Below are 112,693 nucleotides of genomic sequence, written 5' to 3'. Positions count from 1 at the left end.
GGCGTGCGGCACCGGGGTGATCCGGTCGTGGAAGCTCCGGGCCGTCGCGTCCCCGGCGCGGGACGCGAACCTCTCCGCCCGATTCACGCTCCGCTGGTCACAAGACCGAGTCAAGCGGGAAAGGGGTTTCCTGACCCGGTTGTCCTCATCCGGACTGGTGACCTTGGTGGACGCCCTGCCACGCACGAGGATCGGCGGGAAGCCGAAAACGTCGGCGGCGCGCCGTAGACTCGCACGTGATGTCGAAGACCGAAGCCAACCCCTTGCTCGACGGCCTCAACCCGCAGCAGCGCGACGCCGTCCTCCACTCCGGCGGCCCCCTGTTGATCGTCGCGGGCGCGGGCTCCGGCAAGACGCGGGTACTCACGCACCGCATCGCGCACCTGCTCGGCGAGCGCGACGTCCATCCCGGCCAGATCCTCGCGATCACCTTCACCAACAAGGCCGCGGCCGAGATGAAGGAGCGGGTGGACGCCCTGGTCGGGCCCCGCTCGCGCGCCATGTGGGTGATGACGTTCCACTCGGCGTGCGTGCGCATCCTGCGCCGCGAGGCCAAGCGGCTCGGCTTCCCGACGACCTTCTCGATCTACGACCAGGCCGACGCGAACCGGCTGATGGCGCTCGTCTGCCGCGAGCTCGACCTCGACCCGAAGCGGTACCCGCCGAAGTCGTTCAGCGCGCAGGTGTCGAACCTGAAGAACGAGCTGATCGACTACGAGTCGTTCAAGGCGCGGGCGTCCACGCACATGGAGCAGACGCTCGCCGAGGCGTACGAGATGTACCAGGCGCGGCTCCAGCAGGCCGGCGCCATGGACTTCGACGACCTGATCATGCTCACGGTCAACCTGCTCCAGGTCTTCCCGGAGGCGGCCGAGCACTACCGGCGCAGGTTCCGGCACGTCCTCGTCGACGAGTACCAGGACACCAACCACGCGCAGTACGAGCTGGTCCGCGAGCTGACGGCCCCGGTCGAGGGGGTCGGCGCGGCGGAGCTGTGCGTCGTCGGCGACGCCGACCAGTCGATCTACGCGTTCCGCGGCGCCACGATCCGCAACATCCTGGAGTTCGAGCGCGACTACCCAGACGCGACGACGATCCTGCTTGAGCAGAACTACCGCTCCACGCAGACGATCCTGTCGGCCGCGAACGCGGTCATCGAGCGCAACGCCGACCGCAAGCCGAAGAAGCTCTGGTCCGACCAGGGCGAGGGTCACAAGATCGTCGGCTATGTGGCCGACAACGAGCACGACGAGGCCGCGTTCGTCGCCCGCGAGGTCGACCGGCTGAGCGACGACGGCGCGGCCCGTCCGGGCGACGTCGCCGTCTTCTACCGCACGAACGCGCAGTCCCGTGTCTTCGAAGAAGTGTTCATCCGCGTCGGGCTGCCCTACAAGGTCGTCGGCGGCGTCCGGTTCTACGAGCGCAAGGAGATCCGCGACGCGCTCGCCTACCTGCGCTGCCTCGCCAACCCCGAGGACGCCGTCTCGCTGCGCCGCATCCTGAACGTGCCGAAGCGCGGCATCGGCGACCGCGCCGAGGCGTGCGTGGAGGCGTACGCGTCCCGCGAGCGCATGTCGTTCTGGCAGGCGCTCCGCGTCCCGGACGAGGTGCCCGGCCTCGCCACCCGGTCGCTCAACGCCGTCCGCGACTTCGTCGCCCTGCTGGACGAGCTGCGCGCCGCGGCCGAGACCCTCACCCCCGCCGACCTGGTCGCGGAGGTGCTGAAGGCCAGCGGCTACCTCGCCGAGCTCCAGGCGTCCAAGGACCCGCAGGACGAGACCCGCCTCGAGAACCTCCAGGAGCTGGAGGCCGTCGCCCGCGAGTTCGAGGAGCGCCTCGACGGCGAGCCCGCCGAGGGCAGGCTGCCCGAGTTCCTGGAGCAGGTCGCGCTGGTCGCCGACGCCGACTCGATCCCCGGCGGCGCGAAGGGCGGGCCCGTCCCGCCCGGCGAGCAGCCCGCGCAGACCGACGACGGCGTCGTCACGCTGATGACGCTGCACACGGCCAAGGGGCTCGAATTCCCCGTCGTCTTCCTCACCGGCATGGAGGACGGCGTCTTCCCGCACCTGCGCGCCATGAGCAACCCCAAGGAGCTCGAAGAGGAGCGCCGGCTCGCCTACGTCGGCATCACGCGGGCGCGCCAGCGGCTCTACGTCTCGCGGGCCGCGATGCGCAGCTCGTGGGGCGCGCCGCAGGTGAACCCGCCGTCCCGGTTCCTCGGCGAGGTGCCGAGGCCGCTGGTCGAGTGGGAGCGGGAGGCGTCCTCGACGTCCGGGTCGGCCATGTCGCGGGTCGCGGCGCGGCCGGGGGTGCGCTCGCCGGGGAACCGTCCCGTCCCGTCGCTGTCGCCCGGCGACAAGGTCACCCACGACGCGTTCGGGCTCGGCACGGTCGTGTCCGTGTACGACGACGGGCAGAAGGCGAGCGTCGACTTCGGCGGCGAGTACGGCGTCCGGACGCTCGTCCTGCGGTACGCCACCATCGAAAAGCTCTAGCGGAGCTCTAGGGGCGGCGGGCGAGCAGGTTCGCCGGGAGGGTGTGCAGGACGGTCTGGTCGTCCTGGTTGAGCAGCTCGGCGCGGGTACGGACGATGCCCCGGTCCGGCTTCGACCGTGATGCCCGCGCCTCCAGGACGGCGACGCGCAGCCGCAGCGTGTCGCCCGGACGGACGGGCGCGGGCCAGCGCAGCTCGTCCACGCCGGGGGAGGCGAGGCTCGCCACCCGCGACAGGAAGTGGTCCGCGAACAGCCGCATCATGATCGAGCCGGTGTGCCAGCCGCTGGCGATGATGCCCTTGAACGGGCCGGTGGCGGCGAAGTCCGGGTCGATGTGGATGGGCTGCGGGTCGAACCGGCGGGCGAACTCGACGATCTCGGCCTCGGTGAGGGCGACGTGCCCGTACTCGTACGTCGCGCCGGTCTCGTAGTCCTCGAAGTAGCGGTCGGTGATGGGGGTGGGGAAGTCGCCGCCGAGGGCCCGCGTGCTGATCGTCATGCGTCCCAGGATGCCGGGTCCGCCCGGCGATGGCGCGACGGGGAGCGGCTGAAAACGGCCATACGGTATACGGCAGACGGTCAGTCCATAACCCCCGGGAGGCCCCCATGTTCGCTCACAGGCTCGCCGACGACGCCGAGCTGCGCCCCCTGGAGCCGTGGCAGTCCGCCGAGTTCGCCGAGCACGTGGCGCGGGTCCGCGACGACATCGTCGAGTACATCCCGTGGGGACACCTGATCGTCGACGAGGCCACCGCCCGCGCCTACCTGGACTCCTACGCGGAGAAGCAGGCGAGGGACGCGGGCCGCATCTACGGCATCTGGATGGACGGCGTCCTCCAGGGCGGCACGCTGTTCCGCACGTTCGACGCCGCGATGGGGGTGTGCGAGCTGGGCGTGTGGCTGGCGGCCGAGGCGCGCGGGCGCGGGCTGATCACGACGGCCGCCCGGCACATGATCGACTGGACGTTCGGGACGCGCGGGATGCACCGGGTCGAGTGGCACTGCGACCGGCGCAACACGTCCAGTTCGGCGGTGGCGCGGCGGCTCGGGATGACGCGCGAGGGCGTGCTGCGGGAGTCGTACCTGCTCGGCGGCACCCGGCGCGACGTCGAGATCTGGGCGGTGCTCGCCGACGAGTGGCGGTCCGCCTGATCATCCTCCCGGTAGAGTAAGAAGTGATCTTCCTTTTACTCCTTACCCCCCGGAGCCCGCCGTGCACGTCGAGCAGGTGCTCGTGCTGCTGGCCGCCGCCCTCGCGGCGGGCTGGGTGGACGCGATGGTCGGCGGCGGCGGGCTGATCCAGTTCCCCGCGCTGCTGCTGGCGACGCCCGGCCAGCCGGTGGTGACCGCGCTCGCCACGAACAAGCTCGGCTCGATCATGGGCGTCTCGTCGGCCGCCGTCGTCTACGCGCGCAAGGCCAAGCCGGACCTGCCCGTCGCGCTGTCGGCGGGCGGGCTCGCGGTGGGCTGCGCGGCGGCCGGGGCGCTGTGCGCCGCCGCGATCTCGTCCGCCGCGCTCACCCCGGTGATCATGGTGGTGCTGCTCGCGACCGCCGCGCTCGTCGTGCTCAAGCCCGATCTCGGCCGGGCGCCGCGGCTCGTCCTGCGGACGCGGCGCAGGGTCGCGGCGGCCGTCCTCGTCCCGGGCGTCCTCATCGCCTTCTACGACGGGCTCGTCGGGCCCGGCACCGGAACGTTCCTCGTCGTCGCGTTCACCGCGCTGCTCGGGATGGACTTCGTGAACGCCGCCGCCACCGCGAAGATCATCAACGCCGGGACGAACCTCGGCGCGCTCGCCGTCTTCGCCGTCCAGGGGCACGTGCTGTGGGCGATCGGGCTGGCCATGGGCGCCTGCAACATCGCCGGTGCCCAGCTCGGCGCCCGCATGGCGATCAACCGGGGCGCCGGGTTCGTGCGCGTCGTGCTGCTGTGCGTGGTGTGCGCCATGGTCGTCAAGCTCGGCCTGCAGCGCTTCGGCTGACCCGACGGTTACGGGGGCGGGACGGGCAGCGGGCGCTGCAGCGCCGTCAGGCCGAGCAGGACGATCGACGCCGTCCAGCCGAGCGGCGCCGGGCCCGCGGGCCTGCCGGTCGCGCCGACCTTCTCCGGCAGGACGCCGAGCGACGTGCGGTTCGCGGAGAGCCAGCTCAGCCAGGTGGCCGCCTCGTCCGTCCGGCCGGACGCGGCGGCGTTCAGGCCGAACAGGGCGGTCTCGGGCGTCCAGGCGACGTCCGGGTTGCCGGACCAGCCCTCGCCCGGCAGCACGCCCCCGTTCGGCAGCAGCTGCTTCGCCTGCGCCTTGGCGATCGCGGCGGTCACGGTCGCGTCGGCGGGCGCGAACGGCGGCGCGATGAACGTGACCGAGGTGTCCATCGAGCCGTGCGGGACGGGCGAGCGCGGATACCCGTACGGCGCGAACTGCCTGGCCACGGCGTCCGACACGCGCTGCGCGGCGCGCCGCCACTCGGCGGCCTTGGCGGACTCGCCGCGCGCCCGCGCGAGGTCGGCCGCCGAGCGCAGGCCCGCGAGCACCGGGCCGACGACGCCGAGGGTCGGGCGGCGCGGGTCGCGCTCGCGCCGGTGGTCGCGCTCCCAGTAGTCGGACGAGGCGGGCGGCAGGCCCTCGGCGTCCAGCGTCCGGGACAGGTGGTCGGCTGCGCGCAGCACCATCGGCCACAGGTCGTCCGGCATGTCCCAGGCCCGGGCGTCGGACGACCGGGCCTGGACGCTGAAGAACCACGTCGCCCACAGCACCCAGCCGAGCGAGTCGAGCTGCGGGGCGCGGCCGTCGGCGACGGCCGTCCCGTCCGGGTTGTAGCGGGCGGCCCACATGCCGCTCCTGTTCTGCGCGCGGGCCAGGAACCGCAGCACGCGCCGCGCCTCCGCCGGATGCCCGGTGACGGTGAACGCCGCGACGGCGAACGCCGAGTCGCGCGGCCAGCAGTACCGCCACTGGGCGTACCAGGACGCGAGCGACGCCCCGTTCGGACGGGTCAGCAGCCGCAGGTCGAGCAGCGCCCGCGCGGCCATGTCGCGGTAGCCCCGGTCGGCCCCGGTGGCCGGGCCGGGCCCGCCGGTCGGGACGCCGCCCGACGCCAGCCAGGCGCTGTCGGACCGCACCGCCCGACCGACCCTCGGGTCGGACGGGTCGACGGTGATCGGGGTCTCCCCGCCGGTCGGCATCAGCCGGACCCGGCCGTCCGCGAGCCGGACGACGGAGCTGTCCGGCAGGTAGGAGGCGCCGTCGCCCGCGTCGGGCGCCAGCGGGACGCTCGTGAACGGCCAGCCGCCCCCGCCGACGAGCCCCGGGCTCGCCCAGCCGGAGCCGCCGCCGTCCGGCACGTTGGCGCCCGCCGTCGCGACCATCGCGGCCGCGATGAGCAGGGCGGTGACGCGGCGGATCGTCCGCGCGCCCGCGCGCCTGGTCCGTCCGCCCGCCGGGGGGCGCCGCCGCGCGGGCGGCTCCGGACGCGCCGGCGGCGGGACGAGAACGGCCGCCTCGACGGAGGCAGCCCGGGCGGGGACGGGCGCGCCGGCGGGCGCGGCGGGCGCGTCACGTTCCTCCGCCATCGCCATGTGTTCGCCCCCCTTTACCGCTACCGCCGCCCGCACTTCATCGTCGCAGCGAAAATAAGTACATCAAACTACGTCATTCGGTTCATCCTCCTCACGTGCCACTCGTGCCCTCCCCCTAGGAGTGACACACCCGCGGTTTGGTAACACTCGCTGACAACGGGACCCGGCGGCCTCATCACGGAAGAGGGTTGACTAGGCTGCATCGACGGAGCGGACCGCAGAGTGCCGGCCGCACGGACACCCGTGTAACCCCCACTCGTTGTGGTCATTCGGCTGTCGATCCGCAAAAAGGACGCCTCGTGGACCTGTTTGAACATCAGGCGAAGGAACTCTTCGCCGAGTACGGGGTACCGGTGCCCACCGGCAAGGTCGCCCATACTCCCCAGGAAGCCCGGGCCATCGCGGCGGAGCTGTTCGCCGCGGGGAGCTCGAAGGTCGTGGTCAAGGCCCAGGTGAAGACCGGGGGCCGCGGCAAGGCCGGCGGCGTGAAGCTGGCCGACTCGGCGGACGAGGCGCAAGCCCTCGCCGACCAGATCCTCGGCATGGACATCAAGGGCCACACGGTCCACAAGGTCCTGGTCGAGGAGGGCAGCGCGATCGCGCAGGAGTACTACTTCTCCTTCCTCCTCGACCGCGCCAACCGCACCTTCCTCTCCATCTGCTCCGTCGAGGGCGGCGTGGAGATCGAGGAGGTGCCGCACGACCGGCTCGCGATGGTGCCGGTCTCCCCGCTGGACGGCGTCGACCGCGCCACCGCCCGCGAGATCGCCGAGAAGGGGCGGCTCCCGGAGGAGGCCCTGGACGGCGCCGCCGAGCTGATCGAGCGGCTGTGGGCCGTGTTCCTCGACGAGGACGCCTCCCTGGTCGAGGTCAACCCGATGATCCTCACCGCCGACGGCCAGGTGAAGGCCCTCGACGGCAAGGTCTCCCTGGACGACAACGCCGCGTTCCGCCAGGACCACGAGAAGTTCGAGGACAAGGCCGCCGCCGACCCCCTGGAGGCCGCGGCGAAGGCCAAGGACCTCAACTACGTCAAGCTCGAGGGCAGCGTCGGCATCATCGGCAACGGCGCGGGCCTCGTCATGTCCACGCTGGACGTCGTCGCCTACGCAGGCGAGAAGTTCGGCGGGCAGAAGCCCGCGAACTTCCTCGACATCGGCGGCGGCGCGTCCGCCGAGGTGATGGCGAACGGGCTGGAGATCGTCCTGTCCGACGCGGCCGTCAAGTCGGTGTTCGTGAACGTCTTCGGCGGGATCACGGCCTGCGACGCGGTCGCCAACGGCATCGTGTCGGCGTACCAGCTGCTGGCCGACCGCGGCGAGACCGTCAACCGCCCGCTGGTCGTCCGGCTGGACGGCAACAACGCCGAGCTCGGACGCAAGATCCTCAACGACGCGGCGCTGCCCGGCGTCCAGCAGGTCGACACCATGGACGACGCGGCCTCGCGCGCCGCCGAACTCGCGGCAGGTGCATGACAATGGCCATCTGGCTCACCGAGAACAGCAAGATCATCGTGCAGGGCATCACGGGCTCCGAGGGCACCAAGCACGGGCGCCGGATGCTCGCGTCCGGCGCGCAGGTCGTCGGCGGCGTGAACGCCCGCAAGGCCGGGCAGACCGTCGAGTTCGACGGCGCCACCCTCCCGGTGTTCGGCACCGTGAAGGAGGCCATGGCCGAGACGGGCGCCGACGTGTCCGTCGTGTTCGTCCCGCCGAAGTTCACCAAGGACGCCGTCGTCGAGGCCGTCGACGCCGAGATCCCGCTGTGCGTCGTCATCACCGAGGGCATCCCGGTGCACGACACCGCCTACTTCTGGGCGTACGCGGAGAAGAACGGCAACAAGACGCGGATCATCGGGCCGAACTGTCCCGGCATCGCGTCCCCCGGCAAGTCGAACGCGGGCATCATCCCGGCCGACATCACCACGCCCGGCCGCATCGGGCTCGTGTCCAAGTCGGGCACGCTGACCTACCAGATGATGTACGAGCTGCGCGACATCGGCTTCTCCACCTGCGTCGGCATCGGCGGCGACCCCGTCATCGGGACGACCCACATCGACGCCCTCCAGGCGTTCCAGGACGACCCCGACACCGACGGCATCGTCATGATCGGCGAGATCGGCGGGGACGCCGAGGAGCGCGCCGCCGCCTACATCGAGCAGCACGTGACGAAGCCGGTCGTCGGCTACGTCGCCGGGTTCACCGCGCCCGAGGGCAAGACGATGGGCCACGCGGGCGCGATCGTGTCCGGCTCCGCCGGGACCGCGCAGGCGAAGAAGGAGGCCCTGGAGAAGGTCGGCGTCCGCGTCGGCAAGACCCCGAGCGAGACCGCCGTCCTGATGCGGGAGATCATGAAGAACCGCTGACCTGTACTGGGACGTGTCGAAAGACGCCTGAGCCGGGACGTTCCGGCCGGGCGTCTTTCGCGTTTCGGCGGCCTTTCCCGGGACGGGCGGCGGCGCACGAAATGACAAAGGCGACACGCCGGGCGGGCGGCCCGCCGGGAACCGGACGTGGTGCCAGCATGGACCGGTGACCGACACGACCCCCGGGCAGCGCCCGAAGCGGGAGCCGCCCGCCCGGATTCCGGACCGGAGCACCGGCGGCGCGGAGGCGGCCGGACGAGCCGCCCGGCGCGGGACGGGCGCGGAGCGCGCGGGCCGCGAGGGGCCGCGCGGGCAGGCGTCCGCCGCGTCCCGGCCGCTGTACGTGACGGGGCTCGTCGCCGCGCTGTGGTGCATCGGGATCGGGCTCGCCGTCCTCACCACGATCACGCTGATCGGCTGGATCGCCGCGCCGAAGACCGCGCTCGGCCACGGCATGCCCGGCGTGTTCCGGACGGCCGTCAACTTCTGGCTCGTCTCCCACCACGCGGGCTTCTCCTACGGGCACGGCCGCGTCGGCCTGCTGCCGCTCGGCGTCCTCGTCCTGCCCGGGGCGCTCCTCTACCGGGGCGGCGGGTGGATGATCAGGGCGGCCGGGCTGCCGCACCGGCCGCGGACGGAGGTCGTGCGCGTCGCGGTGGCGCTGGCCGTCCCGTACGCGGCGCTCGCGGGGCTGCTCGCGCTGGCGGCGGCGTCCCCGGAGGTGCGTCCCTCGGTGTGGCAGGCGCTCGTCGCGTGCTTCCTGGTCGCGGTGATCGCGGGCGGGCTCGGCGCGGCCCGCGCGGTCGTCGCGGCGCAGGTCGCGGCACAGGCGCGCGGGCAGCGGCTCAGGTCCGGGCTCGGCGCGCTGCTGCGGCTGCTGCCGGACCGGCCGCGCTCGCTCGTGATCGGCGTCGCGGGGTCGCTCGGCGTCCTGCTCGCCTCGGGCGCGCTGCTCGTCGGGGTGTCGCTCGCCATGCACATGTCCGAGGCCGACCACCTCTACGACATGCTCGCCCCCGGCGTGGTCGGCGGCGTCCTGCTGGTCCTGGTCGAGCTGGCCTTCCTGCCGAACGCGGTGATCTGGGGGATGGCGTACGCGGTCGGCCCCGGCTTCTCCGTCGGCGCGGGGACGAGCGTGTCCCCGACCGGCGTGTTCCTGAACGCCGTGCCCGCGTTCCCGCCGCTCGCGGCGCTGCCCGAGCCGGGCCCGGCGCCCGCCCTGTCGCTGCTCGCGCTGGCCGCGCCGTTCGCGGCGGGCGCGGTCGGCGGCGTCCTCACGATCAGGTCGATGCCCACGCCGGTGTCGGAGGGCGCGCCGCTGTGGGGCTTCGTGTCCGGGGCGCTGACCGGCGCGGTGGCGGCGCTGCTGAGCGCCCTGTCCGGCGGCCCGCTCGGGAACGGGCGGATGGAGACGGTCGGGCCGTCCGCCTGGCAGGTCGGGCTGCTCGCGGCGCTGGAGGTCGGGATCTCCGCGGCGATCGCGGCGTGGGTGGCGAACTGGATGGTGCTGCGCCGCCCGGCCGACGCACCGCCCGCGAAGCGGAAGCGCAGGAAGGCCGAGAAGCAGGCCGAGAAACGGACGGGGATGCGGGAGCTTCCGGCGCCGATGCCGATGCCTGTGCCGCTGTCCGCGCCCGTCCCGGGCGACTATCCGGAGAAGGCGTCCGCACCGAAACCTGCACCGAAGCCCGCGCCGCCGAAGGTGCCGTTCGGGCATGATCCGCTGGAGTTCGAGGAGGCCGATCCCGTCCTCGCGCCGCGGCGGCGGCCGCGCCGGACGCCGGACCCGCTGCCGGACCTCGCCGAGGAGGAGCGGCCCGCGCCCGCCCCGCCGTCCAGGGACGGCACGGTCGTCCTCGAAGGCCACCTCATGGACGACGCGGAGGATCCCCCGCGGGAGGAGGCGCGGCCCGAGCGCGTCCCGCCGCCGCGTGAGGACCCGAGCCGCACCGAGAACCGGGGCGGCGCGATCTACGTCCTGCGCGAGGAGCCCGACGAGCGCCCCGACGAGTAGGGACGGGGGCTAGAGCAGGTCGCCGTACTTGTCCATGCTGCCGGAGGGCAGGTCGAGCTTCTTCTCGATCCGCGGGTAGTACTTGTCCTGGCACGCCTGCTTGTCGGTCGTCGTGTTGGACCCGCTGACGCAGCTCTGGTAGCCGCTCAGCTCCGACCACAGGTACACGGTCAGCGACACCGACAGGATCGAGAACACCAGCCCGATCGACCCGAGCACGATCCCCGGGACGGCCCCGGGCGCGGCCCCCCGGCTGCGCCGCGCCGCCCGCCGGGCGCGGATGCCGACGACGAGCGCGGCGATCCCGAGCACCAGGCCGAGCGGGTAGAAGAAGAACGCGGTGATCAGCGCGATGCCGCCGAGCCACAGCGCGCGCCACCCGGTGCGGTGCCGCTCCGGCGGCGTCCCCCCGGGCACACCGCCGGGGGCCCCGCCGGTCGTACTACCGGGAGTGAGGTCCGGGCCCGCGGGCGGCTCTCCCAGCGGCCGCCCCCCGGGGCGGTCTTCGGGCGGGGCCGGTGGGCCCTGGTGCTCGCTCACGTCTCGTCTCCTCCTGGCCCTGTGTCCGTCGGCGCGGGTCCCGTGCCCGGACGCCGAAACGCGGCCGACGCGGGTTCGGGCGCGGCCGAGCCCGCCCGATAGGCTGCGTGGTGTCCCAAGCTACGTCCACTGAGGAGTCATGGTGTCCGCCCGGCTCGTCGTCCTCGTCTCCGGCGCGGGGACCAACCTACAAGCGCTGCTCGACGCGTGCGCGGATCCAGCCTACGGGGCGACCGTGGTGGCCGTGGGGGCGGACCGCCCCGATATCGGGGGAACCGAGCGCGCCGAGCGCGCCGGCCTGCCGACCTTCACGGTGCGGGTGCCCGATTTCCCGTCCCGCGCCGACTGGGACGCCGCCCTCGCCGAGACGGTCGCGAAGTACGAGCCCGACCTCGTGGTGTCCGCCGGGTTCATGAAGATCCTCGGCCCGCTGTTCCTCGCGAGGTTCGGCGGCCGGACGGTCAACACCCATCCCGCGCTGCTGCCCGCGTTCCCCGGCGCCCACGCCGTACGGGAAGCCCTGGCGTACGGCGTGAAGGTGACGGGCTGTACGGTGCACTTCGTCGACGAAGGAGTGGACACCGGTCCCGTCATCGCCCAGGAGACCGTCCCCGTGCGGTGGCATGACGACGAGGACTCCCTGCACGAGCGGATCAAGCAGGTGGAGCGCAGTCTCCTCGTGGACGTCGTCGGGCGGCTCGCCCGCGACGGCTGGACCGCGCACGGCAGGCGGGTCTCGATGAAGTGCAGGACCTGCGGCGACGCGAGCGGCAGGGATTCGTCCGCGGAATCCGATCAAGAGGGGAGCTCGGCCGGTGAGTCGGGTGGCGATTAAGCGCGCGCTGATCAGCGTGTACGACAAGTCCGGGCTGGAGGAGCTGGCCCGGGGCCTGCACGAGGCGGGCGTGGAGATCGTCTCGACCGGGTCCACGGCGGGCCGGATCTCCGCCGCCGGGGTCCCGGTGATGAAGGTGGAGAAGCTCACCGGGTTCCCCGAGTGCCTGGACGGCCGGGTCAAGACCCTGCACCCGATGGTGCACGCGGGCCTGCTCGCCGACCGGCGCAAGGAGGACCACCTCCAGCAACTCGACGACCTGGCCGTCGAGCCGTTCGACCTGGTCGTCGCGAACCTGTACCCGTTCGCCGAGACGGTGCGGTCGGGCGCGACGCCGGACGAGTGCGTCGAGCAGATCGACATCGGCGGCCCGACGATGGTGCGGGCGGCGGCGAAGAACCACGAGAGCGTGTCCGTGGTCGTCGACCCGTCCGCCTACGCAACGGTGCTGGACGCCGTCCGCGCGGGCGGTTTCACGCTGGACGAGCGCCGCCGCCTGGCCGCGCTGGCGTTCGCGCACACCGCGTCCTACGACGTGGCCGTCGCGTCCTGGTTCGCCAGTGCGCAGGCCCCCGACGAGACGGCCGCCGAGACCGGCTGGCCCGACTTCCTCGGCGCGACCTGGGAGCGCTCGAACACCCTCCGGTACGGCGAGAACCCGCACCAGCGCGCCGCCCTGTACCGCACGCCCGGCGAGACCGGGCTGGCCGGGGCCGAGCAGCTGTACGGCAAGGAGATGTCGTACAACAACTACGTCGACACCGACGCCGCGCGCCGCGCCGCCTACGACTTCGCCGAGCCGTGCGTCGCGATCATCAAGCACGCCAACCCGTGCGGGATCGCGGTCGGCGCCGACATCGCCGACGCGCACCGCAAGGCGCACGACTGCGACCCGGTGTCCGCCTACGGCGGGGTGATCGCGGCGAACCGCCCGGTCACGGCGGCGATGGCGCGGCAGGTCACCGAGAGCTTCGCCGAGGTGGTCATCGCGCCGTCCTTCGAGGACGAGGCCGTGACCGTCCTCAAGGACCGGTTCAAGAACGTCCGGCTGCTGGTCTGCCCGGACGCGCCCGCCGGGGCGACCGAGTACCGGCGCATCGACGGCGGCGTCCTGCTCCAGGGCGTCGACCAGGTGGACTCGCCCGGCGACGACCCGTCCGCGTGGGAGCTGAAGACCGGCCCGGCCGCCGACGAGGCCACGCTCGCCGACCTGGCGTTCGCGTGGCGGGCGATCCGCTCGGTCAAGTCCAACGCGATCCTGCTGGCCGCCGACGGCGCCACGGTCGGCGTCGGGATGGGCCAGGTCAACCGGGTCGACTCCGCCAAGCTCGCCGTCGCGCGGGCGGGGGAGGAGCGGGCCGCGGCCGCCGTGGGCGCGTCCGACGCCTTCTTCCCGTTCCCGGACGGCCTTGAGGTGCTGACGAAGGCGGGCGTCCGCGCGATCGTCGAGCCGGGCGGCTCGGTGAACGACGACAAGGTGATCGCCGCCGCCGAGAAGGCCGGGATCACGCTGTACTTCACCGGCGTCCGGCACTTCTACCACTGATCCGGCTGATCATCGGGCAGGCCCGGTGTGGCGGGGAACACCGCCGCACCGGGTTTAGCCCCGGATTTTTTACTTTTTCGGCCGGGTAGCCTCGGCGCGAGCCGCGCCTCCGCATGACCGTGTTCCCCCTGGCGCGGGTGGTGCGTGTTGGAGGCGCGATGGATCTGCTGATGTCCCTCATGCTCGGCTCCGTGTCCCAGGCGGACACGCTGCTCATGGAGTCCCGGCAGGTCATCGGGCTGCTCGCGGCGATTCTCGCGGCGATGCTGGCCGCGCATCTCGGCTGGCACGGCACCGACCGCGTGATCGCCTGGCGCGGCCGCTCCGAAGAGGACTGACCCGCTCGACCGGCCCGCTCAGCTCGACCGGCCCGCTCAGCGCAGCCGGGCGCGCAGCGCTTCGGCGGCCGCGGGCCAGTCGTCGTCGGTCATCCCGTACGCGGCGGTGTCGCGGACCGAGCCGTCCGCGCGGATCCGGTGCTTGCGGTGGACGCCCTCCAACGACGCCCCGAGCCGCTCGATCGCCGCCCGCGACCGCTCGTTCCGGACGTGCGTGTGCCACCCGACCCGGATCGCCCCGAGATCGTCGAACGCGCGTCCCATCAGCAGGAGCTTCGCCTCGGTGTTCAGGCCCGTCCGCCGCCACCGCGCGCCGAGCCACGTGTGCCCGATGCACAGCCCGCGATGCGCCGGGGCGACGTCGTGGTACGAGGTCGACCCGGCGACCTCCCCGGTCGCGGCGTCGATCTGCGCCCACGGCACGCGGGCGCGCCGCGCGTGGCCGGCGAGCGCGCCGTCCACCCAGGCCGCCATCTCCTCGGCGGTCGCGGGCTGCCGCTCGCTCTTCCACGTCCAGATGGCGGGGTCCTTGGACGCCGCGAAAAGCCCCTCGACGTGCTCCCGCGAAAGCGGCTCCAGCCGCACGTAACGCCCGGTCAGGACGGGCCGCTCGAACCATGCGTCGGTCATGCGGACCACGCTACGAGCGTCCCGGCGGCGTCCGGCAGGGCCGCTCGCCGCCGATTATCGCGAGCCACTCCGCACCCCGGCCCACTACGATGGGTGCTCACGCGACTGGCGCGGTCAAGGTGGGGCACCACCGGGGAGCGAACCACGGTCCGTACACCGCGCGCCTGGGTGGAGGACGGGACCTGCCACGCGGAGGAACGCATGACCGCACAGATTCTGGACGGCAAGGCCACGGCCGCCGAGATCCGCTCCGACCTCAAGACCCGCGTCGAGGCGCTGCGCGACCGGGGCGTGGGCGTCGGGCTCGGCACCGTGCTCGTCGGCGACGACCCCGGCAGCCACTCGTACGTGAACATGAAGCACCGCGACTGCGCCGAGGTCGGCATCGAGAGCATCCGCCGCGACCTGCCCGCCACCGCGTCCCAGGACGACGTCGAGCGCGCCGTCGCCGAACTGAACGCCGACCCCTCCTGCACCGGGTACATCGTCCAGCTCCCGCTGCCGAAGGGCCTGGACGAGCAGCGTGTCCTGGAGCGCATCGACCCCGCGAAGGACGCCGACGGCCTGCACCCCACCAACCTCGGACGGCTCGTCCTCATGCAGCCCGGCCCGCTGCCCTGCACGCCGAAGGGGATCATCGAGCTGCTGCGCCGGTTCGACGTCCCGATCAGGGGCGCCGAGGTCACCGTCGTCGGGCGCGGCATCACGGTCGGGCGCTCGCTCGGCCTGCTGCTCACCCGCCGCACCGAGAACGCGACCGTCACCCTCTGCCACACCGCGACCCGGGACCTCGCCGCGCACACCCGCGCCGCCGACATCGTCGTCGCAGCGGCGGGCGTCCCCGGCCTGATCACCGCGGACATGGTCAAGCCCGGCGCGGCCGTCCTCGACGTCGGCGTCTCGCGGGTCGACGGCAGGCTCGCGGGCGACGTCGCCGCCGACGTCCGCGAGGTCGCCGGATGGATGGCGCCGAACCCGGGCGGCGTCGGCCCGATGACCCGAGCGATGCTGCTCGCCAACGTCGTCGAGGCAGCGGAGAAGAGCCTCGCCTAGACGGGACGGCTGACCTGAACGAGCGGGAGCCGCCACCAGCACCCTGGTGGCGGCTCCCGCCCGTGTTCTCCGCCGGACGGAGCCACGCCGTCACTTGCGCGGCCCCGCACGACTCGTCAAGCGATCGCCCTCCAGTTGCGCTGCCGTCGAGGGCGACCGCGGACCTATCTCAGCTCGCCCTCCGTCCCGCCGGGCTCGGCGCCGGGCGGGCGCCGGTGTGGTGGGCGTGCGGCGCGCCCGCCCGCCGCGTCTCGGCCGTGCCCCGGACCCCCGGTACGCGGCCGTCCATCGGAGGGCGGCCCTGCGGGACGTGCACCGGTGGCAGCGGCCGGACGAGGCCCATCGCGATGACCTCGTTGGCGAGCCTGGTCCGCCGGTTGGCGCCCTCGGGAATCCGGAACTTCTGGTAGAGACGCAGCAGGTGCTGCTTGACGGCGGCCTCGGTGACGACCAGCTCCCCGGCGATGTCGCGCGCCGTGGCGGGGGCCACGAACGCCTCGTCGGACAGGGCTGGACGGCACAGCGAGGTCAGCACGTCGACCTCGCGTCGGGTGAGCTCCGGCGCGACCGCGCGCCGCAGTTCGACGTCCGGGTCGACCTCCTCACGGGGGATGCCCCCCATCCGGCAGCGCGCCGTGCCGAAACTCACGACGTCACCGTCCTCCAGGACTCGGCGGGCGATCGGCCGCCCGTTGACGCGGGTCCCGTTGCGGGACAGGCCCATGTCCACCACGTAGACGTACGGACCGCGTCGGACGATCTCAGCGTGCAAACGGGACACACTCGGGTCGTCGAGGCGGATATCCACTCCTCTCCCTCTCCCGACCGTCGTAACGTCGGGGCGCAGCGGCACCACCAGCCCGCTGTCCTCGATCCGCATGAACGGCCCCTCCACGGCAGTCCTCCCAGCTAGTTAGCGACCCCTGTCTGCCGGGTTACCCGGGCGCCGTGTGGTCACACCCTCCTACTGGCGAGTAGGCACGATGGCGCAAGGGATTCCGGCCTCTCGGACATCACCCGCGCCCCATCCGTCCCACCCCTTGGGGGCGGCGGTCCGCCCGATGTCGTGCGGTGGACCGAATCGCTATACCGTGAAGCCCATGAGCACCGAGGTGCGCAGGCGCCGCCGCAAGGCCCCGCGCCGCAGGGAGGCGGCGCCGCACTGGCTCGCGCAGCTTCCCTACCTCCTCGTGCTCAGCGGCGTGGGCGCGGGCCTCACGCTGTGCGCGTTCAACTACTTCCGCAAGGGGTCGGGGCTGATGGCCGCCGCGCTGCTGCTCGGCGCGCTCGCCCGGCTCCTGCTGCCGGAGTCGCAGCTCGGGCCGCTCGCCGTCCGCAGCCGCTCGATCGACTGCTGGACGCTCGTCATCCTCGGCGAGATGGTCGCGTTCGTCGCGCTCAGCATCCCGCCGATGAACAAGCCGGGGCTGATCCTCGCCGGGGCGTTCGGGGTGCTGATCATGCTGACGATGGTCGTGCGCGGCGCGCGGATGCTCATCGCCGGACGCCGGGAAGGGTCCCCTAAGTAGGGCATCGTCCCAGGTCAAAGGGTGTTTCCGGGGTCATGGACGGTGGCCGGGTCCAGACCTTCCGGGCGGCTCGGCTAGCCTTGCCAGTTGAGCCTTACAAGGACTGAGTCTCTTCTCATCCGGCGCGAACCGGACGGCCGACACCGCCCCTCGCCCGCGGCAGGATGAGGAACAGCTCACTAGCTGGCCAGGTGTAGGAAAGGGACAGCAGCAGCATGCCCAAGATCAAAGTAGCGGGCCCGGTCGTCGAACTCGACGGCGACGAGATGACCCGGATCATCTGGAAATTCATCAAGGACCAGTTGATCCTGCCCTACCTCGACGTTGACCTGAAGTACTACGACCTGGGGATCGAGCACCGTGACGCCACGGACGACCAGGTCACGGTGGACGCGGCCAAGGCCATCCAGGAGCACGGCGTCGGCGTGAAGTGCGCCACCATCACCCCCGACGAGGCCCGCGTCGAGGAGTTCGGCCTGAAGAAGATGTGGCGGTCCCCGAACGGGACGATCCGCAACATCCTGGGCGGCGTGGTGTTCCGTGAGCCGATCATCTGCTCCAACATCCCCCGGCTCGTCCCCGGCTGGACGAAGCCCATCATCATCGGCCGCCACGCCCACGGCGACCAGTACCGCGCCACCGACTTCGTCGTGCCCGGCCCCGGCAAGGTGACGATCACCTACACGCCGTCCGACGAGGGCGAGCCGATGGAGTTCGAGATCGCCGACTTCCCCGGCGGCGGCGTCGCGATGGGCATGTACAACTACGACTCGTCCATCCGCGACTTCGCGCGGGCGACGATGCGGTACGCGCTGGAGCGCGGGATGCCGCTGTACATGTCCACGAAGAACACGATCCTCAAGGCCTACGACGGCCGGTTCAAGGACATCTTCCAGGAGATCTACGAGTCGGAGTTCAAGTCCGAGTTCGAGTCCAAGGGCCTCACCTACGAGCACCGCCTCATCGACGACATGGTCGCGGCGGCGCTCAAGTGGGAGGGCGGGTTCGTCTGGGCCGCCAAGAACTACGACGGCGACGTCCAGTCCGACACCCTCGCGCAGGGCTTCGGCTCGCTGGGACTGATGACGTCCGTCCTGATGACCCCGGACGGCAAGACCGTCGAGGCCGAGGCCGCGCACGGCACGGTCACCCGGCACTTCCGCCAGCACCAGCAGGGCAAGCCGACGTCGACCAACCCGATCGCGTCCATCTTCGCCTGGACCCGCGGCCTCGAACACCGCGGCAAGCTCGACGACCAGCCCGAGGTCATCGACTTCGCCCGCAAGCTGGAGCAGGTCTGCGTCGAGACCGTCGAAGCGGGCCAGATGACCAAGGACCTGGCGCTGCTCGTCGGCAAGGACACCCCCTTCCTGACCACGCAGGAATTCCTGGAGGCGCTCGACACCAACCTCCAGAAGAAGATCAACGGCTGACCTCTCCCGGTCTTCGAAGGCCGTCCTGGACGTCGTCCGGGGCGGCCTTCCGTGTGCCCTCCCTGTGCGCGGCATGCCGGGTTGCGCACCTGGGCGGTGGCGGGCCCGGGGCGCGCGATAGCCTGGCTCCGGACTATCTCGACGGCGAGAGAACGGCGAGAGGACCCGCGCGGCGGCGGGCTCACATCATCACCAGCCTCGGGTCATCACCAGCAGAGTCACAGCAGAGGATGAAGAAGGAAATGACGCGCACCCCAGTCACCGTCACCGTCACCGGCGCCGCGGGCCAGATCGGCTACGCGCTGCTGTTCCGCATCGCGTCGGGGCACCTGCTCGGCGCGGACGTACCCGTCCGGCTGCGGCTGCTGGAGATCCCGCAGGCGGTGAAGGCCGCCGAGGGCACCGCGATGGAACTGGACGACTGCGCGTTCCCGCTGCTCGCCGGCACCGACATCTTCGACGACCCGAACCAGGCGTTCCAGGGCGCGAACGTGGCGCTGCTCGTCGGCGCCCGGCCGCGGACGAAGGGCATGGAGCGCGGTGACCTGCTGGAGGCCAACGGCGGGATCTTCAAGCCGCAGGGCGAGGCGATCAACGCGGGCGCCGCGGACGACGTGAAGGTCCTGGTCGTCGGCAACCCGGCGAACACGAACGCGCTGATCGCGCAGCAGCACGCGCCGGACGTCCCGGCCGAGCGGTTCACCGCGATGACGCGCCTCGACCACAACCGCGCCCTCGCGCAGCTGTCGAAGAAGGCGGGCGTCTCGGTCGCCGACATCCGCCGGATGACGATCTGGGGCAACCACTCCGCGACCCAGTACCCGGACGTCTTCCACGCGGAGATCGCGGGCAAGGGCGCCGCCGAGACGGTGAACGACCAGTCCTGGCTGGAGAACGACTTCATCCCGACCGTCGCCAAGCGCGGCGCGGCGATCATCGAGGCGCGCGGCGCGTCGTCGGCGGCGTCGGCCGCGTCCGCCGCGATCGACCACGTGCACACGTGGGTGAACGGCACGGCCGACGGCGACTGGACGTCCATGGCCGTCGTGTCGGACGGCTCCTACGGCGTCCCCCAGGGCCTGATCTCGTCCTTCCCGGTCACGACGAAGGACGGGAAGTGGGAGATCGTCCAGGGCCTGGAGATCGACGACTTCTCCCGCGCCCGGATCGACGCCTCGGTGAACGAGCTGGCGGAGGAGCGCGACGCCGTCCGCAAGCTCGGCCTCATCTGACCCGACGCGCGAGCGAACGAACACGAGCCCTGGGCCACGAACGGTCCGGGGCTCGTTCGCGTCCGCGTGAATTGGCCTTGTCCGGCCTTGTGTCCGCGAGCCGTTCCGCCGGGTGACGGAGGTCGTGGAGGATCGCGACAAGGGCGTCCGCGTCGCGGGGAGCGCCGTCGCACCCTCGGCGAATCGCGGATACAGGGGGAATTCATGGGGCAGCTCGGACTTTCCGAAAGCATCGCCGCGCTCCGGGCCGAATTGCTGGAGGCATTGGAGGCGGGAGAGGGCGCGGAATTCGGTTTCGACGTCGGGCAGATCCAGCTCGAATTCCACGTCGGAGTCACGCGCCAGGCCGGGGGTTCGGGCAAGGCGAAGTTCTGGGTCGTGGAGTTCGGCGGCGACGGTTCCTACCGGCGCGAGGAGATCCACCGCGTCACGGTGACGCTGGAGGCCCCGCGCGACGACGACGGGCGTCCGATCAAGGTGGCCCGCGGACTCGGCGTCAAGCCCTGAGATGCCCGAGCTCACCGACCGCGCCGTCGAGGTCCTGCGGCGCGGCCCCGGCGACCGGTGGACGGTCGGTTCCGGCTTCCTGGTCGGCCGCCGGTGGGTGCTGTCGGCGGCGCACAACGTCCTGGACGCCGGGGTCCTGCTCGTCCGGCTGCTCGACGAGTCGGAGCATCCGGCCGAGCCGGTCATGATCGACGAGGCCGGAGACATCGCCCTCCTGGCGGTGAGCGGAGACCCGCCGCCGGTCGACGTCAGCCCGGTCCGGTTCGCCCGCGTCGACCGGTCGCGGACGAGCGTCCTCGCCCCCTGCTGGACGATCGGCTACCCCCGGTGGAAGGAGCGCGAGCGGCAGCCGGGGACCGTCCGGCTCCGCGAGAGCGCCCAGGTGGACGGCGAGATCCCCACGGGTTCCAACCTGCGCGCGAACCTGCTGGAGCTGCGCAGCAGGTCGATGCCCCGTCCGGTGGGCGGGCGGGGGCTGAGCGAATGGCAGGGGATGTCCGGCGCCGTCGTGTTCGCCGAAGACCAGGCGGGCGGCGCGTTCGCCGTGGGCGTGGTGTCGGAGCACCACGCGGCCCAGGGGAACTCGGTGCTCACCGTCGTCCCGCTGGACCGCTGGGCGGACGCCGCCCGGGGCACGCCCTGGGGTCGTGACCTCGGCCTGGACGCGCTCGTCGATCTTCCGCGCCCAACCGCCGCGCTCTCGTCCGGGCACACGAATCTCCGGCGGTCGCTGCCGGACTTCACCGACCGGGACGAGACGATCGCGAGAGCGAAGGCCCTGCTCACCGACCGGCTGACCGAGACGTGCCCGCTCGTCGTCCTGCACGGCATGGCGGGCGTCGGGAAGACCGAGCTGGCCAACGAGTTGGGGCACCGGCTCGCCGCCACGTTCACGCACGCGCGGATCCGGGTGGACGTCGCCGCCGCCCCCACCGCCGACGCGGCCATGGTCGAGGTGCTGGCGGCGTTCGAGGTGTCCGGCGACGAGCTGCCGCGCGAGCCGAGGCTGCGGCGGATCGAGTACCAGAAGCGGTTGCGGCGGGGCCCGAGCCTGCTGCTGCTCGACAACGTGTCCGAGGCGCGGCAGGCCGAGCCGCTGCTGCCCGAGTCGCCCGGCACGGCGGTGATCGTGACCAGCCGCAGCACGCTGGCCTCGGTGGACGGCGCCGACCGGCTCCGCCTGGAACCGCTGCCCGATCCGGACGGGCTCCGGCTGTTCGAGCGGATCGTCGGCCCCGGGGCCGTGGCCGCCGACCGGCCGTCCGCGGAGCGGATCGTCGAACTCCTGGCCGGGCTTCCGCTGGCGATCCGCATCGCGGGCGCCCAGCTCGTGATGCGCCGCGGATCGCTGGCGCGCTATCTTTCCGCCCTCATGGACGAGACCCGGCGTATTTCCCGCCTCGAAGGTGAGGACAGGGGGGTGCGCGGCAGCTTCGAACTCAGCTACCGGTCCCTGCGGCCCGACACGGCGCGGCTCTTCCGCCATCTGGGCGTCCTCGCGGGCGGGGACTTCACCGCGGCGGTGGTCGCCCGCGCCGCCGATGTCGACGACGAGGACGCCGAGCGCATGCTCGGCGAGCTGACCGACCGCCATCTGGCCGAGGTCTCGGGCGAGGACCGCTACCGGCTCCACGACCTCCTCCGGCTGTACGCGAAGGAGCGCCTGGCGGACGAGGAGTCGCCGTCCGACCGGCGCGACGCGTTCCGGCGCTCGCTCGCCTGGTACGGCGAAATGCTGCACGACTGGATGTCGCGGCCCGGCGCGCACGAGCAGCCCCCGGAGGAGGCCATCGCGTGGTTCGCCGACGAGTCCCTCAACGTGCAGGCGAACCTCCGCGCCGCCGCCGACGCCGGGGAGGACGAGTTCGTCGTCGGAATGGCGGAGTCGCTCTACGGCCTGCTGTTCTACCGCGCCCACTGGGAGGAGATGGAGGCGGTCAAGGACCTCGCCGTGGCGGCGGCGCGACGCCTCGGGGACGCCCCGGCCGAACTGGGATCGCTGATCCACCTCGCGGAGGCCCGCCGGATCCTCGGGCGCGGGGACGAGGCCCCGCCGCTGTACGAGCGGGCGCTCGAGGTCGTCCGCTCCATGGACGATCCCGGCAAGGAGGCGTGGGTGCTGGTCCACTTCGGCGACTTCCAATGCGATCTCGACCAGCCGGAGCGGGCCCTCGACCGCTACGCCGAGGCGCAGGCCATCTACCGGGCCCGGGACGACGCGGCGGGCGAGATCTGGCTCGCCGCGCACATCGCCGACGCGCATCGCCAGCTCGGCCGGTACGCGGACGCGGCCCGCGTCCTGGAGCACGCGATGGCGATGGGCGAGCGGCGCGGCGACCGCGACGAGGTCGTCTGGTGCGCCTGGCATCTGGCGCTGGCCTACGACGGTCTCGGCCGGTACGCCGACGCCGTGGACGTGCTCGGACCCGCCGTCGCCTTCCACCGCGAGACCGAGAGCAGGAAAGCCGGGCTGGCCACGATGCTCACCATTCTGGGCGACGTCCACCGCCATGCCGGACGTCCTTCCGATGCCCGGACCGCGTACTCCGAGGCGCTCGATCTGCTCATCGACATCGACGCCCCGAGCAGGGTCCGCGAAGTGCGGGAACGCCTCGCGGACCTCCCCGCAGAGGGCTAGCGCCCGGCCTCGGAATCCTTCGCAGGGTCCGGTCGGTCAAGGCTGCAAATGATCTGTGTGCGTCGGTATCGGTCGCTAGGGTGTGATCGCCAAGAAAGGTGATCGGGGAGGCGCGCCCGTGGCGGAACAGGCATTCCAGGTCGATCTACGCGGCGTGGTGGATCTGCTGAGCCGGCATCTCTACGCGAGCCCGCGGGTCTACCTGCGGGAACTGCTGCAGAACGCGGTGGACGCGATAACCGCGCGCGGCGGCGACGGCGGCCGGGTCGAGATCGAGACCTCGGGCGGGACGCTCCGCGTCCACGACGACGGCATCGGGCTGACCACCGACGAGGTGCACACGCTGCTCGCGACGATCGGAAGGTCGTCCAAGCGGGACGAGCTGGGCTTCGCCCGGCACGACTTCCTCGGCCAGTTCGGCATCGGCCTGCTGTCGGCGTTCCTCGTCGCGGACGAGATCGAGGTCGTGACGAAGTCAGCGCGGGGCCCTAGTAATGGGCAGGGCGCGGTCCGCTGGACGGGCCGTTCCGAGGGCAGCTACCGGGTCGAGCCCGGCGAGCGCGACGAGCCCGGCACGACGGTCACGCTGCGGGCCCGTCCGGGGTCGGCGGAGCTGCTGAGCCCGCCGGTCGTGGCCGAGCTGGCCCGCGTCTACGGCTCGCTGCTCCCCGTCGAGCTGGTCGTGGACGGCGTGCCGATCACCGGCGACGGCCCGCCCTGGCAGGTGCGGCACCGCGACCCGGCGTCGCGCCGCCGCGCGCTGGAGCGGTACTGCGAAGACCTCTACGGCTTCGTGCCGTTCGACGTCGTCGACCTGGAGGTGCCCGAGGCGGGCCTGACGGGCGTGGCGTTCATCCTGCCCGACCCGGTGTCCCCGGCGGCCCGCGCGTCCCACCGCGTGTACCTGAAGCGGATGCTGCTGGCCGAGGGCGTGGAGGGGCTGCTGCCCGAGTGGGCGTTCTTCGTGCGCTGCGTCGTGGACGCGGGCGAGCTGCGCCCGACCGCGAGCCGCGAGGCCCTCTACGAGGACGAGCTGCTCGACTCGGCGCGGCAGGGCCTCGGCGGCGCGCTGCGGCAGTGGCTCGTGAAGCTCGCCGAGACCGATCCGGCCCGGCTGCGGGCGTTCCTGCGGCTGCACCAGCTCGGCGTGAAGGCGATGGCGCTGCACGACGACGAGATGCTGCGGATCGTCGACCGGTGGCTGGACTACGAGACGTCCGCCGGTCCGATGACGCTGCGCGAGTTCCGCCGCCGCCACCCGGACGGCCGCTACACCGCGAGCGTGGAGGAGTTCCGCCGGCTGTCGGCGGTGGCGGGCGCGCAGGGCGTCGGGCTAGTCAACGGCGGCTACGTCCACGACACCGAGATCATCGAGCGGCTGCCCGACCTGGACCCGGACATCCGGCTGTCCCGGCTGGAGGCGGCCGAGCTGACCACGACGTTCGGCGTCCTGGACCCGGCGACGGAGCTGGCGCTGCGGCCGTTCATCGCGGCGGCGCAGCGCGCGGTGGAGCGGCTCGGCTGCGAGATCGTCGTCCGCGAGTTCGACCCGGCGTCGCTGCCCGCGCTGTTCCTGACCAGCCGCGACGCGCAGTTCCGCGAGGAGCTCAAGCGCGCGCGGGAGGAGGCGAACGAGCTGTGGGCCGACGTCCTCGGCGCGGTCGGCGCGAGCGCCGGGGTGGAGCGTCCGCAACTGGTGCTGAACTACCGGAACCCGCTGGCGCGGCGCGTCACGTCCCTCGGCGTCGGCGGGCCCGGCGTCGGCGGGCCCGGCGCCGGTGCGGAGACGACCGCCCGGACCGAGCTGGTGGAGCTGGCCGTCCAGGCGCTCTACGGGCAGGCGCTGCTCCTCGGCCACCATCCGCTGCGGCCCGCCGACACGGCGGTGCTGAACCGTTCCTTCATCGGCCTGCTGGAATGGGCCGTGCACCCCCCGGAGGCTCCCTAGTGACCAGCGATTCCAGCGATCCCAGCGAGGACGTCGCCGCCCTGATGGGGCGGGCGGCGGAACTGCCCTACGGCGAGGCCAGGACCGTCCTCGTCGAGGACGCGCTCCGCCGCGCGGAGGCGGCGGGCGACGAGGTCCTGGCGTTCCAGGTCCGGGTCAGGCTGACCAACGCGTACCGGTACGGCGGCGAGCCCCTGAAGGCGTTCGCGACGTTCAGCCGGACGCTCGCCGACCACGACCGCGACCCGGCCCGGTTCGACGAGACGCACGGCCTGATGTGGCAGATGAAGGCGGCCGTCAGCTCGCTGACCCTGTTCCCGGAGATCCCGCTCGACCGAGCCTACGCCGTCCTGGACGACATGGAGCGCCGCTACAAGGCGGGTGGGCACAGCCTCCAGGCGGTCTACCACTACCGCAACATCGTGGCGCGGCACGTCGGCGACGGCTCGGCGGACGAGTGGTACACCAAGTGGCGCGCGGCCGAGCGGGACGAGCTGTCCGACTGCGAGGGCTGCGATCCGACCGGCATGGCCCGCCATCTGGTGGAGGCCGGCCGGTACGAGGAGGCGTTCGAGGTGGCGGCGCCGGTGCTGAGCGCGCAGCTGTCCTGCAACGAGCAGCCGCAGTCGATGCAGACGACGCTCCTGCCCGTCTACCTGCGGACGGACCGCGCCGAGCAGGCCGCCGACGCGCACCGCCGCGCCTACCGCGTGCACCGCGGGCGCCTCGCCGACCTCGGCGACATCGCCGAGCACCTGGAGTTCTGCGCGGTCACCGGCAACGAGGCGCGCGGGCTGGAGATCCTCCAGCGGCACGTCGGGTGGCTCGACAAGGCGCCGAGCACGCACGCGGAGATGGAGTTCTGCGCGGCTGCGGCGCTCGTCCTCGCGCGGGTGGAGGCGGCGGGGCACGGCGGGCTGACCGTCCGGCGGCGCGCCGCCCAGGACGGCCCGGCCACGGACGTGCCGGTGCCGGAGCTGCGGGCCGAGCTGGCCGGGCGCGCGACGGAGCTGGCGGCCCGGTTCGACGCCCGCAACGGGACGTCCTGCCAGGGCGACAAGGTGCGCGCGACGCTGGCGGGCGAGGAGGTCTTCGACTACGTCCCGCTGGCCGCGCACCACCGGCGTCCGGCGCCCGCGCCGAAGCCGGAGACCGTCTCGCCGGGCGAGCCCGGCGACGACATCGCCTCGATCGGCGACTTCGACGCGCTGCTCGACATCGCCGACGCGCGGCGCAACCGTCCCGGCCTGGACCGCGCGATGGCGGCGTGGCGGCGGTTCGACGCCCTCGCGGAGACGGCGGAGCCGACGCCGCTCCAGCGGGCCCGCCGCCTGGACGGCGAAGGCGTCCAGCACGCCGTGGCCAACCGCGATGAGGCCGCCGTCGACTGCTGGGAGCGGGCGTTCGCGCTGTTCGAGGAGCTGGGCGACGAGGCGAACCGGCACCGAGTGCTCAGCCGTCTCGGCGCGATGCGCGCGAAGGCGGGCGAGGGGCGCGGCCTCGCCGACATGGCCGCCGCCGCCGAGTACTTCGCGGCGAACCCGACGGGGGAGGGCGACGCGATCAGCACGCTCCTCCGCCTCGCGACCGCGCACGTGGAGCTTGAGCGGCCCGCCGAGGCGCTCGCCGTGCTCGACCGGGCGGTTCTGGACGGCGACGGCGCCGACCGGGCGGGCGAGTACTGGTTCGTCCGCGCGCAGGCGCTGCTGATGTCCGGGCAGGTGGACGACGCGGTCGACGCGCTGCGCACGTCGGCCGAGACGGCGCGCGGGTCCGAGGACCGGGAGGAGGTCGCCGCGCCCGCGCTGCTGCTCGCCCGCACGTTGGCCCGCCGCGAGGGCGGCGCTGACGACGAGACGTTTGCCCTGTTCGACGAGGCGCTCGGCGTCCTGGCGGGGCCGTCACCGATGCGTGCGGCGGCGCACACCGAGCGGGGCCTGGCGCTGCTGGCCCAGGACCGTCCGGGCGACGCGATCCCCGACCTGGTCGAGGGCATCGCGGGCTGGACGGCCGAGGGCATGCCGATGCGGGCCGTCCACCTGCGGGTCGACCTCGCCGCCGCCTACCTGTCGACCGGCCGCCACCTGGAGGCGGCGGAGACCGCCGAGGAGGCGCTGCCCGCGCTGCCCGGGTTCGTGGACGCGGGCGACCCCGACGCCGAGCGCCGCTGCCGCCTGATCCTCGCGCACGCGCAGAAGGAGCTGCGCGAGGCGGACGCCGCCGTGTCGTTCGAGGCCCTCGCCAAGGACGCCGCCGAGGCCGGACGTTTCGACGCCGTCGCGCACTTCCTCAACGAGGCCGCCGACGTCCTGACCGACCTCGACCGCGACGTCCAGGCCGCCGAGCGGTACGCCGAGGCGGCCGCCGCGTACGAGAAGGCGGGCGACCCGTACGGCGTCGTCCGGACCCGCCGCCGGTACGCGATGTGCCTGCTGTGGACCGGCGACCGCGAGGGCGCCGTCACGGCGGCGGAGACGGCCCGTGCCGCGCTCGCCGGGCTGCCCGCCGACAACGAGCCCGCCCGCGTCTGGGAGGCGGCGCTCCTGTCCTACGACCACGCCCGCATCCTCGCCCAGGCGGGACGGCTCCAGGAGGCGGCCGAGCAGGCGTCCGCCGCCGTGGACGGCTTCACCGCCCTGGACGAGACCGGCCCCGCCGAGGAGGCCGCGACCCTCCGCGACGACATCAGGGCCGCGCTGGAGGACTGAGGCGGTCCGCGCCCCCGGACGGGACGGCGTCGACGAACCGGGGGGACGGCCAGCCGCGCCGATCGTAGGCGGCGGCGACGGCGTCCCTCACCCGGTCGGCCCGGCCCGCCGGGGCGAGGACGAGCACCGACCCGCCGAACCCGCCGCCGACCATGCGTCCGCCCCGCGCGCCCGCGCGCAGGGCGGCGTCGACGGTCGCGTCCGCCTCGGGCCAGGACGCCTCGAACTGGTCGCGCAGCGACAGGTGCGAGGCGTTCAGCATCGCGCCCAGCTCGGCGACGGCCCCGGCGCGCAGCAGGCCCACGGCGGCCTCGACCCGGTGGTTCTCGGTCACCACGTGCTGGACGCGCCGCCGCAGCACGGGGTCGCGGAGCGTCCCGAGCGCGGCGGGCAGGTCCTTCACGTCGCGGAGCGCGGGGACGCCGAGCAGCGCGGCGGCCTCCTCGCACTCGGCGCGGCGGCGCCCGTACTCGCCGCCGGTCAGCGCGTGCGCGGCGCGGGTGTCGACGACGATCAGCGCCAGCCCGGCGGCGGCCGGGTCGAACGGGACGCGCGACGACAGCCCGCTGCGGCAGTCGAGCATCAGCGCGTGCCCGGCCTCGCAGAGCAGGGACGCCGCCTGGTCCATGGGTCCGCAGGGGCTTCCGGCCTGCTCGTTCTCGGCGCGCTGCGCCAGCCGGGCCAGCTCGGGACGGTCGATCCGCACCCCGTGCAGGTCGCAGAGCGCCAGCGCGGTCGCGCATTCCAGCGCCGCCGACGACGCGAGGCCCGCGCCCTGCGGCAGGTCGGAGTCGATCAGCAGGGACGCGCCGCCCGTCCCGCGCTCGCGCAGCACCCGCGCGACGCCGACCGGGTACGCGGCCCACGCGCGGTCGGCGGGCCAGCCCTCGGACGCGACCGTCCCGCCGTCGACGGGCGCGGACACCGCCGTCGCGGCCTGCCGCGACCGGACCTCGACCACGCCGTCGTCGCGCCGCGCCCCCGCCACCGAGATTCCTCGCGAAATGGCGAACGGCAGGACGAGCCCGTCGTTGTAGTCGGTGTGCTCGCCGATCAGGTTCACCCGTCCCGGCGCCCGCCAGACGCCCTCGGGCGCGCGCCCGAACGCCTCCGCGAACGCCGCTTCGAGCGCCCCGGTCAGCGGGAGCGCAGGAACGTCCACGCGTCGTCGATCATGGTGCGCAGGTCGCGCTCGGGCTTCCAGCCGAGCTCGGCGCGGATCTTCTCGGACGAGGCGACCAGCACCGCCGGGTCGCCGTCGCGGCGCGGCGCGACCTCGGCCGGGATCTCGCGGCCGGTCACCTCGCGGCACGCCTCGACGACCTCGCGGACGGAGTTGCCCGTGCCGCTGCCGAGGTTGAAGATCTGGTGGGAGCCGGGCGCGGCCGCGTCCAGCGCGAGCAGGTGGGCACGGCCGAGGTCGGTGACATGGATGTAGTCGCGGACGCACGTCCCGTCCGGCGTCGGGTAGTCGTCGCCGAACATCTTCACGGCGTCGCCGTCGCCCTGGGCGATCTTCAGCACGTTCGGGATCAGGTGCGTCTCGACCGTGTGCCGCTCGCCGTGCCGCCCGTAGGCGCCCGCCACGTTGAAGTACCGCAGCGAGACCCCGCCGAGGCCGTGCAGCCGCGCGTACTCGGCGAGGGCCGTGTCGATCGCCAGCTTCGACGCCCCGTACGGGTTGGTCGGACGGGTCGGGTCGGTCTCCAGGATCGGCGTCGACTCCGGCTCGCCGTACGTCGCGGCCGTGGAGGAGAACACGATCCGCGGGACGCCCGCGACGCGCATCGCGTCCAGCAGGGCGAGGGACTCGCCGAGGTTCTTGTCCCAGTACAGGCCGGGCTTCTGCACCGACTCGCCGACCAGGGACTTCGCGGCGAAGTGCAGGACGGCGTCGAACCCGGCGCCCGCGAGGACGTCCGCCGCCGTGTCGCGGAGCGTGCCGCGCACCAGCCGGGCGCCGTCCGGCACCGCGTCCTCGTGCCCGGTGGACAGGTCGTCGAGCACGACGACCTCGTGCCCCGCCTCCAGGAGAAGAGCGGAGACGACGCTGCCGATGTAGCCGGCGCCTCCGGTGACGAGCAGCTTCACGAATGGACCTCCATGAGACGACTCTCTTACGGCGGGGTCAGGCCAGGCTATCCGCAACCCGGGACGGGGAACGCTGAACTCATGGACAGGACGCCGTCGCGGCGACCCGGAGTGGCCGCGCGGCCGCTGCTGTGGCTGCTGTCGGGCGCGGCCGACCTCGTCGTGCGGCTGTCGGGCGCCGACCCGGACGCGCTCCGCGAGGAGCTGACCGCCGAGCGGATGCGCGCCCTCGTCGCCCGGAACACCCAGCTCACCCCGGACGAGCGCGCCCTGATCGAGGAGGTGTTCGCGGCGGGGGAGCGGCCGCTGCGGGAGGTTCTCGTCCCGCGCACCGAGGTCGTGTTCCTGGACGCCGCGCAACCGCTGTCGGACGCCGCGCGGGCCGCCGCCGGGAGCCCGCACTCCCGGTTCCCGGTCTGCCGCGACTCGCACGACGAGGTGATCGGGTTCGTCCACATCCGCGACCTGCTCGCCCCCGACCCGCCCGCGGCGGACGCCCCGGTCGGCGAGCTGGTGCGGCCGGTGAAGTTCCTGCCGCCGTCCAAGCGGGTCCTGCCCGCGCTGACGGAGATGCGCCGCGAGGGCTGCCACCTCGCGATCGTCATGGACGAGTACGGCGGCGTGGCCGGGATCGTCACCCTGGAGGACCTCGTGGAGGAGCTCATCGGCGACATCCGCGACGAATATGATGTCCAGGACGCGCAGGCGCGGCGCCTGCACGGCGGCGTGGTCGAGGTCGACGGCCTGCTCAACCTCGACGACTTCGCCGCCGAGACCGGCATCCGGCTGCCCGCCGGGCCGTACGAGACGGTCGCCGGGCACATCATGGCGGTGCTCGGCCGCGTGCCCGCCGAGGGCGACGCGGTGGACGCCGCCGGGCACCGCCTCGCGGTGGCCCGGATGGACGGCCGCCGGGTGGCCCGCGTGCGCGTCACCCCGCGGGCGACGCCGCCGCAGCTCGTGACGGCGCCGCCCGGCACCCCGCCCGCGACCCCGCGGGCGGCCGTCGGCCCCGCCGCCCCCGGCCAGGCCGCGACCGGTCCCGCCGGCACGGGCCCGGCCGCCTCCGGCTCCGCCACCGGTCCCGCGACCGGCGGCGGCCGGGCGGCGGGCCGGACGTCCGGTGGGGCCACCCGCGGCGGCGCCTCGGGCGGCGCCTGAGAGAATCGGTCCGTGCACATGTCCGAAGCGTCCAGCCCCGCCGCTCCCGGCGCGTCCCAGCCCGGCGGCGCGCTCACCCCGCGCGTGCTGTCCGGCATCCAGCCCACCGCCGACTCGTTCCACCTCGGCAACTACCTGGGCGCGTTGCGGCAGTGGGTCGCCATGCAGGACACGCACGACGCCTTCTACTGCGTGGTCGACCTGCACGCGATCACGATCGAGCACGACCCCGCCGTGCTGCGCCGCCGGACGCTTGTCGCGGCCGCGCAGCTCTTCGCGATGGGCCTAGATCCCGACCGCGCCACGGTTTTCGTGCAGAGCCACGTCCCGGAGCACACGGAGCTGGCCTGGGTGCTCGGCTGCCTCACCGGGTTCGGCGAGGCCGGGCGGATGACCCAGTTCAAGGACAAGTCGTCCAAGCAGGGCACGAGCGGGACGAGCGTCGGCCTGTTCACCTACCCGATCCTCCAGGCCGCCGACATCCTGCTGTACTCGCCCGAGCCGGGCGAGGGCGAGCGGGCGCTGCGCGTCCCCGTCGGCGAGGACCAGCGCCAGCACCTGGAGCTGACCCGGACGCTCGCGCAGCGGTTCAACCACCGGTTCGGCGACACGTTCGTGCTGCCCGAGGCGCACATCCCGCCCGGCGCCGCGAAGATCACCGACCTCCAGGAGCCGGACGCCAAGATGAGCAAGTCGGCGTCCTCCCCGCAGGGGATCATCGACGTCCTGGAGGAGCCCGGCCCGATGCGCAAGAAGATCATGCGCGCGGTCACCGACACCGGCTCCGAGGTCGTCTACGACGAGGAGAAGAAGGCCGGCGTCACCAACCTGCTGCGGATCTTCTCCGCGCTGGACGGCGCCTCCGTCCCCGACCTGGAGAAGCGCTACGCGGGCTCCGGCTACGGGCAGTTCAAGAAGGACCTCGCGCAGGTCGTCCTCGACACCTTCGCGCCGATCAGAAAGCGCACGCTCACGCTGCTGGACGACGAGTGGCACCTCGACGAGCTGCTGCGGCGGGGCTCGGACCGCGCGTCCGAGGTCGCCGCGCGGACGATGGAGACCGTGCGCGAACGGGTGGGATTCGTGGGACGTGGCCGCTGACCGTCCGGCGCGCGACGATGCGGGGGGGCGACCCCCCGCACCCACCGCAACGCCCCGGGACGCGGGGGGACGGCCTCCCGCGCCCTCCGGCGGCGTCCGCGCGATCGGCGTGGCCATTCCGATCCCCGACCCGCACGGCGCGTTCCTCCAGGCCAGGCGGGCCTCGTTCGGCGACCCGATGGCGCACGCCATCCCGACGCACATCACGCTGCTGCCGCCCACCGAGGTCGACGACGCCGAGCTCGCCGTCATCGAGGAGCATCTGAGGGAGATCGCGCGTACCGAGCGGCCGTTCCAGATCAAGCTCCGCGGCAGCGGAACGTTCCGTCCCGTGTCACCGGTCGTGTTCGTCGCGCTCGCCGAAGGAATCGGCGGCTGCGAGCGCGTCCAGGCGAGGGTTCTGTCCGGGCCGTTGGCGCGCCCGCTGCCGTTCCCGTACCACCCGCACGTGACGATCGCCCACCACCTCCCGGACGACGTCATGGACCGCGCGTTCAAGGACCTCGCGTCCTACAGCGCCGACTTCGACGTGTGGGGCTTCGCCCTGTACGAGCACGGGCTGGACGGCGTGTGGCGCCCGCAGCGCGACTTCGTCTTCCGCGGCTGATCCGGTCCAGGCCCGTCCGCGCTGGTCACCGACGGTCGTTTACCACTCGATTACGGTCTGCCGCATCGAGTTACCGCTTCCGGGTACGTTGCCGACATGCGCCAGGCGATCAGCGGGGTCCAGCGGAAGGCCGACGCTCTGTTCGGAGGCGCGAAGGACGTGCTGCGCGCGGCCCGCGCGCGGTGGCGCTGGGTCGATCACCAGGGGAGGGCGCTGCAGCGCTACCGGGAGCGGCGCGGCGACCGGCTCGCCGCCGCCCTGACCTGCTACGGGTTCCTGTCGTTCTTCCCGCTGCTGGCGCTCGCGTACGCGCTGCTCGGCTATCTCGTCGGGCTCAGCGACGAGGCGCGCGACTACTTCGTCCGCGCGGTGAACTCGATGCTCCCCGGCCTGTCCGAGGACCTCCAGGTCGAGCAGATCGCGCAGTCCAAGACGACGGTCGGGATCATCGGGCTCGTCGCGCTGCTCGTCACCGGGCAGGGCTGGGTGCAGGTGCTCCGCGAGGCGCTGCGCGACATGTGGGGCTACGAGCCGGGCGGCGGCGGGAACTTCGCCGTCAAGCGGGTGTGGGACCTGGCCGTCCTCGGGTTCCTCGGCGTCGTGCTGATCTGCGGGATGGCCGTCTCGACGGTCACGACGTCGGCGACGCACACCGTCCTCGGCTGGGTCGGGCTGGAGGACGTCCCCGGCGCGGGCACCGCGCTGCGGCTGCTGTCGCTCGCCTGCGCGACCGCGTTCAACACCGTGATCTTCCTGGTGCTGTTCACCCGGCTGTCCGGGACGCAGGCGCCGTGGCGGCGGATCTTCCGCGGCGCGCTGTTCGGCGCGGTCGGCTTCGAGATCCTCAAGCAGACCGCCTCGCTGCTCCTCGCCCGGACGACCGGGAACCCGGTCTACGGCGCGTTCGCCGTCCTGGTCGGGCTGATGGTGTGGATCAACATCGTGTCCCGGTTCGCGCTGTTCGTCGCCGCGTGGACGGCGACCCGCCGCGTCGTCCTCACCGCCGACGCCGACGCCGAGCCCGGAGCGGACGTCAACGCCCTGGCGGAGGCGGAGGAGCCGCCCCCGCCGAAACCGACCGAGCCAAAGCCAGTGGCCGGGACGAAACCGCCGGAGGCAAAAGCCACCGGGCCGAAACCGGCCGAGGCGAAACCGGCGACCGAGGCGAAACCGGAGGGGCCGAAGCCATCGACCGAACCGAAACCGGCGGCCGGGGCGAACCCGGCCGGGGTGAAGCCGACGGGGTCGGGGCGGCGGCCGCCGCCCGGTCAGGACCAGAAGGCGTCGTCGGCGTACTGATCCTCGGCCAGCGTCCGGATCTCGGTGATCCGGCCGTCCGCGATGCGGAACAGGTCGACGGCGCGGCCGTCGAGGACGCGCCCCGGCCGCTCCGCGTAGGTCTGGACGAGCGCCGTCCCGTACTCCTCGTTCGCCATCACCGCGTACGGCTCGGCGCGGAACGTCCCGCCGGACAGCTCGAACAGGCGGACGTAGAAGCCGAGCACTTCGGCGGGCGTCCGGTACTCCCCGGCGAGCGGCCCGTTCCCCGGGACGCGGTGCACGACGTCGTCGGCGAGCAGCCCGCGGATGAGGCCCATGTCGCCCTTGGCGAAGGCGGTGTAGCCGTCCTTCAGCAGCGCGACGTTCGGATGTTCGAGCGCGGGCCCGCCAGACGTGGAGACGTACATGTCGGACATGCCGGGCTTCCCTCCGGGCTTCCCCTCGCGCCTTCCGCCACCGCGAGCGTAAGCCCGCCCGGACGCGCGGGCCAGCGCCCGACGACGCCCAGAGCGAACCTTTACCGCAGGCCGGAAAACGGATTCGGGTGCGGCGGCCAGCCTCGGCGGGCAGGGGTCAGCCGCCGGCGTCCGGAGTCAGTGGCCGGGGTCGTCGGGGGCCGCGGCCGACCGGTAGCGCAGGCCCTCAAGCCGCCTGCGCCGCCGCAGCACCACGAACAGGACGAGGATCGCCAGCAGCGCGCCCACCGTCCCGCCGCCGACGAGCAGCCACGCCCGGTGCGTGCTGTTGGACGCGAGCGGCTCGTCCGGCAGCATGCCGTCGGCGCGGTCCTTCTCCGAGCTCTTCGGGGTGCCGGGCGCGACGAGGACGCCCACCGGCTGCACCTTGCCGCGCGCCTCGAAGCCCCAGTCGAGCAGCTTGGCCGCGTACGGGGACGGCGGCCGGTCCGCCTTCATCAGCGCGATCACGACCGTGTGCCCGCCGCGCCGCGCCTCGGCGACGAACGTCTGCTGCGCGGCGACCGTGTAGCCGTTCTTGCCGCCGATCATCCCGGCGTACGCCTCGCGCTCGCCCGGCAGCATGTGGTTGTGGGTGTGGATCGGGTACCCGCCGACCTTCTTGCCCTTCTTGAGCTCCTTCTTGCTCGGCGGAGCCGGGAACTTGAAGTCGATCGCCCGCATGTAGGAGAGGTAGGCCGGGTTCCGCATCCCCTCGCGCAGGACGAGCGCCAGGTCGTACGCCGACGTGTGCTGGGTGCGGACGGTCAGCCCGAGGTCCTTGTCGAGCCCGTTCGGCGACCCGGCCAGCGTGTCGTGCGCGTTGATCCGCTTGGCCTCGGCGTTCATGTCGGCGATCGTCTTGCGCATGCCGCCGTTCGCCTCGGCGAGCGTCGTCGCGGCGTCGTTGGCCGACATCATCAGCATCGCGTGGAACAGGTCGGAGATCTTGTACTGCATCGTCGGGGTCAGCCCGACCTTGGTGCCCTCCACGTCGCAGGCGTGCTGCGACGGCCGGACGAGGCGCTGCGCGTCCAGCCTCGGGATGAGCGTCAGCGCGGTCAGCGTCTTGATCGTGCTGGCCGGGAGGTACTGGCCGTGCGCGTCCTTGGCGGCGAGGACGTCCCCGGTGTCGGCGTCGGCGACGACGTAGGAGCCCGCGTTGATCTTCGGCAGGGCCGGCACGCCGGGCGCGCGGTTGACGACGACGCCGCGTCCGGCGAGCTGCGGCCCGCCGAGCGGGCCCGCCGGGTCGGCCGCGGGCGCCGCGGTGGCGGGCGCCGCCACGAGGACGGGCCCCGCGGTCAGGGCGACCGCGGTCAGCGGCACGGTGATCATCGTCACGGCGCGGCGGACGCTCGTCCGCTCCCGTCGCTCTGCTCGCAAGCTTCCGACGCTCCTCGATCCCGTGGGAGCCCTATCGCTCCCCACGCGCATGCGCGTACCGCCCATGACTCCCCCGAAGACTAGGCGACGTATCCGGCGAAGGGGTACCCGAACGTGAACACGGCAAGCACGGGACGTACGCGACGCCGGGCGCACTCCGGTGATGCACGGTATGTAACGGACGCCCCCTATCCGTTACGCTTAGTCGCCACAGGTATTTTGGGACGCACTGACTAGTTCGATCGGATGGTGCCCCAGACAAGATCAATGACCGAAAAGTATGGCACGGGATGCCCGCCGACCCTCCGCATGAGTCAATTGATCCGCAAAGGGCATGAGACCCGGCAGGGCGGGGAGCACGGACGCCATCATGGAACGAACACGTGACCTGGACCGGCGTTTGTCCAGGCTTAGGGACCCGCTGGCTGAATTGCGCCACGTGCCACGCAACGACCTGCAAGGATTGTGGACGGAGGTTGGCCGTGGCCATTGACTTCAACGCATCGGACGGGGCGACGCTGGGCGTCGAGTGGGAGATCCAGCTCGTCGATGCGGAGACCAGGCACCTGCGGCAGGACGCACGCGAGGTGCTCGCCGCCCTGCCGTCGCTCAGCGAGAACGGCGACAACCCGCCCGTCCGGCACGAGCTGATGGAGTCCACGGTCGAGGTCGTGACCGGGATCCGGCACACCGTCGCCGAGGCCAAGGCCGACCTCGCCGGGACCCTCACCGCCCTCCGGGCCGCCGCCGCCGACCGCGGCATCGCGCTGGCCTGCACCGGCACCCACCCGATCAGCGACTGGCGGGACGCGGTCATGGCGCCCACCCGGCGCTACGCCGAGCTGATCGAGGAGATGCAGTGGCTCGCCCGCCGCATCCAGACGTTCGGCGTCCACGTGCACGTCGGCGTCTCCGCAGGCGCCAGGGCCATCCCGATCGTGAACGCCCTGTCGGCCTACCTGCCGCACTTCCTCGCGCTCACCGCGTCCAGCCCGTTCTGGAAGGGCAGCGACACCGGTCTCGCCTCCAGCCGGGCGATCGTGTTCGGCCAGCTCCCGACCGCCGGCCCGCCCCACCTGCTGGACGACTGGGCCGCGTTCGAGGATTACATGGACACGCTCCTGCGTTCGGGAACCATAAGGAGCATCAAAGAGGTGTGGTGGGACATCCGCCCGCATCCCGACTTCGGCACGGTCGAGATCAGGATGTTCGACGGGATCCCCACCATGCGCGAGGTCGGCATGGCGGTGGCGCTGTGCCAGAGCCTGGTCACGCTGTTCGAGCAGCAGCTCGACCGCGGGTACACGCTGCCCCGGCCGGCCGCCTGGGTCGTCCGCGACAACAAGTGGCGCGCCACCAGGTACGGGCTCGACGCCATCGTGATCACCGACGACACCGGGAGCACCGCCCCGCTGCGGGACGACCTCTACGAGCTGATCAGGGAACTGGAGCCCGTCGCCGACCGGCTCGGCTGCGCCGAGGAGCTCAAGGTCGCGGGGGAGGTACTGGAACACGGGGCGCCGTACGAGCGGCAGCGCGCGATCCGCGCCGAGGGCGGGACGCTGGAGAACATCGTCGACGCCGCCGTCACGGAGCTCGCGGAGGACAGGTTCGTCACACTGGGGGAGGTCGCACATGCCGGAGCGTGAGGACCCGGCCGGACGGGGGCCCGACCCGGGTGACGCGGGCCGCGAGCCCGGAAGCGACGCAGGACGCGAGACAGGGCGCGAGGCAGGGCTCGACACCGGCCGCGGGGCGGGCCGGGACGCGGGCGCCGAAGCGGACACCGACACCGCGAGCACCGACACCGCGAACACAGACACCACCGGGCGGAGACCCTTCGGCTCCGCCGTCGCACAGGGGGCGCACATGACACCACACCCGGCACCCGGGGTGATGCCCGGCCTTGAACCGCCCGCCGCCTCGGGGCCGACCGGCCCGGCGGCCCGCGGCACCGAGGCCCACGGCACCGGAACGCGCGGCACCGGAACGCGCGGCACGGCGGCGGGGGAGGCCGCCGAGACCGCCCGCGGTTCGCTGCCCGCCGAGACGCTCGCCGCGCAGGACCCGGCCGACGAGGGCGTGACCGGCGGCATCGTGCCGAGCCCGGCCGTCCCGGGCGCGGCGTCCGCGGGCTCGGCGGTGCTCGGCGGCGCGGTGCTCCAGCCGCAGCTCGACGCGTTCCTCGCCGCGCACGAGGACGAGCTGATCGCGTTCCGCCGCGACCTGCACATGCACCCCGAGCTCGGCTACGCCGAGCACCGCACCACCCGCAAGCTCGCCGAGCGGCTGCGCGCGGCGGGCCTGTCGCCGGTGATCCTCCCCAAGGGCACCGGCCTGTTCTGCGACATCGGCCCCGCCGACGGCACCACGATCGCCCTCCGCGCCGACATCGACGCCCTCCCCCTCCAGGACGAGAAGGAGAAGGCCCCCTACCGCTCGACGGTCCCCGGCGTCGCGCACGCGTGCGGCCACGACGTCCACACCTCGATGGTGCTGGGCGCGGGTCTGTTCCTCGCGCAGCAGGCCGCCGCGGGGCTGCTGCCCGGCCGCGTCCGGCTGCTGTTCCAGCCCGCCGAGGAGACCCCGGGCGGCGCGCTCGACGTGATGGCGGCGGGCGGCATCGTCGGCGTCGACCGCGCGTTCGCGCTGCACTGCGACCCGCGCATCGAGGTCGGCCAGCTCGGCCTGCGCACCGGCCCGATCACCGCGGCCTGCGACAAGGTGTACGTCAAGGTCACCGGGCCCGGCGGGCACACCGCCCGGCCGCACCTGACCGCCGACCTCGTGTACGCGCTCGCCAAGATCGTCACGGAGCTGCCGTCCGCGCTGTCCCGGCGGGTCGACCCGCGCTCCAGCCTGTCGCTCGTGTGGGGACGGGTGTCCGCCGGGTCGGTCGCGAACGCGATCCCGGACGACGGCATCGCCGAGGGAACGGTCCGCTGCCTCGACGACGACGCCTGGCACCGCGCGCCCGAGATGATGAAGGCGCTGCTCCAGTCGGTCGCCGCCGCCTACGACGTGGAGGCGTCGCTGGAGTACGTCCGGGGCGTCCCGCCGACCGTGAACGAGGCGGCCAGCGTGCAGATGTTCCGCGACGCGGCCGCGCAGGTCATCGACGAGGAGGGCGTCGTCCCGACCCCGCAGAGCCTCGGCGGCGAGGACTTCGGCTGGTACCTGGAGTCGATCCCGGGCGCGCTCGCCCGGCTCGGCGTCCGCACCCCCGGCTCGCCCGGCGAGTACGACCTGCACCGCGGCGACTTCGACGTCGACGAGCGCTGCCTCGCGGTCGGCGTGCGGGTGCTGAGCGCGACCGCGCTGACCGCGCTGTGGGAGGGTGGCCGTCCCGGCGACGCCGCGCCCGTCGAGGGCGCCGCCCTTGCCTAGCCGCGGGCGCCTTCACGACCCGGGATGACGACCCGGTATAACGGCCCGGAGTGACGAGCGGGGTGGCGTTGCGGCGCAGCGAACACTCACCCTGCGGACACGCTCACTCCGGGTAATCTCCGTCCCCGCGACTCCTCGCTGGCCGGGAGCGGCTGTCCATGCCCTGACCTGGGGCGCTGACCTGTGGCGATATGCGTACGCCTTGGTAACGGACCTGTTGCGAAACGGTGCACCCGGGAAGTTTGCCCGCATTCGCGAGGTAGCGTCCGATCGATTTCGGTGGCCGTACCGGTCGCCGGACCGTGGGTGGGGAACGGAAGGAGCGCTACCTTGCGCCGTGGACTGAAGATTTCGCTCGTCACCCTCACGGGTGCGGCGCTGACGCTCACCGCTTCCGCGTGCGGCGGCAAGAAGGCCGACAGCGGCGACGACGCCGACAAGGGCGGCAAGAAGACCCTGAAGATCGGGCTGGCCTTCGACATCGGCGGGCGCGGCGACCAGTCGTTCAACGACTCCGCCGCCGCGGGCCTCGACAAGGCCAAGCAGGACCTGAGCGTCCAGACCGAGGAGATCTCCGCCAAGCCGGACGAGCCGGACGCCGACAAGGAGTCCCGGCTGCGGCTGCTGGCGAACAAGGGCTACAACCCGGTGATCGGCGTCGGCTTCGCCTACACCGCTTCGATCATCAAGGTCGCCAAGGACTTCCCGAACACCAAGTTCCTCGTCGTGGACGCCGACCAGTGCAAGGTCGAGGGCGCGAACGTGAGCGGCGCGTGCTTCGCCGAGGAGCAGGGCTCGTACCTGGTCGGCGCGGCGGCGGCGCTGAAGTCCAAGACCGGGACGATCGGCTTCATCGGCGGCGTCAACGTCCCGCTGATCCAGAAGTTCTACGCCGGGTACCAGGCCGGGGCGAAGAAGGCGAAGCCGGGCATCAAGGTCCTGCCGCCGAAGTACCTGACGCAGCCGCCGAACTTCAACGGCTTCAAGGACACCGGGCTCGGCAACGAGGCCGCGAAGGGCCAGCTCGACGCGAACGCGGACGTCATCTACCACGCCGCGGGCGGCGCCGGCATCGGCGTGATCAACACGGTGGGCAAGGCCGGGAAGTGGGCCATCGGCGTCGACTCCGACCAGTACAACCAGCCCGCGGTCGCCGGCGCGAAGCAGCACATCCTCACCTCGATGCTCAAGCACGTCGACCTCGCCGTGTACGACTTCGTGGAGGGCGTCGCCAAGGGCACCTTCCAGGCAGGCACCAAGCAGTACGACCTGAAGAACGAGGGGGTCGGCTACTCCACGACCGGCGGCAACGTCGACGACATCAAGGCCAAGCTCGAAGAGCTGAAGGCCGACGTCGTCAGCGGCAAGATCACGGTTCCGACGAAGGCCTGACCCCCCGTCCGGCCGGAGCCGCGCGGCCGGGCGCCATCCGCCGATGGCGCCCGGCACGGCGCGGCGGCGGGCGGCGGCGGGGGCGCGTCCAGGATCCGAGGCGGGAGTCGGAGGCGGAGGAGGGGCACTCGTGCCTGAGCAGGTGCCGGCCGTGCGGCTGACATCGATCACCAAGCGGTTCCCCGGTGTGGTGGCGAACCGCGACATCAACCTCGCGATCGAGCGCGGCGAGGTGCACGCGCTGTGCGGGGAGAACGGCGCGGGCAAGTCGACCCTGATGAAGATCCTCTACGGCATGCAGAAGCCGGACGAGGGGACGATCGAGGTCGACGGCGAGCAGGTCTCCTTCCGCACCCCGGCGGACGCGATCGCCCGCGGCATCGGCATGGTCCACCAGCACTTCAAGCTGGCGGACAACCTGACCGTCCTGGAGAACGTGGTGCTCGGCGCCGAGCCGCGCGGCGCCGGCTGGCGGCGCGGCCGGATCGACTTCGCCGCCGCCCGCGCGAAGATCACCGAGATGTCGCGGGCCTACGGGCTGCACGTCGACCCGGACGTGCTGGTCGAGACGCTCGGCGTCGGCGAGCGGCAGCGCGTGGAGATCCTCAAGGTGCTGTACCGGGGCGCGCGCGTCCTGATCCTGGACGAGCCGACGGCCGTACTCGTCCCGCAGGAGGTCGACGAGCTGTTCGGCAACCTGCGGGAGTTGCGGGCCGAGGGCCTGACCGTGCTGTTCATCTCGCACAAGCTGGACGAGGTGCTGACCGTCGCCGACACCATCTCGGTGATCCGGCGCGGGACCACGGTCGCGACCCGGCTCGACCCGGGGGAGGTCACGTCCCGGCGGCTGGCCGAGCTGATGGTCGGATCGGAGCTGCCCACCCCGGAGCTCCGCGAATCGACCGTGACCGAGGAGGTCCAGCTCGACGTCGCCGGGCTGACCGTCCTCACCCCGGAGGGCCGCCCCGTCGTGGACGGCGTGTCCCTGCGCATCCGGCGCGGCGAGATCGTCGGGCTGGCGGGCGTCGAGGGCAACGGGCAGACCGAGCTGATCGAGACGATCATGGGCGTCCGGCACGCCGACTCGGGAACGATCCGCTACGGCGGACAGGACGTCACCCACTGGTCGACGCGGCGGCGCCGCGAGGCGGGCATCGCCTACATCCCCGAGGACCGGCACCGGCACGGGCTCGTCCTGGAGGCGACGCTGTGGGAGAACCGCATGCTCGGCCACCAGACGCAGCGGCCGAACGTGCGCGGCCCGTGGACGGACCGGCGCGGCGCCCGCCGCGACACGACCCGGATCGTCCGCGACTACGACGTCCGGACGCCCGGCATCGAGGTGCCCGCCGCCGCGCTGTCCGGCGGCAACCAGCAGAAGCTGATCGTCGGCCGGGAGATGTCCGGCGACCCGCACCTGCTGATCGCCGCGCACCCGACCCGCGGCATCGACGTCGGCGCCCAGGCCGCGATCTGGGACCACCTGCGGCAGGCCCGCGCGGCGGGGCTGGCCGTCCTGCTGATCAGCGCCGACCTTGAGGAACTCATGGGCATGTCCGACACCCTGCACGTGATCCTGCGGGGAGAGCTGGTCGCCGAGGTCGACCCCCGCACCGTCACCCCCGAGGACCTCGGCTCCGCCATGACCGGCGCGGAGGCCGCCACATGAGCGACCCGAAGGACCCGGACCTCGCCGAGGAGAAGGCGCCGGACGTGCCGGAGCCGGTGCCCGCGTGGAAGGCGATCCTGCGGGGCCTCGGCCCGCGCGGGCTCGGGCTGCGGATCGGCGCGCCGGTGCTGGCGCTGCTGATCTCGCTCGGCATCACGATGATCCTGCTGCGGGTCACCGGCGCCGACCCGGTCAGCTCCATCCAGAGCATGATCGACTACGGCACGACCAGCAACTCGATCGTCGACATCGTCAACCGCGCGACCCGCTACTACCTGTCCGCGGTCGCGGTGGCGATCGGGTTCCGGATGGCGCTGCTGAACATCGGCGTGGACGGCCAGTACCGGCTGGCCGCGTTCCTCGCCGCCGCGCTCGGCGGCGCGCTCACCCTGCCCGCGCCGCTCGGCCAGCTGCTGGTGATCGCCGCGGCGATGGTGGTCGGCGGACTGTGGGCGGCGATCGCGGGCGTGCTGAAGGTGACCCGCGGGGTCAGCGAGGTGCTGTCCACGATCATGCTGAACGCGATCGCGACCGGGCTGATCGCGTACCTGCTGAACGACCAGCGGCTCGCCGAGCTGCGGCCGGGCAGCAACAACGTCGCGACCCCGAAGATCCCGTCGGACGGGCGGGTCGGCTCGCTGAACGGCTTCCTCTCCTCGATCGGGATCGACCTGCCGGGCGAGGTGTACGGGCTGCTGCCGCTCGCGATCGTCGTCGGGATCGTGTTCTGGGTCGTGATCAACTACACCCGGTTCGGGTTCGACCTGAAGGTGTCGGGGCTGTCGCAGTCCGCCGCGCAGGCGAGCGGCGTCAACGCCCGGCGGATGATCGTCTACACGATGATCGCGTCCGGCGTGGTGGCCGGGCTGATCGGGATGCCGGAGCTGCTCGGCGCGTCCTACGAGTACTCGCTGAACTTCCCGGCCGGGCTCGGCTTCACCGGGATCACGGTCGCGCTGCTCGGCCGCAACCATCCGGCGGGCATCGCGCTCGCCGCGCTGCTGTTCGCGTTCCTCGACCAGACCTCCGACGTGCTGCAGGAGGTCGACGTGCCGAAGGAGATCGTCGGGGTGATGCAGGGCGTGGTCGTGCTGACCGTCGTCATCGTGTACGAGCTGGTCAGACGCTGGGAGATCCGCCTCCAGCAACGGACGGTCGCCGCCGAACTGGCCACCGGCCACGACCTCGCGCGGGAGGCGTCATGACCGCAGCGAAGCGAGGATCATGGCGCTCCCGCCGCGGGGGGCTGGGGGTCGTCCCCCAGAAAGGTAGGGCGTCGTGAGTGCGGCTGCTGAGACGGTCTCGCTGGCCAAGGCCGCTGCCAAGGGACGGCGGTTGCGGTGGCCGCACTACCTGCTGATCGCGTCCGGGCTGCTGGTGCTGCTGTCGCTGGTCCGGGTGATCGACGACGCGGACCCGGTGACGTCCAGCGGGACGGTCAGCGCGTCCCTGCGGCTCGCCGTCCCGATCTTCCTGGCCGGGCTCGGCGGGCTCTGGTCCGAGCGCTCCGGCGTGATCAACATCGGCCTTGAGGGCATGATGATCCTCGGCACCTGGACGGGCGCCTGGGCGGGCTACCAGTGGGGCCCGTGGATCGGCGTGCTCGCCGGGATCATCGGCGGCGCGCTCGGCGGGCTGCTGCACGCGATCGCGACCGTGTCGTTCGGCGTCGACCACATCGTGTCCGGCGTCGCGATCAACATCCTCGGGCTCGGGCTGACGCAGTTCCTCGCCGGGCTGATCTTCGACAAGGGCGAGGCGAAGGCGCTCGGCGGCGGGCCCCGGCAGTCCCCGCCGGTCGATCCGATCAACACGCTGACGCTGCCGGTGCTGTCCGGCGGGAAGATCGGCGGCTGGGAGAGCCCCGACTGGCTCGGCTCGCTGGAGCGCCGCCACTGGTTCCTGGCGTCCGACCTCGCGGGCATCGTGCGCGGGCTGACCAGCGACATGTCGCTGCTGACGCTGGTGGCGCTGCTGCTCATCCCGCTGAGCTTCGTCGTCCTGTGGCGGACGCCGTTCGGGCTGCGCATCCGGTCCTGCGGCGAGGACCCGTACGCCGCCGAGTCGCTCGGCGTGCACGTGTACCGGATGAAGTACGCGGCCGTCATGATCTCGGGCGGGTTCTCCGGCCTCGCGGGCGCGTTCCTCGTCACCGTCGCCGCCCCGCTCTACCAGGACGGCCAGACCAACGGCCGCGGCTTCATCGGCCTCGCCGCCATGATCTTCGGGAACTGGCGGCCGGGCGGGCTCGCCGCCGGGTCGCTGCTGTTCGGCTACACGGACGCGATGAACGTGCGCGGCGGCGGGCAGTCCGTCCACGCGCTGCTGCTGTTCGTCGCGGTGCTGCTGATCGGCGTCGCGATCTGGCAGGGGTTCCGGGCGTCCCGGCTGCGGCCGGAGGTGGTCACCGACCTCGGCCGCCGGGAGCTGCGGGGCGCCTACGTCGGCGCCGCGCTGTCGCTCGTCGCGGCCGCCGCGCTGCTGGTCTGGTTCATGATGAGCGAGATCGTCCCGGGCGAACTGGTGTCGTTCACGCCGCATCTGACGACCCTTCTCGTCCTGGCCCTGGCGAGCCAGCGGCTCAGAATGCCCGCCGCGAACGGGCTTCGATATCGGCGCGGTGAGGCACGATAACGCCTATGGAGATCGACTGGTCCGCCCTGCGCGACGCCGCGCGGGACGCGATGAAGCGCGCCTACTGCCCCTACTCCGGGTTCCCGGTCGGCGCCGCCGGGCTGGCGGCCGACGGACGCATCGTCACCGGCTGCAACGTCGAGAACGCCGCGTACGGGGTCGCCCTGTGCGCGGAGTGCGGTCTCGTGTCCGCCCTGCACGGCCCCGGACGCCCGGAGGAGAACCCGCGCCTGCTCGCGGTCGTGGTCGTCGACGGGCACGGGACCACGCTGATGCCGTGCGGGCGCTGCCGCCAGCTCCTCTGGGAGCACGGCGGCGCGTCGATGCTGATCGAGACGACCAAGGGGATCCTGCCCATGTCGGACGTCCTGCCGGACGCGTTCGGCCCAGACGACCTGATCGAGAGGGCGTGATCGGTGGACGCGATCGACGTCATCCGCGCCAAGCGCGACGGCGGGACGCTCGCCCCTGACCAGATCGACTGGGCGGTCGACGCCTACACGCGCGGCGCGATCGCCGAGGAGCAGATGGCCGCGCTCGCGATGGCGATCCTGCTGAACGGCATGTCCCGCGCGGAGGTCGCCCGCTGGACGGACGCCATGATCCGCTCCGGCGAGCGGATGGACTGGTCGTCGCTCGACCGTCCGACCACCGACAAGCACTCCACCGGCGGCGTCGGCGACAAGATCACGCTGCCGCTGGCGCCGGTGGTGGCGGCGTGCGGGGCGGCCGTCCCGCAACTGTCCGGGCGCGGCCTCGGCCACACCGGCGGGACGCTCGACAAGCTGGAGTCGATCCCCGGCTGGCGGGCGTCGCTGTCGAACGCGGAGATGCTGGACGTCCTGCGCTCGGCGGGCGCGGTGGTATGCGCGGCGGGCGGCGGCCTCGCCCCCGCCGACCGCAAGCTCTACGCCCTCCGCGACGTGACCGGCACCGTGGAGTCGATCCCGCTGATCGCGTCCTCGATCATGTCGAAGAAGATCGCGGAGGGGACGGGCGCGCTCGTCCTGGACGTCAAGGTCGGCTCCGGCGCGTTCATGAAGACCGTCGAGAACGCGCGCGAGCTGGCCGAGACGATGGTCGCGATCGGCGCCGACCACGGCGTCCGCACGACCGCGCTGCTGACCGCCATGGACCGGCCGCTCGGCGCGGCGGTCGGCAACGCCGTCGAGGTCGCGGAGTCGGTGGAGGTGCTCGCGGGCGGCGGGCCGTCCGACGTCGTCGAGCTGACGCTGACGCTGGCCCGCGAGATGCTCGACGCCGCCGGGCTCACCGCGAAGGACCCGGCGGACGCGCTCAAGGACGGCTCCGCCATGGACGTCTGGCGCCGCATGATCACCGCGCAGGGCGGCGACCCGGACGCGCCGCTGCCGTCCGCGCGCGAGACCCACACGGTCACGGCGCCGTCGTCCGGCGTCCTGACCGGCCTGGACGCGTACGGCGTGGGCGTCGCCGCGTGGCGGCTCGGCGCGGGCCGCGCCCGCAAGGAGGACCCGGTGTCCGCGGCGGCGGGGATCATCTGCCACGCCAGGCCCGGCGACACGGTCACCGCGGGCGCGCCGCTCCTCACGCTGCACGCGGACGACGCTTCTCGGATTCCCCGCGCACTGGAATCCCTGGACGGCGCGTTCGAGATCGACGGCACCTCGTCCCTCCACCCCCTGATCATCGACCGCGTCTCCTGACTCCCTTTCGGGCGGCGACGCAGAATCGCATAAAGGAATAGGCAGAAAGAAGGCCGTCCATGGGTCTCGCGCGTCCGAAGGACTGGGTGCCGAACCGTCCCCTCCAGGACTCCAGATTGGCGTGGGAGGCCGCACGTCCAGAACTGTCGCGCCGCGCCACGCCTTGGTGGACGGTGCCGCTGCGCGTCCTCAGCGCGGGCGCCACGGCCAACGCCCTCAGCAGGAGCCGGACGCGGGGCGACACCGTCGGGGACGCTCGGAAGCTCTCGAACGAAGCCTCCAGCGGACGGCTCGCGACGTTCGCCATTCCCGTCGACGTCGTGACCGACCGGCTGAGCCCGGTGGAGCGGAAGCTCCTCCGCGCCGAGGGCAGGCTGCCCGACTGGTTCTTCGACGCCGTGGAAGAGGAGCGCCGGGCCCGACGAAAGCGCCGGTCCTGACGATTTTGCCGGAGCGCGCGGACCCGCCTACGAAACGCCACCGCCGTAACCGGCAGGTTTGTTAACAATTACCGTTGACCGTCCCCGTTCGCCGCCGGAAGGCTGATCAGGTTTCTTTCAGTGATCAGGGGAGCGGACGTTGAGACACAAACTCCTGCCCGTCGCGGCACTGGCGGGCCTGACCGGCCTCGTGGCGGGCGCACTGCCCGCCAACGCCGAAACGGCGCGTCCTCACATCGTCGTCAAGGACGGCAAGACGCAACCCGTCTTCTCCTTCAAGGACGCCGTCCGCGAAAAGGTGTTCGTCGAGACCGCGGTGGACAGCGACGGGGACGGGAAACGCGACCGCGTGTCCATTTACGTCACTCGTCCCAAGGAGACGAACGGCGGACTGAAGGTCGCCTCCATCATCGAGGGCAGCCCGTACTACGGGGGCCTCCAGGACCCGCCCTACCACCCGGCCGACGTCACCGACTATCCGCGCCTCGCGAAATGGACGCCGCCGCCCGGCCCGCCCGGCCCGGTGAGCTACTCGTTCCCGTACTACGACAATTACTTCGTCTCCCGCGGTTACGCCTTCGTCGCCGCCGACACGCTCGGCACGGGCGACTCCGACGGCTGCCCCACCGCCGTCGGCCCGAACGAGGCGCAGGGGATGAAGTCCGTCATCGAATGGCTCGCGGGCAAGGGCACCGCCTACGACGAGAACGGCAAGAAGGTCCGCGCGGGCTGGTCGACCGGGAACGTTGCAATGGCGGGCAAGTCCTATGACGGGACGCTTCCGCTCGCCGCCGCCGCGACCCGCGTCCAGGCCCTCAAGACCGTCGTGTCCGTCTCCGGCGTCTCCAACTGGTACGACGAATACCGCGCCAACGGCGGAGTGGTCGCCCCCGACGGATGGGAGGGCGAGGACCTGGACCTGCACGCGAAGGCCGTCCTCAGCCGCAAGGACCCGGCCGTCTGCGCGCCCGTCATGCACGACCTCGAAAAGAAGATGGACCGGGTCACCGGCGACTACAACCGCACCTGGGACGCGCGGAACTTCGCCAAGAGCGCGCCGAAGTTCCGCGCCAGCGTGTTCCTGACGAGCGGCCTCGCCGACTGGAACGTCAAGCCGATCCAGATGTCCCAGCTCTGGGACGGCCTCAAGAAGGCCGGAGTCAACCGGAAACTGTGGATTCACCAGGGCGCGCACGACGACCCGCTGGACATTCGCCAGAGCGCCTGGCTCGAAACCCTCAACCTCTGGTTCGCGCACGAGCTGTACAACGTCCGCAACGACGTCATGCGGCAGCCGCGCGTCGACCTCGAGCGCACTCCCGGCAATTGGGAGACGCACAAGGAATGGCCCGACCCGTCCGCGCGTCCCGTCTCCCTGGGCCTGAACGACAAGGGCCTCGGCGCGCGCGGGAAAGGCACGCAGCAGCTCGTGGACGACCCGTCCCGCAAGGCCGAGGACCTCGCCGCCAAGCCGGACGAGGCCGACCCCAACCGGCTGATCTACCTCACGCCCGCGCTGACCAAGGCGACGAAGCTGAGCGGCACCGCCAGCATCAAGCTCCGCGCCTCCGTCGACGGCCGCTCCCCGTACCTGTCGGCGGTGCTCGTCGACTACGGCACGGACGAGCGCGTCTCGGGCTTCGTCTCCACGTCCGACAGGTGGTGCTACGGCGACTCGATCCCCGGTAACGAAGGATGCCGCGCCGTCCGCAAGTACACGACGGCGGTTACACCGTTCAAGATTGTGACCCGTGGCTGGCTGGACGTCCGCAACCGCACGTCCATCTGGCGCAGCACCCCGGTGAAGGCGGGTAAGGACTACACCTTCTCCTGGACGATGCAGCCGTACGACTACGTGTTCAAGCCCGGACACCGCATCGGCCTGATGGTCCTCGCCACCGACCACGCGTACACGCTGCGCTACCCGGCGGGCACCAAGGTCAAGGTCGACCTCCACAACAGCTCCCTGACCCTGCCTCTTCACTAGCAATGAACAGGCCCCGCCGCGTGTCCACGCGGCGGGGCCTGTTCGTCGTTACGCCAACTCCCGGACGAGCACAGCGACCACACCGTCCACGTCACGCACGGACCCGATCGTCCGCCCGTCCGACCACGTGAACCACCACTCCGCCCTGAGGAAGTCGCACCCGACCTCCACGAGCCGCTGCGGCGCACCCACCCGGACGACACTGATCCACGAGACCCCGCGCCGCTCCACGACGCCGCACGCGAGTTCCGGGTGCGCCTCGATGGCCGCGCGCAATTCGCCCAGGTGCGTCTGCCGGTCACTCCGCACCGGCAGCACGTTCTGCCACTCCATGACCTCACCTCTCCGTGTGGGACGACGCGGCCGGTGAACCGGGGGGAGGGCCACCGGCCGCGCCGCGTTCGTTAGGCGGCATTGGCGCCGCCGCGTTCACCCGTTCCTGACCCGCGCCTTCTCGGCCTGCCGGATCAGCGCCTTCCGAAGCAGGGGCGCGCTGGGAAGCATCACCGTCGGCTCGACCCCGACCTTGGGGTCATGGAGGCTGGCGACCCATTCACCGAGCCCGCCGTCCCGCCTGACGGCCCGCCAGATCCGCCACCCACCAAAGTCGTCCCGAAGCCGCCCTAGCTCCCACTCGTCCCGCCGCGCCTGCGCATCCATCTCGAAAACCTCTGGTCGCTCACCTGCTCGAATCCGTGTGACCACCCTCACACGCTCGACTACGCTCAGCTATGGGACCAACGCACCCCAGAACGCACCCCGAGGCGGCAGGAACACCCCCCATGACGAGTGACGAGGGCAATTACACGCGCGATCCGCTACTCCGAACCTTCGGCGCGGTCCTCCGCGGCTTCCGCGAGGATGCGGGCCTCTCACGTCGAGAACTCTCGGACGCCCTCGGCTGCAGGCCAGGGTGGATCGAAAAGCTGGAAACCGCTCAGAAGCCGCCGTCAGAGGCCACGGCGGACGACCTCGACGTGTACTTCAAGACGCCGAAGCGGATGTTCTGGCGGATGTGGCGCGAGATTAAGCGAGAGGGCAAACACCTCGCCGCCCCACCCGGCTTCGAGCGATACACCGACTTCGAGGCACAGGCCGTCGCCATGCGCTCCTACGAAGCCCAGGTAATCCCGGGAATCCTCCAGACGCCTGCCTACGCTCGCGCGGTCTTGAGCTCCGGCCTGCCTCTCGACGCACTCGACGAGCGTGTCTGCGCGCGCATGGAACGACAGGAGCTCCTCGCCCGAGACAACGCGCCCCGCATGTGGTTCGTCCTCGACGAGGCCGTCTTACGCCGAAGCGTCGGTGGCCCGCCCGTGATGGCAGAACAGTTGTCGCGCCTCGTCGACACGGCCATATCAAATCCCCGAGTGGAAATCCGAGTACTTCCGTTCTCGTCGGTGACTTATGCGGCACTCGATGGCGCATTCAAGGTCTTGACCCTGCCCGGCGGTGAGGACCTCGCCTACCACGAAGGCCCTGAAATAAGCCAGGTGATAGAGGAAGGAACCACGATTGCCGAATACAGAGTACGCTTCGACCTGGTGATGGGAGAGTCCCTTCGTAACGAGGAGTCTCTCAGGATGATCAGGAAGATTCTGGAGGACTACACGTGAGCACCCCGGATCTACTGGACCTCCGGTGGCGTAAGAGCAGCCACAGCAGCGGCCAAGGCGGTGACTGCGTAGAGGTCGCAGACCTCACGTCTGCGGTTGTGGTGCGTGATTCCAAGGACCCCGAGGGGTCCAGGCTCGCGTTCGACTTCACTGCCTGGCACGCGTTCATGCTCCGCGTGAAGTCGAGCCAATTCGACCTGGAGTGCTAGCCATGCCCGCGTCGGACGTCCAATGGCGTAAGAGCAGCCGCAGCGACCAGCACGGTGGCGAGTGCATTGAGGTCGCGAACCTGGCGTCGATGGTCGCAGTGCGTGACTCTAAGGATCCGGCCGGCCCCAAGCTGGCGTTCGACCTTGCGTCGTGGCGTGCGTTCACGCGCCGCCTGAAGTCGAGCGAGTTCGACCCGAACGTCTAGGTAGTGGTGTCGGATTCAGTGTCGGTGGTGGACGCTGGTCGGGTCCCACCCGGCTACGAGGTGTATAGCCGCGAGCAGGTCCTTTCGGGTGACTGGCTTGTGTGACCGAGGGTCGGTCCACCAGGCCGCCCGTCCCTGTGAATGACGACGTGGACCGCCGCGACCGTGGCGGCGGCGCGACGCAGCACCGCCGGAACGTGGGACACCACCGCCGCATCACTGCGACGCCTCCGCCACGAATTCCCCACTGGCGAGGCATGTGCCCCTCACCAAGGGGGCTATGACTCGTCGTCCACTGCCCAGACATCGCCCTCCGGGCACCGACGGCGCTTGAACTGGGAGACGGGTTGCTCGCCGCAACCGGCCACCCGCCCGGCGGCCTTCATCCCCTCACCAGAACGTGACCCGGGCCGGTAGGGAGGGGAAGACCGTCTCGGGGGGTCACTCCTCTCCGTCTCTCTGGAAGGACCGTCCACGATGAACGAGAACCCGCTGGTGCAGCCTCGTGACCGCTTCCCGCTCGGCCTCCCGGGACACGTTGTGCCCGTCAGCCCCCAGCAGCCGACCCCCGACGCCCGCCCGTGGGGAATGGACCAAGCCGTCGTTCCCGCCCCGGTCCGGGCCATGGGCAAGCACGACAAGCCCACCAGCACCCGGACGGAGAAGGTTCCAACCGAATACACCGACGACAGCCAGACCAAGAAGGACGACTACACGCAAACGGTGACCGACTGATGTCGGCACCGCTAGTGCTCCTGCTCGCCGAACACGACGACGGGGAAGCCGCCTACGTCCGCGATGCGCTCGCCCAACGCGGCGCCCGCGTGATGCGTTACGACACCGCCTCGTTCCCGTCGGCGTCCATCGCCAGTTTTCGCCTTGCCCGCGACGGCTGGCGAGGACGTCTCACCACTCCGGACGGGGTCATCCCGCTGGAAGACGTCACGGCGGTGTACTACCGGCAGCCCCAGCCGTTCCGGTTCCCCGACACGTTGAGCGAGCCGGAACGGCGGTTCGCCACCGTGGAGGCCCGGTTCGGATTCGGTGGGGTGTTCATGTCGCTGCCCGCCCGTTGGGTGTCGCACCCGGCGCGGCTGGCCGACGCCGAGTACCGGCCGCTCCAGATGGCAACCGCCGCCCGCTGTGGCCTCACCCTCCCGGCGAGCCTGCTCACCAACAGCCCCGGCGACGCCGAGACGTTCGCCCGCACCTGTGAGGGCGTCGTCTACAAAGCCACCATGCACAAGCTGATCAGCGAGGCCGACCAGGTGAAGCTGATCTACACCACACCCGTGGCCCCCGATGCGATCGACGCACGGGTGGCCACCACCCTGCATCTGTTCCAGGCCAATATCCGAAAAAGCCATGACGTCCGCCTGGTCGCCACCGCCAGCGGCCACACACACGCGGTCGCTATCCGCACCGACGACCCACACGGACGCCAGGACTTCCGCACCGCCTATAACGCCCTCACATACACCGTCACCGCCGTCCCCGCCGACGTGGCCGATGCCTGTCACGCCTACCTGTCGGCGCTTGATCTGGCGTTGGGCGTGTTCGACTTCGCGGTGACCGAGGACGGGGCATGGTGGTTCCTGGAATGCGGCCCCGGCGCCCAATGGGCCTGGCTGCAAGAACGCACCGGGACGCCCATCTCCGACGCCATCGCCGCGACCCTCCTGGGAGCAGCAGCATGACCGTCCCACCCGACGCCTGGCGACCCAACGCCCAAGCCCTGGCCGACCAGCTCAGCGACCAAGGCGAGATCACCGACCCCGCATGGCGCCGGACCGTCGCCCACGTCCCCCGGCACGTCTTCGTCCCCGCCTTCTACTCCGACGACGACCCGCCCGAACTGTTGGACGCCACCACCCCCCACTGGCTCGGGCTCGTCTACTCCAACGACACCCTCGTCACCCAACGCAAGGAACACCCTGACCAGCCCGGCACACTGTGGTCCACCAGTTCCAGCACCCGCCCGAGCCTAATGCTCCGGATGCTGCACATCCTGGACGTGGCCGACGCCATGACCGTTCTGGAGATCGGCACCGGCACCGGCTACAACGCCGCGTTGCTGTCCGATCGGCTCGGCTCGTCCCAGGTCGTCAGCGTGGACATCGACCCCGAGCTGATCAACGCCGCCCAGAGCCGGCTGGCCGACGCCGGATACCACCCCACCCTCATAGTGGGAGACGGCGCCCAAGGATGCCCTGCCCGTGCCCCCTACGACCGGCTCATAGCCACCGTGGCCACCGAACGCATCCCGTACGCGTGGGTGGAACAGACCCGCCCGGGCGGCGTCATCCTGGCCGACGTCCGTCCACGCGGCATGACCTGGGCCGGGGCGCTGGCACGCCTCACCGTGGCCGACGACGGCACCGCAACCGGCCCCCTGATCACCTGCACATGGGGATTCATGTCCGCCCGCCGCGACGTCGCCCGACCCGGCATCCCCGAAGGCGTCCCCATCGACACCAGCACCACCCACACCCGTGCCAGCGACATCGGCCGCGGCGCCCTCCGCACCCCGGGCCTGGCCCTCCTGATCTGGCAGCGACTCCCCGGCCTCAATGCTTTCCCCAGCGCCACCACAAGCCTCCTCACCACCCCCGACGGTTCGTGGGCCAGCGTCTCAGACGACACCCCCGCCAAGATTGAACACGGTGGCCCGTCCGACATCTGGCGGCACGTCGAAGACGCCCACGCTTGGTGGACCGCCCATAACCGTCCCGGCGTCGAAGCATTCGGCCTCACGATCGGCCTCGGCCAACAGCGCCTGTGGTTCCAGACCCCCGAAGGCGAGAGCTGGCCCGCCCCCGGTCAGTCCTGACCACTCAGGGAAGCACACAGCCCCTTTCACTCCGCTCGTCCAGACGGCCATCAGATCACCGGCACGGGGCCTGGTGGTCGTCCTACGTCGCCGCAAGCACGTGTCAGACCGGGGGAAGGACAACCCGTCTCCGAGCGGCTCGACTCCGCATAACCGAACCGGAACACCGACCGGACAACGGCGGCGGGACATCCGGTAGAGCAGCAACCGGCGGAGACACAGACACGGCCAAACGACGGGGGATGTCGGCAAGGTGCCAGAGATCTCGGAGGGACGAGCAACTGACCGAAGCAGGGTGCACCCGAAGCTAGCCACGGACCATCATGAGCCCGCTTTCGCGGTCACATACGGTACCCCCCTCTCCAAATCCCTATTCGGGACGGGGGACGCCGATGGGGTTGGGGAAGGGGATTTCGCCTGCTTCGGCTAGTGCGCGGGCAAACGGTCTCAGAAGCTCGCGGACGGTTTCGGGGGCGTCCAAGGCCAGGTAGGGCGGGGCGGCCAGGGCGTCTGTTCGGCGTTCTATTTCGGTGCGCAGGGTGCGGCCTTTGTCCGTGACGCCGTTCTCGTCTAGGAGGCCGCGGGTCTCCAGTGCGGCGGCTCCTTCTGTCCAGTTCTCGTTTGACCAGCCTCGGCTGTCTCGCACCCTGTCCGTTGGGACGACGCCCATCGCGGACGCCAGGACGTTGGCCTCCAAGCCGTTCAGGCCCGCCGACGTCAACGCCGCCACGTGGCCGTCGCCTCGGTGTTCGCGCAGGGTGGTCGCCAATTGCCAGAGGGCCTCGACCGGGTCTTCGGGGAGGGCCAGGTCGCGGTTGGCCGCGAACAGGACGCGTCCGGCGCTGTCGGCCGCGTCCGCCACGGTGCGGAGGGGTGGTATGGCTTCGGGGGCGACGGCTTCGATCTCCGGGGCCACTCGGCGGAGTGCTTTCGCCGCGTTGGCGCTGCGCGTTCGGAGGATGTCGGCCGGGGACGCGAAACTCCATGCGTCGGGGATCGCGCGCCGGACGCGCGACGGGTGGAAACCGAAGAACGAAGCCTCGACCACACCGGCGGGAACGGGGCCGAGCGGCGCGCCACGGCTCCCGAAATAGCCCATCCAGAATCCTTTGAGACCGATCTCTTTCGTGCCGTCCAGGCATTCCGGCGAGAAGTACGTGACGGCGTGAATCGGTTCGAGGACCATCCAGAAATCCCGTGCGACGGACACGTCCACCCTGAAACACCTCCCGGTAGGCATCCCTCGAACGCTAAGCGTCCGGACAACCCGGAGCAATCCCGGCTTCTCGTCCATCTCGGCGAGCGGCCAGATGATTACTCAACGTTGCAACGTATCCACGATGCGTGGCTCCAGGGGTGAGAATGCCGGATCTGGACGCGAAGAGTAGTGGATCACGCACGATGGGTATGCGTCGGGCGGGCCGGATCAAGCCGGTCCGTCGACTCCCCTGGAGGGACCTTGTTCCAGTTCTCTGCCCCGTTGCGGACGGCGAAGCGGCGCGTGCGGGCGCTCGCCGCGGCCGCGGTCGTCGCCATGGTCCTGCCGCTGACCGTGGGCGTCGCGCCGCCCGCCCGCGCAGCCGAGGCGGCGTACTTCGTCTTCACCGACACCACCCGGGAGGAGGCCGTCCTCAAGCTCACCGACCCGGCCAAGATCCAGCACGCCCGCGACCTGGTCAACGGCGAGACCACTGACAGGCCCCACGTCATCGGCAGGATCCTCAAGCGCCAGGCTCCCTACAACCCGCGCTGGAGCTACCACTACAACCCTGACACGGTCGATTTCTTCGACGCCGCCATCGAGGTCTGCGACGCGACCATTCCCTATGTCGAAGAACACCTCGACGAGGCTGGTGGCGCCTTCCTGCCCGGCCTGGTCTGGTGCCCCTGGACGTCCCGCCTGATCCGAGAAGTCCCCGCACCGTGACTTAGCGCGACTTCGCGCCGATGAGAAGGGGCCGCCCCCGAAGCGAATCGCCTAGGGGGCGGCGGTCGGTTCGGGGGCGGCGGTCCGGTTCTGGCTCAGACCTTGACCAGCTTGGAGTCGAGCGTCCAGAACCACCTGACCTTTCCGGTGCCGAGGAAGTGGCGCTCCTTGCCATCCCACTTGCACGTGTACACCTTGTGGTTGGGCCAGTGGATCGTGCCGCGCTTCTCGTAGGCGTTGAAGATGTAGTTCTTGTAGAAGCGACCCACGCGAAGGGAGTAGTGGGCCTTCTTCGGCAAGTTCGCGGTGAAGCTCTTGGTGACCGAGTGGCTCATCGTGACCTCGCCGCCGATCGTGGCCATGATGATCGACGGCGAGATGCCGAACGACCCCTGGATGGTGGTGGCACGCTCCGCGGTCACGGTGATGTTGAGCTGCTGGTTGGGGCCATAGCCGGAGACCCGGTAGTCGGAGTTGTTCGGCCACTCCTGCGTGGTGTTGACGAACTTCTTGTATTGGGACCACTTCTTGATTGTGCAGGGTGAGCCCTCTCCTCGGGCCTTCGCCTGCGAAGCCGTCCCCGCCACGGTCGACGCGTTCTTCGCGGCCGGCTGGTCGTCGCCCTGTGCGACGAGGATCGTTCCTCCGACGACCGCCGCGGTGGCGCCGACCGCCGCGATCGCGGCGAATTGCTTCATCATCCTGCTGCACCCCATCGAATTCGCTGGTTCCTTGATCGAGCAATTGGAACGCTACGAATTCGACTCCTCCCGCTTCTAGGGCCCTAGGGCCCAACGGCTGCTCCCGGGGACCTCAAGGCCCGGGAGCAGGAAAAATGAAGGCCCGCCCCCGGAGTGCACGGCTTCGGGAGCGGGCGGCGAGTGCGCTTTCAGGCTTTGCGGCCCTTGGTCAGCCTGTAGTCGAGCGTCCAGAACTGTTTGGCGGTTCCGGTGCCGACGTAGGTGCCCGGCTTTCCGTCCCATTGGCAGTAGGCGGTGCCGGGCTTGTGCCCGACCAGCTTGCCGTGCTTCTCGTAGACGTTGAACACGTACACCTTGTGGACGGTCCCCGCGCGAAGGGTGTAATGGGCCTTCTTCTTCAGTTCCGCAGTGTAGGAGATCGTGGTCGATGTCGTCTTCGTCACGTCGAACCCGACCGTGGCGCTGACCGTCTCGTTCGACACGCCGAATGTCCCGTTGACGCTGTTGCTGACCTCGATGCCCTTGCTGAGTTGCAATTGGGTGTGCGGACCCCAGCCCGACACCCGCCATCCCGGCTTGTTCGGCCACGCCTTCTCGGTCCGGACGAGCTTCTTGTACTTGGAGTACCTGCCCGCCGCGCAGGGCGAGTTCTTGCGGACCTTCGTGTTCTCCGTCCCGGCCACCGCCGCGACGTTCCGCGCGGCAGGCTGGTCGCCGCCCTGCGCGAGGACGACCGTTCCTCCGGCCACCGCGGCGGCGCCCGTGACACCGAGCACCGCGATCGTCGCCAGGTTCTTTCTCATTCGCCGCACCTTTCGGAATGTTCTGTGTTCGCTATTGAGCACTCCGAAGGCTATGAATTCGCGCTTTAGCGCAACCAGGGTCCTAGGGCCCCAACGGCCAATCACCGAGACCCTAAAAGGGTGATTACAAGACTCGGTCCATGCCAGTTGTTGCTTTTAGTTGGTGCGGCGGCGGACGACGTCTTTCGCGTATTCGGGTAGGGCCTCGGCGACCAGCAGGCGCGGGAGCAGTTCGGGCTCGTTGGTGAGGGCGCGGAACGCGACGGCCACCGTCACGTCGTGGCCGGGGCGGTGGACGATCTCGACCGGGTCGGCGGCGCGGATCTCGCCGGGCTCGATCACCCGCAGGTACGCGCCGGGACGCGCCTCAGCCGTGAACCTCTTGATCCAACCCTTCTCGTCCAGCCAGCCCTGGAAGGTGGCGCAGGGAATGCGCGGCAGGCTCACCTCAAGGACGACCTGCGAACCGAGCCGCCACCGCTCGCCGATCAGCGCGCCGTTCACGTCGACCCCGGACGTGGTGAGGTTCTCGCCGAAGACGCCGTTCGCCAGCGGGCGGCCCAACTCGCCCGCCCACACGTCGAGATCCTCCCGCGCGTAGGCGTAGACGGCCTGGTCGGGGCCGCCGTGGTTGCGCGTGTCGTATACGCGGTCCCCGGCCAGGCCCACCTCGCCCGTGTCCTCCGAGGCCGGGGCGGCGACCATGACCGGGCCGTCGACCGGACGCTTGTCGATGCCCGTCAGGGCGGGGGCCTGCCAGTGGTTGGTGCGCGGCCTGCCGACGTTGACCGAAAGGAGCTTCACAGGGCGACGATACGGAGCCGCACGGCCCCGCCGCGACCGAATATCCGCCGGGCTCGGCGGCACGAAATGCCGATTCTTGACCCGCCTCGGGCGAACGCCCGTCCCGACTCCTTGACGCAGGTCAGAGCCGGTGCGAGCGTGGAAACGATGGTGAAAGGGGGACCATCATGACTGAAATCAAGAGCATCGAGAAGCCGGACGAGCGCCGCGACTTCCCACGGGGGCACCTCGAAGTCCTCAACATGTCGGGTCTGGTCTTCGGACGCGCCACGTTCGAGCCCGGCTGGCGCTGGACGGAATCGGTGAAGGACATCGCCGGAACGGAGCTCTGCGAAGTCCACCACAACGGCTATGTCGTCGAGGGACGGATGCGCGTCCGCATGCGGGACGGCTCGGAAGGCGAAGTCGGTCCCGGAGACGTGTTCGTCCTCCCACCGGGCCACGACGCCTGGGTCGTCGGCGACGAACCGTGCGTGATGTTCGACTTCGCAGGCAACATCGGCGACTACGCGAAGGCCTAGCAAGCCTGACCCGCCCGACGCCCGCCCCGTCCCAATCAGACGGGACGGGACGGGCGATCGCTAACCTGACCCGGGCGAAACTCCGCCGGAAAAGAGCCCCACGAATGCCCGCTGAATACGAGTACGTGGGGCCCTCCGAGATCCTCGCTGCGGTGCGGGCCGGGAGTGAGGGGGTGCGGATTGCTTCGGGTGGCGACTTCGCCGTCTGGGTGGCCGCGCGGGGCGAGGACGAGCTCGCGGAGCCGTTCACGTTCGTCGTCGGGTTGGACGGGGTGCTGCGGCTCGCGCCCCGGCGTAGTGAGCATGTCGCCTGCGCCGGCGGCCGACCGGTGCTGAGCGCTGGGGAGATCAGCTTCGTTCTGGGCGACGGGCGCCCGCGGGTGGACGAGATCAGCAACCAGTCGACGGGCTATTGCCCCGACCCGGCCTCGTGGCCCGCTGTCGGCGAGGCGCTCGACCGGGCGGGCCTGCCCCATCCGGGCCAATTCACCGACTCGATCATCTTCCGCCGCTGCCCCGAGTGCGGGGAACGCAACCTGGTCAAGGAGGGGCACTTCTTCTGCGCGGTCTGCGGCGCCGAACTGCCGTCCACCTGGAACCTTAGCCCTGAGAAGTAAGGTCGAATGCGCCCGCCCGCGGGGCCGTGAAATCGTCGGCCCGTTTGGGGCGGCCGAAACGGTCCACGACTTACGTGGAGCCGACCGTAAGCAATGGCCCCTGGGTGCCGCCAAATGAGGCCCGCGAGCGCTACCACCGTGCCGAATCCGCCAGCGGGCCGAGCCGGTGGACCACGTTTCGCTGGAGGACGGGCTCGCCCATGCGCGGCAGCGCGCCGTCCACCCCTGCCGGGCCCCCGGGCGAGCGGCCCCGGAGCCCTGTTCCGGTACTCGATTCCGCCGCCTTCAAGCTCGCATTCGCCGATTCCGGCGTTGATCTTCGGCTGATCATCTCGGATCGGCTCTATAGCACGACTCGCGGACCCGTTGGGACCGATCCACGGCGAAAACTGCGCGTCATTTGTCAGTTGACATGCGCTGTGCGCTCCGTTGGTCCAACGAATCCGAAGGTCAGGGCGTTCCCAATCCCGCTGCGGCGGGCTTTCGGCGAATGGCGGAACTGGACAACGCAAACGGTTTACGATCAACTTTGTCCTGATGAAGGAGAGTCTCACGTGGCCGATGCGGCTGAGCTGCCCGGAGAGGCGTCCGCGGCGCGGCCCGCGCCCCTCGCGCCCGCCCGCGCGTCCGCCCGGACGCCCGCCGCGCCCGGCCGCGCGCTCATGTGCGCGGGTGACACCCTCGGCTGTCGGTGCCGCTAGCACAAGGACCGCCAGGGGATTGGCCGAATCCGGTTACGGTGAGCAAAACCTGTCTTGCACGTGGTGATGAGCCGGTTAACGATGACGTGAGAGTCTCAAATGGGAAGGAGGTTCGCATGGTCGGTTGTCTGTAGCGAAACGGACACGCTCATAGATCGCCGGAGTCCGACGACTTCCCCCGCACGACCCGCCGACCCGTGAGAGCGGACACCCATGACGAACGTCCTTCAGTCGATGTCGAGCAGCGAGTTCCTCGCCGGCATCGCAGCGATCGCCCCAAGGTTCGACACCGCGACCTACCCCCAGGAGAACCTCCCCGCCGACGACTGGACGCTCCTCACGCGAGCCGGCGTGCTGCTTCCGACGCTGCCGAGGGAGTACGGCGGCCGAGATAGCCATCAAGAAATGTGTCGGGTTGTAGAGACTTTGTCCGAATGGAACCTTCCGCTCGGCATGTACGTCACGGTCATCACGGGTGTGGCGTTGCGGCCCATCGCCCTCTGGGCGGGCGCCGAGGCCAAACGGGAGGTGCTGCCCCAGTACGCCGGCAGCGACCCCATGATCGCCGGATTCGCCTCGACCGAACCCGGCTGCGGCTCCGCCATGTCGGCCATGACCACCACGTTCGAGGAGGTCGACGGCGGCTACCGCATCCGCGGCCGCAAGCACTGGCAGGCGTTCAGCAGCAGCGCCCACTGGTGGCTGGTCAGCGCGAAGAGCGATCAGGACGGCGAACGCGAGTACGGGTACTTCATCGTCAAGCGCAGCGAGGGGTTCCGCACCCTCCAGCCGTACGAGCCGCTCGGCCTCAAGGTCATCGACTACGGGCTGAACGAGATCGACGCGGTCGTCCCCGAGCACCGGCGGATCCGCGCGGACGGCCGCAACCTGCGCCCCATGGTCGAGATGCTCATGGCGTCGCGGGCGATGATGGCGGCGATGGGCTGCGGGTTCCTGCGCCGCATCAGCCGCGAGGCGCACGCCTACGCCGACCGCCGCCGGGTCGGGCCGGGCCCGCTGTCGGCGATCCGCTTCGCCCGGTACCGGCTGACGGCGATCGACACGTCCTACGCCGTCTGCCAGGCGCTGAACCACTACCTCCAGACCGCGCTGGACATGAAGAGCGACATGATCGGCGCGTTCCCGGCCGTCCAGGCGATCAAGACCGTCGCCACCGAGCGGATGCTCAGCGCCGCGGAGCACTACCAGCAGCTCGTCGGCGGCGAGGGGTACCGCTGCGAGTCGCCCACGAACATCTCCGCGCAGGCGTTCCTCGACGCCCGCGTCTACACGATCTTCGACGGCACGAACGACCTGCTCAGCCAGCAGCTCGCCGAGTACTGCCTCGCCCGGACGCCCGGCCGTCCGCTGAGCGAGTACCTGGCGAACTGGGCGCTGACCGCGCCCGCCGTCGCCGCGCACCGCCTCGACCTGCGCTTCCTCGACCGCGAGCTGAGGCAGGAGCACCTCGTCCTCGCCGGTCGCGCGATCGCCTACGCGTTCGCGATCAGCCAGGTCATGCGGTGGGCCGCGGAGACGGGGGCCGACGTCGACCGGGCCCGCGCGGCGATGGAGTTCCTCAAGGCGGACATCAGCGGCGTCGAGACGGAGTTCGGCCTGCTCGCCGCGGGCGTGCTCGACGCCAAGGACGGCGTCCCCGCGTCCCCGGACGACCCGCCGTTCTCACGTTCCATCCCGCTGCCCCCGGAGGCGGCGCGGCGCTAGGGAAGCAGTTCCTCGCGGCGGCGGATCATCTGGACGAGATCCGCCGCCTTTTCCTTGATCAGGTGCAGCCCGGGGTGGCCCCACGGGCGGGGCTCGCTGTCGACGATGCAGATCGTCCCGAGCGTGGTGCCCGTGTGGTCGATGAGGGGGGCGCCGACGTAGGTGCGGATGCCGAGCTTGTCGACGACCGGGTTCCCGGCGAACCTCGGGTAGTCGCACACGTCGTCCAGGACGAGGGCCTTGCGCCGAACCACCACGTGCGGGCAGTAGCCGTGGTCGAGCGGCACCTCGCGGCCGAGCTGGACGGCGCCGCCCGGGTCGGAGCCGGGCGCGGGCGGGGCGTACAGCCCGGCGAGGAACTGCCGGTCGGTGACGAAGTTGACCATCGCGAACGGGGCGTTGTCGGTGTCGGCGAGCCGCCGCGCGGCCTCGGCCAGCTCGCGGGCGAAGGCGTCGAACTCGGGGTCGGGCGCCTGCCCGAGGCCGAGCTCGCGCAGCCGCGTCACCCGCTGCGGGACTTCGTGGTCGTCGGGGGTGAGCAGGTGGCCGGGCGGCTCGAACAGCGGGTCGTGGATCACGGGGCATCTCCCTGTGCGGCGGGGACGGCGGTGTCGGCGGCGGCGGGATCGACGGCGGCGGGTTCAGGGGGGTCGGCGGCTTCGGACGGGACGGCGGCTTCGGACGGGACGGCGCTCAGCAGGTGCCGGATCAGCGACTGGAGCACGGAGATGGCGGACCGGCGGTCGCGCGCGTCGCACAGCACGATCGGCACCCGCTGGTCGAGTTCGAGCGCGGCCCGGACCTCGTCGGGCTCGTAGCGGAACGCGCCGTCGAACTCGTTCACCGCGACGAGGAAGCGCAGCCCGCGGCTCTCGAAGAAGTCGACGGCCTCGAAGCACGCCTCAAGGCGGCGCGTGTCGGCCAGCACCACGGCGCCGAGCGCGCCCGCGGACAGCTCGTCCCACAGGAACCAGAACCGCTCCTGGCCCGGCGTCCCGAACAGGTAGAGGACGATCCCGTGCAGGCTGATCGTGATCCGGCCGAAGTCGAGCGCGACGGTGGTGGTGGACTTCTGCTCGACGCCGCCGAGGTCGTCGATGCCGACGCTCGCCGTCGTGATGAGCTCCTCGGTGCTGAGCGGCTCGATCTCGCTGGCCGCGCCGACGAACGTCGTCTTCCCCACGCCGAAGCCGCCGGCGATCAGGATCTTGACCTGAGTGGGGAACACCTCAGGCTCGTTGTAGGCCATCGAGCAGCTTCTCCAATAGGTCTCGGTCGGTGAGTTCCGCCGCGGGCCGCGGCGCTTGGCTGGTCATCGCCCGGCAGCTGACCAGGTCGGCGAGGAGCACCTTCGTGACCGCCACGGGAAGCCCCAGGTACGCCGAGACCTCGGCGACGGAGGTGGGAGCGCGGCAGAGGTCGAGCGCCTTCTCGTGCTCGAGGTCGAGGCCGGCGGGACGCGGCCCGGTCGCCACGACTAAGGAGAGCAGGTCGAGCCGGACGGCCGGCCGGGTGCGTCCCGCGATCACCGCGTACGGGCGCACCAGCCGTCCGGCGTCGTCGTCGAGCCAGAGCTCGTCGCCGGTGGTCATAGCGACCGGTCGGCCCGGCCGGTCGCGGCGGCCGGGCGGGCCGCGGTGTCCAGGAAGGGCCGCACGGACTTGATCAACCGGGCCATCTCGAAGCCGACGACGGCGGGGTCGGCGTCCGACCGCGCGAGCACCGCCAGCACCGAGTTGAACCCCGCCCACGCGATGAAAAGCTGGCTCTCCTTCAGCTCCGCGACCACCTGGCGGACGTCGTTGCTGCCGTCGAACTTGGTGCCCGCGCTGCGCGCGATGGAGAACAGCCCGGACGCGAGCGCCGCGAACTGCTCCGCGGTGGCGCGGTCGAAGCCGTCCGACGCCTTGAGCATGCCGTCCGAGGACAGCAGCACACTGCCCCGGATGACCGGAACCTCCTCGCCTAGCCCCCGCAACAGCCAAGCAAGATCCTGGGACTGGTTCGGGGAGACAGCACTCAATGGACGCTCCTTCATCGCTTGTGGTGTTCCGTCAACCCGTCGTGCCGGCGTCGTCATCGGCGCCGTCGCTCTCCTGGGCGCCGCGGACACCTCGCTTGAAGGCGGCCATCAGCCCGGGGTTGTGCTCGATCTCCTGATCGTCCTGCTGTGGCGCGGGTGGTTCGTGCAGCTCTGGGGCGAGGCTCGCCTGCGCCTGGCGGCGCGGCAGCTCGGGACGCGCGCCGGTCGGCGCCTGCGGGGCCGCGCCCGCTCCGGCGGCGGGACGGTCCGGCCTGCCGAGCCGCTCCGGCCGCGCGGGCGGTGCGGGCCGCTCCGGCCGCGGCGGCTCGGTCGCGAGGGGGCCGCCGCGCCTGCCCTGGACGGGCCGCGCCGCCGCCGCGCCGTTGCGCTCGCGGCCCGTGTCGTCGACGTCCAGCAGGGAACCGGCGAGGGACGCGGTCGGCGGCGGCGGCGCGGACAGCGGCGCGCCCGCGGCGGCGGGGACGGCCCCGGCCGTGGCGGGCGCCCGCCGCTCGGTCTCGTCCGCCTCGGCGCCGACCAGCTCGTTCGGCACGACGACGACGGCCTGCGTCCCGCCGTAGAGGTTGCCCTGCAACTGGACGCGGACGCCGTGCCGCCGGGCCAGCGCGGAGACGACGAGGAGACCGATGCGGCCCTCCTGGAGCAGCTCGCTGGAGTCGACGTCGGCGGAGTCGGCGAGCAGCTCGTTCAGGCGGTGCCGCTCCTCGGGGGGGATGCCGAGGCCGCGGTCCTCGACCTCGACGGCGAGGCCGGCGGCGACCGGCCCGACGCGGATCAGCACCTGCGTCTGCGGCGGCGCGAACCGGGTGGCGTTCTCGATCAGCTCGGCGAGCAGGTGGACGATGTCGGCGACGGCGCCGCCGTGCAGCGTCCCCTCGACCGGCGGCACGACCTTGACGCGGTTGTAGTGCTCGACCTCGGCGATCGCGGAGCGCAGCACCTCGTAGACGGTGACCGGCCGGCTCCACTGGCGGCGGGACGCGGCGCCGCCGATCACCGCGAGGCTCTCGGCCTGGCGGCGCATGCGGGTGCTGAGGTGGTCGACCTTGAACAGCCCCTTGAGGAGGTCGGGGTCTTCCACCTGGTTCTCCAGCTCGTCGAGGCCCTTGATGGTGCGGTGGGCGAGCGACTGCATCCGGCGGGCGAGGTTGACGAACACGTCGACGCGCTGGTCGGCGTGCGCCCCGGACACGTTGCCCGCCGTGTCGAGGACGGCGTTCCACGCCTCGCCCTGCGCCTTGCGCAGTTCGTGCGCCAGCCGCAGGAAGGGGTCGCCGGTGTCGACGGCGGGCGTGTCGTCGATGTGCGGCGCGACCGCCTCGCCGGACCTGACCCGCTCGGCCAGCTCGCGCAGCCCGTGCCTGCCGCGGGCGATCAGCAGCCACAGCTCGCCGAGCCGCCGCTGCACGTCCTCGCGCTCGCGGACGGACAGCAGCGCGTGCTGCCGGTGCACGCGGCGGGTCGCGACGTCCGCCGAGTACGCGGCGGCGCCGAGGGCGATCACGATGCCCGCCGCGGCGGCGATCAGCACGAGCTGCGTCGTGCGGCTGACCGTGCCGGTGTCGGCCGTGTAGAGGACGGCGACCGCGACGAGCCCGAGCACCGCGACGGCGGCCGCCGGGAGGACGGAGATGCACACTAGGAGGCCGCGCACGCTGCTCTCACGGCGTGCCCCGCCGCCCTCGCGGTGCGTTCCGCGGGACGGGGTCCCGCCGTGTCGCCGGACGTCCCGGCGCTCGGCACCGGCAGCAGTTTCGGAAAAGTCAGGCATCGGCGTCCTCGGTGCGATCGACGACGGGCACATTTGCTGAGGAATGCATACGCGGCAGGTACAGTCCGTATCCAGGCTGACACAGGGTTCGATCGTGTAAGTACAGATCGCCGAAATTGGGGATAAACAGGCGCTCTCCCGCGCCTGCTGTCCATCTACGCCCAATTTGTCCGAAAATTACGACGGTCTTGTCCTAAATGTGGGAGCTTCTCGGCGGCGTCAGCGGGCCGCCGGGGCCAGGACGGCGAACGTCCCGCGCGGCTGGTCGCCGCCCGGCGGGCTCCAGGCCGCCTCGACCCGTCCGAGGGCGTCGGCCGGCGCCTCGCCGCCCGGCCGCAGCGCGCGGGTGAGCTTGATCGTCAGTGGGCCGAGCGGGTCGGTCCGCACGTGGACGTCGGTGCCGTCCGGGGTGTTCGTGACCTTCGTGAGGGTGCCCAGGTCGAGGGGCACGTTTCCCGTGTAATGGCTGGTCACGGACGTTTCGCGAGTGTCGCTCTTGGTCTGGTGCTGCGGCTCGGCGCGGCCCTGGAGGAGGGCGAGCAGCTCCCCGACGAGGACGGGGTCGTGCGCTCCGTCGTAGACCCAGCGGCGGCCCAGCACGCCGTGCTCGGTCGTGCCGACGAGCCCGTCGTCGGCCCCGTCCAGCGGCGCGCCGCGGTAGCTCAGCGGGACCTGGTACGAGACCGGACGGCTGCCCGAGGTGTCCGTGACCACCATGAACTCCATCCCGACCTCGCCGTCCGGGTCGTCGAGGCGGAAGCCACCGGCCCTGCTCAGCTCGGGCGCGCCCGCATTTTTCGTATACCACTGCTGCGCGGGGAGCCATGCGGCGAGGAGTTCCAACTTGCCGGGGGACAACGTGGTCTCGTGGATGACGGCCATGGGCCGAACCTATCGGCCGCGTGCAATTCTCGACACCGGCGGCCCCCCATCGCTGTCGCCTCTCGTCCTGGACAGGGCGGTGATAGGGAGAAGGATCAATTCGTGACCTCCAACACATCCCCCGCCGATCCCGCCGAGCCAGCCGCCGGAGCCAGTCGGAGATCGTTCCTGTCCCTGTCGGCGGCGGCGACCGCCGTCACCGCGGCCGGGACCGTCGCGCTGTCCGCCGCTCCCGCGTCCGCCGCCGGACCCGGCCCCGGCTGGCCGAAGGGCCCCGGCAAGCCCGTCGAGGACCAGTCGCCGGACGCCGAGCTGCGCGCCCTTCTGCGTGATATCGACCCCGACCGCGTCGAGGCGAACGTCCGGAAGCTGGTCGGGTTCGGCACGCGGCACACGCTGTCCGTCCAGGACGATCCGCAGCGCGGCATAGGCGCGGCCCGCGACTGGATCCTCGCCGAGATGAACCGCTACGCGGAGGCGTCCGGCGGACGGATGAAGGCCGAGCTCCAGTCGTACGTCCAGGAGCCCGCGACGCGCATTCCCGTCCCGACGCGGATCACGAACGTGGTCGCGACGCTGCGCGGGTCGGCGTCCCCGGACCGGATCTACGTGGTGTCCGGCCACTACGACTCGCGGGTCACCGACGTCATGGACGCCACCTCGTTCGCGCCCGGGGCGAACGACGACGCGTCAGGCGTGGCGGTCGTCATGGAGCTGGCCCGGGTGATGGCGAAGCGCCGTCCCAAGGCGACCATCGTGTTCACGGCGGTCGCGGGGGAGGAGCAGGGCCTCTACGGGTCGCGGCACCAGGCGAAGCTGTACCGAGCCGCGAAGGCCGACGTGCAGGCGATGTTCACCAACGACATCGTCGGCAGCAGCACGGCGGACGACGGCGCCCGCGACCCGCGCTCCCTGCGGCTGTTCGCGGAGGGCGTCCCGACCGCCGAGACGCCGCAGCAGGGCGAGACGCGGCGCTCGGTGGGCGGCGAGAACGACTCGCCCGCCCGGCAGCTCGCGCGGTTCGTGGCGTCGGTCGCCGGGGTGCGCGTCACCGGCATGAACGTCCGGACGATCTACCGCCGCGACCGCTACCTGCGCGGCGGCGACCACATCGGCTATCTGGAGCAAAACTACCCGGCCGCGCGCTTCACCGAGCCCAACGAGAACTTCGACCACCAGCACCAGGACGTCCGCGTCGAGAACGGCAAGCAGTTCGGCGACCTTCCCGAGTTCTGCGACTTCGACTTCGTCGCGCGGGTCGCGAAGGTGAACGCCGCCGCGCTGTGGTCGCTGGCCCAGGCGCCGGGGACGCCGAAGAACGTCCGCGTCCTGACCGCGCGGCTCACCAACGACACCGACCTCGCCTGGGACCGCGGCCCCGAACCCGACCTCGCCGGGTACGAGGTCGTCTGGCGCGCGACCACCAGCCCCGACTGGACGCATGTCATCCCCGTCGGGGACGTCACCGCCGTCACGATCGACCTGTCGAAGGACAACGTGTTCTTCGGCGTCCGCGCCGTCGACCGGGACGGGCACCGTAGCCCCGTCGCCTTCCCGGTCCCCGGGTAGCGCCAGCCCAGCGCCAGCTCAGCGCTAGCCCAGGTAGGACGCGAAGCCGTCGTGGAGGCGCTCCAGGCCGAACTCGAAGAGGTCCTCGTAGGAGAAGTCGAAGGCGTCCATGGGTAGCTCGGCCATGGTGGGGAACGCGCCGCTGCTCAGGGCGGCCACCAGGGTCGGCTCCTGGGCGCGCCAGAACTCCTCGTTGCTGACGCCCGTGCGCGCCTCCGCGCGGCGCTCGTTGATGTACCGGCGCGCGACGCCCTCCACGAAGTCGTTCTGCGAGCTGATCATCATCATCAGCGTCCGGTCGGGGACGCCGCTCGGACGGAGCAGGGCGAGGAGTCGGTCCAGGCCGCGCAGCCCGTTCGGGCCGAGCAGCGGGCGGCTCTGGTCGACGAACGGGTACCAGGGATGGTCGAGGCAGAGCCGCCAGTGGTGGCGGGCCCCGGCGGCGAGGATCTCGCGCCAGCCGGACGCCTCCCCCGCGACGAACTCGGCGACCTCGCTGACGTGGTCGAGCATGAGGTCGAGCAGCTCGCTCTTGCCCGGGACGTAGCGGTACAGCGTCATCGTCCCGACGCCGAGGTGCGTCGCGATGCACCGCATGGACAGCGCTTCGAGCCCCTCCTTGGCGCCCAGCTCGTCGGCGACCTCGACGGCGGCGGCGACGATCCGGTCGAGGGTGAGGCCGGGCGGGCGGCCGCGCGGCGGGCGCTCCCGGTCGCCCCACAGCAGCTTGAGGCTCCGTCCGAGGTCGCGGTCCGCGCCGTTCTCCGTCGTCATCGTCCGTCCTGCCCGTTCCCGTGCGCTCCCAGCGGGACGCGCCTGACTCGACGCTACAACCCTCTGCGGGCGGGCCGCCGACCGCAGTTCGGGTATGGTGTACGCTAATTTGCGTATGGCATACCCGAAGTGGAGGCGGCCATGCCGGAGAACGCGATCCTCGCCACGGGGGTCCGCAAGAAGTACGGGACGAAACAGGCCCTCGACGGCCTCGACCTGGCCGTGCCCGCGGGCATGGTCTACGGCCTGCTCGGGCCGAACGGGGCAGGGAAGACGACGGCCGTGCGCATCCTGAGCACGCTCGTCCGGCTGGACGGCGGGCGCGCGGAGGTCGCCGGGATCGACGTCGCCGCGCGGCCCCGCCAGGTCCGGCGGCGGATCGGGCTCGCCGGGCAGCACGCCGCGCTCGACGAGGTCCTCACCGGGCGGCAGAACCTGCGCATGTTCGGCCGCCTGTTCCACCTCGGCAAGCGCCGCGCGGCGGTCCGTGCCGACGAGCTGCTGGAGCGGTTCGACCTGGTGGAGGCCGCCGACAAGGGCATCAAGGAGTACAGCGGCGGGATGCGCCGCAGGCTCGACCTCGCGGCCAGCATGATCCTCGCGCCGGACGTCCTGTTCCTGGACGAGCCGACCACCGGCCTCGACCCGCGCGGCCGGAACGAGGTGTGGGACGCCGTCCGCTCCCTCGTCGCGCGGGGCACGACCGTCCTGCTGACGACCCAGTACCTGGACGAGGCCGACCAGCTCGCCGGGCGGATCGCCGTCCTCGACAAGGGCCGGGTCATCGCGGACGGCCCGCCCGAGTCGCTGAAGCGGCTGATCGGCGGCGACCGGATCGAGGTCGTGGTGCGCGACCCGGCGAGCCTGTCCGCGACGGCCGCCGTCGTCGCGCGGGTCGCGTCCGCCGAGCCGCGGGTCGAGGAGGCGGCTGGCCGCGTGCACGCGCCGGTGTCCGACCGGGTCGCCGCGCTGACCGAGGTCGCCCGCACGCTCCAGGACGACGGCGTCGACGTGGAGGACATCGGGCTCCGCCGCCCCACCCTGGACGAGGTGTTCCTCCAGCTCACCGGCCACAAGACCGACGAGAAGGCAGTCGCGGAGAAGGAAGGGGCGCGCGCGTGACGACGCAGACCAGGGCCGCCGAGGAGGGCATGGGCGCCCGGCTCTACTGGGCCGCCGCCGACTGCTGGACGATCGTCCTGCGCGGCCTGACGCACTACGTCCGGCAGCCGTCCAACCTGGCCTGGCAGCTCGGCTTCCCGATCGTGTCCGTGCTGCTGTTCGGGTACGTGTTCGGCAGCGCGATGTCGGTGCCGGGCGGCGGCGACTACCGCGAGTTCCTCATGCCGGGCATGTTCGGGATGACCATGGCGATGGGGTTCATGAACACCGCGTACGTCGTCGTCTACGACAGCGCGCGCGGGGTCACCGACAGGTTCCGGTCGATGCCGATGTCGCCGTCCGCCGTCGTCACCGGGCGCGGCGTCGGCGACCTGATCGGCGCGAGCCTCGACCTGGTCGTGCTGGGGCTGACCGCGCTCGCGGTCGGCTGGCGGTCCAGCGGCGGGGTGCTCGACACGCTCGCCGCGTTCGGCCTGCTCCTGCTGCTGCGGTTCGCGCTGATCTGGATCGGCGTGCTGCTCGGCCTGCTGGTGCCGAACGAGGAGGCGGCCGGGAGCCTGTTCGCGGTCGCGCTCCCGTTCTCGATGATCTCCAGCGCGTTCGTGGCGCCGTCCCTCATGCCGGACTGGCTCGGCGCGGTGGCGCGGTGGAACCCGGTGTCCTCGACGGTCACGGCGTCCCGCGAGCTGTTCGGGAACCCGGCGGCGGTCGGCGACACGTGGGTCGAGCAGCACGCCCTGCTGATGTCGGTCGCCTGGCCGATCGTGATCACGGCGGTGTTCCTGCCGCTGGCCGTCCGGCGCTACCAGCGGCTGAGCCGCTGACCCGCTGACCCCGGGGGGGGCAGGTGGCCGTACCCGGCGGGAGCGTTCCGCCGCGCGGCGGCGGGTGCGAGGATCGGGCCCGACGGATCTTGAAACCGCCTCGGGAAAGGGACCGCGCATGGCAGCCTCCCCGGACTTCGACACCTCCGCCGCGCACCCGGCCCGGGTGTACGACTACTGGCTCGGCGGGACGGACAACTTCCCGGCCGACCGGGAGCTCGGGGACGCGATGATCCGGGCGATCCCGAGCCTTCCGACGATGGCGCGGGCGAACCGGTCGTTCATGGAGCGGGTGACGCGGCACCTGGTGGAGGAGGGCGTCACGCAGTTCCTCGACATCGGCAGCGGCATCCCGACGTCGCCGAACCTGCACGAGATCGCGCAGGGGATCGACCCGTCCGTCCGCGTCGTCTACGTCGACAACGACCCGCTGGTGGCGGAGCAGGCGCGGGCGATGCTCGCGGACGTGCCCGGCGTCGGCTACGTCCACGGCGACCTGACCGAGCCGGAGTCGATCCTCGCCGACCCGCTGCTCGCCGGGACGCTCGACCTGTCCCGGCCGGTCGCGCTGATGGTCGTCGGGCTGCTCATGTACTTCCCGGCCGAGCTGGCGCCGGAGCGCTGGGTGGCGACGCTGCTCGACGCGCTTCCGGCCGGGAGCACGCTGGCGATCTCGCACCCGACCGCCGACTTCGACCCGGAGGCGGTCGCCGTCGCCAACGCGGCGGCGAACGCGGCGGGCATCCCGCTCGTCTCCCGGACGCGGGACGAGTTCGCCGCCCTGTTCGGCGCGGCGACGCTCCTCGACCCGGGCGCGGTGCCGCTGGCGGCGTGGCGTCCCGACACGCCTCCGGCCGACCCGCGCGAGGTGTACTACTACGCGGGGCTGGCGCGCAAGGAGTGACGCCTCCCGGGTGACGTCGCCGGAGGTAGATTCGGGGGATGAACGTTCGGCCGACCCTCGACGACGTCCGGCGCGCCCCGAAGGTGCTGCTGCACGACCATCTCGACGGCGGGGTGCGGCCCGCGACCGTCGTCGACCTGGCCCGCGAGTCCGGCTACGGCGACCTGCCGACCACGGACGCCGACGGCCTGCGCGCGTGGTTCGAGGACTCGTCCAACTCGGGGTCGCTGGAACGCTACCTGGAGACGTTCGGCCACACGGTCGGGGTGATGCAGTCCGCCGAGGCGCTGACGCGGGTGGCGTACGAATGCGGCGAGGACCTCGCCAAGGACGGGATCGTCTACGCCGAGGTGCGGTACGCGCCCGAGCAGCACCTGCGGGCGGGGCTGACGCTGGAGCAGGTCGTCGAGGCCGTCCTCGACGGTTTCGCCCGCGCCCGCCGCGACTTCGGCATCCGCGTCGGGACGCTCGTCACCGCGATGCGGCACCTGAGCCGGGGGCAGAGTCCGAGTTCGATGGAGATCGCGGAGCTGGCCGTCCGGTACCGGGACGCGGGCGTCGTCGGCTTCGACATCGCGGGCGCCGAGGCCGGATACCCGCCCACCCGGCACCTCGACGCGTTCGAGTACCTCCAGCGCGAGAACGCGCACTTCACCATCCACGCGGGCGAGGGGTTCGGGCTGCCGTCGATCTGGCAGGCGATCCAGTGGTGCGGCGCCGACCGGCTCGGGCACGGCGTCCGGATCATCGACGACATCGACGTCACGGGCGGCGAGGCGAGGCTCGGGCGGCTCGCCGACTACGTCCGGGACAAGCGGATCCCGCTGGAGATGTGCCCGACGTCCAACATCCAGACGGGCGCGGCGAAGTCGATCGCGGAGCACCCGATCGGGCTGCTGCGGCGGCTGAGCTTCCGCGTCACCGTGAACACCGACAACCGGCTGATGAGCGGGACGTCCCTGTCCCAGGAGTTCGCGAAGCTGACCGACGCGTTCGGCTACGGCTGGGACGACCTCCAGTGGTTCACCGTCAACGCGATGAAGTCGGCGTTCGCGCCCTTCAACGAGCGCCTCGAACTCATCAACGGGGTGATAAAGCCCGGTTTCGCCCAGCTCAAGTGGAGCGGCGGCAGTCCCCTGGCATGATCGTGCCATGACCATTCGTTCCACCGGCGGGCGCGTCGCGGCGTACGCGTGGCTGGTGTTCGCCGCGTTCAACCTCGTCGACGTCCTGTTCGGCGTCACCGGCGACGCCAAGCTCTCCGCGAACACGTTCGGCCTCGTCGCCGTGCTGCTGCTCGGCTGCGGCGTCGCGTACGCGGTCGGGCTGCGTCCGGCGATCATCGGGGACGACGACGGGATCGCGCTCCGCAACCCGCTGCGGGACGTCCGCGTGCCGTGGGCGGCGGTCCGCGGGATCGAGGGCGGCCACGTGCTGACCGTGACCTTCACCGGCGCCGACGGCACGGAGACCGTGTCCCGCGCCTGGGTGCACCAGACGTCGCCGCGCGCCCAGGCGAAGGCGGACGCGCGGGCCCGCAGGGAGCAGACCGGCGGCCAGGCCCACGGCGCCGACCTGCGCGGACGGACGCCGACCCGCTACGCGGCGCAGCAGCTAGAGGAGATGCGCGACCGGCTGCGGCCGAAGACCCGGTCGGGCGTGCCCGACAAGGCGGCGGCCGCCGAGGCCGAGGCCGGGGACGCCCACGGCACGGTCACCTGGTCGATCCCGGCGCTGGCGTCGCTGGTCGTCCCGGCGGTGGCGCTGATCGTCATCGTGGTCGTGTCGAGCGTCAGCTGAGGGCGGCGGAGACGTCGGCGCGGAGCGCGTCCAGGTCGGCGGCCGCCCGCGCGCGTGCCGCCGCGACGTCGTCCCCGGCGGGGCCGACGACCTCCAGGTAGCACTTCAGCTTCGGCTCCGTCCCGGACGGCCTGATCACGACCCGCGCGCCCCCGGCCAGGCGGAACCTGAGCCCGTCCGTGGGCGGCAGGCCGTCCGAGCCTCGGGAGAGGTCGTCGAGCGACTCGACGGCGCGTCCGCCCAGCCGGGACGGGGGAGCCTCGCGCAGCCGCGCCATCGCCGCCGCGATCACCGACGGGTCGTCGGCGCGGACCGACACCTGCGCCGTGGCGTGCAGCCCGTACCGGCGGGCCTGGTCGTCCAGGAGGTCGGGCAGGGTGCGGCCGGCGCGGCGGGCCTCGGCGGCGAGCGCGGCGACCGCGAGCGCCGCGCCGATCCCGTCCTTGTCGTTGACGAGGACGCCCCGGTCGTCGCCCACGCTGTACCCGAGCGCCTCCTCGTACCCGAACACGAGCCGGTCGGGTTCTCTCCCGGCGCGCATGATCCATTTGAAGCCGGTCAGCGACTCGGCGAACCGGACGCCGTGCCCGGCCGCGATCGCGCGCAGCAGCGAGGACGACACGATCGTCGTCACGATCAGGCGGTCGTCGCCGGTCGTGTGCCGCAGGACGTGCTCGGCGAGCAGGCCGCCGACCTCGTCGCCGGTCAGCGTCCGCCAGCCGCCGTCCGCGTCCGGGACGGCGACGGCGCAGCGGTCGGCGTCCGGGTCGTTGGCGATCACCAGGTCCGCGCCGCGCTCGCGGGCCAGCGCGAGCGCGAGGTCGAGCGCGCCGGGCTCCTCCGGGTTCGGGAACGCGACGGTCGGGAAGTCGGGATCGGGCTCGGCCTGCTCCGGCACGACGACCGGGGCCCGGAACCCGGCCCGGCCGAACGCGGCGAGCAGGACGTCCCGTCCGACCCCGTGCATCGGCGTGTAGACGATCGACAGGCCGCCGCCGCCGGTGAAGCCGAGCCGCAGGGACGACACGGCGTCCAGGTAGAGGTCCGCGGTGCCGTGGACGGGCCAGCCGTCGCCGAGGGGCAGCTCGTCGACGCGCCCGACGGCGTCGATGGCGGCGGAGATCTCCGCGTCCGTCGGCGGGACGATCTGCGCCCCGTCCGCCCAGTACACCTTGTAGCCGTTGTCGCGGGGCGGGTTGTGGCTGGCGGTGACCATCACGCCCGCGACGACGTCGGCGAAGTGCCGGGTGAAGTGCGCGAGGGCGGGCGTCGGCACCGGCTCCGCGAACACCTCGGGACGCAGCCCGGCGCCGCTGAGCACGGCCGCCGTGTCGTCGGCGAACCGGCGGGAGCCGTGCCGCGCGTCGAACCCGACGATCACCCGGCCGCCGGGCGGCAGGCAGGCGGCGAGGCCCGCCGCCGCGCGCATGACCGTCACCCGGTTCATCCGGTTCGGCCCGGCGCCCAGCTCGCCGCGCAGCCCGGCCGTGCCGAACTCCAGCCGCGCGCCGAACCGGTCGGCGAGCGCGCCGTCGTCGTCCGCGTCCAGGACGGCCCGCAGCTCGGCGCGGGTGTCCGGGTCGGGGTCCTGCGCGAGCCACTCGCCGGCCCGCGCCCGCAGGTCGCTCACAGCTTCCCGAGGACGGTCGCGAGGAGGGCGCCCATCCGCCCGGCGGACGCGCGGCCCGCCGCGAGGACCTCCTCGTGGTCGAGCGGCTCGCCCGCGAGGCCCGCCGCGATGTTGGTGACCAGGGAGACGCCGAGGACGTCCGCGCCGCCGCGCCGCGCCGCGATCGTCTCCAGCACGGTCGACATGCCGACCATGTCCGCACCGAGCGTGCGCAGCATCCGGATCTCGGCGGGCGTCTCGTAGGACGGGCCGCGCAGCGCCGCGTACACGCCCTCCGACAGCGTCGGGTCGACCTCCTTGGCGAGCGCGCGGAGCCGTCCCGAGTACGCCTCGGTCAGGTCGAGGAACGACGCCCCGGACAGCGGGTTCGCGCCGGACAGGTTCAGGTGGTCGGCGATCAGCACCGGGTCGCCGACCTGCTGGTGCTCGGGACGCAGCCCGCCCGCCGCGTTCGTCAGCACCACCGTCCTGACCCCGGCGGCCAGCGCCGTCCGGACGGGGTGCGCGACCGCGTCCACGCCGCGCCCCTCGTACAGGTGCGTCCGGCCGAGGAAGACCAGGGCGCGGCGGCCGGAGACCTCCAGCACCCGGACCCGCCCGGCGTGCCCCTCGACGGCGGGCGGCGCGAACCCGGGCAGCTCGGCGAAGGCCAGCTCGGCGGCCGGGGACCCGAGCGCGTCCGCGGCCGGGACCCAGCCGGAGCCCATCACGAGGGCGACGTCGAAGGAGTCGACGGACGTGCGGCCGCGCAGCTCGTCCGCCGCCTCCCGCGCCAGTGCGAAAGCGTCTTTGCTCACAGACCCGACATTACTCATCTGGGGGGCGACCCCCAGACCCCCGGGCCGCGACTGACGAACACCTCGCTCCGCTCCGGCGCTCGTCAGTCGCCCAGTGACTTGCAGGGACGCGTGCGCAGGCCCTTCACGTAGTCGTCGGGGGCGCCCGCCTTCTCGGCGGCGTCGGCGAGGATGCCGAGGTAGCGCGCGGACGGCAGCCCGCCCTCGTAGTCGTCCAGGACGTACATCCAGCACAGGACGTCGCCGTCCAGCGTCTGCACCCGGACCCTGACCTTGTGGTAGACGCCGAGCGCGGCCCCCTCCCAGCCGTCGAGCTCCTTCTCGTCCCAGGCCGGGACGTCGTAGTAGACGACGAAGACCTGCTCGGAGTCGTCCTCGGCGACGGTCGCGAGCGCGCCGTCCCAGCTCTTGTCCTGCCCCCCGAAGGTCAGCCGCCACCCGGCCAGCCAGCCGGTGCCGCGCATGGGCGAGTGCGGAGCCCGGATCGCCATCTGGTCGGGGTCCATGTTGGAGGCGTACGCCGCGTACAGTGCCACGCCGCCCAAGGCTACTGCCCAGATCGGAGGGGCGCGGGGGCCGCCGGACTTTTCACCGCCCCCTGTAGGAAAGAATGGAGGACGTGACCCGAATCGTGATCATCGGAGGAGGCCCGGGCGGCTACGAGGCCGCGCTCGTCGCGGCGCAGCTCGGCGCCGACGTGACCGTCGTGGAACAGGACGGTCCGGGCGGCGCGTGCGTGCTCACCGACTGCGTCCCCTCCAAGACGCTCATCGCCACCTCGACCCGGATCTCGGTCATGTCGGAGTCCGCGGGCCTCGGACTGAGGTTCAACGGCGGCCCGGACGGCATCGTCGGCGCCCTCGAAGCCGACATGGCGACGGTCAACAAGCGCGTGAAGGACCTCGCCCGCGCCCAGTCGTTCGACGTCGCCGAACGCCTCTCCTACGAGGACGTGAAGATCGTCCGCGGCGCGGCGCGGCTGGTCGAGCCGCACGTCGTGGAGGTCGGCGGGCGGCGCGTCGACGCCGACATCGTGCTCGTCGCGACCGGCGCGACGCCGCGCGTGCTGCCCGGCGCGGAGCCGGACGGCGAGCGCATCCTGAACTGGCGCCAGCTCTACGACCTGCCCGAGCTGCCCGAGGAGCTGATCGTCGTCGGCTCCGGCGTGACCGGCGCCGAGTTCGCCGGGGCGTACCTGTCGCTCGGGTCGCGGGTGACGCTGGTGTCCTCGCGCGACCGGATCCTCCCGACCGAGGACGCCGACGCCGCCGCCGTCCTCCAGGAGGTGTTCCTGCGGCGCGGGATGAACGTCATGTCGCGGTCGCGGGCCGCGGCGGTCGAGCGGTCCGGCAACGGCGTGATCGTCACGCTGGAGGACGGCACGAAGATCGAGGGCACGCACTGCCTGATGACGGTCGGGATGGTCCCGAACACCTCGGGGATCGGCCTGGAGGAGGCGGGCGTCCGGCTCGACTCGCGCGGGTTCATCGAGGTCGACAAGGTTTCGCGGACGTCCGTCCCGCACATCTACGCCTCCGGCGACTGCACGGGCGTGCTGATGCTGGCGTCCGTCGCGGGGATGCAGGGGCGCATCGCGATGTGGCACGCGCTGGGCGAGGCGGTACAGCCGCTCAAGCTCGGCTGGGTCGCGTCCAACATCTTCACCGACCCCGAGGTGGCGTCGGTCGGCGTGACGCAGCACATGGTCGACTCCGGCGACGTCAACGCCCGGACGGTCATGCTCCCGCTGTTCACCAACGCCCGCGCCAAGATGCAGGGCTTCGAGGACGGCTTCGTCAAGGTGTTCTGCCGTCCGTCCACGGGGATCGTGCTCGGCGGCGTGATCGTGGCGCCGCGGGCCAGCGAGTTGATCCTCGGGCTGTCGATGGCCGTCCAGCAGCACCTCACCGTCGACCAGGTGGCGCACACGTTCGCGGTGTACCCGTCGCTGTCGGGGAGCGTCACCGAGGCGTCCCGGCGGCTGATGGCCGAGCACGCCTACTAAGAGTGCTGAGAGGCGTGCCCGGCCTTCGCTAGAAGTAGCGCAGGGCGACGTAGGCCCAGGCCATCACGGTGCTGAACACCGTGACGACGATCCCGTACCGGGTGAACTGCCAGAAGCTGATCGGATGCCCCGTCTTCGCGGCGATGCCGATCGCGACCACGTTGGCGCTCGCGGCGACGGCCGTCCCGTTGCCGCCGAAGTCGGCGCCGAGCGCGAACGACCACCACAGCGCCTCCGCCGTCGTCGGGTCGGGCGCGTTCGCCGCCATTCCCTCCACGATCGGCGCCATCGTCGCCGCGTAGGGGATGTTGTCGAAGAACGCCCCGAGGACGGCCGAGCCGAACAGCAGCGCCGTCGCCGCCGCGAAGTGGTCGTCGCCGACCGAGTCCGCCGCCCACGTGCCGATCTTCTCGATGACGCCCGTGTGGCCCAGCGCGGCCACCATCACGAACAGGCCCATGAAGAACACCAGGACGGACCACTCGACCTCCTCCAGGACGTCGGAGACCTCCACCCGCGAGACGAGCAGCATCACGCCCGCCCCGACCAGCGCCACGATCGACGGATCGAAGTGCAGCACCGAGTGCAGCATGAACCCGAGCACGACCAGCGCCAGGACGACGAGGCAGCGGACGAGCAGCGCCGGGTCGGTGATCGCCTTGCGCTCGTCCAGCGACATGACCTCGGCCGCGTACCGCTCGTCGTACCTGAACGACTTGCGGAACAGCACCCGCGCCAGCAGCACGAACGCCACGAAGATGATCACCACGATGGGCGTCATGTGGACGAGGAAGTCGTTGAACGTCAGCCCCGCCCGGCTGCCGATGATGATGTTCGGCGGGTCCCCGATCAGCGTCGCGGCGCCGCCGATGTTGGACGCCAGCACCTCCGCGATCAGGTACGGCGCGGCGGGCACCCGCAGCCGGTTGCAGACCACGACCGTCACCGGCGCGACCAGCATGATCGTGGTGACGTTGTCCAGGAACGGGGACGCCACGGCGGTGATGAGCATCAGCATCACCAGCAGCCGGTACGGCCTGCCCTTGGACCGCTTCGCCGCCCAGATCGCCAGGTAGTCGAACAGCCCGGTGCCTTTGATCACCCCGACGATGATCATCATGCCGAACAGCAGGAAGATGACGTTCCAGTCGATCCCGTCGTGCTCGGAGAAGAACACGTCCGCGCCGGGGGTGAGCCCGAGGACGGTCAGCACCCCGGCGGCGATCAGGACGACCTTGACCTTGTCGACCTTCTCGGTCGCGATGAAGAAGAACGCGACGACGAAGACCGCGAGTGCCGCCGTGGCGCTCACCGCGCGCCCCCGCCCGGGAGGGTCAGTCGTCGGGCCTGGTCAGCGCCAGCGCCGACAGCAGCCGGTCGAGCGTGATCGCGCCCGCGAGGAGCCCGGCGTCGTCCACCACGGCGACGAGCGGGCTGCGCTGCCGTGCCATCAGCGTGGCGAGCTCCAGCAGCGTCGCGGACGCCTTGACGACCACCGGGCGGGCCGTGGGCGTTGCCAGGCAGTCGCCGACCGTCCGGTCGCGTATCTCGTGCCAGAACACGTCCGCGTGGGCCTCGTCCACCGTGCGGGTCAGCGCCGGGTCCTCCTGGTAGGCGACCGGCACCGCGAGGCGCAGCACCTGCGTCCCCGGCAGCACGACGCGGGGCCGCTGCGCGTCGTCGACCACGATCAGGCCGGGCAGTCGGCCGAGCGCCATCACCTGGATCGCGTGCGCGATCGAGTCGCCGAGCGTCACGGTCGGCACCTGTACGGCGATGTCCCGCGCCTGCATGCGAGTGTCCTTCCGGCTCCCGGAGAGCCTTGTCCTTCGAGCTGATAGGTCCCTCCTCCTGGCGCCGGGGGCCGTTCCGTCGCAGGACGGCCGCCGTCGCGCCGCGGGCGGGGGACGGTGTGCGCCGCCAGAGAGTCGACCCATGCGTCCGCCCCTTCCGCTTCCGCTTTCCGCGCCCTTGCCGCACCCGGTTCCGCGTCGTTCCGCGCACGCCTTTCGCGTCCGCGCCATCCAGTCTTCGCGGCGCCGGTCCGGGCCGATATCGGGGCGAGCCCCCATATCGGCGGGGCGGAACCATGTATCCGCAGGTGGAGGAGGCCGCCCGCGGACACCCGAGCCTACGATGGTGGACGAGACCGGAGGTGACGGGTGCACACTCGCGAGTCCGCGACCCGGATTCTGCTGGCCGACGACCATGCCCTGGTGCGGCGGGGGCTGCGCCTGATCCTGGACGCCGAGCCCGACCTGACCGTCGTCGCCGAGGCCGCCGACGGGGCCGAGGCGCTCGACGCGCTCGCGGCGGGCGGCGTCGACCTCGCGATCCTCGACATCGCGATGCCGCGGATGACCGGGCTGCAGGCCGCGCGGGAGATCGGCCGCCGGTTCCCGGACGTCCGGACGCTGATCCTGTCCATGTACGACAACGAGCAGTACCTGTTCGAGGCGCTGAAGGCGGGCGCGTCCGGGTACGTGCTGAAGTCCGTCGCCGACCGGGACCTGCTGGAGGCCGTCCGGTCCGCGATGCGCGGCGAGCCGTTCCTGTACCCGGCGGCGGTCACCGCGCTGATCCGCGAGTACCTGGCCCGCGACCGGGACGGCGACGCGCCCGGCGGCGTCCTCACCCCGCGCGAGGAGGAGATCATCAAGCTGATCGCGGAGGGGTACTCGTCCAAGCGGATCGCGGAGACGCTCACGATCAGCGTGAAGACCGTGGAGCGGCACCGCGCGAACATCCTCGGCAAGCTCGGCATGCGCGACCGGCTGGAGCTGACCAAGTACGCCATCCGCGTCGGCCTCGTCGAGCCCTAAGCGGGGCGGCGCGGCGGGACGTTTCGGGCTGGGACGCCTCGCGGCGGGACGACCAGTTTGACCTCGGTGCCGCCGCGGTCGGCGGGCCCTATGGTGAGCCGCGCGCCGATCAGCATCGCCCGCTCCCGCATCCCGTGGATCCCGGTGCCGACCCTGGTGGGCGGGCCCTCGCCGTCGTCCGCGACGCGCAGGACGACCTGCCCGTCGTCGTCCTGCGTGAGCGACAGCTCGGCGTTGCGGGCGCCGGAGTGCCGCCACACGTTGGTCAGGCCCTCCTGCGCTATGCGGTAGATCACCAGCTCGGCGTCCTTGCCGATCCCGGCGAGGCCCTGCTGGATGCGGCGGGTCACCCGCGGGCCGCCGCCGGGCTCCGAGAAGTCCCCGGCGAGGGCGGTGAGCGCGCTGGTCAGGCCCAGGTCGTCGAGGACGCCCGGCCGCAGCCGCCGCGCCACCCGGCGCACCTCGTCCAGGCTCGATCGGACCGTCTCCTGGACGTCGCGCAACTCGTCCGCCACCTCGTCCGGCGCGCGGTTCACCACCGACTTCAGCTCCAGCAGCACGACCGTGAGGCTCTGCCCGATCTCGTCGTGCAGCTCCTGGGCGATGCGGCGGCGCTCGGCCTCCTGCGCGTCCAGGACGACGGCGGTGCTCGTGCTGCGGTCCGCCTCCAGCCGGTCGAGCATCGCGTTGAACTGGTCGACCAGGTGGAACAGGTCGCCGTTGCGCCCGGACTCCAGCCGGTCTCCGGAGCGCAGCGAGTCGAGCCGCGCCATCAGCGCGGTCAGCCCGGCCAGCGGCGCGAGGCTGGCGCGCAGCAGCACCGCGTTCGCCGCCATCATCACGACCAGCCCGATCACCAGCACGGGCAGCTCGCGGAGCAGCACGAGCGAGGACACGGTGACGGGCGCCACCGCCAGCGCGGCCGTGCCCGCCGTGAAGATCAGCCCGTTGATGCCGAGGATGCGCCAGTACAGCGCGGACGCCGGTGTCCTGCTCATGCGCCCAGCCCGCCCACGCCCAGCCCGCTCACGCCCAGCCCGCTCACGCCCAGCCCGCTCACGCCCAGCCCGCTCACGCCCAGCCTGCTCATGTGCCCAGGTCATCGCATGTGGGCGGGTGTTGTCCATGCGTGACACCCGGCGCGGGACTGCATGGCGGGGCCCCGGCGGGATGGGGGTCCGGCCCGATGGCGGAACCGCGTCCCGTCGCCGACGGTGAGGATAGGCGCAGTTCAGGAGGTGGGGCAGTGGACGTTCTCACCGCGCTCGGGGCGCGTGAGGGCCTCCCGGGCCTTCCCATGGCGGTGCTCGTCCTGGCCGGGCTGGTGGCGGGCGCCGTCGCGGTGTCGGGGCTGCGGCGGGTGGCGCCGTCCGAGCGGCTGGTCGTCCGCCGGTTCGGCCGGACGCGCGGCGTCCGCGGCCCCGGCCTGCGGTACCTGCTGCCGCTCGCCGAGAGCGGCGTCCGCGTGCCGATGGGACCGCGCCCGCACCACCTCTGGTTCAAGGCCACGACCGGGGACGGCGTCCCGGTGCGAGTGCGAGCGCTCGCCCTGGTGGGGACGTCCGATCCGGTCCGGTACGCCGAGGCCGCCGCCGTCTTGGGGGGCGGCGGGGCCTCGGGCGCGCAGGGCGCCGTGGAGGGCGCGCTGCGCGCGGTGGTCGCGGACCGGGACCTGGCGGACCTGGCGTCCCTCCTGGCGGATGGGGACGACGCCGAGCTGGTCCGGCGCGTCGACGAGGCCGTCCGGCCGTGGGGAGCGACGGCGAGCCTCGTGAGCGTCACCGACGCGACGGTCCCGGTCCGCGAGGCCCGCCCGCGCTGCCGCTGCGGGACGGGCTCCCGCGCTGGGCCCGGGACGGGCTCCCGGGCGCGTCAGAAGCCGCCGAAGTCGCCGCCGCCGCCGAAGTCGCCGCTGCCGAAGTCCCAGCCGCCGCCGATGTCGCCGCCGTCGCCGCCGAAGCCGCCCATGCCGTCGCCGCCGAATCCGTCGCCGTAGCCGCCGCCCCAGCCGCCGCCCATCATCGAGCCGAGCGCGGTGCCGATCAGCAGGCCGCCGAGCAGGTCGAACCCGCCGTAGCCGTAGTAGTAGCCGCCCGCGTAGGGCGCGTAGGCGGGGCCCGCGTCCCAGTACGGCCGCCGGATGCCGCCGGACGGCACCATCCGGATGTCGGGGTCGAACCCGTGCAGGACGGCGTCCGCGTCCGCCGCGCACGCCGGGACCGAGCGGGGCACCCCGCCGGGCGGCGCCCACGTCACGTCCTGCACCGACGGCCCGTGCTGCGGGTTGAAGAAGCACGGCGCGCGGCGCTCGGGGACGGGATCCCCGGCGAGCCGGGCGCGGGTCGCGGTCATGTAGTAGCGGCCGTCCTCCAGCGCGGACGTGACGTCCTGCATGTCCTCGGGGCGGGCGGCGCGGTCGGTCTCCCGCTTGGCCTTGTCGTAGGAGTCCATGGCGTGCTCGTAGTCGGCGCGGATCTCGGGGTCGAGCCCGGCGTCCATGACGTTGAGGTCGAGGCGGGCGATGTCCTCGCCGAGGAGGGTGACGTCCTCCTGCACGCCCGCCTTGAGGTCGGCCATCTGCTGGGCCTCGCGCTCCCGGCGCCGCTTCCGGACGACGAGGAACGCGCCGAGCGCCCCCGCCACCACCAGGACCAGCACGCCGAGCGTCACGAACCCGCCGATCATGCCGGACCGGCTGCTGTCGTCGACCTTCTTCTCCGCCAGCCCGCCGAACTGGATCAGCCGCTCCTTCAGCGGCGCGCCGTTCGTGCGCGTGACGAGCTGGTTGATCTCCTTGCTGTCGAGCTTCTTGGAGATCCCGCCCATCCGGCTGCCGTCGGCGGTGATCGCGATGTACGTCTGGCCCTTGCCGACGCGGTTCGCGACCGCCTGGAGCATCGGCCCGACCTCGGCGCGCGTCACGTTGTTCCCGACGACGACGGCGCGGATGTCGGCGTCCGAGTCGCCGGCGAGGGACGTCTTGATCTGGTTCTGGTCGGCCGGGGACAGCACGTTCCCCGCCTCGCTCGTCACGTACAGCCGCGAGTCGATCAGCCCCTTGGCGATCTGCCCCACGTTGTCGGCGGCGGCCCGCTGCTGCGCGATCTTCACGACATGCGTCCGGCCCGCGGGCGCGGCGGCCCGCTCCGAAATGGTCTGCGCGGAGGCCGGCTGCGCCACGGCGCCCTGCGCCGGGGCGGTGAAGGCGAACGCCGGCACGGCCACGGCGGCGGCGAGCAGCGGGACGGCGCCCCGGCGCACCGTCCGCCTGCCCCGGTCCATGGCCCGGTCATCGGTCCTCATGCACCCAGTCTGCCCACGTGGACGGGTGGATACGTCGTCCGGAGGAGGGATTCGGGGTCGTCCTCGATGGGGGCCGTCCCCCATCCGGACCCGCCGGACGGAGGACGCCCCGCCCGGCTAGCTGTCCTTGATCTCGCAGATGGCCGCGCCCGCGGAGACGGTCTGGCCGACGTCGGCGGACAGGCCGGTGATCGTCCCGGCCTTGTGCGCGGTGAGCGGCTGCTCCATCTTCATCGCCTCCAGGACGACGATGGTGTCCCCGGCCGCGACGGTCGCGCCGTCCGCCGCGACGATCTTGACGATGGTGCCCTGCATGGGGCTGACCAGCGCGTCGCCCGACGCCTGCGCGCCGCCGCCCGTGCGGGAGCCGCGCCGCCGTCCGGGCGCCGCCTTCGCCGGGGCGGCCGCCGCGCCGAGCCCGGCCGGGAGGACGACCTCGATGCGCCGTCCGCCCACCTCGACCGTGACGCGCTCCCGCTCGCCCTCGGCCTCGCCGCTTTCGGCGGGGGTCTCGTGCGGCGGGATCTGGTTGTCGAACTCGGTCTCGATCCACCGGGTGTGGACGGTGAACGGCGTCGTGTCGTCGTCCGGGACGAACGCGGGGTCGTCCAGGACGGCCCGGTGGAACGGCAGCACGGTCGGCATGCCGTCGATCGTGAACTCGGCCAGCGCGCGGCGCGCCCGCTCGACCGCCTGCCGCCGGGTCGCGCCGGTCACGATCAGCTTGGCGATCAGCGAGTCGAACGCCTGCGGGACGGTCTGCCCCGCCACATACCCCGAGTCGAGCCGGACGCCGGGCCCGGTCGGTGGGTCCCACGAGGTCAGCGTGCCGACGGCGGGGAGGAAACCGCGTCCCGCGTCCTCGGCGTTGAGCCGGAACTCGATCGAATGCCCGCGCAGCACCGGGTCGCCGTAACCGAGTTCCTCGCCGTCGGCGACGCGGAACATCTCCCGGACCAGGTCGACGCCCGCGACCTCCTCGGTCACCGGGTGCTCGACCTGCAGACGGGTGTTGACCTCAAGGAAGGAGATGGTGCCGTCCTGCCCGACGAGGAACTCGCACGTCCCCGCCCCGACATAACCGGCCTCTTTGAGAATCGCCTTGGAGGACGTGTAAAGAAGCTCCACCTGCTGCTCGGAGAGGAACGGCGCCGGGGCCTCCTCGACGAGCTTCTGGTGCCGCCGCTGCAACGAGCAGTCGCGGGTGGACACGACGACCACGTTCCCGTGCTTGTCCGCCAGGCACTGGGTCTCGACGTGCCGCGGCTTGTCGAGGTACCGCTCCACGAAGCACTCGCCGCGCCCGAACGCGCCGACCGCCTCCCGGACGGCCGACTCGTACAGCTCGGGGACCTCCTCCAGCGTCCGCGCCACCTTCAGGCCGCGCCCGCCGCCGCCGAAGGCCGCCTTGATCGCGATCGGCAGGCCGTGCTCCTCGGCGAACGCGACGACCTCGTCCGCGCCCGACACCGGGTCCTTCGTCCCGGCGACGAGCGGCGCGCCGACCTTCTGCGCGATGTGCCGGGCCTGGACCTTGTCGCCCAGCGCGGTGATCGCCGCGGGCGGCGGACCGATCCACGTCAGGCCCGCGTTCTGCACGGCGGCGGCGAAGTCGGCGTTCTCGGCCAGGAACCCGTACCCCGGGTGGACGGCGTCCGCGCCCGCCTCGGCGGCGATCTTCAGCAGCTTGTCGATGTTCAGGTACGTCTCCGCGGCGGTCTGCCCGCCGAGCGCGAACGCCTCGTCGGCGACCCGCACGTGCAGCGCGTCCAGATCGGGCTCCGCGTACACCGCGACACTGCCCAACCCCGCGTCCCGGCAGGCACGGGCTATACGGACCGCTATCTCACCACGATTGGCGATCAGGACCTTGCGCACGTTGGGTCTCCTCCCTCAACCTGGCAGGCAGTCTAGATAATCGCTTCTTCTCGGTTTCGTAAGGGCCTCCTCATGTGGCCCCGCGCGGGGACGGCGCCCGTGCGGAGGGGCCCGCCGGGTGTATCTTCGGCTCGGATCTGCTCGCCCCTCGTCCGCGCGGGAGAGGCCGATGCTTCGCCGGTGGCCCCTGACCGGCCTGACCGCCGTCCTGGCGCTCTGCCTCGTGGCGCCGTCCTCCGGCGTCCGGCGGGGGAGTCCCGTCGTGGACGCCGACGTCACGCGGCAGCTCACGATCGCGGCGTCCGCGCTGGTCGACCGCAGGTCTCAGGCGCTCGTCCAGAACCACGGCCGCGACCGGCGGGACGCGCCGTCCGAGGTGTACGGGGTGCGGATCGCGCCGGGGCTCGCCGAGTCGCAGGAGCAGGCCGTCCGGGAACTGGAGAACCGCAACCGCGCGCCGGTCGAGGGCGGCCCCGCCTACACCGGCGCCCGCACCAGCCTGGAGGACGGACGCGCCGTCCGCACCGGCAACCGCATCACGCTCGACGCGGTCGAGCACACCGAGGTCCGCTACAGCAGCGGCCGGGTGACCCAGTCGGTGCGGCGCCGGTTCGACTTCCAGACGAGCGGCGACCAGATCATCCTGGTCGGCGAGCGCGTCCTCGACCCGGGCGCGCATCCGGTGAACGACCCGGGCGACCCCGAGCGCTGAGCCCATTCGTACGTGAAAAGTGCTCCGCATATCCCTTTGACGATGGGCCGTTATGGTCGTCACAACGGATGTCGTGCGGCCCCTCTGGCCACATCCGGACACCCCGTAATGGTGCCCCACGCCCGTTTCGGACAACACGGTGCGTGGTGGCGCTGGCTCTATGTGAACGATGGGGCGTAAGCTGTCGCCATTCTTTCCGCACCACTCGAAACGTTCCAGCGACGGGACGCGACACCGTCGAAACGAGCAGTGACGAAAGGGCCGGAGCGATGGGCGACAAGCGCGGCGCCAACCTGGGCGAGCTCGAAGAGCTGTCCCGCATCTTCAGCAAGCACTCCCGCAACCTCGACGCCCTGATCAAAGACCTCAACGGCCGGACGGTGAGCAGCAGCGCGTCCTGGTGGGGCCCCGGCGCCGACCGCTTCCGCAGCGCGTGGGCCGAGGCGAAGACCGCCTTCGACAAGATGGCGGTGGCCCTCGAGGAGGGCGGCCAGGACATCCGCAAGTCCCGCCAGAACATCGAGGCCGCCACCCGCTGACCCCCCTGAGCCGCGGGTCCCGGCCCATCCCCCCGAGGCCGGGACCCGCTAACTCTCCCCACCGCGAGCCGAGCCCCCGACCCACCGGTCGAGGGCTCGCTCCGCGTCCGGCCCCCCGGTGTGGACCGGTCCGTCACATGATCAGCGAAGGGGCCCCCTTGGCGGGACGCCGGGGCGGGTTGGCGGCCAGGAGGGCCGTCGCGGCGGGGGTGAGATGGTGGATGACCTTCTTGCCGTCGCGGATCGACTGGATGAGGCCGCAGTCGCGGAGGGCGGTCGCGCTCATCGAGGCGGCCGGGACCGACACGTTGAGGCGCTGGGCGAGCTGCGAGGTGGACGCGGGAGACTTCGCGAGCTCACGTAGGGAGCGGGCCCGGCCCGCACCGATCAGAGACGACAGGGTGTCCCGAAGCGCCGAGGCGGGCCGCACCGGGCCGGGAGCGATCGAGTAGATGAGGATCGGCACCCGCCCCGGCGACAGGATCGGGTGGAGACTGGCCTGCCCGAACGCGCAGGGCATCGCCACCAGCCCGCCGCTTCCGTCGAAGCCCAGGGTGTCGGGGCCTGGAATGACCAGTTGCCCGTCCTTCCAGGCCATTCCGTCGCAGAGGCCGGCGAGCGCGGCCGCCGGGCCTTCGGCCAGGAGGGTGGCGGCGCGCCCGCCGAGGTCGGCGTGCAGCTCCCGCGAGATCTGCGCCCAGTCGTCGGCCAGGCACGCGTCATAGAGCTTGCGCAGCGGGTCCACGATGCCGATGAGCTCGGGAAACGCCGCTTCCAGCGCCTGGAGTTCGGCGTCGAAACTGGGCTCCAGGTATCCATGGCCCGCCAACGGCGGCGCCAGAAAGGCCGGCGACGCCAACGGGTCGGCATTGATGCGCGCGACGAGCTCGTACGCGGCCGAAGGAACATTGCGCCGCGCCGTATGCCACCAGGCGCGACGCAGTGAAGAGCCACGGCTGCACGCCGAATCGTGGACGCCGTGCACGAGATGGCCCAGTGGTGAGAGAGCGAACCTGGTCTGGGCCAGGTCCACGGCAGGATAACTGATTGTCGTCACATCACGCCCCCGGAGATGCATTCGAACGTTTTCCAGCGTAGAAGGCGTGCCGCGAGTGTGATCAACTTCTGGCCGGATCAGGTCATGCGAACGGGTCGGCGACGGGCCCGCAGATGATCGTTTAACTCACGGACTTAAACGATCGCACCTGTGTTCGGACGCTGCGCATGATGGCGAAGCGCATCGGGCCGAAAGAATTGAGAGCGAGGATTCTTCACGAATTCGCCGCCCGGATCGCCGCCGGAAGTCTCCCATCTCAATCGCCGATACGCATCACCCGGCCGAGGTATGCGCCGCCTACCGCCGACTTGAGGCGGCACGCTGCGCCGCCCTCATGCGACGGCCGTCGAAACCCAGTGAAACCCCGCGGTAAAGGAGCCGAACATGCATCTCAGCTTGCCCGCATCGCGGAAGGCGGCGGCTTGCCTGGCCGCCTGCGCGACCGCCGCGCTCACCCTCGCAGCAGCTCCCGCCCACGCAGCCCCCGCCGCCCGGGTCGCTCCCGCGCACGGCGGGTCCGACGCGACCACCCAGCGGCTCGCCCGCCTCATCGGCACGATGTCCCGGGCGCACGCCGGCCAGGCGGAGATCGACGCCGCCGTAAAGGCCCAGCTCGGCGGCGTCCGCGCCGACCGCGGAGGCCGGACGGCCCCGTCCGCGCGGGCCGCCTACACGACGATCCACGGCAACACCGTCAACAACCCGACCATCTACAAGATCGGCAGCGACTGGTACGCCTCCGTCGGCTGGCGGTGGATCAACAACATGTCCGACGTCGCCGACGGTACCCACTGGGACAGCGTCGCGCTGAGCTTCGACCAGCAGATCCGCCGCCTCGGATTCGCCGACTGCCACTGGGGCGACGCGTTCCCCACCGACTGCTCGATCGACAACCTCCTTCCCACCGCGAACGGGGGAATGGGCATGGTGTTCAAGAACCGCGTGTCGGGCACCGACGGCTCCGGAAAGTACGGGACGGGCGTCGTCCGGTTCCGTAGTACCGAAGGCTGCAAGACCTACACCGCCGACGGCGCCTTTGCGCACGCCTCCCTTAAGTCCGGCATCGATAGCTGGACCGTCGGCCCCGGGTTCCTCCAGGCCAACTTCTCCGGCGATAACAGCGGCTGGACCAATGCCGCAGGAACCGCCACGGCGCAGGTCTGCTGAACCCATCCCTCACGAGACAAGGCCAACTCACCATGAATTCTCTGTTCTCACGCTCACGAACCCGCAAGGTCGCGCGGACCACGTGCACGCTGGCGACGGCCGTGGCGGCGCTCGCCATCACCTCCACCATCCCCGCCTCCGCGTCGCCGACGCCGGGCGGCACCGCGCTGCGCGCCAATCATGTCGTCGGTGTCGACGCCCGTGACGCCGAGCTGACCGGGAAGATTCACGTCAAATACTCCAACGGAACCACGCGGACCGAGTCATCGTCGATGCTGTCCTACTTCCGGGACGCGCTCGCCGCCACCGGAACCGGGCGGGTGCTGCAAGGCCACAAATTCCAGCAGACGATGCGCACGGTTTATGTCACGTCTCTCGATACCAAGGACGCCGCGCGTACCGGCACGATCCGGGTCACCTACAGCAATGGCGCCAAGGAGACCGCGCCGACCAAGACGTTGAGCTACTACCGCAAGGCGCTCGCGCTCTCCAAGGCGAAGCGAACGGGTGCTCACACCTTCTCCGAAGAGAACATGTCGTGCGGCACCGCCTGGATCCTCGTCGGGGAGTACTACAACAACAACACCGAGCCGGTCGTCATGTACACCGGCTGGGAATCCAACACCACGGCGTTCAGCATGGCCTGGCACGCAATAATCTACGGGCCGGACTACACCTACCTGTACGACGCCGCGCCGCTCGTCTTCACCAAGTCGTGGTCCGGATCGCACCACAGCCATAAGGCATACCCGCACGGAAAGTGGGGCGCGACCCTCTTTCACGGGAATGCCGGCGGCGGCTCACACGTCAACCTGACCAACGGCGCGTCCTGCTGGCCGGGCAGCGACCTGACCGATATCGAATATCTCTAACCCCCACTGGGGTCACAGCCTGGCTCGGCCCCGCGCCAAAGCGCGGCGGCCGAGCCAGGCACCCATCCCCACTGGCAGAACAAACCGAATACGCCGGTTAGGACGCGAGCACAGCGGGGTTTCCCTCGCTCCAGACGCTGGTGATCGTGCGGTGCGTGAATCGCCAGCCGTCCGGGGTGCGGCGCAGCCGGTCGACGTAGCGACCGGCGCCAAGGAACTTCTCGCCATCGGGCAGGCCGTGGCGGACATGCTGGGCTTGGTAGTAGCACGTGTGCTCGGCCTCGTCACCGTGCACTGCGGCGACGTGGTTGCCGTTCAGGTGATGGGTGGCGTCGAGGCGCTCCAAGCCGGTGCTGATCCTGGCGACGATCGCGTCAGGCCCGAAGACCTTCTCTCCCGAACCGCTGTACTCCCAGCAAGCGTCGTCGGTGAACAGCGTGCCCAGCCTCTCCCAGTCCCTCGTGTCCAGGGCTGTCGCGTACGCGATGACGGCGTCCAGGATCGCGATGCGGTCTGCCAGTTCCCCAAGCATCGAGCTGCCTTCCGGTTCGGTGCACGATTTGATACGGGGTACATGATTGGTGACCATCGAGGTCGGCGGAAGAAGGCACCTTTATGTCCCAGCGTCACATCGATGTGTCAGTCCTGGCCAGCGAGGCGTGCCCGGTCTCGGAGGTCCTGGATCACGTCTCCGGGAAGTGGAGCATCGGCATCCTGGTGGCCGCTGCGCAGGGTCCGGTTCGGTTCACGGAGCTGGAACGTTCGATCACGGGGATCAGCAGGCGCATGCTCACGCTCAAGCTGCGCAAGCTGGAGCGGGACGGCTTGCTCGTACGCACCGTCCATCCGGTGGTCCCGCCCAAGGTCGAGTACACCCTGACGGAAATGGCCCAAGAGCTCCACAAGTCGCTGCTGGAGCTCACCGACTGGGCCAAACGACACGGCAGCGCCGTCGCCGCCGCCCAGGCCGCCTACGACCGCGACCACAACAACTGACGACACTCCGCAACCCGGCGTGATCCCAGACCGGAATCCTGTCTCGCCCGACACGTCGCGGCGACTCTGCCTGTGCTCGCCGATCGGAGGCGCCGCCGCGTTCGGGCGGAGAAAAATGGGTGGTGGTGGGGCGCGGGGATGTCTACCGTCGGAGGTTCGCCTACGTGAGGACATCGCGCGCATGACGCCGCCTGCTCTTTAGACCTGACTCTTCTTCGCGCATTGATTGCCGACGTGTGACGTCGGCTCTGTTTTCTGTGCTCTCGTCAGGTCTTCAGAGAGATCATGTCTTCACATCGTCATATCGTGCTGCCCTGGGTGGTGCGGCGGACGCGGCTGCCCCTGCTCGTTCTGCGGTGCGTGGCCTGCCCTTCCGAGCGCGCCAGCACCGGCAGCGGCAGGTTCCGCGTCAACGCCAACGGCAAGCTGCTTCACGTCTGGCTGCTGGTCATCTGCGGCGGCTGTGAACGGACCAGCAAGGTCAACGTGTACGAGCGGGTGCCGGTGCGCTCGCTGCCCGCTGACCTGCTGGCCGGGTACACGGCCAACTCGCCGGAGCTCGTCGTGGACGCCCTGTTCGATCCGTTGATCGCTCGGCGCAACCGGTTCGAGCTGGACTGGGACGGGTGCTGGGAGCTTCTCGCCGCGCCCGTTCCCGATGATCCGTGGCCCATCCAGATCGAGGTCACCTTCGAGGATCCCGTGCCGGTCCGTCCCGACTGGCTCATCGCCCACGAGCTGGGCCTCAGCCGGAAGGAGGTCGCCCAGAGAGTCAAGATCGATATCCCGCTCAAGCGCAAGACGAAGGCGGACTTCTCCTTCGTGCTGGTGTGAGAGACGAGCCCTCGACCGCTTCGTCGCAGTCGAGGGCTCGCCCGTCAGGGCAGGTCGTGGGCGTTGCCCTTTACTTCGCGTGTGAAGACCGTCCAGGCCGCGGGGGAGATGGTGAGCTTCGACCCGTTGGGGTCCTTGGAGTCGCGGACGCCGATCATTGCGGTCAGGTTCGCCACCTCGACGCATTCGCCTCCCTGGTGACCGCTGCGAGTGCTCTTGCGCCACCGGATGTTTGAGGTGCTCATAGCTGCTCCATCGCGTCTCGGATCATGGCCAGCGACTCCCTGGAGGGGAGCGTGTGGCACTGGATCAGATCCCACGTTACGGCTTGGAGCGCGACCCTGTCGGGCTGCCTCAGCAGCATTCCCTCCCCGGACGATTCGGTGTAGGCGACTTCCGGCGCGTCCTCGAAGCCCAGGACGATGAAACTCCCGGTGAGTCCGGCGTGGTATCCGGCCGTGTAGGGAACGATCTGCAACTCCATTCTCGGGTGCTGCGCGGCCTCCAGTAGGTAGTCGAGCTGTTCACGCATTACCTCCGCGCCGCCCACGTTTCGGTGGATGACACTCTCGTCCAGGACGAGGAATGTGTGCGGCGGGTCGTCCCTGTCGAATATCGACTTTCGCTCCATGCGCTCGGTGACGAGCCGGGCCGCGTCCGAGCCCATGATCGCGCTGATGATGGTGCGGGCGTAGGCGTCCGTCTGGAAGAGGCCGCTGACCAGGTTGGTGCTGAAGATGCGGATGCGGTCGGCCCGCTTCTCGTAGCCGACGTACTCGGTGAAGCCGGGTGGGACGACGGTCTGGATCTCGATTTCCATGGCCAGCTCCCACATGCGGTGGAAGAGGCCGTCCGTCTTGAAGAAGGTGTCGAGGTCGTGGGCGCTCTGCTCGGACGCCTTGCGGCCGTTCTCCAGGGTGCTGACCCATTGCGGGGTGCAGCCGAGCGCGTCCGCGAGTTCTTTGCCGGTGAGCCCCGCCGCCTTGCGCTTTCGGCGGAGTTCGTCGCCGAAGAAGTCGCGGGCTCGATTCTCGCTCATGAGAGCCTCCGGAAAGGTTAACCCGGGGGGTGGGTTGAGTTGATCTCCGCCCAGCTTGAGGTGGGTCTGGAGTGGCTGCCGCTCCCACTAATAACCGCGCCGACCGGCTTGCTGCAAGCCTTTTGTCGAAGCAATTATTGAAGATGCCTCAGAGGCGCTATATTGTCCTTCATGTCCCGTTCGCCGGGATCACAAAAAACTGCTAGAGCGTCCTCTGGAAAAAATGCTGAATTCCGAGGTCGATGTCAGTCGGTGGTGGGTGGCGGTAGGGCTACCTGGATCTGGGTCGTTACGCCTGTGGCCACGAAGAGGCCACGACCCGTGGGGCCGCCCAGCGGGGCGTTGCGGGGGAGGCGTAGGCCGAACAGGTCGCCGTCGTCGGGGGACTCGATGGAGAGCAGGACGCCCGAGCGGGAGCGGCGGGTGTCGGAGAGGAAGCCCCGGTAGCCGCGGCCCAGGTCGGCGGTCGTCCCGCCGATGATTACGGCGTGCTCGCCGTCGCGGGCCGTGCGGAGGACGTCGCGTAGGGCGTCGTCGAGGTCGGTCTCGTCCAGGAGTTCGGCGTCGTCCACCACTACCGCGTAGCGGTGTTCGTCGCCTATCGCGTCGATCAGGTCGTCCGGGTCGGAGTCGGCGGTGAGCAGGCCCAGGACGCCGGGGTGGCCACTCAGCAGGCGGAGGGGGGAGCGGCGCGGTGTCACCAGGACGACTGGGACCAGGCCGCCGCCTACCGCTGGGTCCAGGAGGGAATGGACGATCGTCCGCAGCGTCGTCGAGCGGCCGGAACGGGGTGGGCCCGCTACCGCGAAGCCGGGGCCGTCGTCTAGGAGGTCTATACCTACCGGGGCCAGGGTGTCGCCGCCTACGCCCACCAACGCCCAGAGGGCGGACGGGGCCAGGAACTCGGGGTCCAGCGACATCGCCTCGCGGTACGTGACGCGGACGGGCAGCTCGTCCACCCGGAGAGGTCGGCGGCGGCGCGGCAGGCGGCCGTATCGGGACAGGGAGGTTCGGGCTATCTCCTGCAATGCCGCCACCTGCCCAGGCCCGGACGGGTCGTCCCCCAGAACGCCGATCTGCGACTCGCGCGGCGGCGCGCCCGGTACCGACGGCTCCAAAGCGCGGCCCGGCGGCATCGCGGCGGGGACCTGCTTGTCCTGGAGGCCGCCGTAGGCGTAGTCGTTCGGGTCGGCCATGCGCAGGATGAGGCGGCGGTCGAAGACGGTGGAGACCTGTCCGCCCAGGCCGGAGCGGTCGCCGGTGAAGACGGCGCGGAGTCCGGCGGCGGCGCCCTCGCGCAGGAGGCGGACGACCTGGTCGACGAGGCGTCCGTAGTCGTAGTGCTCGAACGCGCCTAGGAAGCCCTCCCAGCGGTCGAGGAGCAGGACCATCCAGGGGAGCCGGTCGGTGGCGGCCACGGCGGCGCGCTGCTCGGCGACGGATGCGAAGCCCGCTTCGGCGAGGAGCTGCTGGCGGCGGGCTACCTCGGCGGTCAACGCGGTGAGCAGGCGTTCGCAGCGGTCGAGCTGGTCGCGGGTGACGACGGCGCCGCAGTGCGGCAGGGAGACCAGCGGGAGCAGGGCGTTCGCGCCGCAGTCGACCGCGTACAGGTGCGCGTCGTAGGGGGAGCAGGCGGCGGCCAGGGAACCGGCGATGGTGCGGAGCGCGGTGGAGCGTCCCGACTGGGCGGATCCGGCGAGGTAGAGGTGGCCGCCCGCGGTGAGGTCTAACGTCAGTGCCTCGCGGGACTGGACGGCGGGCAGGTCGGTGATGCCGAACGGGATCGGCGGGACGTCCACGACGGAGCCCCCGGCGGCGGTGCGCGGGGTGAGCGCGACGGACTCGGGCAGCGGGCTCAGCCACGGGGACGGCTGCCGCGCGATGCCCGCCCGGCGCGCCGCCTCGTCCACGGCCTGGACGAGAACGCCCAGGTCGGTGGCCTGGACGTCGTCGGCCGGTTCGCGGGGGCCGGGCAGCGGGTGTCCGAGGCCGCGCCACGGCAGGACGCGGACGTCGGTCGTCCGGCGTCCCGCGACCGCGCCGGGGCGGCGGCCCCCGATCCGCGCCGACTGGACCGGCTGCGGCGCCGACACCCCGGAGCGGATGTAGCAGCGGCCGGGGGTCGACTTGGAGATCTGCGCGGCCTCGGGGCCGTCGAGCACGTCGACCGACTCGTCGGGGTCGGTGACGCGCAGCGCGATCCGCAGGTTCGTGTTGGCGCGGATGTCGGCCGTCACCACCCCGGCCGGGCGCTGCGTGGCGAGGACGAGGTGCACGCCGAGGGAGCGTCCGCGGCGTCCGATGTCGACCAGCCCGGCGACGAAGCCGGGCAGTTCGGTGACCATCGCGGCGAACTCGTCGATGACGAGGACGAGACGGGGCATCACTGGCAGGCCCGGGTCGCCGGGGCGCAGGTCGTTGTAGTCGTCGACGTCCTTGGCGCCCGCCTTGAGCAGGATCTCCTCGCGGCGGCGCAGTTCGGCGGCGAGGGACTCCAGGGCGCGTTCGGTGGCGTGTCCGTCCAGGTCGGTGACCATGCCGACCGTGTGGGGGAGGCGGGCGCAGTCGTTGAACGCGGCGCCGCCCTTGTAGTCGATGAGGACGAATGTCATCTCGTCCGGACGGTTCGCCACCGCGAGCGACGCGATCAGCGTTTGCAGCAGCTCCGACTTGCCCGCGCCCGTGGTCCCGGCGATGAGGGCGTGGGGGCCGTCCGCGCGGAGGTCGATCTCGTGGCGTTCGGCGTGGGAGCCGTGGCCGCCGGGGCCGACGCCGATGGGGACGCGGGTCGTCCGGCCGCCGGTGCTGGTCCAGGTCTGGAGGATGTGCTCGGCGGTCGGCTCCGGCATGCCGAGGACGTCCAGCAGCCGCACCTCGGAAGGCACGGACTCCGCCGCGTCCTCGCGCGACACGTCCCGGACGGGTGCGAGCGCCCGCGCGACCCGGTCGGTCCAGACGGGGGACACCTGGTCGGCGAGGACGTGCCCGAGCGCCTCCAAGCCCTGCCCGCGCAGCTGGACGGCGGAATGGTAGTGCGGGTCGAGGGCGGCGACGGCGCTGCATTCCTCGGGGAGGAGGCGCTCCTCGTCGTCCACGCAGATGGCGTAGAGGCCGTACTCGGCGCCGCGCGACAGCAGCATCGGCATGCCGGGGATGCGGCGGAGGGCGCGGGCGCCGTCCAGCACGATCAGGATGTTGTACGGGACGGAGCCGACCGGCTTCGCCTCGCCCTTGCCGAAGAACGACGACTCGGCCTGCGCGGCGCGGCGCCGCTCCGTCACGCGGATCGCCAGCTCGGTCACCCGGTGCGCGGCGGACTCCTGGTCGGTGCCGACGAGGGCGACGCAGTCCTCGCCTTCGCGGGGCGCGCAGTGCGGGAGCCAGCGCACCCAGTTCCACTCCTCCCCGGCCTCGGCGTCCGCGGACAGGACGACGATCGCCAGGTCGCGCGGGCTGTGCAGGACGGCGGCCTGCGCGACCATCCACCGGGCCAGCGCGCGGGACGCCCGGCGCGGCCCGGTCAGCCCGATCACGCCGAGGTCGGCGAGCGGCAGCGCGACCGGCACGTGCCGCGCGGTCGGCGTCGCAAGGTCGGCCTTCGCCCCGGTGAACTCGATGCGGGCGGGCAGGTCGGCGAGCCCGACCCGCAGGTGCAGGACGTCGGCGTCGCCGCGCCGCCGCTCCCACAGCCGCCGCCGCGGACCGGTCGCGGTGAGCAGCACCTCGGCCGGGTCGGGGTGCAGGGCGCGGCGCTCCGCCTCGTCCTCGCGGCGGAGCCGCTCCACCTCGCCGTCGAACTCCCCGGCGCGGCGGTGGTAGCCCTTCAGCGCCTTCTTGTACGACTTGCGGCCGTGGATCCGGTCGCCGATCCACTCGCCGAGCGTCATCAGCGGCCAGGCCAGCGCGAACAGCGCCCACCACCACTGGCCGAGCCCGAACGCCATCGCCAGCCCGAACGCCGAGAACAGCAGCGCGCCGAACAGGCGGAGGCGCTCGCGCGGGTTGCGCTCCGGACGCTCCGGGACGTCCAACCGGCGCGCCCGGTGCGCCGGGTTCAGCCGGGGCGGGCGGTTGAACGCGAGCCCGCCCTCCGGCAGCGGTTCCAGATGCGTGTCGGGGGCGGCGCTCGGCACGAGCACCAGCACGCTGGCGCCGACCGCCAGCAGCGTGCCCGGCCGCCAGGCCGAGGGCTCGGTGAGCGGCGCGCCGTCGAGCGCGACGCTGCCCTGCATGGTCAGGGCGGACGCCTCCACCTGCACCGTCTCCCGCCCGACCGTGAGGCGCAGCGACCGGGCCGGGACGGACGGGTCGTCCAGCACCACGTCCACGTCGAGGCCGGAGCCGAGCGTGCTGACCCCGAGGCCGAGCCGGTGCACCGACCCGGCGGCCGGTCCGCCGATGACGCGCACCTCGACCAGTCCGGTCGGCTCGGCGAGGACGGTCGCCGCCGCGCCGCGCCGCTCGACCGCGACGACCGCGCCGTCCCGCAGCTCCTTGACGGCGAGGGCCTGCGGGTCGAGCATGCGGCCGTCCATCCAGAGCGCGCGGCGCCGGCCGGGACCACTGCCGAGGGCCTCCTTGGAGAAGCGCGGGGACGGCGCGGGGGCCGGGGCGTCGAGGAGGGCGGCGAGGGAGTGCGCGACACCGTCCACGGTGGCCTCCGAGTCGACGTCGAGCACGACGTCGCGCGGCCCTCCGCCGGTCAGCGCCGTGAACGAGATCCGCATCCGAGCCTCCGACGTCCGCGTCCGCAGCACGATCGGAGTCAGCTTAGTTACCCGGCGCGGCCGACTCCCGGTAGGCGGCGACGATCGTGCGAAGTGCGTCGTCCATGGGCGTCGGCCTCATCCCGAATGTCGTCTCGAAGGGAGTCGAGTCCAGGATGTACGGCTTGTCGAACTGGTAGCGGGTCTCGCGCAGCTCGCGCGCCATCGGGTTGACGAGCCCGGCCGCGTTGAAGACGAGGCGGGGCACCTCGTAGACGCGCGGCGCGGGGGCGTCCGCGATCTCGCAGAGCCGCTTCGCGACGTCGAGCGTCGAGACGGCGGGGCCGGTCGGGACGTGCCAGGGCCGTCCCCACGCGCGCTCGTCGGCGCCCGCGATGGCGAGGGCCTCGGCGACGTCCGGCAGGTACGTCCACGAGTGCGGGATCGACGGGTCGCTGAAGTACGGCACCCGCTTGCCCGCCAGCAGCGGCTTCACGAACCGCGTCTCGCCGATGTACGCCTGGTCGGTGCTGCGCGGCCCGTAGTAGTCGGACGGACGCAGCTCGGTGGTGCGGATGCGGCCTGCCTCGTGCGCGGCGAGGGCATCCCGCCACATCTTCGCCCGCACCTGGCCCTTCACGCCGGGGGCGGCGAGCGGCAGGTCCTCGGTCATGGGGCCGTCCACCGGGCCGTACCCGTACAGGTTGCCCAGGATCACGAGGACGGCGCCGGTCGCCTCGGCGGCGCCGAGGAAGGACGCGGCCAGCGGCGGCCAGTCCTTCGTCCAGCGGTGGTACCGCGGGTTGACGCAGTTGTAGAGCGCGTCGGCGCCCTTGGCGATCTCGGTGAGCCGCGCCCGGTCGGACGCGTCGGCGGCGATCCGCTCGACCCCCTCGGGGCCCGACCCCGACCTGGTCACCACGACGACGTCATGGCCCTGCCCGGCCAGCCGCTCGGCCAGATGGCCGCCGACCTGTCCGGCTCCGACGATCACGTGCTTTCCCATGGCTGATCTCCTATCGGTGCTCCGTTATGAGAGCAATGCTCTCTGAGGAGAGCGATGTTGTCAAGAGCAGTGCTCTCGGTTGGGTGCGGCGCTCTGTTAGGCTGCCGGTCATGAGCGCAGGGCGGACGGCACGGGAACGGGTACGGGCGGAGCTGATCGGCGAGATCACCGAACTGGCCAGGCGGCAACTCGGCAGCTCCGGGGCGGCGGGGCTGTCGCTGCGCGCGATCGCCCGCGAGATGGGCATGGTGTCCTCGGCCATCTACCGGTACTTCCCGAGCCGCGACGACCTGCTCACCGCACTGATCATCGACGGGTACAACGCCATCGGGGACGCGGTGGAGCGCGCCGACGCCGAGGCCAGCGCGAAGGACGCGGACGACTTCGCCGGACGCTGGCTCGCGGTGTGCCGGGCCGTCCGCGCGTGGGCGCTCGCGCACCCGCACGAGTACGCCCTGCTCTACGGGTCGCCCGTCCCCGGGTACGAGGCGCCGGAGGACACCGTCCCCGCCGCCCTGCGCGACACCGTCGTCTTCGCGCGGATCGTCACCGAGGCGCACGCGGCGGACGCCCTCGACCCCGCCGGGCCGTGCCCGCCCGTCCCGCCCGGCCTCGCCGGGGACGCGGCCCGCGCCCGCGACGCCGTCGGCATGGACGTGCCCGAGGAGATCGCCGTCCGGGCCCTCACCGCGTGGTGCGGCCTCTACGGGACGGTCAGCTTCGAATTGTTCGGACAATTCACCGCCGTGATCGAAGAACGTGCCGCCTATTTCCACCATTCCATGACACTTCTCGGCCGCCTCATCGGCCTCCGCCGCTGACCGGAGGCGGGCTCCGTTGCGCCCCGCGCGCGGTCAGTGACGGGTGTGACTGGTGGTAAGCGGCCAAGTGGCCGGCGAATGCGCAGGTCACCGTGGAAACCCCGGAGAACTGACGGCTTGACTCCACCGAATCCATTGACGTGACCTCACCGCCCCCGCAAGCATGGATCGCTCGGTGATGCCGGGAGCTCCCGGATCCGGGGTCCTCGGGAGGGCGGGAAGGAGCGCGTCGGACTCGATGACCGCAGCGAAGACCGCAGCGAAGCGAGGATCGTCGGGCCGCCGGCCCGAAGGTCCGGGAAACACCTCCCGGCAGGCCCAAGCCCGGCAGGACCAGGCCCGGCGGGTCATCCCCCAGAAGGTCATCCCCCACAAGGACGGGGCGCGATGAAGGCCAACCAGACGACCGTCTCCGGCGGCGGGGCGGGCCCGTCCGGCGGGACGCCGGGCCTCGGCCGCTCCGGGCTCGGCACCTCCGGCGGGCAGCGGCTGCCCGCCTCGCAGCGCGAGCGCAAACCGGCCCTCGCGGCGCTCGCCGTCCTGCTCATCCTCGGCGGCGCGCTCGCCAGCGCCTACCTCGTGATGGCGAGCGGCGAGCGGGTGTCGGCGGTCCGGATCGCGCAGCCGGTCGCGGCCGGGCAGCGGATCCCGGCGAACGCGCTCGAGGAGGTCCAGGTCGGCGACACCGGCATCCAGTACATCGCCTGGTCGGAGCGCGCCAAGGTGACCCGCTACTTCGCGGCCGTCCCGCTGGTGAAGGGCGCGCTGCTGACCAACGCCATGATCAGCCCGGCGGACGGCCCGGCGAAGGGCCGCCTCATCGTCGGGCTCGCGCTGAAGCCGGGGCAGTTCCCCTCCGGCGGGCTGGAGACCGGCAAGCACGTCACCCTCTACGCGGTCGGCGGCGGGACGAACGGCGGACCGCGCGCGGGCACCGTCCTCGCCCAGGACGCGATCGTGATGGCCGTCGGCGGCGGCAGCGGCGGCAGCGGGTTCGGCGGCGCGCGGCTGCGCTCCGACCAGACCAGCGTGGACGTCGCCGTCCTGCCCGCGGAGGCGGCGCTCGTCACGCAGGCCGCGTCCGGCGGGACGGTCGCGCTGGCGCTCGTCCCCGACGGCACGAAGGCCGCCCTCCCGCCGCCCGCGACGCCGGGCAGGAACGGCGAGCAGAACCCCGGCGGCACCCAGCAGAACCAGGGCGGCAACCAGCAGAACCCCGACGGCGGGACGGTGCCCGTCCCGCCGCAGAGCGGCGCGCCGCCCACGGGCAACGGCGGTAACTGACGGTGGCCCTCATCGCGCTCGCGGCCGACAAGGGGGCGCCGGGCGTCACCACGGCGGCCGTCGCCCTCGGCGCCGTGTGGCCGCGCCCGGTGCTGGTCGCCGAGTGCGACCAGGCGGGCGGCGACCTCGTGTACCGGCTCCCCGCGCAGGACGGCGACGGCGCCGAGGCCATGCTCAACCCGTCCCGCGGCCTGCTCAGCCTCGCCGCGACCGCGCGGCGCGGGCTGCGCCCCGACCAGATCGCCGAGCACTGCCAGCGGCTCGTCGGCGGGCTCGACGTCCTCGTCGGCATCACGAACGCCGAGCAGGCGCAGGCCATGACGTGGCTGTGGGGGCCGCTCGGCCGCGCGTTCGCCGGGCTCGCACCGGTGGACGTCCTCGCCGACTGCGGACGGCTCGGCGCCGACACCCCGCTGACCGAGTTGATGCGCGAGGCCGACCTGGTCGTCCTGCTCACCCGCGCCACCCTCGAACAGGTCGCGCACCTGCGCGAACGGGTCTCGGCGCTGACCGAGTCGCTGCGCGGCGGGCCGCCGGTCGGGGTGCTCGTCCTCGCCGACCCGCGCGACTTCCGCGCGCCGATCGCCGAGGTCGACCGGATCCTCGCGGGCGCCCGCAACCGCGGCCACGCGGTGGACACGGGCGGGCAGCCGGGCCCGCCGCCGCCCCCGGTGTCCGTCCTCGGCGGCCTCGCGCTCGACCCGAAGGGCGCGGAGCTGCTGTCCGGCCAGTGGGGCGGGCGGCTCGACCGCTCGCTGCTGATCCGCTCCGCCCGGGAGGTCGCGGGCGACCTCGTCGGACGGCTCCCGTCGGCGGGCCACGCGCCCGAGCAGCCGGTGGGACCGGACGTCCGGGACGGCGCGCCGCGCCAGGACGTCCCGCACCACGTGGAGGGGAGGCGCTAGATGGACCACGGACTCGTCAAACGGCTCCGCCAGGAGGTCGGCGACCGGCTCGCGCAGCAGCGCAGGCTGGACGCCGCGAACGGGCTGGCGCCGATGTCCGGCGAGGACGAGCGCCAGTTCGCCCGCGCGCTGATCGGCCGGGTGCTGGAGGAGTTCGCGCGCGGCGAGATCACCTCCGGGCGGCGCCCGCCGAACGCCGAAGAGGAGGAGGCGCTCGCCGCCGGGGTGCACGCCGCGCTGTTCGGCGTCGGCCGCCTCCAGCCTTTACTGGAAGACCCCGAGATCGAGAACATCGACGTCAACGGCTGCGACCGCGTGTTCATCGGCTACGCCGACGGGCGCGAGGTGATGGCCGAGCCGGTCGCCGAGAGCGACGAGGAACTGGTCGAGCTGATCCAGATCCTCGCCGCCTACAGCGGGCTGTCGTCGCGGCCGTTCGACACCGCGAACCCGCAGCTCGACCTGCGCCTCCCGGACGGCTCCCGGCTGTCGGCGGTGATGGACGTGACCGTCCGCCCGGCGCTGTCGATCCGGCGGGCGCGGCTCGGCAAGGTGTTCCTCGCCGACCTGGTCGGCAACGGGACGTTCAGCCAGGAGATCGGCCAGTTCTTCCGCGCCGCCGTGCTGGCCCGCAAGAACATCATGATCGCCGGGGCGACGAACGCGGGGAAGACGACGCTGCTGCGCGCCGTCGCCAACGAGATCCCGCCCTACGAGCGGTTGATCACCGTCGAGCGGGCGCTGGAGCTCGGCCTCGACGCCTTCCCCGAGCTGCACCCGAACTGCGTCGCGTTCGAGCAGCGGCTGCCGAACTCCGAGGGGCAGGGCGCGATCTCGATGGCGGAGCTGGTCCGCCGGTCGCTGCGGATGAACCCGTCCCGGGTGATCGTCGGCGAGGTCCTCGGCGACGAGATCGTCACGATGCTGAACGCGATGACGCAGGGCAACGACGGGTCGCTGTCCACGATCCACGCGAACTCGTCGGTGGAGGTGTTCAACCGCATCGCGACCTACGCGATCCAGTCGGAGGAGCGGCTGCCCGTCGAGGCGACCCACATGCTCATCGCGGGCGCGATCGACTTCGTCGTGTTCGTCGAGAAGCAGAACGACTACGCGACGGGCGGGCGGCTGCGCCGGTTCGTGACGAGCGTCCGCGAGGTCACCGGCGTGGACGGGCGCGTCCTGTCCTCGGAGGTGTTCGCGCTCGGACCCAACGGGTACGCGGTGCCGAGCGCCCCGATCGCCTGCGCCGACGAGCTCGCCCACCACGGCTACGACCCCTCCGGGGGCGCGTGGTGAACTCCGGGGAGGACGGCTGATGTACGCGCCGGACGTGCTGCTCGCCGTCGTCGCCGGAGCGGTGGCGGGCGGCGGGCTGCTGCTGTTCGCCGTCGCGCTGCGCGGGCTCCCGCCCCGGGCGAAGCCCGTCCGCGGGCGCAGCCGCGAGGACCTCGTCCGGACCCTCACCACCCGCACCGCCGTCGCCGTCCTCGTCGCGGTCGTCGTGCTCGTGCTGACCCGCTGGCCGATCGCCGCCGCCGGGACGGGCGCGCTCGTCCTCGCCTGGAACGGCCTCGCGGGCGGCGCCGCCGAGGAGCGCAAGGGCATGGCGCGCCTCGAAGCCCTCGCCGGGTGGACGGAGTCGCTGCGCGACACGATCGCGGGCGCCGTCGGCCTCGAACAGGCCATCCCCGCCTCGCAGCGCGCCGCCGCGCCCGCGCTCCGGCAGCCGCTGCGCGACCTGGTCGACCGGCTGCACACCCGCGTCCCGATGCCGGACGCGCTGCGCCGGTTCGCCGACGACCTGGACGACCCGTCCGCCGACCTGGTGATCGCCGCGCTGGTCCTGAACGCCAAGCTGCGCGGCCCCGGCCTGCGCGACATGCTGAGCGCCCTCGCCACGTCCGCCCGCGCCGAGCTGGACATGCGGCGCCGGGTGGAGGCCGACCGGCGGTCCACGCGGCGGAGCGTCCGGATCGTCGTCGCCGTCTCGGTCGGGACGGCCCTGGCTCTCGCCGTGTTCAACCACTCGTATGTGCAGCCCTATGACGACGTCCTCGGGCAGCTCGTCCTGTGCGTGGTCGTCGCGCTGTACGCGGCTGCGTTCCTGTGGCTGCGCCGCCTGGCCCGGTACGAGCTGCCCGGACGCTTCCTCACCGAGTCGCGCAAGACCGCCCATCCGGGCGTGCCGGGCGAGGTGCCGAGCACCGTGGCCGGCTGGCAGGGCGACGCTCCGCAGGAGCTTCCGCTGCGCGGCCGCCACACCATGGACGCGGGCGGGGGTGGCGGAACGTGAACGCCGCCCTGCTCGCGGGAGCCGTCGTCGGCTTCGGCCTGTACGTGCTGGTCCGCGCGCTGTTCCCGGCGCGTCCCGGGCTCGCCGCGCGGATGGCCGCGCTCGACGCCGCCCGGCACCGCGACCTGGAGGAGCGGCAGGCCGGACGGCTCTCCCCGACGCTGGAGAAGGTCGGCGGGGTGCGGGCGCGGCTCGGCCGGGAGCTGGTCAAGTTCTACGAGTCGCGGGGCTGGCGGCTGCGCTCGGTACGCGCCGACCTCGCGATCACCGAGCGGTCGCTGGAGGCGTTCCTCGCGACGAAGTTCCTGCTGCCCGCCGCCGCGCTGGTGTTCATCCCGCTGGTCATCGCGTGGTTCGCGCTGCTCGGGCTCGGGTCGTCGGTCGCCGTCCCGGCCTGGATCTGCGTGCTGTTCGCCATCGTCTTCTTCTTCTTCCCCGACATGCAGCTCCGGCAGGAGGCGCAGGCCCGCCGCCAGGACTTCCGGCACGTCGTCGGCGCGTTCCTCGACCTCGTCTCGATGAACCTCGCGGGCGGGCGCGGCGTCCCGGAGGCGCTGATGACCGCGGCGGGCGTCGGCGAGGGCTGGGCCATGCACCGGATCAGGGACGCGCTCGGCAACGCCCGGATCACCGGGCAGACGCCCTGGCAGTCGCTCGGCCGCCTCGGCGAGGAACTCGACATCGCCGAACTCCGCGACCTGGCGGGGGCGCTCGCGCTCGTCCAGGACGACGGCGCGCAGATCCGCAAATCGCTCGGCGCGCGGGCCGCGTCCATGCGCAGCCGCGAGCTGTCGGAGCTGGAGGGCAAGGCGGGCGAGCGGTCCCAGTCGATGCTGGTCGCGCAGCTCTTCCTGTGCGCCGGATTCCTGATCTTCCTGGCCTATCCGGCCCTGATGCGGGTGCTGGCCTCATGACGCCGCCCCTGTTCGACCACACCTCGACCGGCCCCTGGAGGTGCCACGATGAATCCGCTCAACCCCCTGCACGACCCGTTCGTCGTCTATCTGCGCGCCATGGTCGCGGCCCGGATCGCCCGGCTGCGCGCCGAGGAGGACCGCAGCCGCGGCGCGTCCGCGATCGAATGGGCGATCATCACCGCGATTCTGGCGCTGCTCGCGATCACGATCGGCGCGATCATCACGAAGAAGGTCACGGACAAGGCGAACAACATCAACACCGGCTGAGCCTCCGGTCTGACGCCGGGGTGACGGCGATGGAATGGGCGTTGCTCACTCCCGTCCTCATCCTGCTGATGATGGTCGTGGTGCAGTTCGCGATGGTGTTCCACGCCCGGCACGTCGCGCTCGCGGCGGCGCAGTCGGGGGCGCGCGTCGCGCGGACCGCGCCCCTCGGCGACGGCTGGCAGGGCCCGGCGACCGCGAAGGCGTCCGGCGACGTCCGCAAGATCGGTCCCGAGCTGCTCAGCGGCCTCCAGGTCCAGGCGGGGGAGGCCGACGACGAACGCTGGGTCGAGGTCAGCGGGACGGCCGTGTCCGTCATCCCGTTCATGACGTTCCACGTGTCGCAGCGCTCGCGCGGGCCGATCGAGTGCTTCCGGCCGGACGTCGGCTCCGGGACGGCGTGCGAACCCGGAGGCGGGCCGTGAGGCGGCCGCGGGGCGCGGACCGCGGGTCGATGTCCCTGGAGATGGTGCTGGTCACGCCGCTGTTCGTCGCGTTCCTGCTGCTCCTCGCCGGGGCCGGGCGCATGGTGGACGCGCAGAGCCAGGTGGACGGCGCCGCCCGGGACGCGGTGCGCGCCGCGTCCATCGCGCGCAGCGCGCCGTCCGCGCAGGAACTCGCCGCCGAGACCGCCGCCGCCGGGCTGCGCGGCAACGACTGGTGCTCGGGCGGGCCGACCGTGCAGACCGACGTGTCTCGCTGGATGCCGGGCGGAAGCGTCGGCGTCACGATCACCTGCGACGTCGACCTCGGCGACCTGTCGTTCATCGGGCTGCCCGGCAGCAAGCGCATGCGGGGGACGGCGATCGCGCCCATCGACACGTTCAGCTTCCGCGGCACCGACCCCGACCCCGATCCCGACCCCGGCGGCGGGACCGAGCCGGGCGGGCTTGATCCGGGAGGCGCGCCGTGACGCGGCTTCGCGGGCTCTTCGGGCGCGGGCGCGATCGAGGGACGATCGCGCTCTACACCGTCCTGTTCACCCCGATCGTGTTCCTGCTGGCCGGGCTGCTCGTGGACGGCGGCCTCGCCATCCACGCGCGGCAGCGCGCCGCCGACATGGCCGAGCAGGCGGCCCGCGCGGGCGCCAACCAGATCGACGCCGAGCGGCTCCGCGCGACCGGCAAACCCGTCCTCGATCCCGGCCGGGCCCGCGCCGCGGCGTGCGACCTGCTCGCCGCCTACCGGGACCAGGTCACCGCGTCCAACTGCGACGCCGACGAGCAGGAGGTGGCGGTGAGCGTGCAGATCACCGTCCGGCCGCAGCTCCTCGGGATCATCCCCGGGTTCAGTGAGTTCAGACTGACCTCGGGGGCCACCGCCCGTCCCGTGACGGGGGGCAACCCTTGAGCCCGATCGGATTTACCATGGGTGCGACGTCCAGGCGTGCAGCGAGCCGAACGGCAGGGGCGCGATGACGACTCGGCAAGAGCGGCGGACCCCGGTGCGGGTGAGCGGACGGCGCGGCCCCGGCGAAGTCCTCGCCGGGCTCGGCTCGGTGGTGGCGCTGGCGGCGCTGATGATCGGCGTCCCCGTCCTACTGCTCATGGTGTTCGGGTCGCCGCTGCCCGACCATGTGCCGTCCGCATCCGACCTGACTCACCGGGTGGGCCCCGGCGCGTTGATCGGCATCCTCGTCGCGCTGGTGTGGCTGGCCTGGCTCCAGCTCGCCGCGTGCGTCGTGGTCGAGGTGTACGCGGGGATCCGCGGCGTCGGCGTCCCGGCGCGGGTGCCGCTCGCGGGCGGGACGCAGTCGCTCGTCCACCGCCTGGTCGTGGCCGCGTTGCTGCTGTTCAGCGCGACGGCGGCGGTCGCGCCCGCGTTCTCCGCCGCCGGGCTGGCGCAGCGCCCGCCCGCGCAGACGCAGGCCCAGGGGCCGGGGCAGACGTTCCAGGCCGTCCCGGTCGCGAACGTCGAGCGGACCACCGTCAGCGACCGCATCGCGGAGAGCCCCGCCGCCGGGACGACCATCGAGAAGGCGGAGACCACCAAGATCTACCGGGTGCAGCCGCCCGAGGGACGCCACCACGAGAGCCTCTGGGAGATCGCGGAGAAGTGCCTCGGCGAGGGCCGCCGCTACAAGGAGATCTACTCGCTCAACAAGAACCACGTGCAGCCGGACGGGTCGCGGCTGACGATCGCGAGCCTGATCCGTCCGGGCTGGATCCTGGAGATGCCCGCGGACGCCAAGGGCGCCCGCGTCATCCCCGCCAAGGATCTCCAGGACTACTTCCGGTACGGGCACGACGTCCCCGACAAGTCCGCGAAGAAGCCCGCGCAGCCGCCGCCCGAGCAGTCGGCGAAGCCCGACCCGAAGCCCGCGCAGCCCGCCCCGCCGTCCAACGCGACCAAGCCCCCGGCGACGCCGCCGCCCACGACCCAGGCCCCGGCCACGCCTCCTCCGACGACGCAGGCCCCGGCCACGCCGCCGCCCGCGACCCAGGCGCCGCCCGCCACGAAGGCCCCGGCGTCGAAGGCTCCGGCCACGAAGGCCCCGGCGTCCAAGGCTCCGGCGACGCAGGCGCCGCCGGAGAAGTCGGAGCCGAAGCATCCGCCGGTGCACGGGGACAAGCCGTCCGGCGAGATCAGCGGCGGCGCGGCCGTCCCCGGCCAGGGCTCGCAGCGCGACGACGGGACGGGCATCGGCTGGCCGGCCGGTCTCGCGGCCGCAGGGCTGGTCGCCGCCGGACTGCTCGCCGTGCTCGCCAAGCGGCGCCGCGCGCAGATGCGGCGGCGGGCCGACGGGCACATGATCGTCCGGCCGGAGGGCGAGGCGGCGGAGGCGGAGCGGGCGCTGCGGCTCGGCGCAGACGACGAGGCGGCGAAGCTCCTCGACCTCGGGCTGCGGCACCTGTCGAAGTCGATGGCGGCGGGCGGCCGGGCGCTGCCGACCGTGTACGGCGTCCACCTCGGCCGGTCGCGGAGCGAGGCCCACGAGGGGCAGAGCAGCCTCGACCTGTGGATCGCGCCCGCCGACCTCAACCCGCCCGCCCCCTGGCAGGCGTTCGACGACGGCCAGGTGTGGCGGCTGCACGGCGACGCGCTGCCCACGCTGGAGGCGTCCGACCTCGGGGACGTCCTCGCGCCGTATCCCGGGCTCGTGTCCATCGGGACGAACGACAACGGCCGCATCCTCGTCGACCTGGAGGCGGCGCACGGGCTGATCGCGCTGCGCGGCCCGGAGGACGTCCGGCGCGCCGCGCTGTCGGCCATCGCGCTGGAGCTGGCGACGAACCGCTGGTCCGACCACATGCGGATCACGCTCGTCGGGTTCGACGCCGAGCTGGGCGAGGGCCTCGCCGACCTCGCCCCGGACCGCGTCCGGTCCGTGCCGACGCTCGCCGACGCGCTGCCCGAATTGGAGGAGCGCGGCGAGGAGGTGCGGCAGGCGCTCGCCGCGTCCGGCGTCGACTCGGTCCTCACCGGACGCTGCCGCGGCGTGTTCGGCGAGGCGTGGATGCCGCACTACCTGATCATGGCCGACCAGCCCGCCGAGTGGGACGCCGACCGCCTGGTCGCGCTCGCCCGCACCGGCACCCGGATGGCGATGGGCTACCTCGTCCCCGGCGACGTGCAGGGCGCCACCTGGACCTGGGACGTCGACGACGCCGGACGGCTCCGCGCCGGGGTGCTCGGCTTCGACGTCGCCGCGCAGCTCGTCCGGGACGACGACTACCGCCGCGTGTTCGAGCTGTTCCGGACCGCGAACCGGCTCGACTCCGTCCAGCTCCCCGGCCTCGCCGAGAGCGCGGAGCCGCCCGCCGCCCGGCAGTCGTCCGCCGAGGTGCGGCTGCTCGGCCCGATCGAGGTCGAGGCGCCCGGCCCGATGGACGAGGGCCGCCGCGCCCTGTGCACCGAGCTGCTCGTGTACCTCGCGGCGCACCCGGAGGGCGTCCACCCGACCGTGCTGTCCGGGGCCGTCTGGCCGCGCGGGGTGAGCACGGCCGTCCGGGACGCGACCGTCGCCCGCGTCGCCGACTGGCTCGGCCAGGACGCCCGGGGCCGCCCGAACCTGTACCACGACGAGCGCGGCCGGATCAGGCTCGGCTCGGAGGTGCGGGTCGACCTCAACGTGTTCCGCTGGCTGGTGTGGCGGTCGGCGGCCGAGCCCGCGTCCGAGACCGCCTACATGTCGTACGCGCTGGACCTGGTGCGCGGGCCGCTGCTCGCGGACCGCCCGCGCGGCCGGTACTCGTGGCTGGCCGACCACGACCTGGAGTACGAGGCGTCCGCGCGGGTCATCGACGTCGCGCACCGGCTCGTCGTGCTCCGCCTGGACGAGGGCGACCCGCGCGGCGCGGTCGGCGCGGCCCGCGCCGGGCTGCGGCTCTCGTCCGGCGACGAGGGCCTGTGGCGCGACCTGCTCCGCGCCACGCACGCCACCGGCGACGTCGCGCAGGTGCGGGTGGTCGTCGACGAACTGCGCTCCCGCGTCGCCCACGACCCGATGCTCGGACGCCTCCAACCGGAGACGGAGGCGCTGATCGAGGAACTCCTCCCGGACTGGCAGGCCGCCCACGACTGGCACGGCGTCAGCTCCCGCTGAGTTCCTGCGGGAGACGCCCCACACCTCAGCGGTAGAGGCCGGTGCCGCCCAGGGAGTAGCGGCCTGGTTGGGGGCTGAGGCGGAGGCTCGTCGGGTGCCCGCCCACCCAGAGGCGGTGGACGACCCGTCCCGTCCGGGTCGACACGGCGTAGACGAGCCCGGCCGCGTCAGCGAGCCACAAGAGCGTTCCGTCCGACGACACGCCGCCGGGAGCCGGGGAGTTGACGCTCGGCAGCGGCCACCGGGACGTGACCCGCCGCGCCGCGAAGTCGACGGCCGCGAGGACGCCGTCGCCCACGACGAACAGGCGCCGCGCGTCCCGGCTGACCGCGAGGCCGCGCGCACCCGGCGCCGCCGGGACGAACCCCAGCAGGACGAGCCGCCGCGCGTCCACCAGCCACAGCCCGCCCTTCACCGGGTCGGCGACGTAGAACACGGCGCCGTCGGGAGAGAGCCGCAGGTCGCCGGGACGCGCCCCGTCCGGCAGCCGGAGCACCCCGGAGACGCGGCGTCCGGCGAGGTCGACGCGGGTGAGCCCGCCCGCCGCTGGGCAGGTCGCGACGAGCGCGGAGCCGTCGGCGACAAAGTCGGCGTGCCCGGCGGCGCACGGCAGCGGCACCGTCGCCTTCCGAAGCATCGTGCGCGGGTCGCGGACATCGACCCGTCCCGGCTCATCGTGGGGGGACGACCCCCCACGCCCCCCGGAACCGCTCGGAGGGACGGCGAGGACGAGCGCGTCCCGCCCGTCCGGGGTGAAGTACAGCCCTGCCGGGCTCGCGACCGGGACGTAGTACGCCCGCCCCACGCCCCGCGACCCGACCGGGACGAGCTGGCCGCGCATCGGATCGGCCGCCCACAGCCGCCGCAGGTCCCACGACGGGACGACCGCCGCCGCCCACGCGGGAAGCCGCGCGACGACGCGCGGTCCGGACGGGTCGACGACGTCGACGCGCGGGCCGTTCGCCACGTACAGGCGGGGCGGCGTCCCCCGCGCGGCCGGTGCGACCATGCCGGGCCCGGCGGAGGCGTAGACGTTGACGACGGCCGGGGCGGCGTTGCGCCGCCCGGAGTCGGGTGCCGTCCGATGGCCGCGGTCCGCGCGCGGCGGCTGGTAGGGGGCGGGGCCGCCGAGGCCGACGACCGGCTGGTCAGGGGGACCCTCGCCCGGCCGGTAGAACGGGACGGGCGACGTGCAGCCGCCCGCCGCCCCGCCGGTCAGCGCGAGCCCGAGCGCCGCCGCGACCGGAAGCGCGGCGTGCCGTGTCCGTCGTCCGCGCGGTCCCATCCCTGGTCACCCCCCTCGTCGGCGGGGACCTTACCGATTGGCGACGGTGAGTGCCCGGTCAATCGCAAAACGTGTTCGCGTTCGTGGCGTGACCCGGGGAAACGTCAGTCGGACTTGCCGATCCCGATGCCGAACTCGCGGTAGACGCGCTCCCAGAAGCCGTCCCGCAGCCAGGTGCGGGCCTCCTGGTAGGGGCGCAGCGACCCGCCGAGCTCCTTCTCCGCCTCGATCAGCAGCTCCTTGTCGATGACGGGCGGCAGGATCGGTCCGGGCAGCAGGTCGCGGATGTTGTCCCGGCCCCGCTCGAAGATCCACTTCTGTGCGACGTGCTCGCCGATCTCCAGCATGTGGTCGCGGTCGGGCCCGAGCTTGCCGTCGGACACGGCGGCCGCGGCCGAGTTCATCGACGCGGCGACCGTCGCGGGCGTCGCGCCGCCCGCCACCGGGACGGCGGTGCGGGCGCCCACCCCGGCCGCGGGCTTGACCGCCGGGGGACGTCCGGCGAACACCTGCGACGGCGACGGGACGGGGCTCGTCCGCTGCGCGGCGGCCGCGGCGTCGCGGACGGCGGCCGGGCTGCCCGGCGCGGGCTGCGGCAGCAGCTTGGCCTTGGTGAAGTACGGGCGCAGGAAGTCGGCGGGCAGCACCTCGACCGTGTCGGACTCCCACACGAGCCACTCGGCCTGGTTCGAGCCGTGCGTCGGCTCGACGCCCCACAGGTGGACGCGCACGCCGTACCGCTGGGCCGCCTCGACCGCCGGCAACATGTCCTCATCGCCCGCGAGCAGCACGGCGTCGGTGATCGCGCGGTGCCGGGCAAGGGCCTCGAGGTCGGCGCGGAGCTGGGCGTCCACGCCCTTCTGCTGGCCCTGCGCGTTCAGGTTGCCGAGCCGCAGCTTCACCAGCGGAAGGTTCGCGATCACCCGCTGGTCGACGGTCGGCTGCCGCTTCGGCGCCGCGTCGAACCAGTACACCCGGAGCAGTTCGCCGCGGCGCTGCTCGTCCGCGTGGTCGGTCAGCGCCTTGATCAGCTTCTCGGCCGCGACCCGGTATTCGCGTCTGGAGCCGCAGCTCAGCAGCAGGGCGCCGGAGGCCGCGTAGAGGTACCCCGCGTCGACGAAAATGGCGTAGCGCGCGGGCTGTGGGACGAACTCCGAGGTGGCCATGGCCTTCCACCTTATTCGTGCCCGGCCCCCACTGGGCGTGAACCGGGGTTGTCCGTCACCCCGCGCACCGCGACTGTGGCGGGCCCGCCCGGCCCTGGTCGGCCGGGGCGGGCGGGCGGGGACCGGTCAGCGCGGGAGGGCGCTGGCGCGCCACGCGCCGGGGCCGCGCGGCCGCAGGTCCCCGGCGGACGTCGCGCGGACGAGCCGCGTCCGGTCCGCCCACCGGGACGGCCGGGCCGGACCACCGCCGTCCCGGGCCGCCGCCGCGGTCCGGGCGCGGCGGGTCAGCACGGCGACGAGGGCGGCGATCTCCGCCGGCCCCGGTTCGCCCCGGACGATCTGGACGAACGGCTTGTCGGCGTCGGTCACCGTTTCTCCTGGGAGGTTCGAGGCGAGCAGGACTAGAGCGGGATGTTCCCGTGCTTCTTCGGCGGAAGCGTCTTGCGCTTCTCGCGCAGCGCCCGCAGCGCCCGCACGACCTGCCCGCGCGTCTCGGCGGGCCTGATCACGTTGTCGACGTAGCCGCGCTCGGCCGCGATGTAGGGGTTGGCGAGCGTGTCCTCGTACTCGGTGATCAGCTCGGCGCGGCGGCCGTCCGGGTCGTCGGCGGCGGCCAGCTCGCGCCGGTACAGGATGTTCACCGCGCCCTGCGCGCCCATCACCGCGATCTGCGCGGTCGGCCACGCGAGGTTGATGTCGGCGCCGAGGTGCTTGGAGCCCATGACGTCGTACGCGCCGCCGTACGCCTTCCGCGTGATGATCGTGACGAGCGGGACGGTCGCCTCCGCGTACGCGAACAGCAGCTTCGCGCCGCGCCGGATGATCCCGTTCCA

107 protein-coding genes, 1 pseudogene and 1 riboswitch (1 of these 109 only partly in view) are annotated in these 112,693 nt (G+C 72.2%); of the genes and pseudogenes, 68 read left to right on the top strand and 40 right to left on the bottom strand.

Annotation, left to right across the window (positions count from 1 at the left end):
* Positions 1-239: 239 nt before the first annotated feature.
* Entirely contained in the window at positions 240-2,495 is a 2,256-nt protein-coding gene (gene pcrA, locus FXF65_RS35040) for a DNA helicase PcrA (RefSeq protein WP_187412666.1), read from the top strand.
* A 7-nt stretch (positions 2,496-2,502) separates the two neighbouring features.
* Here the strand turns inward: pcrA and FXF65_RS35035 are convergent, their stop codons facing one another.
* Complete coding sequence (locus FXF65_RS35035; protein ID WP_148354352.1) at positions 2,503-2,994, bottom strand: MaoC family dehydratase; 492 nt, start codon at positions 2,992-2,994, stop codon at positions 2,503-2,505.
* 107 nt (positions 2,995-3,101) lie between these two features.
* Here FXF65_RS35035 and FXF65_RS35030 point away from each other — a divergent pair, with 107 nt between their 5' ends.
* Both FXF65_RS35030 and FXF65_RS35025 read left to right on the top strand, forming a co-directional pair.
* On the top strand, positions 3,102-3,647 hold the full coding sequence (locus FXF65_RS35030) for a GNAT family N-acetyltransferase (RefSeq protein ID WP_148354351.1): 546 nt from the start codon (positions 3,102-3,104) through the stop codon (positions 3,645-3,647).
* Between the two features lie 61 nt (positions 3,648-3,708).
* Complete coding sequence (locus FXF65_RS35025) at positions 3,709-4,476, top strand: sulfite exporter TauE/SafE family protein (protein WP_148354350.1); 768 nt, start codon at positions 3,709-3,711, stop codon at positions 4,474-4,476.
* Between the two features lie 8 nt (positions 4,477-4,484).
* Here the strand turns inward: FXF65_RS35025 and FXF65_RS35020 are convergent, their stop codons facing one another.
* A complete protein-coding gene (locus FXF65_RS35020; protein ID WP_246199316.1) occupies positions 4,485-6,071 on the bottom strand; it encodes a glycoside hydrolase family 15 protein in 1,587 nt (528 codons plus the stop codon).
* 299 nt (positions 6,072-6,370) lie between these two features.
* Between FXF65_RS35020 and sucC the strand changes: the two genes are divergently transcribed.
* The 3 genes from sucC (at position 6,371) to FXF65_RS35005 (ending at position 10,450) form a co-directional block, all read left to right on the top strand.
* Complete coding sequence (sucC, locus tag FXF65_RS35015) at positions 6,371-7,546, top strand: ADP-forming succinate--CoA ligase subunit beta (RefSeq protein WP_148354349.1); 1,176 nt, start codon at positions 6,371-6,373, stop codon at positions 7,544-7,546.
* Positions 7,547-7,548: 2 nt separating this feature from the next.
* Positions 7,549-8,436 (top strand): succinate--CoA ligase subunit alpha, encoded by an 888-nt coding sequence (sucD, locus tag FXF65_RS35010; RefSeq protein WP_148354348.1) that lies wholly within the window; start codon positions 7,549-7,551, stop codon positions 8,434-8,436.
* A gap of 166 nt (positions 8,437-8,602) precedes the next feature.
* The gene (locus FXF65_RS35005) at positions 8,603-10,450 is read left to right on the top strand and encodes a cell division protein PerM (RefSeq protein WP_246199315.1); all 1,848 of its coding nucleotides are present in this window, start codon (positions 8,603-8,605) and stop codon (positions 10,448-10,450) included.
* 9 nt (positions 10,451-10,459) lie between these two features.
* On the opposite strand, the gene FXF65_RS35000 is transcribed toward FXF65_RS35005, so the two are convergent.
* Positions 10,460-10,990, bottom strand: coding sequence for a hypothetical protein (locus FXF65_RS35000; protein ID WP_148354347.1), 531 nt, complete (start codon positions 10,988-10,990; stop codon positions 10,460-10,462).
* 139 nt (positions 10,991-11,129) lie between these two features.
* On the opposite strand from FXF65_RS35000, the gene purN reads away from it, so the two are divergent.
* From purN to FXF65_RS34985, 3 genes are all read left to right on the top strand, one after another.
* On the top strand, positions 11,130-11,825 hold the full coding sequence (purN, locus tag FXF65_RS34995; RefSeq protein WP_148354346.1) for a phosphoribosylglycinamide formyltransferase: 696 nt from the start codon (positions 11,130-11,132) through the stop codon (positions 11,823-11,825).
* On the top strand, positions 11,806-13,371 hold the full coding sequence (gene purH, locus FXF65_RS34990; protein WP_148354345.1) for a bifunctional phosphoribosylaminoimidazolecarboxamide formyltransferase/IMP cyclohydrolase: 1,566 nt from the start codon (positions 11,806-11,808) through the stop codon (positions 13,369-13,371). The genes purN and purH overlap by 20 nt, the downstream gene beginning before the upstream one ends.
* A gap of 158 nt (positions 13,372-13,529) precedes the next feature.
* Positions 13,530-13,709: a hypothetical protein gene (locus tag FXF65_RS34985; protein ID WP_148354344.1), complete on the top strand. Its 180-nt coding sequence runs from the start codon at positions 13,530-13,532 to the stop codon at positions 13,707-13,709.
* Positions 13,710-13,745: 36 nt separating this feature from the next.
* Here the strand turns inward: FXF65_RS34985 and FXF65_RS34980 are convergent, their stop codons facing one another.
* The gene (locus FXF65_RS34980; RefSeq protein WP_148354343.1) at positions 13,746-14,339 is read right to left on the bottom strand and encodes a GNAT family N-acetyltransferase; all 594 of its coding nucleotides are present in this window, start codon (positions 14,337-14,339) and stop codon (positions 13,746-13,748) included.
* A 91-nt stretch (positions 14,340-14,430) separates the two neighbouring features.
* A riboswitch (ZMP/ZTP riboswitch) is annotated at positions 14,431-14,516 on the top strand.
* 24 nt (positions 14,517-14,540) lie between these two features.
* Between FXF65_RS34980 and FXF65_RS34975 the strand changes: the two genes are divergently transcribed.
* On the top strand, positions 14,541-15,392 hold the full coding sequence (locus FXF65_RS34975; protein ID WP_148354342.1) for a bifunctional methylenetetrahydrofolate dehydrogenase/methenyltetrahydrofolate cyclohydrolase: 852 nt from the start codon (positions 14,541-14,543) through the stop codon (positions 15,390-15,392).
* Between the two features lie 169 nt (positions 15,393-15,561).
* Here FXF65_RS34975 and FXF65_RS34970 read toward each other — a convergent pair whose 3' ends face one another.
* A complete protein-coding gene (locus FXF65_RS34970) occupies positions 15,562-16,287 on the bottom strand; it encodes an FHA domain-containing protein (protein ID WP_083980548.1) in 726 nt (241 codons plus the stop codon).
* 205 nt (positions 16,288-16,492) lie between these two features.
* Here FXF65_RS34970 and FXF65_RS34965 point away from each other — a divergent pair, with 205 nt between their 5' ends.
* The 7 genes from FXF65_RS34965 to FXF65_RS44130 all read left to right on the top strand — a co-directional run bounded on the left by FXF65_RS34965 (position 16,493) and on the right by FXF65_RS44130 (position 27,387).
* Complete coding sequence (locus tag FXF65_RS34965; RefSeq protein ID WP_148354341.1) at positions 16,493-16,921, top strand: DUF3017 domain-containing protein; 429 nt, start codon at positions 16,493-16,495, stop codon at positions 16,919-16,921.
* 215 nt (positions 16,922-17,136) lie between these two features.
* The gene (locus FXF65_RS34960; protein ID WP_148354340.1) at positions 17,137-18,354 is read left to right on the top strand and encodes an NADP-dependent isocitrate dehydrogenase; all 1,218 of its coding nucleotides are present in this window, start codon (positions 17,137-17,139) and stop codon (positions 18,352-18,354) included.
* A 242-nt stretch (positions 18,355-18,596) separates the two neighbouring features.
* Entirely contained in the window at positions 18,597-19,586 is a 990-nt protein-coding gene (locus FXF65_RS34955) for a malate dehydrogenase (protein WP_148354339.1), read from the top strand.
* A gap of 204 nt (positions 19,587-19,790) precedes the next feature.
* On the top strand, positions 19,791-20,093 hold the full coding sequence (locus FXF65_RS34950) for a trypco2 family protein (RefSeq protein ID WP_148354338.1): 303 nt from the start codon (positions 19,791-19,793) through the stop codon (positions 20,091-20,093).
* A gap of 1 nt (position 20,094) precedes the next feature.
* The gene (locus tag FXF65_RS34945; RefSeq protein ID WP_148354337.1) at positions 20,095-22,731 is read left to right on the top strand and encodes a tetratricopeptide repeat protein; all 2,637 of its coding nucleotides are present in this window, start codon (positions 20,095-20,097) and stop codon (positions 22,729-22,731) included.
* Between the two features lie 118 nt (positions 22,732-22,849).
* A complete protein-coding gene (locus FXF65_RS34940; protein WP_148354336.1) occupies positions 22,850-24,679 on the top strand; it encodes an HSP90 family protein in 1,830 nt (609 codons plus the stop codon).
* Positions 24,679-27,387, top strand: coding sequence for a hypothetical protein (locus FXF65_RS44130; protein WP_187412665.1), 2,709 nt, complete (start codon positions 24,679-24,681; stop codon positions 27,385-27,387). Before FXF65_RS34940 ends, FXF65_RS44130 begins: the two co-directional genes overlap by 1 nt.
* On the opposite strand, the gene galK is transcribed toward FXF65_RS44130, so the two are convergent.
* Positions 27,365-28,549, bottom strand: a complete 1,185-nt coding sequence (gene galK / locus FXF65_RS34930) for a galactokinase (RefSeq protein ID WP_246199313.1) — start codon at positions 28,547-28,549, stop codon at positions 27,365-27,367. The two genes, FXF65_RS44130 and galK, sit on opposite strands and share 23 nt — an antisense overlap.
* On the bottom strand, positions 28,525-29,478 hold the full coding sequence (galE, locus tag FXF65_RS34925; RefSeq protein ID WP_148354335.1) for a UDP-glucose 4-epimerase GalE: 954 nt from the start codon (positions 29,476-29,478) through the stop codon (positions 28,525-28,527). Before galE ends, galK begins: the two co-directional genes overlap by 25 nt.
* Before the next feature lie 81 nt (positions 29,479-29,559).
* Here galE and FXF65_RS46030 point away from each other — a divergent pair, with 81 nt between their 5' ends.
* The 4 genes from FXF65_RS46030 to FXF65_RS34905 all read left to right on the top strand — a co-directional run bounded on the left by FXF65_RS46030 (position 29,560) and on the right by FXF65_RS34905 (position 33,646).
* On the top strand, positions 29,560-30,639 hold the full coding sequence (locus tag FXF65_RS46030; RefSeq protein WP_281288980.1) for a hemolysin family protein: 1,080 nt from the start codon (positions 29,560-29,562) through the stop codon (positions 30,637-30,639).
* 18 nt (positions 30,640-30,657) lie between these two features.
* On the top strand, positions 30,658-31,740 hold the full coding sequence (trpS, locus tag FXF65_RS34915; protein WP_148354455.1) for a tryptophan--tRNA ligase: 1,083 nt from the start codon (positions 30,658-30,660) through the stop codon (positions 31,738-31,740).
* A 109-nt stretch (positions 31,741-31,849) separates the two neighbouring features.
* Complete coding sequence (locus FXF65_RS34910) at positions 31,850-32,347, top strand: 2'-5' RNA ligase family protein (RefSeq protein WP_148354334.1); 498 nt, start codon at positions 31,850-31,852, stop codon at positions 32,345-32,347.
* 96 nt (positions 32,348-32,443) lie between these two features.
* A complete protein-coding gene (locus FXF65_RS34905) occupies positions 32,444-33,646 on the top strand; it encodes a YhjD/YihY/BrkB family envelope integrity protein (protein ID WP_222868888.1) in 1,203 nt (400 codons plus the stop codon).
* Here FXF65_RS34905 and FXF65_RS34900 read toward each other — a convergent pair.
* Both FXF65_RS34900 and FXF65_RS34895 read right to left on the bottom strand, forming a co-directional pair.
* Entirely contained in the window at positions 33,616-34,044 is a 429-nt protein-coding gene (locus FXF65_RS34900) for a nuclear transport factor 2 family protein (RefSeq protein ID WP_148354333.1), read from the bottom strand. The genes FXF65_RS34905 and FXF65_RS34900 overlap by 31 nt on opposite strands.
* A 177-nt stretch (positions 34,045-34,221) precedes the next feature.
* Positions 34,222-35,469, bottom strand: coding sequence for a D-alanyl-D-alanine carboxypeptidase family protein (locus FXF65_RS34895; RefSeq protein WP_246199312.1), 1,248 nt, complete (start codon positions 35,467-35,469; stop codon positions 34,222-34,224).
* Positions 35,470-35,951: 482 nt separating this feature from the next.
* On the opposite strand from FXF65_RS34895, the gene FXF65_RS34890 reads away from it, so the two are divergent.
* From FXF65_RS34890 to FXF65_RS34845, 10 genes are all read left to right on the top strand, one after another.
* Positions 35,952-37,118, top strand: a complete 1,167-nt coding sequence (locus FXF65_RS34890) for a glutamate--cysteine ligase (protein ID WP_148354332.1) — start codon at positions 35,952-35,954, stop codon at positions 37,116-37,118.
* Between the two features lie 493 nt (positions 37,119-37,611).
* Complete coding sequence (locus tag FXF65_RS34885) at positions 37,612-38,856, top strand: amidohydrolase (RefSeq protein WP_187412678.1); 1,245 nt, start codon at positions 37,612-37,614, stop codon at positions 38,854-38,856.
* Between the two features lie 330 nt (positions 38,857-39,186).
* Positions 39,187-40,248: a BMP family lipoprotein gene (locus FXF65_RS34880; RefSeq protein ID WP_246199310.1), complete on the top strand. Its 1,062-nt coding sequence runs from the start codon at positions 39,187-39,189 to the stop codon at positions 40,246-40,248.
* A 130-nt stretch (positions 40,249-40,378) separates the two neighbouring features.
* Positions 40,379-41,917 carry an ABC transporter ATP-binding protein gene (locus FXF65_RS34875; RefSeq protein ID WP_246199309.1) on the top strand — a complete coding sequence of 513 codons (1,539 nt, stop codon included), beginning with the start codon at positions 40,379-40,381 and terminating at the stop codon, positions 41,915-41,917.
* Complete coding sequence (locus tag FXF65_RS34870) at positions 41,914-43,122, top strand: ABC transporter permease (protein ID WP_148354330.1); 1,209 nt, start codon at positions 41,914-41,916, stop codon at positions 43,120-43,122. Before FXF65_RS34875 ends, FXF65_RS34870 begins: the two co-directional genes overlap by 4 nt.
* A 73-nt stretch (positions 43,123-43,195) precedes the next feature.
* A complete protein-coding gene (locus FXF65_RS34865) occupies positions 43,196-44,551 on the top strand; it encodes an ABC transporter permease (RefSeq protein ID WP_148354329.1) in 1,356 nt (451 codons plus the stop codon).
* A gap of 5 nt (positions 44,552-44,556) precedes the next feature.
* Positions 44,557-44,964 (top strand): cytidine deaminase, encoded by a 408-nt coding sequence (locus tag FXF65_RS34860; RefSeq protein ID WP_148354328.1) that lies wholly within the window; start codon positions 44,557-44,559, stop codon positions 44,962-44,964.
* 3 nt (positions 44,965-44,967) lie between these two features.
* On the top strand, positions 44,968-46,236 hold the full coding sequence (locus tag FXF65_RS34855) for a thymidine phosphorylase (RefSeq protein ID WP_148354327.1): 1,269 nt from the start codon (positions 44,968-44,970) through the stop codon (positions 46,234-46,236).
* Between the two features lie 59 nt (positions 46,237-46,295).
* Positions 46,296-46,676 carry a hypothetical protein gene (locus FXF65_RS34850; protein ID WP_148354326.1) on the top strand — a complete coding sequence of 127 codons (381 nt, stop codon included), beginning with the start codon at positions 46,296-46,298 and terminating at the stop codon, positions 46,674-46,676.
* Positions 46,677-46,815: 139 nt separating this feature from the next.
* Positions 46,816-48,663 carry a Xaa-Pro dipeptidyl-peptidase gene (locus FXF65_RS34845; protein WP_148354325.1) on the top strand — a complete coding sequence of 616 codons (1,848 nt, stop codon included), beginning with the start codon at positions 46,816-46,818 and terminating at the stop codon, positions 48,661-48,663.
* Between the two features lie 48 nt (positions 48,664-48,711).
* Here the strand turns inward: FXF65_RS34845 and FXF65_RS34840 are convergent, their stop codons facing one another.
* Positions 48,712-48,996: a hypothetical protein gene (locus FXF65_RS34840; RefSeq protein WP_148354324.1), complete on the bottom strand. Its 285-nt coding sequence runs from the start codon at positions 48,994-48,996 to the stop codon at positions 48,712-48,714.
* Between the two features lie 96 nt (positions 48,997-49,092).
* Positions 49,093-49,323: a hypothetical protein gene (locus tag FXF65_RS34835; protein ID WP_148354323.1), complete on the bottom strand. Its 231-nt coding sequence runs from the start codon at positions 49,321-49,323 to the stop codon at positions 49,093-49,095.
* 122 nt (positions 49,324-49,445) lie between these two features.
* On the opposite strand from FXF65_RS34835, the gene FXF65_RS34830 reads away from it, so the two are divergent.
* The 6 genes from FXF65_RS34830 (at position 49,446) to FXF65_RS34805 (ending at position 53,524) form a co-directional block, all read left to right on the top strand.
* Entirely contained in the window at positions 49,446-50,279 is an 834-nt protein-coding gene (locus tag FXF65_RS34830; RefSeq protein ID WP_187412664.1) for a helix-turn-helix domain-containing protein, read from the top strand.
* Positions 50,276-50,488: a DUF397 domain-containing protein gene (locus FXF65_RS34825; RefSeq protein ID WP_148354321.1), complete on the top strand. Its 213-nt coding sequence runs from the start codon at positions 50,276-50,278 to the stop codon at positions 50,486-50,488. The genes FXF65_RS34830 and FXF65_RS34825 overlap by 4 nt, the downstream gene beginning before the upstream one ends.
* Positions 50,489-50,490: 2 nt before the next feature.
* A complete protein-coding gene (locus tag FXF65_RS34820) occupies positions 50,491-50,694 on the top strand; it encodes a DUF397 domain-containing protein (protein ID WP_148354320.1) in 204 nt (67 codons plus the stop codon).
* A gap of 477 nt (positions 50,695-51,171) precedes the next feature.
* The gene (locus FXF65_RS34815) at positions 51,172-51,429 is read left to right on the top strand and encodes a hypothetical protein (protein ID WP_148354319.1); all 258 of its coding nucleotides are present in this window, start codon (positions 51,172-51,174) and stop codon (positions 51,427-51,429) included.
* Positions 51,430-51,443: 14 nt separating this feature from the next.
* A complete protein-coding gene (locus FXF65_RS34810) occupies positions 51,444-52,391 on the top strand; it encodes an MvdC/MvdD family ATP grasp protein (protein WP_148354318.1) in 948 nt (315 codons plus the stop codon).
* Complete coding sequence (locus FXF65_RS34805; RefSeq protein ID WP_187412663.1) at positions 52,388-53,524, top strand: methyltransferase domain-containing protein; 1,137 nt, start codon at positions 52,388-52,390, stop codon at positions 53,522-53,524. Before FXF65_RS34810 ends, FXF65_RS34805 begins: the two co-directional genes overlap by 4 nt.
* A gap of 370 nt (positions 53,525-53,894) precedes the next feature.
* Here the strand turns inward: FXF65_RS34805 and FXF65_RS34800 are convergent, their stop codons facing one another.
* On the bottom strand, positions 53,895-54,740 hold the full coding sequence (locus FXF65_RS34800; RefSeq protein WP_148354316.1) for an SCO6745 family protein: 846 nt from the start codon (positions 54,738-54,740) through the stop codon (positions 53,895-53,897).
* A 243-nt stretch (positions 54,741-54,983) separates the two neighbouring features.
* On the opposite strand from FXF65_RS34800, the gene FXF65_RS34795 reads away from it, so the two are divergent.
* The gene (locus tag FXF65_RS34795; RefSeq protein WP_246199308.1) at positions 54,984-55,451 is read left to right on the top strand and encodes a BP74-related protein; all 468 of its coding nucleotides are present in this window, start codon (positions 54,984-54,986) and stop codon (positions 55,449-55,451) included.
* A gap of 95 nt (positions 55,452-55,546) precedes the next feature.
* Here the strand turns inward: FXF65_RS34795 and FXF65_RS34790 are convergent, their stop codons facing one another.
* The 3 genes from FXF65_RS34790 to FXF65_RS34780 all read right to left on the bottom strand — a co-directional run bounded on the left by FXF65_RS34790 (position 55,547) and on the right by FXF65_RS34780 (position 57,759).
* On the bottom strand, positions 55,547-56,152 hold the full coding sequence (locus FXF65_RS34790) for a hypothetical protein (protein ID WP_148354315.1): 606 nt from the start codon (positions 56,150-56,152) through the stop codon (positions 55,547-55,549).
* Positions 56,153-56,340: 188 nt separating this feature from the next.
* Positions 56,341-56,955 (bottom strand): hypothetical protein, encoded by a 615-nt coding sequence (locus tag FXF65_RS34785; RefSeq protein ID WP_148354314.1) that lies wholly within the window; start codon positions 56,953-56,955, stop codon positions 56,341-56,343.
* A 156-nt stretch (positions 56,956-57,111) separates the two neighbouring features.
* Positions 57,112-57,759 carry an MOSC domain-containing protein gene (locus FXF65_RS34780; protein WP_148354313.1) on the bottom strand — a complete coding sequence of 216 codons (648 nt, stop codon included), beginning with the start codon at positions 57,757-57,759 and terminating at the stop codon, positions 57,112-57,114.
* Positions 57,760-57,926: 167 nt separating this feature from the next.
* Between FXF65_RS34780 and FXF65_RS34775 the strand changes: the two genes are divergently transcribed.
* The 4 genes from FXF65_RS34775 to FXF65_RS34765 all read left to right on the top strand — a co-directional run bounded on the left by FXF65_RS34775 (position 57,927) and on the right by FXF65_RS34765 (position 61,323).
* On the top strand, positions 57,927-58,280 hold the full coding sequence (locus FXF65_RS34775) for a cupin domain-containing protein (protein WP_148354312.1): 354 nt from the start codon (positions 57,927-57,929) through the stop codon (positions 58,278-58,280).
* A gap of 104 nt (positions 58,281-58,384) precedes the next feature.
* On the top strand, positions 58,385-58,897 hold the full coding sequence (locus FXF65_RS34770; RefSeq protein WP_148354311.1) for a hypothetical protein: 513 nt from the start codon (positions 58,385-58,387) through the stop codon (positions 58,895-58,897).
* 554 nt (positions 58,898-59,451) lie between these two features.
* The gene (locus FXF65_RS44125; protein WP_187412662.1) at positions 59,452-59,598 is read left to right on the top strand and encodes a hypothetical protein; all 147 of its coding nucleotides are present in this window, start codon (positions 59,452-59,454) and stop codon (positions 59,596-59,598) included.
* Positions 59,599-59,811: 213 nt separating this feature from the next.
* Positions 59,812-61,323 (top strand): acyl-CoA dehydrogenase family protein, encoded by a 1,512-nt coding sequence (locus FXF65_RS34765; RefSeq protein ID WP_148354310.1) that lies wholly within the window; start codon positions 59,812-59,814, stop codon positions 61,321-61,323.
* On the opposite strand, the gene FXF65_RS34760 is transcribed toward FXF65_RS34765, so the two are convergent.
* From FXF65_RS34760 to FXF65_RS34735, 6 genes are all read right to left on the bottom strand, one after another.
* On the bottom strand, positions 61,320-61,901 hold the full coding sequence (locus FXF65_RS34760) for a GAF domain-containing protein (protein WP_246199307.1): 582 nt from the start codon (positions 61,899-61,901) through the stop codon (positions 61,320-61,322). The genes FXF65_RS34765 and FXF65_RS34760 overlap by 4 nt on opposite strands.
* A complete protein-coding gene (locus FXF65_RS34755; protein WP_148354309.1) occupies positions 61,898-62,572 on the bottom strand; it encodes a GTP-binding protein in 675 nt (224 codons plus the stop codon). Before FXF65_RS34755 ends, FXF65_RS34760 begins: the two co-directional genes overlap by 4 nt.
* Positions 62,553-62,915, bottom strand: coding sequence for a DUF742 domain-containing protein (locus FXF65_RS34750; RefSeq protein ID WP_067888749.1), 363 nt, complete (start codon positions 62,913-62,915; stop codon positions 62,553-62,555). Before FXF65_RS34750 ends, FXF65_RS34755 begins: the two co-directional genes overlap by 20 nt.
* Entirely contained in the window at positions 62,912-63,346 is a 435-nt protein-coding gene (locus FXF65_RS34745) for a roadblock/LC7 domain-containing protein (protein ID WP_222868887.1), read from the bottom strand. Before FXF65_RS34745 ends, FXF65_RS34750 begins: the two co-directional genes overlap by 4 nt.
* 31 nt (positions 63,347-63,377) lie before the next feature.
* A complete protein-coding gene (locus FXF65_RS34740) occupies positions 63,378-65,138 on the bottom strand; it encodes a sensor histidine kinase (protein WP_148354307.1) in 1,761 nt (586 codons plus the stop codon).
* 219 nt (positions 65,139-65,357) lie between these two features.
* On the bottom strand, positions 65,358-66,020 hold the full coding sequence (locus tag FXF65_RS34735) for a maltokinase N-terminal cap-like domain-containing protein (RefSeq protein ID WP_148354306.1): 663 nt from the start codon (positions 66,018-66,020) through the stop codon (positions 65,358-65,360).
* A gap of 102 nt (positions 66,021-66,122) precedes the next feature.
* Here FXF65_RS34735 and FXF65_RS34730 point away from each other — a divergent pair, with 102 nt between their 5' ends.
* Entirely contained in the window at positions 66,123-67,589 is a 1,467-nt protein-coding gene (locus FXF65_RS34730; protein ID WP_148354305.1) for a M20/M25/M40 family metallo-hydrolase, read from the top strand.
* Between the two features lie 24 nt (positions 67,590-67,613).
* On the opposite strand, the gene FXF65_RS34725 is transcribed toward FXF65_RS34730, so the two are convergent.
* On the bottom strand, positions 67,614-68,363 hold the full coding sequence (locus FXF65_RS34725; protein WP_148354304.1) for a TetR/AcrR family transcriptional regulator: 750 nt from the start codon (positions 68,361-68,363) through the stop codon (positions 67,614-67,616).
* 141 nt (positions 68,364-68,504) lie between these two features.
* Here FXF65_RS34725 and FXF65_RS34720 point away from each other — a divergent pair, with 141 nt between their 5' ends.
* The 5 genes from FXF65_RS34720 to FXF65_RS34700 all read left to right on the top strand — a co-directional run bounded on the left by FXF65_RS34720 (position 68,505) and on the right by FXF65_RS34700 (position 73,013).
* Positions 68,505-69,485 carry an ATP-binding cassette domain-containing protein gene (locus FXF65_RS34720; protein WP_148354303.1) on the top strand — a complete coding sequence of 327 codons (981 nt, stop codon included), beginning with the start codon at positions 68,505-68,507 and terminating at the stop codon, positions 69,483-69,485.
* A complete protein-coding gene (locus FXF65_RS34715; protein WP_342787727.1) occupies positions 69,482-70,309 on the top strand; it encodes an ABC transporter permease in 828 nt (275 codons plus the stop codon). Before FXF65_RS34720 ends, FXF65_RS34715 begins: the two co-directional genes overlap by 4 nt.
* Before the next feature lie 118 nt (positions 70,310-70,427).
* Positions 70,428-71,213 (top strand): SAM-dependent methyltransferase, encoded by a 786-nt coding sequence (locus FXF65_RS34710; RefSeq protein WP_148354302.1) that lies wholly within the window; start codon positions 70,428-70,430, stop codon positions 71,211-71,213.
* Positions 71,214-71,251: 38 nt separating this feature from the next.
* Positions 71,252-72,358, top strand: a complete 1,107-nt coding sequence (locus tag FXF65_RS34705; protein ID WP_148354301.1) for an adenosine deaminase — start codon at positions 71,252-71,254, stop codon at positions 72,356-72,358.
* A gap of 7 nt (positions 72,359-72,365) precedes the next feature.
* Positions 72,366-73,013, top strand: coding sequence for a PH domain-containing protein (locus FXF65_RS34700; protein WP_148354300.1), 648 nt, complete (start codon positions 72,366-72,368; stop codon positions 73,011-73,013).
* Here the strand turns inward: FXF65_RS34700 and FXF65_RS34695 are convergent.
* The 3 genes from FXF65_RS34695 to FXF65_RS34685 all read right to left on the bottom strand — a co-directional run bounded on the left by FXF65_RS34695 (position 73,006) and on the right by FXF65_RS34685 (position 75,976).
* The gene (locus tag FXF65_RS34695) at positions 73,006-74,643 is read right to left on the bottom strand and encodes a phospho-sugar mutase (protein ID WP_148354299.1); all 1,638 of its coding nucleotides are present in this window, start codon (positions 74,641-74,643) and stop codon (positions 73,006-73,008) included. The genes FXF65_RS34700 and FXF65_RS34695 overlap by 8 nt on opposite strands.
* On the bottom strand, positions 74,640-75,440 hold the full coding sequence (locus FXF65_RS34690; RefSeq protein WP_222868886.1) for a purine-nucleoside phosphorylase: 801 nt from the start codon (positions 75,438-75,440) through the stop codon (positions 74,640-74,642). The genes FXF65_RS34695 and FXF65_RS34690 overlap by 4 nt, the downstream gene beginning before the upstream one ends.
* Before the next feature lie 83 nt (positions 75,441-75,523).
* Complete coding sequence (locus FXF65_RS34685) at positions 75,524-75,976, bottom strand: gamma-glutamylcyclotransferase family protein (RefSeq protein ID WP_148354297.1); 453 nt, start codon at positions 75,974-75,976, stop codon at positions 75,524-75,526.
* Positions 75,977-76,059: 83 nt separating this feature from the next.
* On the opposite strand from FXF65_RS34685, the gene FXF65_RS34680 reads away from it, so the two are divergent.
* Positions 76,060-77,445 (top strand): NAD(P)H-quinone dehydrogenase, encoded by a 1,386-nt coding sequence (locus FXF65_RS34680; protein ID WP_148354296.1) that lies wholly within the window; start codon positions 76,060-76,062, stop codon positions 77,443-77,445.
* 28 nt (positions 77,446-77,473) lie between these two features.
* On the opposite strand, the gene FXF65_RS34675 is transcribed toward FXF65_RS34680, so the two are convergent.
* Positions 77,474-78,757 carry an ArsB/NhaD family transporter gene (locus tag FXF65_RS34675; protein ID WP_148354295.1) on the bottom strand — a complete coding sequence of 428 codons (1,284 nt, stop codon included), beginning with the start codon at positions 78,755-78,757 and terminating at the stop codon, positions 77,474-77,476.
* Positions 78,758-78,779: 22 nt separating this feature from the next.
* On the bottom strand, positions 78,780-79,238 hold the full coding sequence (locus FXF65_RS34670) for a CBS domain-containing protein (RefSeq protein ID WP_148354294.1): 459 nt from the start codon (positions 79,236-79,238) through the stop codon (positions 78,780-78,782).
* 369 nt (positions 79,239-79,607) lie between these two features.
* Here FXF65_RS34670 and FXF65_RS34665 point away from each other — a divergent pair, with 369 nt between their 5' ends.
* Positions 79,608-80,267 carry a response regulator gene (locus FXF65_RS34665; protein WP_148354293.1) on the top strand — a complete coding sequence of 220 codons (660 nt, stop codon included), beginning with the start codon at positions 79,608-79,610 and terminating at the stop codon, positions 80,265-80,267.
* Here the strand turns inward: FXF65_RS34665 and FXF65_RS34660 are convergent.
* The gene (locus FXF65_RS34660; RefSeq protein ID WP_148354292.1) at positions 80,264-81,265 is read right to left on the bottom strand and encodes a sensor histidine kinase; all 1,002 of its coding nucleotides are present in this window, start codon (positions 81,263-81,265) and stop codon (positions 80,264-80,266) included. The two genes, FXF65_RS34665 and FXF65_RS34660, sit on opposite strands and share 4 nt — an antisense overlap.
* A 188-nt stretch (positions 81,266-81,453) precedes the next feature.
* Here FXF65_RS34660 and FXF65_RS45580 point away from each other — a divergent pair.
* Positions 81,454-82,053, top strand: a pseudogene (locus FXF65_RS45580) (SPFH domain-containing protein); the annotation flags it as partial.
* A gap of 86 nt (positions 82,054-82,139) precedes the next feature.
* Here FXF65_RS45580 and FXF65_RS45575 read toward each other — a convergent pair.
* Complete coding sequence (locus FXF65_RS45575; RefSeq protein WP_246199306.1) at positions 82,140-83,570, bottom strand: hypothetical protein; 1,431 nt, start codon at positions 83,568-83,570, stop codon at positions 82,140-82,142.
* A 117-nt stretch (positions 83,571-83,687) separates the two neighbouring features.
* A complete protein-coding gene (locus FXF65_RS34645) occupies positions 83,688-85,448 on the bottom strand; it encodes an acetyl/propionyl/methylcrotonyl-CoA carboxylase subunit alpha (protein ID WP_148354290.1) in 1,761 nt (586 codons plus the stop codon).
* Positions 85,449-85,617: 169 nt separating this feature from the next.
* Between FXF65_RS34645 and FXF65_RS34640 the strand changes: the two genes are divergently transcribed.
* Positions 85,618-86,160, top strand: a complete 543-nt coding sequence (locus FXF65_RS34640; RefSeq protein WP_148354289.1) for a hypothetical protein — start codon at positions 85,618-85,620, stop codon at positions 86,158-86,160.
* Positions 86,161-86,429: 269 nt separating this feature from the next.
* Complete coding sequence (locus FXF65_RS34635) at positions 86,430-86,699, top strand: WXG100 family type VII secretion target (protein WP_067888689.1); 270 nt, start codon at positions 86,430-86,432, stop codon at positions 86,697-86,699.
* A gap of 133 nt (positions 86,700-86,832) precedes the next feature.
* Here FXF65_RS34635 and FXF65_RS34630 read toward each other — a convergent pair whose 3' ends face one another.
* Entirely contained in the window at positions 86,833-87,732 is a 900-nt protein-coding gene (locus FXF65_RS34630) for a winged helix-turn-helix domain-containing protein (protein ID WP_187412660.1), read from the bottom strand.
* Positions 87,733-88,140: 408 nt separating this feature from the next.
* Between FXF65_RS34630 and FXF65_RS34625 the strand changes: the two genes are divergently transcribed.
* Positions 88,141-88,923 (top strand): hypothetical protein, encoded by a 783-nt coding sequence (locus FXF65_RS34625; RefSeq protein ID WP_148354287.1) that lies wholly within the window; start codon positions 88,141-88,143, stop codon positions 88,921-88,923.
* Between the two features lie 32 nt (positions 88,924-88,955).
* Positions 88,956-89,795, top strand: coding sequence for a hypothetical protein (locus FXF65_RS34620; RefSeq protein WP_148354286.1), 840 nt, complete (start codon positions 88,956-88,958; stop codon positions 89,793-89,795).
* Between the two features lie 97 nt (positions 89,796-89,892).
* Here FXF65_RS34620 and FXF65_RS34615 read toward each other — a convergent pair whose 3' ends face one another.
* A complete protein-coding gene (locus FXF65_RS34615; protein WP_222868885.1) occupies positions 89,893-90,327 on the bottom strand; it encodes a nuclear transport factor 2 family protein in 435 nt (144 codons plus the stop codon).
* Between the two features lie 83 nt (positions 90,328-90,410).
* On the opposite strand from FXF65_RS34615, the gene FXF65_RS34610 reads away from it, so the two are divergent.
* Together FXF65_RS34610 and FXF65_RS34605 are read left to right on the top strand one after the other, a co-directional pair.
* Complete coding sequence (locus tag FXF65_RS34610) at positions 90,411-90,791, top strand: winged helix-turn-helix transcriptional regulator (protein ID WP_148354284.1); 381 nt, start codon at positions 90,411-90,413, stop codon at positions 90,789-90,791.
* A 306-nt stretch (positions 90,792-91,097) separates the two neighbouring features.
* The gene (locus FXF65_RS34605; RefSeq protein WP_222868884.1) at positions 91,098-91,625 is read left to right on the top strand and encodes a DUF1062 domain-containing protein; all 528 of its coding nucleotides are present in this window, start codon (positions 91,098-91,100) and stop codon (positions 91,623-91,625) included.
* Positions 91,626-91,669: 44 nt separating this feature from the next.
* Here the strand turns inward: FXF65_RS34605 and FXF65_RS34600 are convergent, their stop codons facing one another.
* The 4 genes from FXF65_RS34600 to FXF65_RS34585 form a co-directional block, all read right to left on the bottom strand.
* Positions 91,670-91,870: a DUF397 domain-containing protein gene (locus FXF65_RS34600; RefSeq protein WP_148354282.1), complete on the bottom strand. Its 201-nt coding sequence runs from the start codon at positions 91,868-91,870 to the stop codon at positions 91,670-91,672.
* On the bottom strand, positions 91,867-92,664 hold the full coding sequence (locus FXF65_RS34595; protein WP_148354281.1) for a helix-turn-helix domain-containing protein: 798 nt from the start codon (positions 92,662-92,664) through the stop codon (positions 91,867-91,869). The genes FXF65_RS34600 and FXF65_RS34595 overlap by 4 nt, the downstream gene beginning before the upstream one ends.
* A 245-nt stretch (positions 92,665-92,909) precedes the next feature.
* Positions 92,910-97,391, bottom strand: a complete 4,482-nt coding sequence (locus FXF65_RS34590; protein WP_148354280.1) for an FtsK/SpoIIIE domain-containing protein — start codon at positions 97,389-97,391, stop codon at positions 92,910-92,912.
* 43 nt (positions 97,392-97,434) lie between these two features.
* A complete protein-coding gene (locus tag FXF65_RS34585) occupies positions 97,435-98,376 on the bottom strand; it encodes an NAD-dependent epimerase/dehydratase family protein (RefSeq protein WP_148354279.1) in 942 nt (313 codons plus the stop codon).
* Positions 98,377-98,486: 110 nt separating this feature from the next.
* Here FXF65_RS34585 and FXF65_RS34580 point away from each other — a divergent pair, with 110 nt between their 5' ends.
* The 11 genes from FXF65_RS34580 (at position 98,487) to FXF65_RS34530 (ending at position 109,409) form a co-directional block, all read left to right on the top strand.
* Positions 98,487-99,197 (top strand): TetR/AcrR family transcriptional regulator, encoded by a 711-nt coding sequence (locus FXF65_RS34580; protein WP_148354278.1) that lies wholly within the window; start codon positions 98,487-98,489, stop codon positions 99,195-99,197.
* 387 nt (positions 99,198-99,584) lie between these two features.
* Positions 99,585-100,481, top strand: a complete 897-nt coding sequence (locus FXF65_RS34575) for a CpaB family protein (protein ID WP_148354277.1) — start codon at positions 99,585-99,587, stop codon at positions 100,479-100,481.
* 2 nt (positions 100,482-100,483) lie between these two features.
* On the top strand, positions 100,484-101,386 hold the full coding sequence (locus FXF65_RS34570; RefSeq protein ID WP_246199305.1) for a hypothetical protein: 903 nt from the start codon (positions 100,484-100,486) through the stop codon (positions 101,384-101,386).
* The gene (locus tag FXF65_RS34565) at positions 101,387-102,685 is read left to right on the top strand and encodes a TadA family conjugal transfer-associated ATPase (RefSeq protein WP_148354276.1); all 1,299 of its coding nucleotides are present in this window, start codon (positions 101,387-101,389) and stop codon (positions 102,683-102,685) included.
* A gap of 19 nt (positions 102,686-102,704) precedes the next feature.
* Positions 102,705-103,682 (top strand): type II secretion system F family protein, encoded by a 978-nt coding sequence (locus FXF65_RS34560; protein ID WP_148354275.1) that lies wholly within the window; start codon positions 102,705-102,707, stop codon positions 103,680-103,682.
* Positions 103,679-104,596, top strand: coding sequence for a type II secretion system F family protein (locus FXF65_RS34555; RefSeq protein WP_148354274.1), 918 nt, complete (start codon positions 103,679-103,681; stop codon positions 104,594-104,596). Before FXF65_RS34560 ends, FXF65_RS34555 begins: the two co-directional genes overlap by 4 nt.
* A 48-nt stretch (positions 104,597-104,644) precedes the next feature.
* Positions 104,645-104,866: a Flp family type IVb pilin gene (locus FXF65_RS34550; RefSeq protein WP_148354273.1), complete on the top strand. Its 222-nt coding sequence runs from the start codon at positions 104,645-104,647 to the stop codon at positions 104,864-104,866.
* A 29-nt stretch (positions 104,867-104,895) separates the two neighbouring features.
* Complete coding sequence (locus FXF65_RS34545) at positions 104,896-105,288, top strand: TadE family protein (RefSeq protein ID WP_246199304.1); 393 nt, start codon at positions 104,896-104,898, stop codon at positions 105,286-105,288.
* Positions 105,285-105,776, top strand: coding sequence for a TadE/TadG family type IV pilus assembly protein (locus FXF65_RS34540; protein WP_246199303.1), 492 nt, complete (start codon positions 105,285-105,287; stop codon positions 105,774-105,776). Before FXF65_RS34545 ends, FXF65_RS34540 begins: the two co-directional genes overlap by 4 nt.
* Positions 105,773-106,213, top strand: a complete 441-nt coding sequence (locus tag FXF65_RS34535; RefSeq protein WP_148354271.1) for a TadE/TadG family type IV pilus assembly protein — start codon at positions 105,773-105,775, stop codon at positions 106,211-106,213. The genes FXF65_RS34540 and FXF65_RS34535 overlap by 4 nt, the downstream gene beginning before the upstream one ends.
* Before the next feature lie 64 nt (positions 106,214-106,277).
* Complete coding sequence (locus tag FXF65_RS34530; protein ID WP_148354270.1) at positions 106,278-109,409, top strand: bacterial transcriptional activator domain-containing protein; 3,132 nt, start codon at positions 106,278-106,280, stop codon at positions 109,407-109,409.
* Positions 109,410-109,434: 25 nt separating this feature from the next.
* Here the strand turns inward: FXF65_RS34530 and FXF65_RS34525 are convergent, their stop codons facing one another.
* The 4 genes from FXF65_RS34525 to FXF65_RS34510 all read right to left on the bottom strand — a co-directional run.
* A complete protein-coding gene (locus FXF65_RS34525) occupies positions 109,435-110,694 on the bottom strand; it encodes a YncE family protein (RefSeq protein ID WP_148354269.1) in 1,260 nt (419 codons plus the stop codon).
* A gap of 104 nt (positions 110,695-110,798) precedes the next feature.
* A complete protein-coding gene (locus FXF65_RS34520; RefSeq protein WP_148354268.1) occupies positions 110,799-111,860 on the bottom strand; it encodes an NYN domain-containing protein in 1,062 nt (353 codons plus the stop codon).
* Positions 111,861-111,986: 126 nt separating this feature from the next.
* Positions 111,987-112,229, bottom strand: coding sequence for an acyl-CoA carboxylase subunit epsilon (locus tag FXF65_RS34515; protein ID WP_148354267.1), 243 nt, complete (start codon positions 112,227-112,229; stop codon positions 111,987-111,989).
* Positions 112,230-112,261: 32 nt separating this feature from the next.
* On the bottom strand, positions 112,262-112,693 hold the final stretch of the coding sequence (locus FXF65_RS34510; RefSeq protein WP_148354266.1) for an acyl-CoA carboxylase subunit beta. Its footprint extends 1,161 nt past the window's final position; only the last 432 of its 1,593 coding nucleotides appear in the window; its start codon lies beyond the right edge, outside the window; it ends in the stop codon at positions 112,262-112,264.

This window comes from Actinomadura syzygii (genome assembly GCF_008085905.1).
In the GTDB taxonomy this organism is placed as follows: domain Bacteria; phylum Actinomycetota; class Actinomycetes; order Streptosporangiales; family Streptosporangiaceae; genus Spirillospora; species Spirillospora syzygii.
The sequence above is the reverse complement of the archived record's forward strand: the minus strand, read 5'-3'. Positions and strand labels throughout refer to the sequence as shown.

What these genes read in the sequence shown, in the direction of transcription:
- FXF65_RS34735 (WP_148354306.1), bottom strand. Translation starts at nt 66,020, where the DNA reads ATGGCCGTCATCCACGAGACCACGTTGTCCCCCGGCAAGTTGGAACTC.
- FXF65_RS34785 (WP_148354314.1), bottom strand. Translation starts at nt 56,955, where the DNA reads ATGAGAAAGAACCTGGCGACGATCGCGGTGCTCGGTGTCACGGGCGCC.
- FXF65_RS34840 (WP_148354324.1), bottom strand. Translation starts at nt 48,996, where the DNA reads ATGGAGTGGCAGAACGTGCTGCCGGTGCGGAGTGACCGGCAGACGCAC.
- FXF65_RS34965 (WP_148354341.1), top strand. Translation starts at nt 16,493, where the DNA reads ATGAGCACCGAGGTGCGCAGGCGCCGCCGCAAGGCCCCGCGCCGCAGG.
- FXF65_RS34765 (WP_148354310.1), top strand. Translation starts at nt 59,812, where the DNA reads ATGACGAACGTCCTTCAGTCGATGTCGAGCAGCGAGTTCCTCGCCGGC.
- FXF65_RS34805 (WP_187412663.1), top strand. Translation starts at nt 52,388, where the DNA reads ATGACCGTCCCACCCGACGCCTGGCGACCCAACGCCCAAGCCCTGGCC.
- FXF65_RS34640 (WP_148354289.1), top strand. Translation starts at nt 85,618, where the DNA reads ATGCTTCGCCGGTGGCCCCTGACCGGCCTGACCGCCGTCCTGGCGCTC.
- FXF65_RS34740 (WP_148354307.1), bottom strand. Translation starts at nt 65,138, where the DNA reads ATGCCTGACTTTTCCGAAACTGCTGCCGGTGCCGAGCGCCGGGACGTC.
- FXF65_RS34615 (WP_222868885.1), bottom strand. Translation starts at nt 90,327, where the DNA reads ATGCTTGGGGAACTGGCAGACCGCATCGCGATCCTGGACGCCGTCATC.
- FXF65_RS34860 (WP_148354328.1), top strand. Translation starts at nt 44,557, where the DNA reads ATGGAGATCGACTGGTCCGCCCTGCGCGACGCCGCGCGGGACGCGATG.
- FXF65_RS34975 (WP_148354342.1), top strand. Translation starts at nt 14,541, where the DNA reads ATGACCGCACAGATTCTGGACGGCAAGGCCACGGCCGCCGAGATCCGC.
- FXF65_RS34595 (WP_148354281.1), bottom strand. Translation starts at nt 92,664, where the DNA reads ATGAGCGAGAATCGAGCCCGCGACTTCTTCGGCGACGAACTCCGCCGA.
- trpS (WP_148354455.1), top strand. Translation starts at nt 30,658, where the DNA reads ATGTCCGAAGCGTCCAGCCCCGCCGCTCCCGGCGCGTCCCAGCCCGGC.
- FXF65_RS34580 (WP_148354278.1), top strand. Translation starts at nt 98,487, where the DNA reads ATGAGCGCAGGGCGGACGGCACGGGAACGGGTACGGGCGGAGCTGATC.
- FXF65_RS34955 (WP_148354339.1), top strand. Translation starts at nt 18,597, where the DNA reads ATGACGCGCACCCCAGTCACCGTCACCGTCACCGGCGCCGCGGGCCAG.
- FXF65_RS34980 (WP_148354343.1), bottom strand. Translation starts at nt 14,339, where the DNA reads ATGACCGACGCATGGTTCGAGCGGCCCGTCCTGACCGGGCGTTACGTG.
- FXF65_RS34620 (WP_148354286.1), top strand. Translation starts at nt 88,956, where the DNA reads ATGAATTCTCTGTTCTCACGCTCACGAACCCGCAAGGTCGCGCGGACC.
- FXF65_RS34850 (WP_148354326.1), top strand. Translation starts at nt 46,296, where the DNA reads ATGGGTCTCGCGCGTCCGAAGGACTGGGTGCCGAACCGTCCCCTCCAG.
- purN (WP_148354346.1), top strand. Translation starts at nt 11,130, where the DNA reads ATGGTGTCCGCCCGGCTCGTCGTCCTCGTCTCCGGCGCGGGGACCAAC.
- FXF65_RS34660 (WP_148354292.1), bottom strand. Translation starts at nt 81,265, where the DNA reads ATGAGCAGGACACCGGCGTCCGCGCTGTACTGGCGCATCCTCGGCATC.
- FXF65_RS34750 (WP_067888749.1), bottom strand. Translation starts at nt 62,915, where the DNA reads ATGACCACCGGCGACGAGCTCTGGCTCGACGACGACGCCGGACGGCTG.
- FXF65_RS34945 (WP_148354337.1), top strand. Translation starts at nt 20,095, where the DNA reads ATGCCCGAGCTCACCGACCGCGCCGTCGAGGTCCTGCGGCGCGGCCCC.
- FXF65_RS34625 (WP_148354287.1), top strand. Translation starts at nt 88,141, where the DNA reads ATGCATCTCAGCTTGCCCGCATCGCGGAAGGCGGCGGCTTGCCTGGCC.
- FXF65_RS35030 (WP_148354351.1), top strand. Translation starts at nt 3,102, where the DNA reads ATGTTCGCTCACAGGCTCGCCGACGACGCCGAGCTGCGCCCCCTGGAG.
- FXF65_RS34835 (WP_148354323.1), bottom strand. Translation starts at nt 49,323, where the DNA reads ATGGATGCGCAGGCGCGGCGGGACGAGTGGGAGCTAGGGCGGCTTCGG.
- FXF65_RS34700 (WP_148354300.1), top strand. Translation starts at nt 72,366, where the DNA reads ATGACCATTCGTTCCACCGGCGGGCGCGTCGCGGCGTACGCGTGGCTG.
- FXF65_RS34900 (WP_148354333.1), bottom strand. Translation starts at nt 34,044, where the DNA reads ATGTCCGACATGTACGTCTCCACGTCTGGCGGGCCCGCGCTCGAACAT.
- FXF65_RS34870 (WP_148354330.1), top strand. Translation starts at nt 41,914, where the DNA reads ATGAGCGACCCGAAGGACCCGGACCTCGCCGAGGAGAAGGCGCCGGAC.
- FXF65_RS34755 (WP_148354309.1), bottom strand. Translation starts at nt 62,572, where the DNA reads ATGGCCTACAACGAGCCTGAGGTGTTCCCCACTCAGGTCAAGATCCTG.
- FXF65_RS34770 (WP_148354311.1), top strand. Translation starts at nt 58,385, where the DNA reads ATGCCCGCTGAATACGAGTACGTGGGGCCCTCCGAGATCCTCGCTGCG.
- FXF65_RS34560 (WP_148354275.1), top strand. Translation starts at nt 102,705, where the DNA reads ATGTACGCGCCGGACGTGCTGCTCGCCGTCGTCGCCGGAGCGGTGGCG.
- FXF65_RS34790 (WP_148354315.1), bottom strand. Translation starts at nt 56,152, where the DNA reads ATGATGAAGCAATTCGCCGCGATCGCGGCGGTCGGCGCCACCGCGGCG.
- FXF65_RS34635 (WP_067888689.1), top strand. Translation starts at nt 86,430, where the DNA reads ATGGGCGACAAGCGCGGCGCCAACCTGGGCGAGCTCGAAGAGCTGTCC.
- FXF65_RS35020 (WP_246199316.1), bottom strand. Translation starts at nt 6,071, where the DNA reads ATGGCGATGGCGGAGGAACGTGACGCGCCCGCCGCGCCCGCCGGCGCG.
- FXF65_RS34520 (WP_148354268.1), bottom strand. Translation starts at nt 111,860, where the DNA reads ATGGCCACCTCGGAGTTCGTCCCACAGCCCGCGCGCTACGCCATTTTC.
- FXF65_RS34590 (WP_148354280.1), bottom strand. Translation starts at nt 97,391, where the DNA reads ATGCGGATCTCGTTCACGGCGCTGACCGGCGGAGGGCCGCGCGACGTC.
- FXF65_RS34815 (WP_148354319.1), top strand. Translation starts at nt 51,172, where the DNA reads ATGAACGAGAACCCGCTGGTGCAGCCTCGTGACCGCTTCCCGCTCGGC.
- FXF65_RS34705 (WP_148354301.1), top strand. Translation starts at nt 71,252, where the DNA reads ATGAACGTTCGGCCGACCCTCGACGACGTCCGGCGCGCCCCGAAGGTG.
- FXF65_RS46030 (WP_281288980.1), top strand. Translation starts at nt 29,560, where the DNA reads ATGGACAGGACGCCGTCGCGGCGACCCGGAGTGGCCGCGCGGCCGCTG.
- FXF65_RS34585 (WP_148354279.1), bottom strand. Translation starts at nt 98,376, where the DNA reads ATGGGAAAGCACGTGATCGTCGGAGCCGGACAGGTCGGCGGCCATCTG.
- FXF65_RS34775 (WP_148354312.1), top strand. Translation starts at nt 57,927, where the DNA reads ATGACTGAAATCAAGAGCATCGAGAAGCCGGACGAGCGCCGCGACTTC.
- FXF65_RS34670 (WP_148354294.1), bottom strand. Translation starts at nt 79,238, where the DNA reads ATGCAGGCGCGGGACATCGCCGTACAGGTGCCGACCGTGACGCTCGGC.
- FXF65_RS34960 (WP_148354340.1), top strand. Translation starts at nt 17,137, where the DNA reads ATGCCCAAGATCAAAGTAGCGGGCCCGGTCGTCGAACTCGACGGCGAC.
- FXF65_RS34720 (WP_148354303.1), top strand. Translation starts at nt 68,505, where the DNA reads ATGCCGGAGAACGCGATCCTCGCCACGGGGGTCCGCAAGAAGTACGGG.
- FXF65_RS34550 (WP_148354273.1), top strand. Translation starts at nt 104,645, where the DNA reads ATGAATCCGCTCAACCCCCTGCACGACCCGTTCGTCGTCTATCTGCGC.
- FXF65_RS35035 (WP_148354352.1), bottom strand. Translation starts at nt 2,994, where the DNA reads ATGACGATCAGCACGCGGGCCCTCGGCGGCGACTTCCCCACCCCCATC.
- FXF65_RS34600 (WP_148354282.1), bottom strand. Translation starts at nt 91,870, where the DNA reads ATGAGCACCTCAAACATCCGGTGGCGCAAGAGCACTCGCAGCGGTCAC.
- FXF65_RS34530 (WP_148354270.1), top strand. Translation starts at nt 106,278, where the DNA reads ATGACGACTCGGCAAGAGCGGCGGACCCCGGTGCGGGTGAGCGGACGG.
- pcrA (WP_187412666.1), top strand. Translation starts at nt 240, where the DNA reads ATGTCGAAGACCGAAGCCAACCCCTTGCTCGACGGCCTCAACCCGCAG.
- FXF65_RS34985 (WP_148354344.1), top strand. Translation starts at nt 13,530, where the DNA reads ATGGATCTGCTGATGTCCCTCATGCTCGGCTCCGTGTCCCAGGCGGAC.
- FXF65_RS34950 (WP_148354338.1), top strand. Translation starts at nt 19,791, where the DNA reads ATGGGGCAGCTCGGACTTTCCGAAAGCATCGCCGCGCTCCGGGCCGAA.
- sucD (WP_148354348.1), top strand. Translation starts at nt 7,549, where the DNA reads ATGGCCATCTGGCTCACCGAGAACAGCAAGATCATCGTGCAGGGCATC.
- FXF65_RS45575 (WP_246199306.1), bottom strand. Translation starts at nt 83,570, where the DNA reads ATGAGGACCGATGACCGGGCCATGGACCGGGGCAGGCGGACGGTGCGC.
- FXF65_RS34830 (WP_187412664.1), top strand. Translation starts at nt 49,446, where the DNA reads ATGACGAGTGACGAGGGCAATTACACGCGCGATCCGCTACTCCGAACC.
- FXF65_RS34565 (WP_148354276.1), top strand. Translation starts at nt 101,387, where the DNA reads ATGGACCACGGACTCGTCAAACGGCTCCGCCAGGAGGTCGGCGACCGG.
- FXF65_RS34525 (WP_148354269.1), bottom strand. Translation starts at nt 110,694, where the DNA reads ATGGGACCGCGCGGACGACGGACACGGCACGCCGCGCTTCCGGTCGCG.
- FXF65_RS34710 (WP_148354302.1), top strand. Translation starts at nt 70,428, where the DNA reads ATGGCAGCCTCCCCGGACTTCGACACCTCCGCCGCGCACCCGGCCCGG.
- FXF65_RS34545 (WP_246199304.1), top strand. Translation starts at nt 104,896, where the DNA reads ATGGAATGGGCGTTGCTCACTCCCGTCCTCATCCTGCTGATGATGGTC.
- FXF65_RS34610 (WP_148354284.1), top strand. Translation starts at nt 90,411, where the DNA reads ATGTCCCAGCGTCACATCGATGTGTCAGTCCTGGCCAGCGAGGCGTGC.
- FXF65_RS34725 (WP_148354304.1), bottom strand. Translation starts at nt 68,363, where the DNA reads ATGACGACGGAGAACGGCGCGGACCGCGACCTCGGACGGAGCCTCAAG.
- FXF65_RS34820 (WP_148354320.1), top strand. Translation starts at nt 50,491, where the DNA reads ATGCCCGCGTCGGACGTCCAATGGCGTAAGAGCAGCCGCAGCGACCAG.
- FXF65_RS34575 (WP_148354277.1), top strand. Translation starts at nt 99,585, where the DNA reads ATGAAGGCCAACCAGACGACCGTCTCCGGCGGCGGGGCGGGCCCGTCC.
- FXF65_RS34905 (WP_222868888.1), top strand. Translation starts at nt 32,444, where the DNA reads ATGCGCCAGGCGATCAGCGGGGTCCAGCGGAAGGCCGACGCTCTGTTC.